We start from the raw sequence: 115343 nt of genomic DNA, 5'->3' as shown, positions 1-115343 counted from the left end.
AAGAAAACGAGTTTTGGAAATATATTGTTGGTTCAATTGTGGTGATTTTCGCCTCATTTATAGGTCAAATACCTCTTGGAATTGCCTTACTTATTAAAGGTCTTGATGATGGTAAAATGCCAAAAACAACGCAAGAAATTTTACAACTTTTAGAACCAAATGTATTCTTATTTTTAATGCTCATTTCGTTTGCCTTTGCTTTAGGTGCGTTGTATTTTTGGGTAAAATATTTTCATAAGCAATCTTTTTTGTCGGTTACAACGTCGCGTTCAAAAGTTGATTGGAGTAGGGTTTTCTTTGCCTTTGGAATTTGGACTTTGTTTACAATTGCTTCCACTGTTTTAGCTGTTTATTTAGAACCAAATGAATTAGTTTGGAATTTTAAACCAGTTCCTTTCTTGATTTTATTCATTATTGGAGTTGTTCTGATTCCAATTCAAACAAGTACTGAGGAATATATTTTTAGAGGATATTTGATGCAAGGATTTGCTAATGGTTCTTTGCAGAAAAAATTTATAATTGGAATTTTTTACTCTTTATTATTTGTTCCAATATATTTATTATTTGAATTTTTAATTGAAAAGTTATTTGCTATTCAATTATTTTTTTTACTTCAAATTTTTGTAACTATTTTGACAATATTGGTTATCTTTTTTATAGACTTAGCTTTAACAAAATTAAATTTTTTTGAATCATTTTTTTATAATAGACTTTATGAAAGAAGTAAAAGTAAACTTACTCCATTGCTGATAACTTCTCTGATTTTTGGTGGAATGCATTATTTTAATCCAGAAGTTGAAAAAATGGGTAATGTTATAATGATTTATTACATCGGAACAGGTTTGTTTTTAGGAATAATAACACTAATGGACGACGGAATGGAATTGGCTTTAGGTTTTCATGCCGCTAATAATCTTGTTGGTGCATTGTTAGTAACTTCCGATTGGTCTGCTTTGCAAACTCATTCTGTTTTTAAAGATGTATCTCAACCTTCAGCAGGTTTTGATGTTTTGGTTCCTGTTTTAATTGTTTTTCCAATATTATTGTTAGTTTTTGGTAAAAAATACAATTGGCACAATTGGAAAGAAAAACTTACTGGCGAAATAAAGAATGATTTAACTCTAAAAACTCAAAAAAATGAATAACCCAACTTACGAAAATGTTCACAATTCTTTTAAATTAAATGGTTTCCATTTGAATAAAGAGGATTTGTGTCGTGTGGCATATAGTTTTATAAAAGAAGGAGAAGATTGGGAAAAACCTGTAGGTGATTTTCTTTTAGATTGGTTTGATGGAAAAACTTATATCGAAATGAAAACTTCAGGATCAACAGGAACACCAAAAACCATTCGCGTTGAAAAACAAGCCATGGTAAATTCAGCACTAGCAACTGGTGATTTCTTTGGTTTAAATTCAGGAAATAAAGCCTTACAATGTCTTCCAGTTAAATATGTTGCTGGAAAAATGATGTTGATACGTTCTATTATTCTTGGTTTAGATTTAGATTATGTTGCGCCAAGTTCACATCCAATGGAAAATTTAGAGGAAAGCTACGATTTTGCCGCAATGGTTCCAATGCAAGCTCAAAATTCATTGAAAGAACTAAAAAATGTAAAAAAACTTATTGTTGGTGGCGCAAGAATTAGCAAAGGATTAGAAAAAGATTTGATGAAGCTTCCAACAGATGTTTATGAAACCTATGGAATGACTGAAACCATTACGCATATTGCAGCAAAAAAAGTAGGTGAGAAGGTATTTACCGTTTTACCAAAAGTTACTATTAGCTATGATGAAAGAAACTGTTTAGTCATTCATGCGCCAAATATTATTGCTGAAGATACTGTTGTAACTAATGATTTAGTTGAACTAGTAAATGAAAATCAATTTTTGTTTTTAGGTAGAATTGACAATATTATTAATAGTGGCGGCGTTAAGATTATGCCCGAACAAGTGGAGAAAAAGTTAGATGGAAAAATTGACCGAAGATTTTTTATCGCTTCAAAAGAAGATACTGAACTTGGTGAAAAAGTAGTTTTAGTAGTTGAAGGAACTTCGTTTGATATTGATAAAGTTATTTTTGAAGAATTAGATAAATATGAACGTCCAAAAGAAATTGTATTTGTAAATAATTTCAAAGAAACAGAAAACGGAAAGGTTTTGAGAAAAGAGAGTTTGGTTTAAATTAAATTTAAATATTATGAAAAAAATTATGTTTGTTTTAGTTACTGTATTTTTTATTTCTTGTTCTTCCACAAAAAATACAGATGCAGTTGCTGATTCAAAAGGTACTTCTGTTGTGAAGATGGCTAATGATGGTTCTTCTTATGAAAAAGCTGTAATTATTAAAGCTAAAGATGAAATGAGTGGTGTTAGTAAAGTTTATTCTAAGTTAAATGAAATGTATCCTGGATTTAAATTGATAAGTCAAGGTTCAGGTTCTAGAAACGGAAAACATTACGATACTATGAAAATCATGACATCTAATGGAGAAGAAAAAATAGTTTATTTTGATATTACTAGTTTTTATGGTAAGTTTTAAACTATTTCCATACATGAACAAAAAACTCATTGTTTAAAACTTCAACTTCATCTAATGATTTGATTTTGAATTTTGACTTTTTCCATTTGTTTGTTGGTTCAATTCTAATTTCTTTTCCGTTAAGTTTGATGTCAATTGGCATATTGAAATCAGTAACATCTGTTTTCCATTGAAATTCTAATTTCTTTTTATTGAATTTTAATTCCAAAGCAGGAATTTTTTTGTAACTCAAATATTGATTGAAAATAGGAGTAAGGTTCATGCTACTTTCTTGATTGAAAAACGCAATTACTGTTGGTGTATCAATAATTTTATGACGATAGGTTTCAGAATATTTCAGAATGATTTTCCACCATAATTCATCGTTATTAATCACATGACGTAAGGTATTCAATAGTAAAGCACCTTTTGGATACATATCGCCCGAACCTTCATTGTTTACACAACAAGTGCCAATAATTGGTCTATCGTTTCTCACATTCGTTTTTAAACCTTTGGCATATTTCATTGCTTTTTCATAGCCAAACTGACATTCAATATACACTAATTCAGAATATTGTGTAAATCCTTCATGAATCCACATATCAGCAATATCAGACGACGTAATGCTGTTTCCAAACCATTCGTGACCACTTTCGTGAATCGTAATATAATCAAAAAGTAAACCTACTCCAGACATGGATAAATCACTTCCCATATAACCTTTTTTGTACTTATTTCCATAAGCTACAGCACTTTGGTGTTCCATACCTAAATAAGGAGTTTCCACCAATTTATACCCATCTTCAGCAAAAGGATATTTTCCAAATTTAGATTGGAAACAATCCATCATTGGTTTTACTTCTTCAAAATGTTTTTTAGCCGTTTCTTCATTGTCGCGCAATACATAATAATCTAAATCTAAACCATTGTGATTGTCATGAATATGAGCATAATCAGCAATATTTATTGTAATGTCATAATTGTTTATCGGATTTTTAACTTCCCAATCCCAACGCGTATAACCATTTTTCAAATCTTCACTTCCGATAAATCTTCCATTAGAAACATTCATCAAACCATTAGGAACAGCCACTTTTATTGTTGCGCCTAAATCAGGTTCATCGGTTTGCGAATCTTTTACTGGATACCATAAACTTGCTCCAGTTCCTTGAACAGCAACACCTATCCAATGTTTTCCTTGTTTGTCTTTTTTGAAAACAAAACCACCATCCCAAGGCGCATTTTTGGCAACTTTAGGTTTCCCTGAATAATAAAAGCGGATTTTTTCAGATGAATTTGCAGTTAAACCAATTGGAAAATCAATAAAAACGGCATCGAAATCACGTTTGTATTCTAGTTTTTTATTGTTGTGAACGATACTGTCAATTTGCATGTTCTCAAATAAATCTACTTGAATTTTAGAAGTTTTTTCAACTACTTTGAAAGCAATTTCATTGTAACCTACGATTGTTTTTTCGTCAGGATTTATTTTGATATTCAAATCATAACGTTGCACATCACAACACGTTCTTTCAGGACGCAAACCACCTTGAAGTGAATCTCTACGGGTAAAGTTTTGTGAAAATACAGATTGAAAACCAATAAAAGTTAAACCAATAATAAAGATTTTTTTCATGATGATGTGATTTAAAATTGATTAGTAGTTGGTTTTTGGGATTTGTTACTTGATTTTATATTAGTTACCATACTCAAAAACCATTTTTTCAATTAATTCTAATAATTGTTTAGGGCTTTCAGTATTTTTATTTTGACATTTCTTTATTCCTTCATCAATACTGAATGTATTTCGTTCCAAATTATCTTTATATTCAATCAAAAATGAATCTCCACAACCTAAATGATTTTTACAATATTCTTCAATATTTTTAAATTTTAGTATTGATTTTTCTTTTGAAAATTTGATTAGGTTTTCAGTTAATTCTTTATTTTTTATAACTTTTTGGTATTCTAATTTGGATAATTCTTTTGTTTCAATTGAATTTACATTTTCTATTAAAGAAGAGTATAATTTTAGTTCTTCTTTATCAATATTCAATTCGTAAATTTCTTGAAAAACTGCACCTCCGCCTGGAAATCTCCAAATACGTAATGTTTTTGAGTTTAATTTAGAAATATCATTTAAATTAAGTTTTTTTAAAATTGTTTTTTGTTTTTTAATTAACCAATTTTTAAATAGTAGTTCATTTTTAGAAATCTCTTTTTCAGTATTAATTTCTATTTGATTTTCTGATTTATAATTGTTGCAAGAAAGAAGCAGAAAAAAAATTAAAAGAATAAATACTTTCATATGTTTCATAAAGAGGTTAAATTTATTAGATTGCCTTCGAACTATTTATTAATATCAATTACGATTGAATCTGCAACTAAATCTCCTATTCGTTGCTTGTTTTTATTAGATGACGCTACAATTAATCCAATAATAAAAAAACAATCAAAGAAACCCATTCCAAATCTTACAAAAGCTTGTGTTCCGCTAATATCTTTAGTGTTGGTTTTGTTTATTACTTTCAGTCCAACAATCATTTTTCCAAAGGTTTGACCAGTAAAAGCTTCATTTAATGGCCACAAACCTAATCCAATTAGAAACACAATGAAAGCAGGAAAACCTGTTATGTGGTATCCGTTTTCATTTTTTTCTCCGAAGAAATATCCGAAGATTAAAATGATAACACTGTAAATTAAAAAATCAATTATAAAGGATAAAATTCTATCTCTTTTCTTTGCTAACTTCATTAATTCAAACGTTATGACTATTTATAGGAATAATAAGTTTGTATAAATCTAATATCTAAAATTTGATATCTAATATTAAACCTGAATGACTCCCAAATTAAACTTCTTTTCAATAGGCGAGTGGTTAGCAGCTTCAATTCCCATAGAAATCCAAGTTCTTGTTTCTAATGGATCAATTATTGCGTCTGTCCAAAGTCTTGATGCTGCATAATATGGAGAAACTTGAGCATCGTATCTTGCTTTGATTTTATCAAATAATTCTTTTTCAACCGTTTCATCAACTGTTTCTCCTTTTGCTTTTAGTGATGAAGCTTCAATTTGAGCTAATACTTTAGCGGCTTGAGTTCCGCCCATAACGGCTAATTCGGCACTCGGCCAAGCAAAAATTAATCTTGGATCATAAGCTTTTCCGCACATAGCGTAATTTCCTGCGCCATAAGAATTTCCAATAACAACAGTAAATTTTGGAACTACAGAATTTGAAACTGCATTTACCATTTTGGCTCCGTCTTTAATAATTCCGCCATGTTCTGATTTGGAACCAACCATAAAACCAGTTACATCTTGCAAGAATACTAGTGGAATTTTCTTTTGGTTACAATTGGCAATAAAACGAGTGGCTTTATCGGCAGAATCGGAATAAATAACACCTCCAAATTGGATTTCACCTTTTTTAGTTTTAGAAACTGTACGTTGATTAGCTACAATTCCAACTGCCCAACCATCGATTCTAGCATAACAAGTAATGATTGATTTTCCGTAATCTTCTTTATACATATCCATTTCAGAATTATCAACCAATCGTTTGATAACTTCCATCATATCATATTGATCAGAACGGGATTTAGGAATAATACCATAAATATCCTCTTCTTTTAAGGCAGGTTTTTGAGGTTTTTCTCTGTTGAAACCGGCTTTTTCATAATCTCCAATTTTTCCAACAATACTTTTAATTCGGTCTAAAGCATCTTTATCATCTTTAGCTTTATAATCAGTAACACCTGAAATTTCGCAATGCGTTGTTGCTCCTCCAAGTGTTTCATTATCAATATTTTCGCCAATGGCTGCTTTTACTAAATAACTTCCGGCTAGAAAAATACTTCCAGTTTTATCAACAATCATAGCTTCGTCACTCATAATTGGAAGATAAGCTCCACCTGCAACACAACTTCCCATAACAGCGGCAATTTGTGTAATTCCCATGCTAGACATTATCGCATTATTTCTAAAAATTCTACCAAAATGTTCTTTGTCAGGGAAAATTTCGTCTTGCATTGGCAAATAAACTCCAGCAGAATCGACTAAATAGATAATTGGAAGGCGATTTTCCATTGCAATTTCTTGCGCACGAAGGTTTTTCTTTCCTGTAATTGGAAACCAAGCACCAGCTTTTACAGTAGCGTCATTGGCAACAACTATACATTGTTTTCCTGAAATATATCCTATTTTTACGACAACGCCACCAGAAGGACAACCACCATGTTCCGCATACATTCCGTCTCCAACAAAGGCTCCAATTTCAATGCTATTTGATTTATTATCAAGTAAATAATCGATGCGTTCACGTGCGGTCATTTTGCCTTCCGCATGAAGTTTTTCGATACGTTTTTCGCCACCACCAAGTTTAACTTTGGCAAATTTTTGCTTTAAATCAGATAATAAAAGTTTGTTATGATCTTCGTTTTTGTTGAAGTTTAAATCCATAAAATGTTAGCTTAATTTTATTTTTGCTAAAGTACGAAAACGTTTGAAAAAACAGAAAAGTTCTATAAAAATCACAAATAAATTTATTTACCTAGTTTTCGTGTAACTTAACATTCTCTTAATATTAGTTGAATACATTTGCATAAAATTTTATACCTAATGACACTAAACAGTATTTTTCAATTTTTTGTTCCGAAAGATAAAAAGTTCTTTCCATTATTTGAACAAGCAGCAGCAAATTTAATTATTCTAGCAAACACTTTACATGAAGCTGTAAATGCACCTAAAGCTGAACGTGAAGAGTATTTTAAAAAAATAGAAGAACTTGAAGCTACAATTGAAGAAATTACACATAAAACACACTTAGAATTGAGTAAAAACTTCATTACTCCATTTGATAGAGAAGATATTCATGCTCTTATAAAATCTATTGATAATGTTGCTGATAATATGCACGGTGCAGCAAGTAGAATAAGATTATATCAAGTTGATAAAATTACTAAATCAATCAGAAAATTGACAGAGATAAACTTAGAAGCTTGTCAGTTAATAGGTGAAGGTATCAAGCAATTGAAAGATATGAATAATATCAAAATGATCAAGGAAACATGCAAAAAAATCAATAAACTTGAAAGTAAAGCTGATGTTGTTTTTGATAAAGCTGTAGCTGATATTTTTGAAAATGAAACTGATGCTAAAAACATCATTAAATATAAGGAAGTTCTATCGGCTCTTGAAATGGCATCTGATAAATGTAAGAGTGTTTCTAATGTAATGGAGCAAATTTCAGTTAAACACTCGTAAATCAATTAAAAATTAAAATTGAGAATTAAAATTAATTTGTATTGATTTAAAAATTAGGTTCTCATTTTTTTTAATTTTTAATCCTTAATTTTTATTTAAAAAAATGGATTTTACTTTACTTATAGTAATTATTTTTCTAGCTTTAGTATTTGATTATATCAACGGTTTTCACGATGCAGCAAACTCAATTGCGACTATCGTTGCTACTAAAGTATTAACTCCTTTTCAAGCGGTTCTTTGGGCAGCTTTTTTTAACTTTTTAGCCTACTGGGTTTTCGGATTTGGTGTTGCCGATACAGTTGCAAAAACGGCTCACACAAGTAGCATTGATTTAACAGTAATTTTAGCTGGTGTTATTGCGGCTATTATTTGGAATATTATTACTTGGTTAAAAGGAATTCCTTCATCATCATCACATACCTTGATTGGTGGTTTTGCTGGAGCAGCAATTGCGCACGGATTATCCAGTGTAACTGATCCTGAACATGCTGGTTTTAAAATTGTCAACTGGTTTAAAGCGGCAAAAGAAGGTGAATTATTGCCTTCAGGTATTGTAATTGTTATCTTATTTATTGTATTTGCTCCTTTGTTGGGAATGATTATATCCTATTTCATGTCTATTTGGTTAATGTATTCTTCAAAGAAAAATATTTATCCAAAAATTGTAACTGTTGTTTTAATGTTACTAGTTGGCTGGTTTTTAGTTTCTGTCATGGTTAACTATGAAGATATCGAGAAACCAAGATTTGAAAGTCATTTTTGGAGTGTTATTACTGAACCACATAATATAAAATGGTTTTTAGTAGCCTTCATTTTTTATAGTCTAGCAATTTTCAACCTGTTTTTTAGTAGTTTTTCTACAGCTACGGCTGAAAAAGTTTTAAAGAAAATGCAACTTTTATCATCAGCCGCATTTAGTTTAGGTCATGGTGGTAATGATTCACAAAAAGTGATGGGAATTATTGCTGCTGCTGTTGCGGTGTTTATAAAAGACAATCCTAATTTTAATTTATCAGGATTTTGGCTTGACTTAAATGTTAAACTTCCTTCAGATGTTAATGGTGTTCATGTTGATGGTTTGATGCCAGAATGGATTCCGCTAACTTGTTATACAGTAATTGCATTAGGAACTTTAAGTGGTGGATGGAAAATTGTTAAAACCATGGGTTCTAAAATTACAAAAGTTACCGCTTTTGAAGGTGTTGTTGCTGAATCAGCTGGTGCTTTGACTTTATTTACAACAGAACATTTTAAAATTCCAGTTTCAACTACACATACTATTACAGGTTCAATCATTGGAGTAGGAGTTACTAAAAGAGTTTCTGCTGTTCGTTGGGGTGTAACTGTTAAATTACTTTGGGCTTGGGTTTTAACCATTCCAGTTTCGGCAGTTTTGGCGGCTTTGGTTTATTATTTTATTCATTTATTTTAAATAATACTTTCTTATATAAACTCCCAAATGAAGTTATTTCTTTGGGAGTTTTTTTATATTTGCCTTTATCAAATCACACAAAAAATGAGATTACTTTTTTTATCCATTTGTCTTTTTTTTATTAGTTTTTCAAATGCTCAAATAACTATAAATCAATCTAAAAATGATAATGATTTAAAACTATCTGCATTACCTTATTATAGTTTTGGTAAAGGTTTAGGACTAACTTCACCTGATAGTTTATTTCAATTGAATATTCGTTTTAGAATGCAAAATAGAGTTACTTACATTGAAAATGATGGAGAAAATGGTGCTTATGATGGACAAATTCGTCGTTTGAGGTTGCGTTTTGATGGTTATGTAGGAAATCCAAAGTTTCTTTATGCAATTCAATTATCTTTTGCTCCTGGTGATGTTGGAGAAATTCAAGAAGGTGAAAATCTAAATATAATTCGTGATGCTGTTGTTTTCTATCGTCCAAATAATCATTGGAATATTAGTTTTGGACAAACAAAATTACCGGGAAACAGACAACGTGTGAATTCTTCTGGAGGTTTGCAGTTGACAGATAGAACTATAAATAATGCAAAGTTTACTATTGATAGAGATTTTGGATTCCAAGTTCATAATATGAATGAGTTTAAGGATAAATTTTCCTATAATTTTAAAACGGCAATTTCTTCTGGAGAAGGCAGAAATAGTACAGATAATCCTGATGATGGAGTTGCTGTTACAGGCAAAGTTGAATTGTTTCCATTCGGAGCTTTTTCAAAAGATGGAACTTATTTTGAAGGTGATGTTATTAGAGAAAAGAAACCCAAATTAATGATTTCTGGAGCTTTTCAGCAAAATAATCATGCTCGTAGAACACAAGGTCAATTAGGTAATGATTTGTTTGAACAACGCACTATGAAATCCGTTTTATTAGATGCAATGTTTAAATATAATGGTTGGGCTGCAATGACAAGTTATATGTCACGAACTACTAATGATAATGCTATAACAGTAAATCCATTAGATATATCTGAATCAAATTATGCCTTCGTGGGAAATGGATTTGATTATCAATTGAGTTATAACACAAAAACCAACTATGAGTTTATCGGTAGATATTCAATTCAAAAGGTAGGTGAAGATATTAAAATGCTTTCACCAAATACAAAACAATTTAGTTTAGGTCTTACAAGATATATTTGGGAACATTCTTTTAAAGTTCAAGGAGAAATCAATTATGATATTTTAGATTTCTATGACGGAACATCAAAAAATAATTGGTACTTACGATTTCAAGTTGAGATAGGTATTTAAAAATTAAGTACTTAAAATTTTATTGCCCAATGTTAAGTTTTCACCAAAATCGAAAACTTAACATTGGGCAATTGTTTTATGTTGTATTTTTGTTAACGTAAAATTTACATTGATTTTACATTTTGTAAATATTAAATAACTTCACAATGATAAATAAAAACGAAATCAAAGAAAACAACAATTTGGAAACGAATGAAAATTTGCAAGAATCAGCGACTATTATTACTGATTCTAAAAATGAAGAAGTAGTTTCTGAAAAACCAAAAACAAGAACTAGAACTAGAACAAGAGCTACAAGTACTTCTACAGTAAAAGCTACTCCAACTCGAACAAGATCAAAAGTTGTTAAAGAAGCAACAGTAACAGAGGCAAAAGCAGAAGAAGTTCAAGAAGAAACGATTTCTGTTAATAGCGAAAACACAGAAATTATGAAAGACTCAGAAAAAGAAAAAAAATCAAAAGCTAAAGAAAAAGAGAAAAAAGAAAAAGCTAAGAAGAAAGCTAAAGCTAAGAAAGACAAGCAAAAAGAGAAGGATAAAGAGAAAAAGAAGAAAGCTAAAAAGAAAGAGAAAGCTAAAAAGCAAAAAGCTAAAGACAAGGCTAAAGCAAAAAAGAAAGAACAAGCTAAGAAAAAAGCTAAATCTAAAAAGAAAGCTAAAGCAAAAAAGAAATAATTGTATAGTAATGCCGATGAAATTCATAGGCATTACTTTTTCTAAAGTGTTAATTTTTCTCTAATGTTATCAAATTGTTAAGTAAAAGTTTTTTTATCGTAAAATAAAATGTATATTTGTTATCGAAATATTAATTAAAAACCCAAACTACTTATGAAAAAGATAATTTTAATTGCGTTAATGTTGGTTTCAGTAGTAACTTTTGCGAAAGGCGAGCCTCAATTAGAAGTTGTTGGACAATCAGTAAAAGCAACATATTACTATGATAATGGGAATGTACAACAAGTTGGATTCTTTAAAGATGGTAAACTTGATGGTAAATGGACTTCTTATGCAGAAAACGGAACAATTCAGACAATTGCTGAATATACAAACGGAGTAAAATCTGGAGTATGGAAATATTTTGACAACTCTATTGCGACTAAAGAAGTTTCATATTCAAATAATACTATTGTTTCAGTTACTAATTTGAAACCAAATTTTGTAGCAGGAAACTAATACTAAATTATAAAATAAAGCAAGCCATCTTTTTAAGGTGGCTTTTTTGTTTTTGTTAGGTCTATAAAATACAAAAGCCGACCTGGAGCGATCGGCTATTGTGGTGAGGTGTAACTTCCTTTCGGAATCCTCGATGCAAATATAGGGTTAAAAAATGTTATATTTAAAGATTAATGAAAATTTATTAAAATTACTTTCTCTCAATAAATATTCATCAAGATCTATTTTTGTATTATATCTAAATTCTCCACTTATTTTATTTTGGCTATAACCAATTCCAAGAAAAATATTTTGCTGATTTTTTTTGAACTTATCAAGTACAAAACTAGGGTTGTTTTTTGATTGTATTGATGAAACATTATTGAATGATAGAATGGTTCCAAAATTTAAAAATATTTTAGAATTGTCGTTTAAAAACATATAGTGTCTAATTCCAATAGGTATTTCAAATGTTTTAATTTCATATTCTACATCTTCATTCAGATTAACTGATAAAGTGGAAAAATTGTAATTTGCAGTTGAGCTATTTTTACTGTAATTTGGATTTAATAAAAGGCTCCATTTGTTTTTATAAAAAGAAAATATATATTCAAATTCTAATCCAATACACAATCCAGTACTACTTTTAAAATCTAATTCTTGTTCATTGAAATCAATATTTGTAATTGTTAATGATGTTTGATTTATTCCAAATGTGGGTCCAAATTTTAATTTTCCCTTTCTTTCTACATTCTTTACAATTGATTTTTTTTCAACTTGAAGAGTATCACCCTTACATTCGTTAAATTTATTAAAGTATTTTTCTAATGGTTTTTGTTCAAATTCAATTTTTTCTATTTCTTTAAAATCAACATTTTTGCAATTTATATTATTGAAAAGTTGTTGTTTGTAAGAATCGTTAATTCTAATTTTATCAGGTTTATCAGCTAAAAAGAACTTTTTATAAACTAATTGTATTGGTTTTGAGTTGTTTATTGAATAAAAGTATTTCACTGTATTCGATACAGAATATAAGTATAAATTCGCACTACCTTCAACTAAATACTTCAATAGAACATTTTTTTTTACATAAGTTGGTTCTCTCTCAATTCCAATTTTATTTAAGTTTTCAGATGATTCATCAATTTCTACATCAAAACGTCCATATTTAATAGAATTTGAAACACTGAACTCTAGAATTTCTGTTACATCTAATTTGACAACTTCTGAACTTTCATTTAATTTATAAAATATTTTGCTAGGCGAATTATCCCATTCACTATTTTTTATTAAGCATTCTGTTTTTGTGCCGTTGTTTAAAATAAAATATCCTTTTTCAAAATGTATCTGTGCATTAATCGATCCAAGGCATAAAAGCATTAATAGTAATAGTTTTTTTCTCATTTTTGTATTTATTTGATTATTTTTTTTTATTCCTCTTTTTGCCCCATCATCATTAAATAAGCTTTTAAAAATCCGTCAATTTCTCCGTTCATTACACCGTCAACATCACTAGTTTCTTTTCCAGTTCGAACGTCTTTGACCAATTTATAAGGCTGCATTACATAATTTCTAATTTGTGAACCCCATTCAATTTTCATTTTTCCAGCTTCTATATCTGCTCTTTGTGCTAATTGTTTTTTTAACTCAATTTCATATAGTTGTGAGCGTAGCATTTGCATAGCACGTTGTCTATTATCATGTTGCGAGCGCGTTTCTGAACATTGAATTTGTATTCCTGTTGGCTTGTGTACTAGTTGTACTTTAGTTTCTACCTTATTTACATTTTGTCCACCAGCGCCACTTGATCGTGCGGTTGTAATTTCAATATCAGCAGGATTGATTTCAATTTCTATAGTATCATCAACCAAAGGATAAACATAAACCGATGCAAAAGAAGTGTGACGTTTTGCATTACTATCAAATGGTGAAATTCGTACCAATCGATGCACTCCATTTTCACCTTTTAAATATCCAAAAGCAAAATCACCTTCAATTTCTAATGTAACCGTTTTAATTCCAGCAACATCTCCTTCTTGAAAGTTTAATTCTTTTATTTTATACTTCTGTTTTTCTGCCCACATTAAATACATTCGCATCAACATAGAAGCCCAATCGCAACTTTCAGTTCCTCCAGCACCAGCAGTAATTTGCAATACAGCACTTAAATTGTCACCTTCATCAGAAAGCATATTTCTGAATTCGATATCCTCTAAATGATTGTTTGTTAGTTCGTATTGAGAATCTAATTCCTCTTCAGTTGCATCGCCTTCCTTGTAAAAATCATAGGTCATTTGAAGTTCTTCAGCAAGTTCATTTGCTTTTTCAAAATCTTCTACCCATTTTTTCTTAGAACGAAGGTTTCTAACAATCAGTTCTGCTTCTTTGGCATTGTTCCAAAAGTCTGGCGCAAAGGTCTTTTCCTCTTCGTTGGTTATTTCGATAAGTTTAGCATCGATGTCAAAGATACCTCCTCAACGCACCAAGACGTTCTACAATACCTTTAATTTGTTCGGTATTTGTCATAAATAATGTAATTTTGTAATCGCAAATGTAATGCATCCGAAATTGATATGGAAATAAATTTAGTTAGTGACACTGTAACCAAACCAAGCAACGAAATGTTGCAGTTTATGTTTAACGCCAAAGTAGGTGATGATGTTTACAAGCAAGATCCAACAGTGAATGAGTTGGAATCTGCTGTTGCACAATTATTTGGAATGGAAGCGGCATTGTTTTTTCCGAGTGGAACTATGGCTAATCAAACGGCAATTAAACTCCATACACAACCTGGTGAACAAGTAATTTGCGATAAATATTCTCATATTTATCATTATGAAGGTGGTGGAGCTTCTTTCAATAGTGGTGTTTCTTGTTGTTTAGTCGATGGAAAACGTGGAATGATAACCGCAGATTTAGTTAAAAACGCTATTAATGATCCCGAATTTTATCATGCACCTTTGACTAGTTTAGTAAGTATTGAAAATACCACGAATAAAGGTGGTGGTGCTTGTTATGATTTAGCAGAATTAAGAAAAATAAAACAAGTTTGTGTTGAAAATAATTTAAAATATCATTTAGATGGTGCTCGATTGTGGAATGCGATGGTTGCCAAAAAACAACATCCAAAGCAATTCGGAGAATTATTTGATACTATTTCGGTTTGTTTATCTAAAGGACTTGGTGCTCCAATTGGCTCCTTATTATTAGGAACAAAAGCCGATATGAAACGCGCGCTCCGAATCAGAAAAATATTTGGTGGCGGCATGCGTCAATCAGGATATTTGGCTGCAGCAGGAATGTATGCTTTGCAACACAACATGCTTCGATTAGAAGACGATCATCGACGAGCTAAAGAATTAGGCGAATTATTGAGTTCACTTCCTTGGGTTGAAAAAGTAGAGCCTATTGAAACTAATATCTTAATATTTTCAGTAAGACCATCGTTAGAAGACAAATGGGTTATTGAAAAATTAAAACAAAAAAATATCCACATTAGTTCTATGGGACAGGGAAAACTTCGTATAGTAACCCATTTAGATTATAAAGAAGTGATGCATAGCTATGTTATGGAAGCTTTAAGTAAAATGCAGTTTTAAAAAACAAATTTCAAAAAACAAATTTTAAATAAATATCAAAATTCAAATTCTAAAATTCAAATCTTCACTGTTTTGAAAATTGAAATATTATAAAGTGGAACTTATCTGGGATTTGTTTTTTGAAATTTATAATTTTTATTTAAACATATCCATTCCGGGAATATTTGGCATTCCATCTTTGGCAACGGCTCCTAATTCGGCTTCGTTAACGTTTGTTGCTTTTTCGATAGCTTTATTTAAAGTAAGAATCAAATAATCTTCAAGTTGTTCTTTATCTTGTAATAAACTTTCGTCAATTTCTATAGATTTGATTTTTCTGTTGGCGTTTAACGTTACTTTTAACAAGCCATCATTACTTTGTTCGTCCACTAAAACAGTATCTAATCTTTTCTTAGTTTCTTCAATTTTTTGTTGGGTTTCTTTTAGTTTACCCATCATTCCCATGATATCTCCAAACATAATTTTAAGTATTTAGTTTCGCAAAATTAGCATATTCAATATCAATTTCAAAAATCAATTTCATTATACAATAACACTTTATGCATTATAAAATAATTAAGTTAAAAAATGTCAATAAGAATGTTAATATCAATCTAAGCAGTTAACATTTATTAAAGATTAGTTTGCAATACATTTGCTTTGAATTTTAAAATTATTATGAGTAAAGAATTACAACCGCCAATTGCTAAAATTATTCCACATGAACTTGAAAAACACGGACATGTTAGAATTGATAATTATTATTGGTTAAACGATAGAGAAAATCCTGAAGTAATTGATTATTTGAATAAAGAAAACGATTATTACAATCAATCAACGGCTCATACTAAAGACTTTCAAAAAGATTTATTCGAAGAAATGAAAGCAAGGATTAAGGAAGATGATGCTTCTGTTCCTTATTTTTACAATGGTTATTACTACATTACCAGATTTGAAAAAGGTAAAGATTATCCAATTCATTCTCGTAAAAAAGGTTCGTTAGAAGCCAATGAAGAAATAATGTTTGATTGCAACGAAATGGCAAAAGGACATTCTTATTTTAACTTGAACGGAATTAGTATAAGTGAGGATAATCAATGGGTTTCTTTTGGAGTTGATACGGTTTCTAGACGTCAATATACTATTCAAATTAAAAATTTAGAAACCAACGAAATCTTACCTCTAAAAATTGAAAACACTACTGGTGGTGCAACATGGGCAAGTGATAATAAGACTCTATTTTACTCAAGAAAAGATGAAGTAACTCTAAGACCAGATAGAATTTACAAACATAAATTAGGCACAAATCCATCGGAAGATGTTGTTGTTTATTTCGAAAAAGACGATACTTTTAATGTTTCAATTTATAAATCGAAGTCAAAAAAATATTTGATTATTTCTTCTGAAAGTACTTTGACCTCAGAATTTCAAATTCTTTTATCGGAAACACCAGATGAAGAATTTAAAATTTTTCAAAAACGTACTCGTGAGTTAGAATATTCGATTTCGCATTATGAAGATAGTTTTTATATTCTTACCAACAAAGATGATGCTACCAATTTTAAAGTGATGAAAACTCCTGAAGATAAAACTTCAAAGGAAAATTGGGTTGATTTAATTCCGCATAGAGAAGAAGTTTTATTAGAAGGTATAGACATTTTTAAAGATTATTTAGTAGTTTCTGAACGTTTTGATGGTTTGAATAAAATCCGAATTATGCCTTGGAATGGAGTAGGAGAATACTACTTGCCTTTCGAACTTGAAACTTACACCGCTTACACTACAACGAATATTGATTTCGATACTGAAATTCTGCGTTATGGTTATCAATCTATGGCAATTCCGTCATCAGTGATTGATTTTAATATGCGTACCAAAGAAAAAACTATCTTAAAAGAGCAAGAAGTTCTTGGAGGAAAATTTGATAAAAATAATTATATAGAAGAACGTATTTGGGCAACAGCTCAAGACGGAACAAAAATTCCAATGTCGATGGTTTATAGAAAAGGAGTGGAGCTGAACGGCAAAAATCCGTTTTTAATGTATGCTTATGGCTCGTATGGAATGACAATGGAACCTTATTTCTCAACAACACGATTAAGTTTATTAGACAGAGGATTTATCTATGCAATTGCTCACATTCGTGGAGGTGAGGATATGGGAAGAATGTGGTATGAAAACGGAAAATTATTAAAAAAGAAAAATACTTTTACTGATTTTATAGATTGTTCCAAATATGTAATTGCTGAAAAATATACTTCTGCCGAACATTTATATGCCGAAGGTGGTTCTGCTGGAGGATTATTAATTGGTGCAATAATCAATATGAATCCAGAGTTATATAATGGAGTTATTGCTCAAGTTCCATTTGTGGATGTTGTAACTACGATGTTAGACGATACAATTCCTCTAACAACTGGAGAATATGATGAATGGGGTAATCCAAATGTTAAAAAGTATTACGATTATATGTTATCCTATTCGCCTTATGATAATGTAAAAAAGCAAGATTATCCAAATTTATATATTGCAACAGGATTACATGATTCTCAGGTACAGTATTGGGAACCAGCTAAATGGGTTGCAAAGCTAAGGTCTTTAAAAACAAATTCTAAGCAATTATATTTTGATATAAATATGGATGCTGGACATGGTGGAGCGTCGGGAAGGTTTGAAGCGCTTAAAGAAGTTGCCAAGGAATTCAGTTTTTTGTTAGATTTAGAAAAAATTAAAAATTAATTTATTAAATTTGCAAGGTTTTGTGGCAAGCTAATTTTAAAAATTTGCCCCGACACTAATATTTTATTTATGAAAGAAGAAATAAAAGCCTACAATAATGTTTTGGAATTAATAGGAAATACACCTCTTATTAAGCTGAATAAAGTAACCGAAAATTTAGAAGGAAACTTCTATGCAAAGGTTGAAGCATTCAATCCAGGACATTCTTCAAAAGACAGAATTGCATTATACATTATTGAAGAAGCAGAAAGACAAGGAATTTTAACTCCAGGTGATACTATTATTGAAACTACTTCTGGAAATACAGGTTTTAGTTTGGCAATGGTAAGTATTATCAAAGGATATAGCTGTATTTTAGCTGTAAGTTCTAAATCTTCTAAGGATAAAATTGATATGCTTCGTAGTTTAGGAGCAAAGGTTTATGTTTGCCCTGCTCACGTTTCTGCAGATGACGAACGTTCTTATTACAATGTAGCTAAACGTTTACACGAAGAAACTAAAGGTTCTGTATACATTAATCAATATTTTAACCAATTAAATATTGATGCACATTATATGACTACTGGTCCAGAAATTTGGGAACAAACTTCGGGAAAAATTACACATCTTGTTGCTTGTAGTGGAACAGGAGGAACAATTTCTGGGATTGCCAAGTTTTTGAAAGAGAAAAATCCAAATGTTAGAATTTTAGGTGTTGATGCCTTTGGTTCAGTTTTGAAAAAATATCATGAAACTAAAGAGTTTGACAACGACGAAATTTATCCATATAGAATTGAAGGTTTAGGAAAAAATCTAATCCCAACAGCAACAGATTTTGAATCTATTGATAAATTCATGAAAGTTACTGATGAGGAAAGTGCTCATACAACAAGAGAAATTGCTAAAACAGAAGGTTTATTTGTAGGATATACTTCTGGAGCAGCTTTACAAGCAGTAAAACAATTTGCCGAAGAAGGCGAGTTTACTTCAGAAAGTAATGTTGTTGTAATTTTCCCTGATCATGGTTCTAGATACATGAGTAAAGTATTTAGTGATGACTGGATGAATGAGCAAGGTTTTTTTGACAGTATCAATGTTGAAGAAACTCAAAAAATTGAATTTATAAAATAAGAAAACTACTTTATACCAAACATAAAACTCCGAATAAAATTGGAGTTTTTTTTTGAATCTATGTTTGAAGAACTATTTAAGTTCTTTTTTTACTTTTATGACATAAGTACAAATTGGATAATTATTTATTTTAACATGAATATCATACAAACCGAGTTTGCTAAAAGTATATTTAATTTCTATTGAACCATTTTTTAAGCGTTCTACTTTTGGTTTGATAAATTGATTATTATTTCCAGAGTCAATTTGTAGAAAAATAGTATTTATATCGATATTTTTTAAATCCTTCAAAATAAATTTGGCTTCCTTATTTTTTTCAATTTCTAAATGCATTATTGATGGTTCAATTGGGAAAACACCATAAATATAGGCATTACCATATAAGATAGGAGCTTTTAAAAAATCAGAAAATATTGTTTTTTCATTTAATAAAGACCAAACACTTTCATGAGGGAAATGATCTTTTGCAAACAGTTCTGGGTCAGTTAAAAAATAACCATCATTATATTTAAATTCAAAAGTGTAGTTATTCATATTATAAATTCCGCTCGACCAAGTTGCATCACACAAATACCATTTATTATTGAGTTGAACAGCATTCCATGAATGATTAGGAAATTTTAATTCAGATGTTTCTAAATTTTCACTTCTACCATATCCATCAATAATTTCACAATTGATATTTGATAAATTAGCTAATTCTTTAACTAAATAAGCATAACCTGTGCATAATGTTTTTTTCTCTTTTACTAATTTTTTAAAAACTTGTTTGCTAAATGATTTATTCCATTTAGATTGTTCCAAACTATCATTTTTAAATTCATTTCTTTTAGAAGCATTCTTTTTAAAACTTTTATAATCATACTCAATATTGGTACTAACCCAAGTGTAAATTGCTCTAAATTTTTCAACATCAGAAGTTTGATTATTGGTTAAATTGTAAGCAAGTTGTGGCAGGTTGCTTAAATCACTACCTTTATAAGCATAAGCAATTTTATCAGCATTTTCAAAATTGATATTTTTAAAATCTGAAATTTGTGCCTCAATTGTAAATTGATTTATTAAGATAATGATTAATAATACCCATTTATTCATTTGTAAATAATGATTTTATTTTTTGAATTAATGTTCTTTTTGATTTATAAACTTTATTTGTTGAAACTTCTCCCATCATGATAACTTGTGCATTTTCAAGTTTAATATCATAACTCATTGTTATTGAGTGGTTATTACTTTTAACCTTAACTTCTTTAGTTTTATAACCAACATAAGATACAATTAATATGTCTCCTATTTGTAGTTGTTTCGGAAAAGTAAATTTGCCATCGATATCGGTTTGTACGCCAATATTATATTTTTTTAAATAAATATTTGCGCCTGGTAATGGTCCAGATTCATCAGAAATCACACCACTCACAGTAATTTTTTCATTTAAATCTGTCGATTCATTATCCTGTTTTATAGTAACATTTTCTTTATTGATGGTTTCATTGTTTATAGTTTTCTCTTGAGAATAACTATTAGCAAATGTTAATGTTGATAATAATGAAAGTCCAAAAACACTGGTAATAAAAGGATTTGAATTCTTATTACTTGAAGGAATCGTTGGATTTGAATAACTTTTTAATTGTGTCTCTAAAAATAGCCCACAAGTTTTACTTTGTTCATTATCAAAATATTTAATGATTTCTTGATCACTCATTTTAGTAAAATCAATTACAGTTTTTTGACATGAATTACAGAAACCTCCTTTTTCAGTTTTATTAAAACTATTAAAATTTTCAGAGCATGGTTTGTCGATTTGAATGTTAATTTTTTTCATCTTTTATAATTTTTGGTTTCTTATATAGATGTCTATTTTTTAATAAAGGTTGGAATTGGGTAAAAAAAAAAAATCCGCTTTGCTTTCACAAAACGGATTTTGAAGTAGTTAACGAGAAAATTATTTTTTCTTTAAATCTTCTTTGTCATTTTTGGTATCCATCATTTCCATTAATTTTATTCCAAGTAAACCACTAATTCCGCCTTCGGAACCATTTGCACCTGAAATTAAAACATCTGGAATTACTTTGATGTTTCCTTTACCAATTTCTTCTGTAATTTTATATTTAGTAAAATTATCGCCACCCATTGCTGAAACTTGTAACTGATAAGCTTCTGCTGTTGATTTACCAATTGCCATAATTTTCTCTGCTTCTGCTAAACCTGTTTTAGAGATTTTCTCAGCTTCTGCACTTGCATTCAATTTTGTTGCTTCCGCTTGTGCTCCAGCTCTTGCTTTTGTAGCTTCGGCTTCTGCATTTGCACGCATTTTTGTAGCTTCCGCTTCTGCATTTACATTTAATTTTAAACTCGTTGCATCACCTTCAGCTTTTTTAACGGTTGCATCGGCAGTTCTTTGAGCAATTTCAACACTTTGCGAAGCACGAACAATTTCTTTTTGCATATCCGCAATTGCAGTTTCTTTTTCTACACCTTGACGTTGTTCTTGCGCCATTTTTTGTGTTTGATAGGTTTTTTGCTCTTCTTCAGCAATTTTTCTATCAGTCAAAGTTTTCATTAATGAATCTGGTGGAACAATGTCACCAATTAAGGTATCAACTGCATTCACATTGTATTCATCTAAAACAGCTTTGATATGATTTTTTGCCGATTCTTGTCTTTCTTTACGTGTACTTAAGAACGAAATCACATCGCTATCTTGTGCAGAGTTTCTAAAATAGTTACCAATTGTTGGTTCCAAAACTTGTGAAACTAAGTTGGTCATACTTCCAAAACGTGCAATAACTTTTGGAGCTTCGTTTGCAGGAACGTGAATGATTTGTGCTACGTCCAAGTTGAATGGGAAACCATCTTTTGAACGTACAGTAATGGTTGATAAATTTTTATCCAAATCATGTGATTCGCTTCTAGCGTTTGCCCAATTTAAAACTAAGTTCGTTGTTGGAACTGGTTCTAATTTTGTTGTGTATTTATTCAACGCATATTTTCCAGGACCAAAAGGTTCCATCCACACACCACGTTGTCCTTTAGAAACAATATTTCCGTGTTTGAAAGTTTCTCCTGTTACGTCTTTTCCGTCTTCACCAATGTAAGAAATAACTACTCCAACATATCCAATTGGCACATCAGTCATTGGGTTTTGCTCGATTTGAATTGCCCAAGAGTTGATGTAATACGAACCAGCTAACATAACTTGAGGTTGCAAACCACGGTTTCCGCCTTTTTCTAGGAAATAATCAAAGTCTTGAAAGTTATTGTGACCATCAACATATTTTCCGGCAATTTGTCCTTGCGGAATTGGATCGCCATCAAGTGCCGTTACAATTCCGACCATGTTTTCAAAAATTTTGATTTGGTCAGCAATTACTATTTCGAATAAAAAAGTATTGATACGATACGATCCTGTTGTAATAAATGCTGATTGACGTCCTTTTTGTCCACCATTATTTAAGAAAGCTGTTGCATCTTGAAAATTATCACTATCAACTTTACGAGCAAGAATGCGTCCTGTTGGGATTTCTTTTCCATCTTTACTCAAAACTAAACCAATTTTCCCTTCTGGAATGATGGTAAATGAAGTCATATCAACAGAGTATTGCCAAATCCACATTCCCCAATATAAACCAGGAGCAAGTGTTTGTGCTTGAAAACCAGCTTCGCCTTTAGTTGCAATAATCCTTCCATCAGGTAATGATTTGTCTGTTCCAAAAAGCACGAATTTTTTGGTTACTAAACCAATTTTGTCTTCAGGAACGATAACCATTCCAAAGAAAACTCTTAAAACAAATTTGTAAAAAAGAATAGATAATACAATAGGTATTAACCACCACAAAGTAAAAAATGTTGTCATGTTATTATAAATTAATAAATAAAAAAGGTTTTTGATTTTTGGATAGAACTTATTAAGAAATAAATAGTAAATCAGGTAGTTTGCTTACCACAAATTCAAAGTACTAGTAGGTTTTGAATTTAGTTTTTGAATTACAACACTTTATTGTGTCATATTAGTTCTATTTTTAAATCTCTAATTATACGATGTACTTGTTAAAAAGTTACAAATTTTTGATACAATTATTTTTATATAAAGTGCAATAAATTAATTATCAATATTTTATTAATAAAAAAAACTTCAAGTTTCCTTGAAGTTTATATCTAAAACCTAATATCTAAAATCTATTCTGATTCGTCCATTGTGTGATAAACGTTCATCACATCATCGTCTTCCTCAATTTTCTCAATTAATTTTTCAACGTCAGCAACTTGAGCTTCGGTTAATTTTTTTGTTACTTGCGGAATTCTTTCAAATCCAGAAGATAAAATTTCAATTCCTCTGTTTTCTAATTCTTTTTGAATGGCTCCAAAACTTCCAAATGGTGCATAGATTAAAATTCCGTCTTCGTCAGCAAAGATTTCTTCTGCTCCAAAATCGATAAATTCTAATTCCATTTCTTCAATATCGATATTGTTATTTGCAATTCTGAAATTACAAGTATGGTCAAACATAAATTCAACAGAACCTTGAGTTCCCATAGTTCCATTGCATTTGTTGAAGTAACTTCTAATGTTTGCAACTGTTCTGTTGTTATTATCGGTAGCGGTTTCAATTAAAAGTGCAATTCCGTGTGGAGCATAACCTTCAAATAAAACTTCTTTATAGTTAGCCGTGTCTTTATCAGTAGCTTTTTTGATAGCGCGTTCCACATTGTCTTTTGGCATGTTTGCCGCTTTGGCATTTTGAATAACGGCTCTCAATCTTGCATTGGCTTCAGGATTTGGTCCTCCTTCTTTTACCGCCATTACAATATCTTTTCCAATTCTTGTAAACGCTTTAGCCATTGCAGCCCAACGTTTCATTTTTCTACCTTTTCTAAATTCGAACGCTCTTCCCATTGCTATGATTTAACCTAAATTTGTTTCAGGTTTTAATTATTTGTTATGTTTTAATTCTGATGCAAAATTAACCTAAAATTCTATTTTTACAAATCTATTTTGCAAATCCAATTAATCTACAGGCACATGTTTTGAAATGAAATTTTCTGCCACGACATTCCAATTATTTACTGCATTTTGTTTGTCTTGAAAATTCAAGTTATTGGCTTTGTTGTAGTTTTCAATTTCTTTGTTCACTTGTTTTACCATGACATTGTAATTGTCAATTTCTTCTTTGGTTCTGTCTTTTTGTGACTTAGATTCAAGTGTTTTTTTAGCATTTTCAAACTTGTCGTTGAACATTAAAAATTCAGTAATTTTTGGAACATATAATTCCGCTTCTTTTTTATAAAATTCTAATGCTTTTTTAGTTGCAAGTATTAAAGAAGAATCGCTTTTGTAAGGTTGGATTGTTTTTATTTTTTCTAAACCTTCTTCAGCATATTGTTTTAACGTATTTGCATTTTGTTGAATCGTAGCTAAATCTTTGCTTTCAATGGCTTTTGATAGCGTTGCATCGGTAAAATTTACTTTAAAGAAAACCAAATATAAAACAGTATGATAATCAAAAACTTCGTTTGAAATTTTGATTTTTTTACCTAATTCTGATTCTTCATCTGAAATGGTGATGTTGTATTTTAAGGCAAAAGCATGGAATGCATTTTTTGCTTTTTCGTTTTCTAAATCTAATTTTTCATTGACTAAATCTCGTGCTAAAAGATAAGCTTCCATAGCATCATAAGATTGTTCCGCTACTTCTTGCATGTTGATGATTTTATCATATTCTTCATTCAAATTCTTCTCGCAGAAATCAAAATATTGAATTACTTGATTTTGATATTCAACATCGCCTTTGTATCCATTTTTGATATCTCCAATTTTCTTTTTAGCTGTTTGAATGCTTTTAAGCAATTGTTTACGAGTATTGTCAATTCTTCTTGCGCTTTTAGAATGTGCTACAGCCGAAGTATATTTCCAAGTACTTTTTGAAATTAATCCTTGCTCTTTGTTGATATACGTTAAATACTCAACAGGCGTTTTGAATTCTTGAGCAAAAGAAGAAAGAGTGATGGTTAACAATGCCATCAGAAGAAATTTTTTCATGAAATTAGTTTTTTAAATCATTAATAATATGTACCGCTTCAATAATATGTAAGTTGCTTTTTATGGCTTTAATTTTTTCTGTATTGGAACTTTTTAAGTATTCATCAAATTGTTGGTATTCAACATCAACCGAGTTGCGTTCTACTTTCAAATCGTATTCTTTTTCTGAAAGATCTTTGACTTCTTTCCAAAGCGCATTCATTTTGATAACCGATTCAAATACGGAATTGAAATTCAATAAAATAGGAGGTAAGTCTTCGTCATAAATCTTGTTGAGTTTTTCATTTAAAGTTGCAATAGTTTTCAAATTCTGATTTGCATTAACTCTGATTTTACTTTTCTCAATAGCTTCGTTTCTTTTTGGATTTGGAAATTCTGTGAAGCGCAAAACACCTTCAATAGTATCATTTTTCAAAGCCGTTTTGTTTTTGCTTTCTCTTGGCATTTGCTTGTCAAAAAGTGTCGGCACAAAAACGTCAGGTGTAATTCCTATAGTTTGATTTGTTTTTCCCGTAACTCTGTAGAATTCTTCAATAGTTAATTTTATAAACTCTTCTTGATTTGTCTCTAAAGCTAAAGGTAAAATTCGTTGCATCGATGCTTTTCCATGCGATTGATTTCCAATAACAATAGCACGTTTATAGTCTTGCATTGTATTGGCAAAAAACTCACTTGCTGACGCCGAAAATCCGTTAATTAAAACTACTAATGGTCCATTGTAAATACTTCCACGATTGGGATCTTTGATGGTTTGCTTTTTCTCTGATTTGGTGTTCATTATAGCAATTGGACCAATATCAATTAGCGAACCAGTCAATTGTACAGCTTCGTCCATCGAACCACCACCATTGTTTTCTAAATCAATGATTAATCCGTCGATATTATCTTTTTGAAGTTTGTAAATTTCTTTGGCAACATCATCACTAACATTACTTTTTCCGTTTTCAAATTTGGCGTAAAAACTTGGAATTCTTATGTAACCTGTTTTTTTATTGTCCTTTTCTAAAATGTAGCTGTACACATTATTGTCATAATCTTTCATTACTTTTTTAGTCAATGAAACGGTGTACACTTCGCCGGTTTTTTTACGGAAAGTAAAATCTACATTACGGTACTCACTTGAAGTAAAAATTTCTTCAATTTTTTGCATGGACGAACATGCAATGGTATATTCGTTATCGAGGTATTTTACTTTTATGATTTGGTCGCCACTATCAATTTTATCTGAAAAATACGCTGAACTTCCCGGAACAACCTCATCAACAGTAATTTCGTCTTTTTCATTCATGGAAATATTCAATCCAAAAGATAAATTATCGGCACTTACATTTGAAAGGAAACTCGATTTATCGCTTTTGGATAAATACATCGTATGCGGATCAAAATAGGAGCAAAAGGCATTAAAAAATTTGGAGTTAAAATCATTTTTGGTCAATTGTAAACCTGAATATTTACACGAATAAGATTCGAAGATTTTGTCTTTTGATGTTTTTGAAATAGCGTCAAAATTTGCTAAAAGCGAATCTTTATTTTTACTTACTTCGGAAATATCTCTTAAAACATGGAACAAAATTCGTTTTTTGAACAATCGTTTCAAGTCTTTTTCATCCTTTGCATACGGAAATGATTTTACAGAAAACTCAATAGTTTCTGTACTACTAAACGCAAAAGGTTCTTTTCTGATGGTTTCAATAGAAGTTTTGTAACGTTCAATGGCTGTGTTGTATACCGTATAAATTTCTTTTAAAAAATCGCAGTTGTTTTCAACTAGATAATTATCAATTTTTAGTTGGTGTTTCTTTAAATTATTAACTTCAATTTCGGTAAACAAACGGTTGTCCTCATCTAATTCTTCTAGAAAAGTTTTGAATACATAAACCGATAAACTGTCGTCAACTACTTTAGGTTTGTAATGTTGACTTTGAATGATGGTGTTGATTTTTGTCAACGTTTCACACGGATTCTTTTCGCTTTGCGCAAAACCTAGAAAGGGTAGAAGTAGAAGGTATATTTTTTTCAAATTTTATAGCAATTTCAATTTCAATGGCAATTTCGATTACAAAAGTCAATATCAATGTCAATATCAATGTCAATGGCAATATCAATTACAATTTCAAAAATCAATTTTAATTTCAAAAGTCAATTTTAATACCAATTTTTCAACACAGACTCAAATAAATATTAATTTAATCGTTGTTTGTATTTTTTTGAAAGCTTATTTTTGAAAGTTCTTCGAACTCCCGAAGTTTCGGGACAGACTGACAGTTAAGTTTTAATTGACTTTTGAAGTTGATTTTTGCTATTGATTTTTGAATTTAATTTTTGAATTTATTTTTTATAAAATGGCATTTTCACCACTTTAGCTGCAATTTTTTTATCTCTAATTAGGATGTAAATTTCAGAATCTGCGGCTGCGAATTCGGTTTTTACGTAACCCATTCCGATGGCTTTTCCTAAACTTGGTGCTTGTGTTCCTGACGTTACAATTCCGATGTTGTTTCCTTCTGCGTCCACAATTTCGTAATCGTGTCTCGGAATTCCTCTGTCGATTAATTCAAATCCTACTAATTTTCTAGAAACACCTGCTTCTTTTTGAGCTTTTAGGTTTTCTGAGTTGGTGAATTCTTTTGTGAATTTTGTAATCCAACCTAAACCTGCTTCTAATGGTGAAGTGGTATCGTTGATGTCGTTTCCGTACAAGCAGAAACCCATTTCTAGACGCAATGTATCTCGTGCTGCTAAACCAATTGGCTTGATTCCGAAAGCGGCACCTGCTTCAAAAACTTTGTTCCACACTTGTTCTACTTCGGAATTTTTACAATAAATTTCAAAACCACCTGAACCTGTGTAACCTGTTGCTGAAATGATTACGTGTTCAATTCCTGCAAAATCAGCTACTTCAAAATGATAATATTTTATGGCAGATAAATCAACTGAGGTTAAACTTTGCATCGCTTCTACCGCTTTTGGACCTTGAATAGCAAGCAAAGAATAATTGTCTGAAAGGTTTTTCATTTCTGCTCCAAACGTATTGTGCGCCGAAATCCAATCCCAGTCTTTATCGATGTTTGATGCGTTTACTACTAATAAATATTGTTCGTCTTTGATTTTGTACACAATTAAATCATCCACTATTCCGCCATCATTGTTTGGCAAACACGAATATTGTGCTTTACCAATTTCAAGTGTTGACGCATCGTTTGACGTAACTTTTTGGATTAAAGCCAAAGCATTTTCACCCGAAATTAGAAATTCGCCCATGTGTGACACATCAAAAACACCAACGCCGTTTCTAACGGTTTCGTGTTCTGCGTTGACTCCTTCGTATGAAACAGGCATATTGTAACCTGCAAACGGAACCATTTTTGCTCCTAATCCTTCGTGAATGTGCGTTAAAGCTGTATTTTTCATTACCTATTTTAGTTTGTATGTTTGAACTGCTAAAATAGTATTTTTTGTAGAATTGGCGTGATGAGAACGGAAATTTATTTACTCTTTTTTAGCTTTGTATTCCATGATGGCTTCACTAACTAGATTGTCAATTTCACCCATGATGTGTCTGTCTGCGTAAGTAGATAGTGCGTAATATTGAATATCGTTTGCAAATTCATTAAGAAACGCGTTGCCTTTTTCTAAGTATGCTTTGGTTTCTGCTTCTGTAAGTTGGATTAACCTACTGAAACCCACAAACGAATTACTGCAATTGACATCAATATAATAGTGGTTTTCGTGTTGTAGAAAAAACCAGAATTGTGGTTCGTGTGCGATTACTTGCATAGCTCAGAGTATTTTATAAAGGAAGTTAGATAGTATTTTTAGCGTTGTATTCCATGATGGTTTTGTGAACTATATCACCAATTTCTCCAGTGATATGTCTATCAGCATAAGTTGATTTTGGTTCATATTGAATACCTTCAGCAAGAGCATTAATGTATGTGTTGCCTTTCGCTAAATATTCTTTAGTTTCAGCTTCTGTAAGTTGGATTAACCTACCGAAACTCATGATCGAATAACTGCAATAAACATCAAGATAGTACTTATTTTCATGTTGCAGAAAAAACCAAAAGTGTGGTTGGTGTGCGATTACTTGCATTGGTTGGTTTTTAATAAGATGTAAATTTATCAATTAAAATGAAAAACGCAAAGTGAGGAGATGTTTGTTTCGTTTTTTAAGTGAAGTCTTTGCTTAGTTTGGCTTCTGTTTCTTTTAGTTGCGCCATTGTCTTGTTTTATTGTGCCAAGGCTTTGTTCGATTGTGCCAAAGGTTTGTTCGATTGTGCCAAGGCTTTGTATGTTTTGGACTGTGTTTATTTCGATTACGCCGTTGCTTTGTTTTGTTGCGCCATAGGTTTGTTCGATTGTGCCAAAGCTTTGTTCGATTTAGACTTAGCTTGGTTGATTTTAATGTGTGGTACAACTATTAATTGAAAAGAAAAACGCAAAGTCAGGAGATGTTTGCTTTGCTGTCATAACTATGAATTAGTGTAGCATAAATACAAACATGTATGGCAAAAATATAAATCAGCATGGCAAAAATATAAACCTGCATAGAATAAATACAAGCATGCATAGGATAAATACAAACTTGTGTAGCATAAATATGAACCTGCATGGCGTAAATATAAACATGCATAGGATAAATACAAACATGTATGGCATAAATATAAACTTGCATAGAATAAATACAAGCATGCATAGGATAAATTTAAATCAGTATGGCATAAATAAAAACCTGCATGGCATAAATATAAACCTTTATGGTAATTTAATGTGTTGTATAATTATTAATTAAAAAGAAAAACGCAAAGTCAGGAGACATTTGCGTTAGTTTTTATGGGAGTATTTTGCTTAGTATGTTTGCAGTTGTAATAAAACAACCTTTTTTATTTTTTTCGTTTTTGATCTGCTTCTCTCATACAGTCCCAACATCCTTCCTCTCTAGTATAACTACCATTGGGATGTATGTGACAACTCCATCTGCGTCTTTCTTCTTCAGACTTTCTTTCTGCTTCTTGTTTATAATAATCACCATTTAACTTTTGATCACAATCATTGCAAATGGCATTATGTCCCATCCAACCTGGCATCATTTTTCCACAACTTCTACATCCCATTTTGTTTATGCCTAATCAATTCTGTTTTCGGCTTATTTCCGCCTTACTCTTTTCCCAAATTCGGAGAGGTTTTCAGGATTTTCCTCCATAACGTTTTATGTATCTAGGTTTTTCGCTTATCCACAACGTTACATCTCTTTGCGTCTGTCGCTGCTGCAAACACTGACCAAAACAAATCTACTGAATTTCTTTGAAAGACAGAATTGTAGTAACCAGATTATTTTCCACGAAGACAAAATAGCAAGCGCAAGCCCAGAAATAGCGCAAAACGGTGGTTAGCGATAGTTGTTTAAATAATCTGAAATTTCTTTATTCAAATTATAAAACTCATCAATTAAATCATTTGTAGTTTTAGTTTTTAATTCGCCACTAGAATTCATCAATACCATTTGACTAGTAATTTTGCTAATATTAGAGTTAGTAAAATTTCCTTTTTCATCTTTTGTAACAGAAATTTCAATACAATCTCTGGTTGGTAAATGTGCAAAGGCATTTCTAATTGATGAAATTTTTTGAATTTTATCAATAATTTTTTTATCAAAGGCCTTTATATTTCTAAGTATTTTAAGTTTACCTCCAATGCTAATAATTGATGAATTTAAAACAATATTTTCGAATTCATACTTCTTTTCAGGATTAAAATATGACGAAATTATTAAGTCTATTTTCGTTTCAACTTGATAAAGTCTGTCTATTGTCCAACCTCTAATTTCTTCTTCGTTGAATTCGGATATGCTAGATTTGTGAGTGCTCTTTAAACTTGTATCTTCCATTTTTTATACGATTTTTTACAATTATCGCTAACGTAATTCCGCTTGGCGTCAGTGGCGACTTTTTTAATAATTTGTTCTAAAGACAAGCAAAATTTCAACTTAGTAATTTCCGGCTAATAAAAACTAAACTAGCCATTGCGCCAAACGGCTGTTGGCAGTAGTACTTTATTAATTGTCTGTTTTTATTGTTACGATTTGTTTTATTTCTCCACTTTCTATTTGTAATCTCAATTGCTCGTAATTTATATTGCTTCCACTAATAATATTTACATTATTCAATGAATCTTGTGGACCTTCAATTCTTAAGTCGTCAAGTAATGCAAGTTGACCTCGATGTAATCTTCTGTCAACAAGAGATAAATCTTTATTAAATGAATGTGGATAATTAGAACCAACATCTGTTCCGAAACGTCTTAAAAGTTCATCAGTAAAGTTTTGTTCTGCAAATTCTTGAGGATTTATAACCCCAAAAGTGTTCTCTCTATAAAGTACATTAATTGCATTACGTAAGCCTTTCTTATCGTCAAATGAGACTACATTTTTTTCAATAAATTTTGAAACATCCTCATAGAAGTTTTTTGTTACTAACTTGTCGTTTGAACTTGTTGTAAAACCTAAAAAACCTGAATAAAAATATTCCGCTAAATCTCTCTTACCATTGCTGAAATTGTCATCATACATATAGCAAGAATACTTGTCATTAATTTCTTGTGCTGTAATATCTTCCTCAATAATAAATCCTATTTTATAAAAGTCTTTTGCTGGAGAAAGAAATAGGTCATTGATTAATTCAATTAGTTTCTGATTGTCTACTTCTTTTATTGTAAAGGCTTCTTGTAATTCAGCCTTAATAACCAGTGTAAAATGTTTATTATTTAAATTGCCGTCAATCACTAAAAGTATTCCAGCTGGAATTGTTCTTTTGTTATGGCTTATTGCTAATAAATCTGCAATACTTTTAGATTTATTTAGAAAGAAGTCATTTGTTGAGTTTTTCAATGATGTTGAGTATCTATAAAAACTGTCAGCTTCACTATGTGAAATTTGTAGTTTAAAGAATCTTTTATTCTTTGAAAAAGCAGTTGAAATTCTGTCTCTTAGAGTTTCTATTTCGGCATCGCCGAATTGAAACAAGTTTTCAGAATATTCAGCTACTCCAAAATCTTCATTATCTTTTTTCTTTTGAACTTTATGAATAGTAATTCTTGAAAGCTCTAATTCTTCTATGTCTATCATTTAGTAATCGTTTATAAAGTCAATATTATTTTGATTGATGTCAAATATTTTTTGCATATAATCCAACATATTTGGGTATCCTAAAACACAAGTGTTTAGATGTTCTAACACAATATAATACATTGTTCCCAGTGTACTTCTTTTTTTATCAAAATTTAGTAAAATCCATTCGTTTTCATCTTTTTCCTCAATGAATTCTGGATATAGATTTATTTTGAATACTTTATCTTCTAAAGATTTTTTACTAATATTTACGATAAGTCCTTTGTCAAATAAACATATAACATTTGGTAAAAATTTCCAATCTGTTGTATTATATAATTCTTTAATGTGTTCAAATGAAAAAGCATCACTGTTTCCAACAAACATAAATGTTAACAATGGATTTTTAAATGGATTTTTCGTTGTTGGTTTATCAACAAAAATTCCTTTTCCACCAGCTTCTATAAAGTTTGGCTCAATTTTGCTTCTATGCATAAAACTATCTAATCTCTGACTCGTAGTAATAAATTCAGTTATATATTTTTTGTCCCAACTTGATTTTATTTCAGCATAACTATAGATAGATTCATATGTTAAATATTCAGTATCATTATAAGTTTTGTAGAGAATTGGTGTTCTAAAATTGTCAGCAATTATGAAATCTAATTGTGGACTTGATGATAATGCCGTATCAATAATATGACCATTACTAATGTAATATTTTTCAGGTAATTTTTTTCTAAAAAAGTTTCTAACAGCTATTTCAAATTGGTCTCCAGATGCAGGAAAATCTCCGGTATGATGAATTAATTTTACCTGTTTATGAGCAATATCTAATCCGTCCGCTTCAAAATTAAAGAAAGCATCAATCGAAATTTTTCTAAACTCCTTATCTTTTTTTTCCATTTTTAATAACGTAGAGTTGTTCTTACTACGATTTTCCTGAGTATTACTGCCAACTTGTATATAAGTCTGACATTATCATCCTAATACACCAAATACTAGGTGTATTAAGATGATAAATGTTAAATTTTATTTTGCTAATCTAACAAATATTTTCTACCAAAAACTACGTACAAATACTTAATTTTTACAAAGATAAAAAAGGGTTTTGGAAGTGTTTTACGGGAAACCGTAAAGTGGTGTTTTTTAATTTTTTTTAAAGATTTTGTTTTGCCTTTGTTCGGGGTTTGTTCGGTAAACTTGCCATTTTGCAAAGCAATCCCGAACCATCTCCGAACAAAACCTTTGTAAAATTGTCATCAATCATTCAAAATTGGTCATTGAATTTAAAGCTTTTCAAAACATAATGATTTAATGTGTTGTGATTTATGAATAAAAAAACGCAAAGTCAGGAGACGTTTGCGTTTGTTTTTCATGGGAAGTTTTAGCGGAGCTTGATTAATCTATTTTATAACAATAGTTTTCCACTCTTTTTGTAATTCACCTTTTGCGTTAATATCAGATATTTCTAAAAATTTGAATTTACCTTTTGATATTTTTTTGTAAAGCTTGTTAAAATTGTCAGGTATTTTGTATTCATCGTTCAGCACATGTGAAAATCTAGCAACATTAACCCATTTTCCTTTTTTTAAAGTCCAAATAAAAATGCTTTTATATTGGCTTGTACAGGATGAATAAAATTGTCCAATTTCATTTCCGCCATCTTCGTCAATGTCACCAATGCTGAATAAACTTTTTGAATGACAACAAGTGGATTCAGTTTCAATTCTTGGAATATTATTGTCAGTAAAATAATAAGAGTCGCCTTGCTCACAGTAATTTAAGGAATGCAGATAAAATGCAAAATCATCTTTTTTGTCATTGTTTAAATCTCCCAAATTTTCTAATTCTTCATTATAAAATTCATTAATTACTTTTTTTGAGATTCTTATTGGATAGCAATTATTTTTTTCGTTATCTACTTCATATTTTGAAATACTCAATTTGAATTTTCCTTTAAGTAGTGTATCATTTATAAAGTTAATATCATTTGATAAAACAGAATCTTTAGAAGTTGAATTTTTAATAATATTAATTTGTTCTTGATATGATAATTCTGATAAGACTTTTGTTTTCTTCTCAATAGTCTTTTTTGTTTCTGTTTTTATATCAGCTTTTTCTCGGTTACAAGAAAAAAGAGGAATGATTATTAATAAAAGTAGTATTTTCTTCATTTCTCGTAATTATATCGCTGACGTTTGCATAGTTTTTATTAGAAGTTTTTGCGTAGCTTGGGTTGTTTTTATTTATAGTGTAGATTTTTTATTTTTTATCGAGGTCGAACGTCAGCTGCCTATTTTAGTGGTTCGCTAATTTCCATTAAATCTTCTCACTAATTTTATTTCAGTAAAATCTTCTGCTTCATACAATTCTGTTACAATAAATGATTCTACAATCATTTTGTCATATCGTAAAATATCTATCACAGATTCATTTTCAACATTATAAATTGCAATTTTATAGTAGTCTTTAGGGGTTCGTGTAACTTTTCTTGTTGTTGGTTCTTTACAGTTCGAACCTTGTCCTAAAACGAACGCATTTTTTCGGTAAAATGTCCAATCAATTACTTCACATAATCTTTTATGTTTAGTTCCTTCTTTATAAACATAGGCATTTAAAGTGTCTTTTTTGAAGTATAAACTATCAATATTATTAAATTCCCAAGATTTGTTTGAAGGCAAACTAAACTTACCTTTTTTCATTTCCACAATACTGGTTTTGACTATTTTCTGAATTGAGGATTTTGTTGGTTTGATTTGAGCAACCAAACAAATTGGAAATAAAAAAACTATGTAGATTAATTTGTAATTATTCATTTAATTTTCTTTTGTAGAGTAGTTTTTCATGCAGTTTACGATAAATTGCCACTACTTTTGTAGTTTGTACCATTGCTGCTGCAATTACTGACCAAAACAAAACTACGTATTTTCTTAGAAAGATAAAATTGCTTCCACCTGATTATTCTCTACGAAGACAAAATACCATGCGCAAGCTAAGAAATTGGTTTAAACCACTTTTGGCGGTTTGGGTTTATTATTTACCGCTCAAAAGATTGGCTAGTGCTTCTTTGCTATCTTCATTTTCTGAATCTAGTTGAATGGATTTCTGATACATTTTTATTGATTCTTCTTTCTTATTTAATTTTGCTAGCATTTCAGCATAACTTCCAAAAGCGTTACTACTTAAAGGAAATAAAACGGTATTTAACTTGAAAGTTTCTAAGGCTTTTTCATTCTCATTTTTGTAAATTAACTCATAGCCCAAATCATTCAAGGTATTTTCTAAAGAAGCTTTGTTTTCTTTCTTAACGTTGTTTGAGGAATTAATGGCATAAGTCAATGCACGTTCATATATGATGCTTTTTTGCTTGTCGCTTTGTGTTTCTGCGAAACTTTTTGCAATTGTATTTATTACTAAACTTGGATTTTGATTCCAAATGGAATGTCCGCATTCATACGCAGTGATACCGATACTTTTGGGATGACTTAGAATAAATTTTTTATGACATTCATTCCAATGCTCTATTTTTTCTGTTTCTTTGACTAGTGGAATTCCAGCTACAAAATCGACAACGGGTATATTTAGTGGTATTGATAAAGCGCTCATTATTTTCGTGGTTTCTCTTTCATTAGATACTTGATAATACAATCCTATAAATTTTTCTTTCATTTCAGGTAAATATTGTTCGAGAGACTTTACATCTTCTTCACCATATTTATCCATATAATTATGATTAACATCAATTAGCACAACAGACTTAACAAGTTTTGGATGTCTTGTTGCATACAAAGTTGCCAAATAACCTCCGTAGGAATGTGCTACCAAAATAATTTCTTTGTTGTAGCCTAATTTTTTGAGACCTGTTTCCAAGTCTTCAACAAGGTTGATTATTCCGTGTTTATTGATATCGGTTTCAGATGTATCTATAGTGCTTTTACCGTGTCCAGCTCGATCGTATGTTATTAATGTTGAGCCAGTAATTTTAGAAAGCGGTTCTAATATTGAATCCCATATTTTACAATCTGCTCCACCACTTGATTCAAATAGGATAGGAGTTCCTTTACCTTTTATAATGTTAAAATGTAGTTTATGATTTCCAACATTTACTAAAGTGTCTAATGTTTGAGATTGATTTTTTTGAAAAATTAATAAGCTTAATAGGATGAAAAGTTTAAATGTTGATTTCATTTTTAAATTTGTTTTTATTTTCGGTTCAGCCACACTGGTGAATGACGTAATGCGGCTTCAAGAAGTGGCGATAAACCAAGACCAAGCCTGCACAAATATAACAAAGACTTTTAATTAAAGACCTTTCCAATTTCTGATAAATCCCATGCCTCGCCATTTCGTGTAACAGCTGTTAGCAGTAGTTTTTTTTAATATTCATCATATTTTTTTAAAGGTTTAAAGTTTTTATACCTAGCGTAACTCTCTTGACTTTTTGTATCTTTAAAAATAATCTTTTCTAATCCTTTTTTATTATAAGTTGAAACTGTCAATGCCTCGTCTAATTCAACTCTTGCAAACATTCTTAAGCTATCTCCTTCAATATTTAAGAATACTGTTGAACAGCCTCCATGAACTAAAAAAGCATCTATGCAGTCAAGTTCACTATTATAAAGCATATTAGGATATTCTTCTGAATTCATAATTGAAACAAGTTTTTGTTTTTCACTATCATATATAAAAAGTCTTCTAACTTCATTCGAACCTCTTGCCGCTGTTCCAGAAATGAATGTGATATCATTAAATCTGTCATTGTTGAAATCTGAAATATTTGTTTCAAATCTCATTATTGAATTAGTTTCATAGGAATAATTATTTTGAATCATCCAAGTTTCAGGATCCTTAATTGAATTTTTCCCTTTGGTATAAAATTTAATTATTACATAGTTGTCTTTATAAACTCTATATTTTATAAGTTCAACTTTACATTTTCCTTTATCTCCAATATTCAAGCTGTCAACAAAAGTTTCTAATATTTCGGTATCTAAAGAATCTATATGTGCGGTTTTAATTATAGATTTTTCAATTTTTGATGTTTTACTCTTTTGAGTTATATTATCTGTATTTTCAGTGATTTGTTTTTTTGTGCAAGAAATTAAAATAGTAAAAGCAAGAAATACGATAAATTTCATTTTTGGTAGCATTAAGTTATTGAATTCTCCCATTTTTTTGCAAAATTACTGCCAACTTACATATAAGTCTAACGTTATCATCCTAATACATCAAATACTAGGTGTATTAGGATGATAAATATTATATTTTATCCTGCTAATCTAACAAATATTTGCTACAAAAAACTACGTATAAATACTTAATTTTCACGAAGGTAAAAAAGGGTTTAGGAGGTGTTTTACGGGAAACCGTAAAGTGGTGAAAGAAATTACAACCATTTCTTTTCACTTTCAGTAGCATCAAGAATGTCGATGTTGAATATTGTTTTAAATCGTTCGGCTACTTTAAAAGCATCGTTTTTATCACGTGTTTTGTAAAACGTAATGTGTTTGTTACCGTTGTAAAATAAATTGAGTAAAATGATGCTATTTTGAAGTGTGGTTTCGGCTGTTATTACTCGTATGGTTTGGTTTTCGGTGGTTTTAAATACAGAAACGTATTCAAAATTTGGGCAAGGTTTCCAAGTTCCAAAATGATAACCGAAGAGTGATTTTATACTTCTATAAGTTGTTGTATCTAAATCAATTTCGGAACCTTCGGTTATTAAAAAATTGATGCCAATGACAAGAAAAATTCCACCAAAAATGATGTTTGTGGTTAAGGATAATAATCCTAGAATTGTAATACCAAATCCAAGTATTTTTTTAAAAAGAGGTATTTCCTTGAGGTAAATTATTTTATTCATTCTCGGGTTTGTTTTTGGTTCAATAAATTTTGAATTCTATTGTTAAAAAATAATTTTAATGTAGTTACTCTTTGATTTTATCGAATGCTTCTTTTGTCATGATAACTAAATCTTCTTTTATACAATCCCAAATGGAGACGTATTTTTGAGACATTACATAGTGCGATTTCATGTTTGAAAATTTGCCATATAGCAATAGTGTACAAATATCTGTTGAAGTTATCAAATCATCTAAAATATGGCTGTGTACGGAAGATTCAATTTCTTCTTCTCCTCCATATTGTATAGGAATTAAACTTTTGTGTAATTGTTTTTGTTCGACTAACTTAAACTTATTGTCAAAAGTTAATAAATAGTCATTGCCAAAAAGTATAACGTTATTTAATTTTGGTCCGGTTAAAACAAAAACTCTTTTTTCTTTTTTAGTAACAATAGGAATTAAATTTAGGTTAGCATTTTTATAATGCTTATATAATGTATCTGAATTAATGATTTTTAAAGCTTCAGTTCTTATTTTGTAATAGTCGTACTCATTAGTGGTTAGTTCTCGTTCTTCTAAATTTGTTGTTGCATTTTCAACTTTAAATGTTGCATCAAAACTTATTGTACCTAGAACTTTTGGCGTTGGATCGCTAGAGTAGAAGATGCACTTTGTAATTTCATTATCGGAATAGGAAAAGTAACCACCAATTTTTGATTTATAGTTATATTTTTCCATGAAAATGTCACTTCCATACCATGAAGCCATTTCTGATTTGTAAAGCATTTTTCCTTCTTGAACAATTGATGCCGCTTTTTTATCAATTTTTGATTGACTGAAACTTAGTAATCCAAATAGTGAAATAAAAAGGTAAAGAGTTGTTTTCATAATTTTTTGTGTTTGTTTATTAAAATGGATTACTTAATTATTTTAATTAAAAAGTGTAAAAAACAATTTTAAAGCAAATTGCAAAGAAACTATATTTTATAATTCATATTCTTTTTTAAATACAAATTCTAATGTATTTGATGGTGAACTTAATACTTTATAGTTAAATAGAAACTCGTTTGCTGAATTGTTGCTGATTTCGCCGAAAAGAAACGTGATGAAATTTTTATCTTCTAAATTTTTGTGTTCTAATTCACGGAGTAAATCATCAAAAAAGAATTCGGAATCTAACAATTCTTCTTTATATTCAATGAGTTTTGCAACTTCTAGTTTTTTAAACCACCAACTTTCTATAAAATCCTCGTCGTAATAGTCAAGTGCTGCTTCTTTACCAAAATTTGATACCTCATCGTTTTCGTAATCAAATTGTAAATATTCTTGATAGAATTCTTTTTCAGAAGCATTTTTTCCAATCCAAACACAGACTATTTTTTTGGTACTCATTTTTAATTCTTTTAGGTTAAAGTAGTTGGTTAAGGATTCAAAGTCCAAATTAAAGCTTTCTCTTTAGTAGCGCGATAAATGGTTGCGTGTTCTTCTTTTGGTTCGTTTGAATATTGAAAGATTACGTTTTTATTGTTTTCCGTGGTTAAAATTTTTGCTAAATTTTTAGTGTGTTTAGCAATATCAGAAGCACTTGATCCTGTAAACCATAGTCGTTTTTTGCCTTCGGGGAATTTTGCAAGATGTTCTTTTGCAGTTCTAACTAAATAGTGGTTGTTCCACCATAGTGATGGATCCATGGCAATGTAGTAGTCAAACATTTCTGGTTGTGTCATGAAGGTTTCCATGATGAAAAGTCCTGCAAGCGATTCGCCAATAATTCCTTTTGTGTTTTTCGTACGATAGCGTTTGTTGATTTCAGGAAATAATTCGTCTTTGATGAAGGCTCTAAATTTTGGCGCACCACCAATTACTGGCGCAATTTCTTTATCTTTTTCAACTTCGGTACTTCCTGATAAATCGCGTCTGCGAACTGTATTTTCTATACCGACAAGAATAAAAGGTGGAATTTTGTTTTCCTTAATTAAACCATTCATTGTGTTAGCAATATGAGGAAAATCTTCTGCTGTTCCGCCATCTGGCATGTACATTACTGGAAGTGAATCTTTGGATTTGGCATAATCTTCGGGCAACCAAACGTTGATAGTCCTAGTTTCTCCAATGGCTTTTGAATTGATTTTAAAAGTATCGTGGGTAGGAATTGGATCTTGTTGTTGTGCTTGATTGTTGCAAGCTGTAATAAGTAAGCTTAAAAGTATGATTAGAAATTTGTTGCTCATGATGGTTGTAGTATTTTAATGATGAACAAATATACAATTATGTGTAAGAATTTATAAGTTTTGAATGAATTTCATAAAAAAAAACCACAAGCCGAAACTCGTGGTTTTCAAAGAATAGAATAGGGTTTATTTGAATATTATTTTATAATAAAACGTTCCTGAATCGCCTGTTTCACTGCATCGATTATTAAAATCAAAACCTTCTTGTTTTAAGTTATTGTCTTGATTGAAAAAATCTTTTATCATTATTTTTTTAACTTTATAATTGCCGCCTTTGTATTGAATTTCTTCATCATAATTTTCAAGGTGGAAAAAATCGTCACCATGAGTGTCTTCTTCACGTGGGCTATAAATTAGTTTTAAGTACGCTCCATTTTCAATATCATTTGTGGAGAAAGTGTAATTTCGGGACATGGTTAGATCATCGCCATATTCAAAATTTTGATTGGCATTTTTATCGCTTACGTTCCAAATCAGTTCGTCTTTGTTGTTTTTTTCACGGATGGTTTCATTTTCTGATGAAAATGCTTGAACGCCAACCCAACCATACATTTGTGCATCGCCTTTACCAATAATTCGGTCCATTTTTAATGTCACTTGATAGTTGGTTTTTTCGTTAGCGGTACATTCTCTAAATGGTATGGACTCAATTTTTGCATTTGTTACTGCAACTGTGCCATCAAGAAATTTTAAAGAAAAGCTAATTGGTGCTCCAAAAGCAGCAGGTCTGTTTTCTTTAGCAACCGCATTTTTAAAGAATTCGTTCATTTGATTTTGTAGTTCTTCAAGACCTTTAACTTCAAACGGAACGGCATCACCATTTGTACCATAAGCAAGCATTTTGAAAACAACATTTTTGTATTTGTTTTTTAAATTAGTATCAAAACTAACACTTTGTCCTGAATATTTTACTTTTAACTGGTTGTCAATTTCTGTAGATTTATCTTCTAATTCGTAAGATATTAATATTCTTTGTCCGTAGGTGATTTTATCTACATAAACGATGTCTCTATTCGAGTTCAAACTTTCATTTTTAAAATATTTTTGCGATGGAAAAGCTTCTGCGGTGAAAGTTTCGCATTTATAATCGATTAGATATTTTCTAGTTTTTCTGTTGTAGTCGTATTTGAATTTATCATCAACATCAACTCCTAATCCTGTTAAATTCAATCCAATGTTCATCTTTAAATCTTTAGACGAGAAAACTTCAGAAGAGGTTTTTACAAAATTTTGTGTTGGTTGACCATTAGCATCTCTTTCAAGAAGATTTTCAAGTTGCACCGATAGATTTAATGCAGAAACATTTTTAACCTCGATATTGTTCGTACCTTCTTTTAATCGCGCCGATTTTAGCATTATTGAAATTGGGTTTACGATATTTCCTTCATAAATATTCATTTTTCCTGTTTGTGAAAAATCAGATAAATTGTATGCGCCACCAAGAATAACATTTGACGTTGCAGCTTTTGAAAGTATATCTTGTTTTATATCTGTCACAGAGAGACTTTTGTAGGTTGTGGTACAATTTTCATCTTCAGATTGTTCTACTTTTGGCTTTTTATTATTGGGTTTGTACACTTTATCATATTTTGCAATTCCATTAGCTCTTTCAATAGAAATTTCTTTATTCATTAATTTAGATAAATCAATAGTTTTTAAAATAGGAGTTTCTTGTTGTGCTTTGTCAACAATATTTGAAATTCTATTTGATTTTACAACTTCGGTAATTCCATCTTTCCAATAAATGGTTCCTTTATCAAAGGTGTTCATTCGTTTGAAATTAGGTTTGTTACTGTCCATTTCATCGGATGTAGGAAAACCTAATTCACTTGTTTCATAACCAATTTCACCCCATTTTTTCATAATGTCTCCATAAATGGCATGCACTTTTTTTGTATTTGGATTGTAATAAACCCATCCATTTTCAAATCGTAAAAAATAACCTCCTGCGCCAGCTGTTGGACGCATTGTTGCACTTTCAGAATGGATGTTACCAAGGTTTTGCTCTTTTGCTTTTGCTATAATTTGTTGTTCAATAGGATTTTGTGAACCGCTATTTGTGGGAACTCTATTGATTCCTCCACGAATTTGTGCACTACTTATTACGTGTATTAAAATCATTAATACAACACTAAATTTTATTTTGTTTTTCATATATGTAGAATTTGATTTGTTAGTGGTCATATATGGTATCGCCTTTTTATTTATTAGTGTTTGCTTGCGCAAACTTGTTGTTAATGGCGATTTCATGATACTAGTATTAACTATTAAACGTTCCTGTTATTTTTCCTGATGATTTTTTTGATGGTTTTGGGTTGTTTTTGGTAATTTCATAGAGTTCACCATCAAAAGTTCCCGATACTTTTTTGTTTTTTATATTTACTTTCACTGTGCCTGAAAATTGGTAGTATTTTTTGTTGATTAAAACTACTGAGCCATTTTTGTTTCCACTCGTTATGGTATAAGTTCCAGATTTCTTTTTGTCGACAATCAAGTTAATTTGTGTTGTCATCAATTTTTCACTTAAAAGACTTGTTCCAATAGAAAAAGTTTTTTTGTCGGTTTCTGTAAAAGAGGCTTTGTCTTTGTAGGTTTTTTTATTAAAAGTAAACGTTATTGATGTGTTGCTGTTTTGCTGCTCTTGAAGTTCTTTGAGCATTTTGTCGACTTTTGCATCACCAGTTTGTGCCATAGAAAACACAGAACATAATAGCGTAAAAATTGCAATTATTTTTTTCATGATTATTCTGTTTGTTGAAAAATAAATGATAGATTGCCGTTATAATAGTCGTTTGAAAAATCAGTAGGATATATAAGACCAGGCGTTGGGGTAAAACCGAACGAATCAAAACGAATATTTCCAGAAGTTATAGGATATGTTATTGGTGAACCATCAGATTTATCACGATAATACCAATCATCAGAGTTCATAGTTATAGCATATTTTTTATCTTTTTGTAATTCAATAGGTTCGATGTTTTTTGTGGTTATAGTTGCGGCAGTAGTTACATTTAATAATTCTGTTCTAATTACAGTATTAGTAGTTGCATCCCATAAAGTAACTCTTAAATTGGAGTTTGATTGTGGTAGCGCTACTACAAATGCCTTTATTTTCCCTTTTACTAAAGGAGTAAATTCGTTACCTACTTCAGACGTTGTTCCATCTACAACATCGATAACAGCACCATTAATTCCTCCATTTGTGAGATAGCCAATAAGTGGATTCTCTTCTTGAAAAGTTATAGATGCATCATCGTCTTTAGAACATGAGGTCAATGTTAAAGCTATAAAAGCTATAAAAATTGCTAATTTTTTTGTTGTTTTCATTTTATGTTTTTTTAAAATTATATTCAAAAGTATTTATAGTAAAGAATCCAAAAAACCACTAATAGATGAACGGCATTTTGAATAGACAGATAACAGATTTTGCTACATTATATAGTAAAATTAATTGCCTTTTAGTATTTTTCCGTTTAAATTAGGAAGGTTAAACGTTGTTACACCATTGCCACCATAAGTAGTTCCAATTATAGTAAATAAGGCTTCGTTTAAACTAATTTGCATTGTTCTACCGTCGCATGGTAAATAGCAACCATTAGCCGTTGGAAAATTTCCAACATGGGCAACAATAGTTCCTAGTGTATCGGCTCCTATGTAATTAGGAGAAGGATAAACTCCGCAAATTAATATGTAATATTTCACAGGAACACTATCCACATTTTCAGCAAAACTTGCAGTATTTGATATAAGTGCATAAGGCACACTTAGTAATTGTTCGTTAGAAATAATGGTGTAATTAGTTCCGCCAATTGGGTCAATTTCGCATTTTATTTTTTTGCTGCTAGCATTAGAATTCATTGCGGAAGTAAAATCACCTGAAACTAAAGTTCCTTCACCAACTTTTAGCGATAAAAGTCCGTTGGCGTTGGTTAAAATCGTATGAGTTTCTTCAAATTCGGTGTTTTCAGTTCCCATAACAACTGATATTAGTGATATTTTTACACCTACTTGTTGGTTCGTAATAAGCTGATTGCTTGCGTTTCTAACGACTGCTTGAAAGCTAAATTTATTTGGAGCTTGTGCGTTTGCAGATAGAGTATACAAGAAAGAAAATAGAAAAAATATTTTTGTTGCAATGTTTTGTGTATTTGTTTTCATTTTGATAAAAGTTTAAGAGTTTAAGAGTTTAAGAGTTTAAAAGTTTAAGAGTTTAAGAGTTTAAGAGTTTAGAATTAAATTCCTAAACTAGTTTTTAATAATTTTAAATGTTTTTAATTTTTTATTATTCTCATTAACAGCAATAAAGTAATTTCCAACAGAAAGATTTTCTATTGAAATTTGGGTTTCATTAGCTGTTATTTTTTGATGAGATATCAATTTTCCCGTTACATCATACAGGTCGTATTCTAAATTTTCTAAAGAGTGATTGGATATCGATAAATTTACATTTTCAGTAGTTGGATTTGGATAAACAATGGCTTGCAATTGAATGGTTGGATAATCGTTGTTTCCTAATGTGAAAATTTCAAAAGGTTGTTGCACACCTTGGGATAGTGAACCATTTGTTCCTGTTGCCGCTACATAATCTATTTGTCCAACGGTATAACTAAAACTTCCACCAATTCCTGAACCATTTCCACCTGATGAATTTACGGATTGTTGGGCTTGAACTCCAGTTAAGCTTAAAACGCTTATAATTATTAGTTTTTGCATGTTTTATTGATTTATGATTATAAATATTTGAGTAGTATCTTTTTATAAAAACACTTAATAGACCAGCTACATTTAGAATAGAAAGACAACTTATTTTTTAATTAAATAACTTTTACTGACTATCATTATAATTAATCCGAAGGCCATCATTAAAATCAAACCGGGAATTTCCTTCCATGAAATTAAAATTGCTTTTTGAGGATTGTTAATCGGATAGGCAACTGCAACTTCTTCATTTAATTCATAATTAAACAGCATAAATATTTGCGGCGATTTGCTATAACTTTTTATAGTTTGATTAGTTGTAGTTTTAAATTCAAAAAACGGACTTCTACCAGATAATGTCTTATTGCTTTTAACCATTCTTGCGCCGTTTGAACTAACTTTATATCCAATAATTTTGGCTTCTGTCGTAGTTTCAGTTAATGAATAATCTATTATTTTGTATAAAGCGCTACCCCAAAAAATAAGAATTCCAATGCCAGAAATTAGTAATGTTAGCCCAATAATGAAGGGATTGTTGGTTTTCATTTTTGAAATTATTTAAATTTTGATTTCATATATTCATCGAAACGAGGCAATGATTGATCTTCATAAATTTCGATAAACTGACCAAATTGCATGTAGGCATACACAAAAGGATTTTGAGTTGCTTCTTCATAGTTTTTAGTAAAATATTCCTCTTTCGAGATTCCTTCTGGAACAGGATTAGGCAATTTGGCAAACATCTTTTTAGCCAATTTATAACATTGTTTTAGTTCTTTCTTCTTGCCAATTTTTCTCCAATAAAGCATTGCAATTGTATTTGCTAAATGTTCGTTTTGGTAACTTGCTTTGCTGTTTTCATGATCATAAGTTTCTTGATAAGCGTGACCATATTCGTGAATTAAATAAAATCCGTTAAAGAATAAACCAAACATTCTTTTGCCTTCTTCTTCGCTACCAGTAACTTCTTTTGTAAACGCTTTTAATTCGGGCAAAACTTGACTCCATAAAGGAATGTTTACTTTGTTTTCTCCATCAAAAAAGATTAAATAAGGCGTTGTGTTTAAAATAGTTGTAGTGGTAAATTTGTCGTCTTTTTTGAATTTGTAAACTTCTTTTTTAAATTTTTCTGTGATTTTGTTAGCATTATTCAACAGCGCGACTGAATCTTGATAAACGGTGAACCATTTTTTTTGAGCATTAGTTGTTATGCTCATTAAAGTAATTGTGATGATTAAAATTGTTTTTTTCATGATTTCTATTTTAAAGCAAAACTCATTTAAAAATTAGAGTGCCAAAACCACTAATAGACCAACAACATTTTAAATAGACAGACAACATTTTTATTAAAATATTTCTATATTTGAGAAACTTTTGAGCCAAATGAATCCTTTCAACTGTATAATTATCGATGATGACGAAATTGACCGACTGACGGTTGTCTCTTATGCCAAAAGGTTTTCGAATTTGAAGATTATTGGTGTTTTTGAAAATGCAGAAGATGCTTTGCCATTATTAGAAAAAGAGAAGATAGACATTCTTTTTTTAGACATCGATATGCCGTCACTCAACGGATTGGATTTTCGTAAAAAAGCGATGGAAGTTCCGGTTTGTATTTACATAACGGCACATCCAGAACACGCCGTAGAAAGTTTTGAATTAGATACATTAGATTTTATAGTAAAACCAATTAAAATCGATCGATTTACTCAAACGATGAGTAAGATTGAGGATTATATGGAGTTGAAACTTAAAGCACAATTATTTGAATCAACTATTGGTGGCGATGTTATTTATATTAAAGAAGGACATTCAGAAACAAAAGTAAAACTTCATGATATTTTGTATCTCGAAGCGTTGAAGGATTATACTAAAATTGTTACTTCGACCAAAAGACATTGTGTATTGACAAGTATTGGGAATTTATTAAAAGAACCTCATTTTAAATCATTTATTAGAATTCACAGAAGCTTTGCAGTTCAAAAACAATACATTGATAAAAGAATGCCTAACGAACTTTTACTTAACAATGGAATGCTTATTCCTATTGGTAGAAGTTATAAAGAGAATTTGAGTTTATGAGAAATGTTGTTTTTATAGTACTATTTATTTCTTTTTTCTCACATAGTCAAGTAAATAGTGAATTTGTAATTGATTCATTAGAAAAAAAATTACCAAAAATTAAAACCGAGAAAGAAAGAATTGATATTCTTAACCAGATTGCGTACGAATATAAATTTATCGATCCAAAAAAGAATTTTGATAACGCTCTAAAAGCTTTAGAATTTGCAAAAAAAATAGATTACCTAGATGGAATAATTAATGCCAAAAGAAACTTAGGTTATTTTTATTTAATTACCTCTGATTATAAGCAAGCAAAAGATAATTTTAATTTCATAATAAAAAACTCTAAAGACAATGCGAAGATAGGACTTTCTTTTTCTGGACTTGGAATTATAGAAGCTAAACAATCTAATTATCCAGAAGCTTTAGAATTATATTTCAAAGGGTTAAAGTTTGCCGAAAAAAGTAATGATAAAATCATTCAAGCTAAAATACTTTCCAATATTGGCTCTGTATATTACGATACTAACGAATTTAATAAATCAATACTATACCAGAAAAAAGCTTTAGCAATTCCTGGTAAAAATGGATATAAAGAGGATGATAATTTGAGGTTACACAACATAGGATTGTGTTATTTTGAATTAAAAAAATATGATAAATGTTTGGAATTCATCCAAAAAGCTGAATTACTTGATGATAAATTAGGTAATTTAATGAACAAGATATCTTGTTTTGGTGTTAGAGGTCGTGTTTATTTTGAAAGAAAAGAGTATGACAAAGCATTATCAATATTTACAAAACAATTGGAGTTAAACAACGAATTTGGAGATCCACACAACATATCAGGAACATACAGTAGAATTGGTGATGTATATAAAATAAAAGCAATAACTAATCATGATTTAAACAAAAGAAAAGCGTTTTACTCAAAAGCTCTTGAATATTATACAAAATCCATTGCGTTAAATAAAGAAAATAATGATTTACAAAATTTGAGTAATGACTACGGTTCAATTTATGAATTAGAAAAAAAACAAAATAATTTTAAAGAGGCATTATCTGCTATCGAACTATCAAAAGCCTACAATGATTCAGTATTTAATCAAGACAATAAAGAAACTATCAAAAATCTTGAAGATAAAAGAACAATAGAAGTAAAGGAGAAGCAACTAAAAATTAACCAGCTCGAACTTCAAGCAAAAGAAAAACAAAAATGGTTCTACCTTTTCGGAATTGGGTTGTTAGCAATCATTGGAGGTTTGTTATTTTATCAAAGTCGTAATCGTAAAAAAACCAATGAAAAATTACAACAATTAAATACCGAATTAGATCAAGCGAACAAAACCAAAACCCGATTTTTCAGCATTTTAAATCATGATTTAAGAAGTCCGGTTGCAAATTTGATTCATTTTCTTCATTTGCAAAAAGACAGTCCTGAATTGTTAGATGAAGAAACTAAAAACCGAATGCAATCTAAAACTATTTCTGGAGCAGAAGATTTACTTTCCTCCATGGAAGATATTTTACTGTGGAGTAAAGGTCAGATGGAAAACTTTAAACCTCAACCCAAAGAAGTTTCAGTAAATCAATTGTTTGAAGATACAAAAAAGGTCTTTTCTGGCTATCATAAAATCGAATTTGAATATCAAAACCCTGATAATATTTCCATTTTTACCGATGAAAATTACCTAAAAACCATTGTTAGAAATTTGACTAGTAATGCTATAAATGTTTTTTCTACAACACCAAATCCAACTATAACTTGGAAAGCATGGAAAGAAAATGACGTTTCATTTCTATCAATTACAGATAATGGTCCAGGCGCAAGCAAAGACCAGTTTAAAGCTTTGTATGATGACAAAGAAGTAGTTGGAATAAAGTCAGGTTTAGGTTTGCACTTAATCCGTGATTTAGCTAAAGCAATTGATTGTGAAATAAAAGTGGAAAGCCAAATTAATCAAGGCACTACTTTTATATTAAGTTTATAAGGTTACAAACTATTCAGGTTTATAAATTTTATCGTATAAATCTTTGTATTTTTCTCGTACTACTTTACGTTTTAATTTTAGGGTAGGAGTAAGTTCGCCACCATCGATGCTCCAAATATTAGGTGTCAATTCAAAGCGTTTGATCATTTCCCAATTCCCAAATTTTTTATTGATTTCATCAACTTCTTCCTGAATTCGGGCAACTACTTTTGGGTTTGAAGCAATTTCTTCATTTAAATCACCAATGTCTTCATGATGACGTTTTGCCCATTCTCTAACAAAATCAAAACTTGGTTGTATGAAAGCGGCAGGCATTTTTTCGCCATCACCAATTACCATAATTTGCTCAATAAACAAGGATTGTTTCATTGCATTTTCAATCAATTGCGGTGCAATATATTTTCCTCCTGAAGTCTTGAACATCTCTTTCTTTCTATCGGTAATTTTCAAGAAACCTTGTTTGTCGATTTCGCCAATATCACCTGTATGGAAATAGCCGTTTATAATAACTTCATCGGTCAATTGTTGGTCTTTGTAATAACCCAACATTACGTTTGGTCCTTTGCATAGAATTTCGCCATCTTCAGCAATTTTCACTTCTACATTGTTGATTACTTTACCAACGCAACCCACTTTAAAACCGCCATTTCTCATATCATTAACAGAAATTACAGGAGATGTTTCTGTTAATCCGTAACCTTCCATAACAGGCATTCCTGCAGCGGCAAAAACTCTAGTTAAACGTGGTTGTAACGCTGCACTTCCTGAAACCATTACGGTTAGATTGCCACCTAAACCTTCTTGCCATTTACTGAAAATTAATTTTCTAGCAATTTTAAGTTGGGTTTCATACCAAAATCCGTTAGCACCATAAGGTTCATATTTTAAACCTAAGTCAATTGCCCAAAAGAATAATTTCTTCTTGATTCCAGATAATTCTGTGCCTTTTGCATAAATTTTGTCATATACTTTTTCAAGAAGTCTTGGAACAACTGAGAAAACGGTTGGTTTTACTTCTTTAATATTATCCGAAAGTTTGTCGATTGATTCCGCAAAATAAATCGCTACTGAATAATATTGATATATGTATAAAATTACGCGTTCAAAAATGTGACAAATAGGCAAGAAGCTCAACGCACGACTTGTTCCTTCTTCAAATGGAATTCGAGGTGAACTATCTAAAACATTAGAAACAATATTATTGTGTGAAAGCATTACACCTTTAGGTTTTCCTGTGGTTCCTGATGTGTAAATTATGGTAGCAAGCTCTTCTGGTTTTACGTTGTTTTTTCGGTCTTCAACAACATCTTGATTTGAGGTATCCTCACCAAGATTTAAAACCTCTTTCCAATTTTTACAATCACTAATTTCATCAAAAGAATACACTTCTTTCAAGAGAGGAACGTTTCTTTGAATGGATTTTAATTTTTGAAGTACAACTTCATCTGAAACAAAACAATAAATTGATTCTGAATGATTTAATATGTATTCATAATCTTCTGCAGCAATCGTTGGATAGATAGGAACGGTTTGCGCTCCTGTTTGCAAAACACCAATATCCATAATGTTCCATTCTGTTCTATTAGAAGAAGAAATGATGGCAATTTTATCGTTTTTTTGAATTCCTAAACGCAACAAAGCACGAGAAATAGCATTCGATTTATCGATGTATTCTTGGGTTGAGGTTTTTATCCAAACACCATTGTATTTGGTTACTAAACAATCTGGAACATTGTTTTTTTCTAATTGATAGTATGGAAAGTCAAAAAGACGCGTAATTGAAGTCATTGGAGTTAATTTTGATGCAAATTAATTAATAATCTAATCATTCACAATATTAAATTAAAAAATTAAAATAATAATTGTGAAATATGTAGTTTTGCAACCTTAAAATTAGTTATTTTATAATGAAGAAGTTTCCAAGATTTGATGAGTATAAAGTTCTAGCATACAGAATTTTGTTAGCCTATATTTTTTATTTTATTGCTCGAATTCTTTTCTATGTTTATAACGTAAATTTAATCGAAATAAATTCTGTTTCAGAGTTTCTGTCGTTGAGTTATCATGGTATTGCTTTTGACACTACAACTATTTTATACATCAATTCGTTGTTCATTATTTTTTCGGTTTTCCCATTGGTAATCAACAATAAAAAGATCTATCAGAAAATACTTTTCTATCTTTACTTCACTACTAATTTAATAGTGTATTCTTTCAATTTTGTTGATTTTATTTATTACAGATATTCGTTTAATAGAAGTACACGCGCTTCATTAGATACTTTGGAAAATGAGGATAAAAGTGGTCTGTTTCTAAACTTTTTGATAAATTATTGGCATGTATTTTTGTTGTTTTTTTTATGTGCTTTTTTATGGATTTATCTGTATAAAAAAGTAAAGATTACAACAGAAGTTCACAAGCCATCATTCAAATATTTCTTAACTTCAATAGCTGGTTTTTTATTAATTACTGTTCTTTGTGTGGGTGGAATTCGTGGTGATTTTAGAAAGAGCACACGACCAATTAATTTGTTGGATGCAAGTAGGTATGTTACTAATTCAACTCAAGCAGATTTTGTTTTAAACACACCATTTGCCATCATTAGAACTTGGAATACGAATACTTTTAAGAAAGTAAATTTAGTTGATAAACAAGTTGTTGATTCCATTTTAATTCCTGTAAAGCAGTATAAAAATAATCCAAAAACAAAACCTAATATTGTTATTTTTATATTAGAAAGTTATGGAAGAGAATACATTGGTGCGTTCAACAAAGAACAAAAATTACCTAATTATAAAAGTTATTCGCCTTTTGTAGATTCGTTAGCACAACACAGTATGATTTATACTAATGCCTACGCTAACGGATGGAAATCTATTCATGGAATGTCGTCTATTATTGCAGGAATTCCTTCGTTTAAAGATGCTTTTACCTCTTCAGCTTATTCTAAACAGGATATAGAATCTTTAGTTTCAACTTTAAAAGGCGATGGTTATGATACTTCTTTTTTTCATGGTGCGCCAAATGGTTCGATGGGATTTTTAGGATTTGGAAATATCCTTGGTTATGACCATTACTATGGGAAAAACGAATATAATAATGATGCCGATTTTGATGGTGTTTGGGGAATTTGGGACGAACCATTTTTTCAATATTTCAATAAAACTTTAAGCCAAAAGAAAAGCCCTTTTATGGCAACATTGTTCTCGGTTTCATCGCACGAACCTTATGTAGTTCCAGAAAAATATGATGGAAAATTTGATAAAGGAACAGTAAACATTCATCAAACTATTGGATATACTGATATGGCTTTGAAGAAGTTTTTTGCTGCGGCGAAAAAAGAAAAATGGTATGACAACACTATTTTTGTGCTTGTTGCTGATCATGGAAATACTATTGCCTATGATGAATATAAAAAAGAAGCAATGAAGCACACTGTTCCCATTTTATTTTTTACACCAAATGAAAAATATGTTGGAGTTAATAACGATTGGGCACAACAAATTGATATTTATCCAACATTATTAGATATGATTGGTTATGAAAAACCATTCAGAAGTTGGGGTAGAAGTTTGTTAAATGATAAACAAATTGCACCTTTTGTTATCAAACATTCTTCAAAAAATTACCTGTTTATGAGTGGCAATTATATTTGCACTTTTGATGGTAAAAAAGCTATTGGTTTTTATGATAAAAATGACAAAGCAATGAATACCAACTTAATATCTAAGCGAAATAAAGAGATGGATTTGTTAGAATTGCGATGCAAAGCTTTTCTACAAGATTATATGGATAGAATTATTGACAAACGATTGAATAAATAAAAAATAAATTACTAGAGCGATTCGGAAGAGTCGCTTTTTTATTACTAAAAAGTTTCATCATTAAATCCTTAAATAGTCTAATATTCCATATATTTTAGGTTACCTTTATATAAATTATTGATTAAGTGATTTTTATATCATAAAGTTCTATGAAAATATGCTAGTGTGATTTATGTAAATTGTTGCTGTTTAGTTGTAATATTTTTTCAATTATTTAGTATCAACTTTGCTTAGGATAATAATTTTAATTTCGAAATAAAGCAACAAAATAATTATTCAATAAAAGATGAAAAAACCAAATGACAATTTAGAGTTAGAAAAAGGAAAGACTCATATAGTAGTAGAAATAATCGAGTATATGTCAAATGCAATTGTCAGTAAAACTATTATTAAAAAAATAACAGGCAATGTTACGGTTTCATCTTTTGATGCTGGTGAAGAGTTGGATGAAAAAATTTCACCTTTTGATACGTATATTCAAATCATAGATGGTGTTGCAGAACTAACACTAAACGACAAAAAAATAAAATTAAAATTAGGTGATGGTATTATCATACCTGCTAATTCAAAGCATCATTTTAATGCTAACGAGCAATTTAAAATGATTTCAACCGTAATTAAAAGTGGTTATGAAGATTAAATGAGAATACTTAGCAAAACTTAATTTGTTGATAAAAATCAAACAGTTATGATTCTATATATAAAATATATGGTTAGTCTTCGTTGCAAAATGATGGTTAAAGAAGAATTGAGAAAATTAGGTTTGCACTATGTGATTGTAGATTTAGGAATGGTTGAAATTTTAGAAGATATTAAACCTGAAAAATTTTTAGAATTAAAAGTAAATCTAGCTAAGTCGGGATTAGAATTATTAGACGACAAAAAAGCTATTTTAATTGAACGTATTAAAAATGTAATTGTTGAGATGGTTCATTATACAGATGAACTTCCAAAAGTGAATTATTCTGATTATATCAGTGAAAAATTGCATCATGATTATACCTATTTGTCTAATATTTTTTCAGAGGTAAAAGGAATAACCATACAACAATACATTATCAATCATAAAATAGAACGAGTTAAAGAGTTGCTTTTATATGATGAATTGAATTTAACCGAAATTGCTTATCTTTTAAATTATAGTAGTGTGGCACATTTATCTAATCAATTTAAAAAAATAACAGGACTTTCTCCTTCTTATTTTCAGCAATTAAAAAAGAGAAGGCAATCACATTTAAGAGAGAATTTAGAAAGTATATAATTGTTTTATAAATTAAAATTGAAAACATCCATTTATAGGGTGTTTTTTTTGTTTAATACGGTTAAGTTATTGTTAATAAGTGAATTATGTAATAATTGGTAATCATTGTGTAATAGACTTTGAACACAATCATTGCAACTTTGTACTATCAAAAAGAAACATTTTAATTTATTATAAATCATGGAAGCAAAACACAACAAAAGTACAGAAGCGTTAAAAATTTCAGGAGATTGGAGTCAACAAGCAGACGATTTGAAAGAAAAATTTCCACAACTAACAGATGCTGACTTAAAATTTGAAAGAGGTAGAGAGGAAGATTTAGTAAAAAGATTAGAGTTACGTCTTCACAAAAAAAGAGAAGAAGTAATCAACATTATCAGAAAAGTGCAACCTGCAACAGTATAATTTGACTTGATTATGTGGGCAACGTAGAGTTTACGAGATACTACGAATACATGTAAAAGTCAATAAAAAGTGCAGCACTACAAACGCTGCACTTTTTTTATCTAAAAAAAGCACCATCATGGAAATAAAAAAACACGGAATTCTTTTAAAAAAAACAGACTTAGCATTTGAGAATGATAGTGTTCTAAATCCTGCCGTAATGCAAGAAGGAACTACTTTACATATGCTGTATAGAGCGGTTAGAAATGGAAATTATTCAACAATTGGATATTGCAAATTAGATGGACCATTAAAAATTATCGAACGAAGTAATACACCATTGTTAATTCCGCTTACTGATGATGCTTCAAAAGGTATTGAAGATCCAAGAATTGTAAAAATTGACGGTATCTATTATATTACTTATACTGCTTACAACGGAATAAATGCGCTTGGAGCATTAGTTACATCAACCGATTTAAAAACGTTTGAAAGACAAGGAATTATTGTACCTAAATATACTTTTGATGAATTCAAACGATTAGCAGAATGTAACAATTTAGTTAATGTAAAATATTTTAGACACGTTCGGCATTTTGAACCTAATGAACAAATTTATTTATGGGACAAAGATGTGGTTTTTTTTCCAAGAAGGATTGATGGAAAGTTGGCTTTTTTGCATCGCATTCGTCCAGGAATTCAGTTGGTTATGGTCAATGATTTGAAAGAATTAACAAAAGATTATTGGGATCATTATTTTCTTCATTTTAACGAGCATATTATACTTGATCCAGTAGGCGTTAATCATGAGTCGGGATATATTGGAGCTGGTGCACCACCAATTGAAACAGAATTTGGTTGGTTGATTATTTATCATGGAGTTTATGACACTTCCGAAGGTTATATTTATTCGGCAGCTGCAGCTTTACTTGATATAAACAATCCCACAAAAGTCATTGCTCGATTAATCAATCCACTTTTTATTCCTGAGTTTGATTATGAACTAAATGGTGTTGTGAACAATGTGGTTTTTCCAACAGGAACTGCTTTATTTGATGATGAATTATACATTTATTATGGTGCTGCTGATAAGTGTATTGCTTGTGCATCGGTGAGTTTGAAAGAATTATTAAAAGAATTATTACTAAATAAAATTGATCATGAGAGCTAATATTTTTCCAATATATAACAACAGTTTAATTGTTTATAAAGAATCATTAAACAATTTAAATGGAATCAACTTTTTTAAAATGCCAACTGTTGAAAAGACAAATTCAATTTTTTCAAAGCATAAAGAATTGCCCGAAATTTTATTTATAACAACTTATCCACCAAGAGAATGTGGCATTGCAACATATACACAAGATTTAAGAAATGCAATTCAAGAAAAGTTTGGACATAGTTTTTCATTAAAAGTTTGTGCTTTAAATGCGAAAGAAACCGAGTACAACTATGCAGACGAGGTAAAATATACTATTCAAACTGATGAAGAAGAACAGTTTATACAATTAGCAAATAGAATAAATGCTGATAAAAATATAGCTATGATTTTCCTGCAACACGAGTTTGGATTATTTGGCGGTGAAAATGGCAGCTATTTACTAAAATTAATGGCACATTTAAAAAGACCAATAACGACAACATTTCATACCGTTTTACCCGATCCAAATTCTAAATTAAAAAAAATTGTACGAAAGATTGTTGATTGCTCTGACTCGGTTATTGTAATGACGAATGCATCGGCAATAATTTTAAGAAGTGATTATGGAATTGCAGTTCAAAAAATAACAGTAATTGCGCATGGTACACATTTAGTTACATCAAGTGAAGTTTCAGAAAATAAATCAAAAATTCATTTGGCAGATAGAGTAGTGCTGTCAACATTCGGATTATTAAGTGAAGGAAAAAGTATAGAAACCGCAATTGAAGCTTTGCCAAAAATCATTGAAAAATTTCCAAATGTTATCTATTTAGTAATTGGAAAAACGCATCCAGAAGTTTTAAAACGCGATGGAGAAAAGTATAGAAACTTTCTTTATGAAAAAGTTTATGAATTAGGATTGCAAAATAATGTTCGTTTTATTAATCGATATTTATCTCTTCAGGAGTTGATGGATTATTTACAACGAACAAAGATATATTTCTTCACATCAAAAGACCCAAATCAAGCTGTTAGTGGAACATTAGCTTATGCTTTAGCTTGTGGTTGTCCTGTAATTTCAACGCCAATTCCTCATGCTAAAGAGTTGTTAGATGGTGCAGGAATAAACTTTGATTTTCAAAATTCAGAACAATTAGCAGAAGCAACTATAAAATTGCTATACGATCCTAAATTGTTAAAAGAAATGCGTCTTAATGCTTTGCATAAAATCAGTCCAACATCATGGCAAAATGCAGCTATTGCTCACATTGAATTAACCAAAAGCAGTTTAGCAAAACACAAAGTTGAATTAAAATATGAATTACCTAAAATTTCTTTAGATCATATAAAAAGATTGACAACTAAAGATGGAATGATTCAGTTTTCTCAAATTTCATCACCCGATTTAGAATCAGGTTACACTTTAGATGACAATGCTCGTGCATTAATTGCAATGACGAAACATTATGAAATAACAAATGATGTAGCTGATTTAGAATTGATTACAATCTATCTTGATTTTATTATTTTTTGCCAACAAGATGACGGAAGTTTTTTAAACTATGTTGACCAAAAAGGAAATTTTTTCTTGAAAAATAAAGATGAAAATCTCGAGGATTCTAACGGAAGAGCTATTTGGGCATTAGGAGAATTTAGTTCGTATCAGAACTTATTTAGCGAAAAATTGATTGAGGTTGCAAAAATTGCTTTAAAAAAATCTCTTAAAAATATAGCCACATTTCGCTCTCCAAGAGCCATTGCCTTTGCTATCAAAGGACTTTATTTTTATAATTTAGAAATAAATAACGTAATTATTAAAGTTATAATAACACAATTAGCAGACAATTTAGTTTCAAAATTCAGAGGTGTTTCCGATAAAAACTGGAAATGGTTTGAAAATTATTTAACTTATGCTAACAGTCTTTTACCTGAAGCTATGCTTTTTGCATCTATGAGTACAGGAAGTTTATTGTATCGAAAAATTGCAAAAACGTCATTTGATTTTTTACTTTCTATCATTTTTAGAGACAATCAAATTAAAGTCATTTCTAATCAAGGTTGGCATCACAAGGATAAAAGCGCTAATGATTTTGGCGAACAACCCATAGATGTTACTTATACCATTTTAGCTTTAAATAGTTTTTATAATTCTTTTCAAGAAGAAGGATATTTCGAAAAAATGGAAACCGCATTTAATTGGTTTTTAGGAAAAAATCATTTACATCAAATAGTTTATAATCCAATAACTGGTGGATGTTATGATGGATTAGAAGAACATCATGTCAATTTGAATCAAGGTGCTGAATCAACTGTAAGTTATTTAATGGCACGACTAATTTTTGAAGAAATACTCAATTCAAAAATAGAAGTACAATTATACAATGAGACTTTTCAAGAGGTATAAATTGTTGATGTGATATTTATGTAATTTAATAAAGTTCTATTGTAATGTTTTTTGCTCAATGTGGAACTAATTTTATTACGTAATAATGACATTACATTTAAAATTATTTTGATGAAAACAAACGCAGATTTACAAAATAGAGTTCAAAATGCACTTCAATGGGAACCTTTATTAAATAAAGAAGAAATAGGTGTTTCGGTTGACGATGGCATTGTTACTTTAACAGGTTTTACAGATAGTTATGCTAAAAAGGTGAAAGCTGAAGAAACAACTAAAAATATATTGGGAGTTAAAGCCATTGTTGAAAAAATGGAAGTCAAATTCGGAATGAACAATGCCATTTCTGATACCCAAATTGCTCATGAAGTGGTCAATGCATTTCAATGGAATTGGGAAATTCCAAATGATGCTATAAAAGTGAAAGTTGAAAACGGTTGGGTAACTTTAGAAGGAAATTTAGAATGGAATTATCAAAGAGAAACGGCAAATAAAATAGCTGGTAGTCTTTTAGGAGTTCATGGTTTAACTAACAAAATTTCGATTAAAACGGAATTACACGACGAAATTGAAAAAAAAGCGATTGAAGAAGCAATTGCTTCAAATTGGGCAATAAATAGTGATGAAATTACAATTACAGTTTTAGACAAAAAAGTCACACTATCAGGAATTGTTCATTCTTTATATCAAAAACATCAGGCAGAAAAGATTGTATGGAGTACTCCTGGTGTATGGTTTGTTGAAAATAATTTAGAAGTAGGTTTTGAAAATTAAGCAAATGAAAGCAAATATTGGAATTACAGAAAAAAATGGTCAATCGGTTGTTAATGAATTATCAAAAATTTTAGCAGACGAATATGTTTTATATACTAAAACTAGAAATGCTCATTGGAATTTAGAAGGCGCAGATTTTTTTGAAAAACACAAATTCTTCGAATCACAATACCGACAATTAGAAGGATTTATTGATGAAGTAGCGGAACGTATTCGTAAATTAGGATTTTATGCACCTGCAAGTTTATCTTCTTTTTTAAGTTTAACGCAACTTACAGAAGTCACTCGAGAGCAAAATGACAGTTATGGATTTATAAAAGAATTGCTAATAGATCATGAAAGTATCATCATGAAATTGAGAGAGAATATTTCAAATTTCGCTTTTGAGTTTCACGATTCAGGATCAAGTGATTTTATTACAGGACTGATGGAAGAGCACGAAAAAATGGCTTGGATTCTTCGTTCACACTTATAAAAAACTAAAAATGGACACAATGAAAAAAGTATTAATGGCATTAGATTATAATCCAACAGCAACAAGAATGGCAGAAATTGGTTTTTCATTTGCGAAAGCAATGCATGCTGAGGTTACTTTACTCCATGTTGTTGAAAATGAAGTGTATTATACTTCTTTTTTAACTTCTCCTTTTACAGGTATTGGCGATTTTGATAGTGCTACTTTTTATCAATACATGAATGCTGATGGAATGAGTGATGCTGCAAATTATTATCTTGAAAAAATAAAAAAACATCTAGGCGATTCTAAAATTAAAACCTTAGTTGAAAATGGTGAGTTTGCCGAGGTAATTCTTAAAACGGCGAAGCATTTAAAAGTTGATATGATTGTTATGGGTTCGCACAGTCAAAAATGGTTAGAGCAAATTTTAATTGGAAGTACAACAGAGAATGTTTTAAATCAAACTACTATTCCGTTACTTATTATTCCCACAAAGAATAAGCATAATTAATGTGGTAAATATGTAATATCAATTCCTGTTAGTGTAACACAAAGCTTTTAGTTCAATAGTACCTTTGATGTATAATAAAATTAGCAATACAATAACTAAAAACAAATATCATGAACAATTTACTTTATCTAATAGCAGTAGTTTTAATCATTTCATGGGCTTTGGGATTTTTTGTTTACAACACAGGAAGTCTAATCCATTTTCTTCTTGTTTTAGCAATACTAGCTATTTTAATAAGAATTATTACAGGGAAAAAGGTTTTATAATATAATGAATAATACGCATATAACTTAAATACAAAAAAATGAAAAACGCAATCATAATGATCGCACTAGTTGCATTTGCAACAACAAGTTTAAAAGCACAAACAACAAATTCTGACAATCGTGATAATTTGACTTTTGGTTTAAAAGTAGGAAGTAATTTTTCTAACGTTTACGATTCTGAAGGAGAAGATTTTGTAGCAGACGGAAAATTCGGATTAGCAGCTGGAGCATTTGTTGTAATTCCATTGGGTAAAATATTTGGAATACAACCTGAAATTTTATATTCTCAAAAAGGTTTTAAATCGACTGGAACTTTTTTAGGACAAAGTTATGAAATGACTAGAACTACTCATTTTATTGATGTTCCAGTTCTACTTTCTATCAAACCAGTAGAATATGTTTCTATACTTTTTGGACCACAATTTTCTTACTTGATGAAACAAACCGATGATTTTACAGGCGGAACATTAACTTCAACTCAAGAAGAGGAATTTGATAATAGTAATCTTCGTAAAAATATTTTAGCACTTACAGGTGGAGCAGATATTAATATTGATCATCTTGTAATAGGCGTTAGAGCAGGTTGGGATATTAAAGATAATGATGGTGATGGAAATTCAACAACGCCTCGTTACAAAAACATGTGGTATCAAGCCACAGTAGGTTACAAATTTTAATAAATAACACTAAAATAGTTTACAATGGACAATTCAAATAATACAGGAAAAATAGTTGGTTCTTTAGTAGTTGGCGCACTAGTTGGTGCAACATTAGGGGTTTTATTCGCACCACATAAAGGAACAAGAACTCGAAGTATGATAGCTAGTGGAGCTGAAGATATGACTAAAGATTTCAAGAAAAAAATGAGTCGTGAAGCTAAAGATTTTAAAAAAATGGTATCAAAAGATGCTAAATTGTTAAAAGAAAAGGCTTCTAAATTAGAGGAATTAGTAGAAGGAAAGTTTGAAAGTGTATCTGCAAACATAAAAGAAAAAGCAAACGCACTTTTGCACATGAATTCAGACCACGAAATTAAATAATAATTTTTTGCAACAGTTTTGCTATTTTGAATAATAGTAGGACTGTTGCTTAATCTTTAAATCAAATCAAATGAAAAATTATATTTTAAAGTTAACTTTTGTATTGAGTTTAGTATGCTTATTTATAGTAAGTTGTAATAATTCTCCAAAGGCAAAAGAAACTAAATTAGAAAATGAAATGGAAGATGTTGTTGACGCTCAAGTAGCTTTACAACAATCAAAATTAGATTCAGTAAGTGATTATGTTGCTTTTAAAGAAAGTATTGAATTGAAAATTGATGAAAATCAAAGACAAATCGATGAAATGGTGATCACAATAAATGCATCGAAAGACTCTAATAAAGCTATGTATATTAAACAATTAGCTAAGTTGGAAGAAAAAAATGGAGAGTTAAAAACAAGACTTCAAGACTATGACCAACAAGGTTCATCAGAAAAATGGGAATTGTTTAAAGTAGCTTTTAATAATGACATGGATGATTTAGGTAAATCTATTTCAAATATGGCAGCTCGTAACATGAAAAAATAGAAATAATGAAAACAATTAAATTTTCAATCAGTTGTAAGCAAGTTATTTTAATTCTCTCTGTTTTGTTCTTGGCAATAAGTTTAGCTTCCTGTTCAAAGAAAACGGTTTTTAATACCTCTTCCATAATTCCTGCGGCTAGAGGCGAAGTAAAAGTGAAAGAGGATAAGAATAACAATTACAAAATTGAATTGCAAATATCGTATTTAGCCGAACCAGAGCGATTAAATCCACCAAGAAAAACGTATGTAGTTTGGATGAAATCAGATGATTATAATGCTATCAATCTTGGTCAAATTGTAGGTTCTTCAAAGCTACATGTAAAATTTGAAACGGTTTCTTCATCAAAACCAAAAAAGATTTTCATCACCGCAGAAGACGATGCAAGTGTCCAATATCCTAGTTATATGATTGTATTGGAAACAGATAATCTTTAGTAATAAGTTTTAGTTTTAGTTTAAATAAAAGTTGGTTAAGGAAAACTGCTCTCGGGCAGTTTTTTTGTTTTAATAAACCATTTTTAATTTAAATTCCCAATTTGTAAAATACCCAAAAATCAATATAACGAGTATAATTAGTTCTATAAAAAGAAGTAAGATGAATAAAAACACCCGAAGAATATTTTGAAGTTTCGAATAGTTTTCACTGAAAGTCTTGTAGTAATTAAAAATAATAAACAACAAAATTATTGAAGGAGTAGCATAATTTAAAAAATCGAAAAACAAGTACGTTGGATCAATATATTCAATGAAAAACAGCAACATTGATATTAAATTAATTATAATTACTCCCAAGTATATCATTCCTGCTATTATGAAATGCTCGCTCAAGTTTAATTTTTTTCTACCATATACAATGAAACTATTAATAGCAAACAGCGGAATGAATGCAAAAATTATTAGTTTCGAATAACTGCTTAAAAAAGTATCAATTTTTTTTCCTGCATTGTCAGTTTCAGGATTTAGTCTTGTGTTAAAATAGTAATGAGATAATTCATTCTGAACATGATTTATAAAAATCAAAAGTCCTATTATAATTAATGTAAGATAAAAAACATTATAGTAGCGAATTCTTTTTCCAGATATATAATCTAATGCAGCTTTTCCTGGTCGAAGCAAGGCTTCTTTTAAAGTAAATAGTATTCCTTTCTCAATATGCCAAACTCCATGAAGAATATCGTGAAATATGAAATGTTTGAAAGTAATTCTGTGATTGTCAGTCTTTTGACCGCAGTTGGGACAGAATTTTTTTGAAACGGGTTCATCACAATTTAAGCAATTATTGGAATGGCTCATAATTAGTATTTGGTTTCACAATTATACAAAAAAAAGCACCAAATTCAATTAGTGCTTTTTGATTTTTTTAGTTATTGCTTTTCAATCTAAAGTCTTGCATTCACAAACTCTTTTATCCAAGGCGAAACTTTATCTTTTTAAAGGTTTTAGTCTCGCTTAGTTGCGGATTTTTAACCAATTATTTTCTATCAAAGATAAAATTTTTTGTAAATGTATAATTGTGTTTACTACAAAATTCGGAATCTTGCCTAATGGCTGTTGGAAGTAGTTTTTATTTTATATTGGAATTTATGCCATTACAAAAATCAATAAATGTCTTAAACGAGGATAAATGATTTGTACTTGATGCTCTATTTATAAGTTCATTTAAGTAATATTCTTCAACTACTTCATTAGGGTTTTTCTTAGTGTAGCGAATATTTCTTTCTAATAACATTTCAGATAAATAGATTTGATGAAATTGTGCTTTTGTATCATATCCAGTGAAATTACCCATTAATTCAGGGTCATTTGTGCGTACATTATAAAAATTATTGAAAGATAACAATTTTTGACTGTGAGGTTGTCTTGAATAAACATTTCTGTTGCCAAGAAACCAAGTTTCAATGCATTTATTTTGAACAATTATTATTATTTCACAATTATTTAAAGTTAATTTATTATTTGCTATAAAATCAACAACTTGTTGTTTTCTTTCTTCAACAGAATCATCGTCAGAATCTAAACAGATTACAAAATAATTAAATTTTAAAATTAGATTAACATCTTCAAATGCGTTTTTAAGATGATTATCTAATAATGATGGAAATCCATTTCCATTAAATAAATAATAATTATTCTTTTCAACTTCAAAAGGATTTTTGATTTCTTTCAAAGCAGGAATTAATATTGAAAGCCATTTTGGATAGACTTTTTTTTCCGTTCTTCTTCCTTCAACAAGAAAATATATATTCATAATTATTCTAATCCAGTTTGATATTCTTCAAGTTGCATTAATTGCATAAATGAATCGTGTTTTGACTTTCCAAAATTATACTTTTCTAAATCATGTGTTTTGACTACACCAGATTTTCTTGTAACTAATTTCCATTTTGAGTAATGAATATTATTTATAATATAAGGATGATGACTTGTTATAATAAATTGAATTTCTCTATTTGAATTAATTATGTCATTAGTTAATTCATCTATACAATTTATACCCAATGAGTTTTCAAACTCATCAATTAAAAAAACAGTTCCTTCTGGGCATAGATACATTTCACTAATGTGTATTAATGTTCTAAACATACCAGATGAGATTTTGCCTTGTTGTATCCATTTTTCAACTCCAGTTTCTTTTATTTGAATAAAAGGATAATCAATCAGAAAACTTGGCATTTCTTCATTTTTAAAATCTAGTGGCTCAATTTTAAGACCTTCAACTTGAGGGAATATTTCAGTAAATCTTTCTTTAATGTTGTTAAATGTTTTTTTATCATTTTTGTACACTAAATATAATTTAACTCTAACATCTTCATCAGACTCTTGAATACTTTTTAATGTGGTATATTTTTTGGTTAATTTACTAGCGTTGAATATACTCAATCTAAAAGGTTCTTTTTGCGAGTCCGCTTGATCACTGAATATAAGTTTTTTAAAACCTTCAAATGCTGGTTTTATTTGATCTTCTTCTTTTAAAATATTTATTACACTTTCTTGAGATGAAAATTTTAAAGTTTTTTGGTCATTAAAATAAGTTTCAGAAATACTTCTTTTAATTATTTCTTTTCCATTAAGAGTGACGGTTTCGTTTAATATTTTTGGTTTGTTTTTATCTGATTCATCATCATCATCTATAAATTGATAACCTTTGTTTTCAAATTCACCATTCCATTTATACACTTCACCAGTTATTGTTTCAAATTCTACATCCCAGAAAATTCCACTAATAGATTCTCCATTAGCAATGTTTTTTAAAGAAAGAATTGCTTTTAATATTTGAGTTTTACCAACACCTGAAGCTCCAACCAGTAAAGTTAATTTGTCAAAGGAAATACTTTCTAAGCTCCATTCTAGTGATTTATCATTAAAAGAGAATTTATTTATTTTCATTTTATTTCAATATAAATTATAAACAAATTTAGTTATTATTTTTTGATTAACAATTTTCTTCTAAAATTACTGCCAACTTGTATATAGTCGCCACAAACAAACATTTACAAATAATCATAACTGTTTGTAACTAATCGTAAATATATAAAAAAATCCTTAATTGCTTTGACACAATTAAGGATTTCAACTATTTTATAAAACGAGTTATTGTTTCTCAATCCAAAGTCGAGCATTGACAAACGCTTCAATCCAAGGCGAAACGTCATCTTTTTTATCCTTTGGGTAATATGCCCAATTCCATGGGAAAGTCGAACGCTCAATGTGTGGCATCATGACCAAATGTCTTCCAGTTGTATCGCACATCATCGCGGTGTTATAATCAGAACCATTAGGATTGGCAGGATAACCTTCGTAGGCATATTTCGCAACGATATTATATTTTTCTTCAGCATAAGGCAATTTGAATTTTCCTTCACCATGAGAAATCCAAACACCAAGTGTAGTTCCAGCCAAAGTATTCAACATCACCGAATGATTCTCTTGAATCGTTACCGATGTAAATCCGCTTTCGTGTTTGTGCGAATCATTATGATGCATTTTACCATGAACTTCATGTTCCGGATTGATTAATTCTAATTCCATAAACAACTGACAACCGTTGCAAATTCCAACAGAAAGTGTGTCTTCACGTTCAAAGAATTTTTTCAACGCATTGTTCGCTTTTTCGTTGTATTTAAAAGCTCCAGCCCAACCTTTTGCCGAACCCAAAACATCTGAATTCGAAAATCCACCAACAGCTCCAATAAACTGAATATCTTCCAAAGTTTCTCTTCCTGAAATCAAATCGGTCATGTGAACGTCTTTTACATCAAATCCAGCCAAGTACATTGCATTTGCCATTTCACGCTCAGAATTACTTCCTTTTTCACGAATTATAGCTGCTTTCGGTTTTGTCACACTGAGCGTGTCATCCTGAGCGCAGTCGATGGACGAAGTGCTTTTCAATTGAAGTGTTCCATCAAAATGACTTGGGAATTGATACTGTAAAGCTTGTTGTCCTAAATTATCAAATCGTTCTTTAGCTTTGTTATTTTTGGTTTGTTTTTGATCGAGTAGGAACGAGGTTTCAAACCACATTTTTCTATAACTTGAAACTTGAAACTTGAAACTATCAATTTCTAATACATTAGAACTTTCAACAGAACCAAGTTTGTAATATTCTAAACCTTCAAACGCTTTTTCAAAAACAGTATCGTCTTTCGCTTGAAGCACAATTCCAATATTTTCCGCAAATAAAATTTTGACTAAATCTTTTTCTACAAAAGAATCAAAAGAAATTTTAGCACCCAAATTCACATCAGCAAAACACATTTCTAATAAAGTTGTGATCAATCCACCGCTTCCAATATCGTGTCCTGCAACGATTTGTCTATCTTTTATTAAATCTTGAATGGTATTAAATGCTTTCTTAAAAAATTGAGAATCTTTGATTGTTGGCGTTTCTGTTCCAATTTTATTTAAGGTTTGAGCAAACGAACTTCCACCTAATTTAAAATCATCTTGCGATAAATTGATGTAGTAAATCGAACCTTTGTTTTTTTGTAAAACTGGTTCAACCACTTTAGTAATATTTGAACAATTTCCAGCTGCAGAAATAATTACTGTTCCTGGCGCAATTACTTCATCGTTTGGATATTTTTGTTTCATAGAAAGCGAATCTTTTCCTGTTGGAATATTGATTCCCAATTCGATAGCAAATTCCGAACAAGCTTCCACTGCTTCATATAAACGAGCATCTTCACCTTCATTTTTACAAGCCCACATCCAATTGGCAGAAAGTGAAACCGATTTTAAATTTTCTTTTAACGGAGCAAAAACAATATTTGATAAGGCTTCTGCAATGGCATTTCTACTTCCAGCTTTTGGGTCAATTAATGCCGAAATAGGAGAGTGTCCAATAGAAGTTGCTATTCCTTCTTTTCCGTTATAATCCAATGCCATGACACCAACATTATTCAATGGCAATTGTAATGGTCCAACGCATTGTTGTTTGGCTACTTTTCCACCAACGCAACGGTCAACTTTATTAGTCAACCAATCTTTACAAGCAACAGCTTCAAGTTTTAAAACTTCTTCTAAATATGCAGGAATATTTTCTTCAGAATATGCTAAATCACTATAATTTCTAACTATAGTTTTGTCTGTCATAATCGTTTTTGGCGAACTTCCAAAAAAGTCTTCCAAGGCATAATCCATTGGTTTTGCACCAGTAGTTTTCGACTCAAAAGTAAATCTGTGGTCGTTAGTTACATCACCTACTTGATACATTGGAGAACGTTCTCTATCGGCAATTTTTTGAAGAATATCGATATCTTTTTCACCAATAACTAATCCCATTCTTTCTTGCGATTCGTTACCGATAATTTCCTTTGCAGAAAGCGTTGGATCGCCAACAGGAAGTTTGTCTAAATCGATTAATCCGCCAGTTTCCTCTACTAATTCAGATAGACAATTTAAATGTCCACCAGCACCATGATCGTGAATAGAAACGATTGGATTGTTATCACTTTCTACCAATCCACGAATGGCATTGGCAGCACGTTTTTGCATTTCAGGATTCGAACGTTGTATTGCGTTTAGTTCAATTCCAGAACCAAAAGCTCCAGTATCAGCAGATGAAACTGCAGCGCCACCCATTCCGATTCTATAATTTTCACCACCAAGAATTACAATTTTATCGCCTTCTTGTGGTTTCTTTTTTATGGCTTGGTCTAATTTTCCATACCCAATTCCACCAGCCTGCATGATTACTTTATCGTAACCTAATTTTCTTGCCTGTGCTGAGCTTGTCGAAGCATCGAAGTGCTCGCTATGTTCAAACGTTAGAATTGAACCCGTAATTAAAGGTTGTCCAAATTTATTTCCAAAATCGGAAGCTCCATTAGATGCTTTTATCAAAATATCCATTGGCGTTTGATACAACCAAGGACGTTCATGCATTCCGTTATTTTCAAACGAACGATTATTAGTCAATCGAGAATACGATGTCATGTAAACCGCAGTTCCAGCTAATGGTAATGAACCTTGTCCGCCAGCTAATCTATCTCTAATTTCTCCACCAGAACCCGTAGCTGCACCATTAAAAGGTTCAACTGTTGTTGGGAAATTATGCGTTTCTGCTTTTAATGAAAGTACAGATTCAAATTCTTTTTCTTCGTAGAAATCAGGTTTATCAGCGCTTTTTGGAGCAAATTGAGTCACTTTTGGACCTTTTACAAAAGCCACATTATCTTTATATGCCGAAACAATATCATTCGGATTTTCAGAGGATGTTTTTTTGATTAATTTAAAAAGAGAAGTTTCTTTTTCAACGCCATCAATAACAAATGTACCGTTGAAAATTTTATGACGACAGTGTTCAGAATTGGCTTGTGAAAAGGCAAAAACTTCGGAATCGGTAAGTTTTCTGTTTAATTTTTTTGATAAATTTTCAAGATAAACCACTTCTTCATCACTTAAGGCTAAACCTTCTTGTTTGTTATATGTGGCAATATCTTCAATCTCTAAAATAGCTTCGGGTTGGATATTGATAGAAAAAATATCTTGATTTAACTCAGTATATTTTTGCGAAAGCATCGGATCAAAATTGGTAAAATCAGCAGTGACTTTTTCAAATTCTTCAATTCTGATAATACCATCAATTCCCATGTTTTGGGTAATTTCGACAGCATTTGTACTCCAAGGCGTAACCATTGCGGCACGTGGACCAACAAAAAAATCCGCAAGAACGGATTTATCTATTTTATGAGCGTTGCCAAATAACCAATTTAATTTTGAGATAGTTTCTGCTGACATTTCGACTGCGCTCAATGTTTTTTTTGTTTGGACAGCAAATACAGTAGCGGTTTCGTTTCCGAAAAAGTGAATCATTGTGTTGTTGTTTAATCTGAACTTGTTTCAGATACTCATCTGATAAAGTTCAATTTTAGTTGTGTTGCAAATTTAAGTCAAATAGTGTGTAGTGCCAAAAAAGAAGTAAATAGTTTTTAACGAGTTTTTGACAATTTAGTTTAAAGAAAAAAAGGTTTCAATTTATAAAACGGAAACCTTTTGTAAAATTTACATTAACACAATTAAGGCACAAATTGATAAGCACCTAAATCCGTTGATGTAGTTCTGTCATTATTATTTATATCAAAAGGATATAAAGTTGCAAAACTTGAATCATTGGGTAAATTCAAATCTTCTGATAGCCACAACTGATTTAATGATTCATCTTCAAATTTCGGATTGAAAGTTGAAGAATTTGTAGCAATAGAACAATTAATATAATGTATTGAATCTGTTGTAAATTGGTATAAAGGATTACTTGTAAATTGATTATTAATATTATTGAATCGGATTAAGCAATGATTAAATTTGTAATTAAAAAGTGTTGTAACAGTATCTGATTGAACATTGTCAAGAATCATTTCTACTTGATTTCCACCGTAAATAATACAATTATTGAAATTTGCAGCAACTAAATCTTTCACATAAATAGCGTCATTGGTTTCCAGATTATTATTAACTAATACGGCAACTTGATTTGAACTTGACCAATTGTTATTGAAAGTACAATGAGTGAAATTATATGTACCACCATAAGTACACGCTAAAGTAGCTTGACCAGCATTATTTATTACTAAATTTGTGCCTTCAACATTTGATTTTCTTGCTAATAATCCAAAATTAGAACAATCATAAATTTGAGAGTTCTGTATTTTTAGATATGGTGTAGCAGTATCTGTAATTGTCGCTAAATTTTGCGATAATATACCGATAGTTGCATTTTTTATAGTTAAATGATTGATATAGTTTTCTGTAGAAGTAGAATAGTTGATAATTGCACCCCATTGTCCCGGAACATTTGAAAATTCGGGTTCCAATCTGTCTCCTTCAAAAATAACTTCATTTTCCAAAGCTTCTGTAGTCGATAAACCACCATTGATTTTTAACACAGCATTTTTACCAATTACTAATCCAGAATTTGCATGAAAATGAACTCGCGCACCAGGATTTACAGTTAAAGTTTCTCCATCAGGAACAAAAGCATATCCATAGACGACATAAGGTTTAGTGTTTCCCCAAGTATATTCATCACCATTCGTTGGATCGGCATGATCTAAATTACTTCCAACAGCAATTACATTTTCTGCATCATCATTGACACCAAAATTTACAGTTTCATATATAAAATCATCATCGACACCACTTCTTTGTGGATAAATAAAATAGGCATCCTGAATTAAAGTAACCAATTCAACTTTTTGAATTTCTCCATTACCATGAATGAAATTAATTTGGTCAGTATATAAAAAATCAGTTGGATTTGCACTTGCAACATCTGATGTTACTTCTATAAAAATGAACATACTGTCTTTAGCAAGAAGTTCGACATCATTGAATATTTTTCCATCGCCAATGGTTCCATCATCAGTTCCATCTTCACCGGTCAAACCATCAATCATCATTCGATATTTTGAGTTTACACCTTTACCTAATTGTATATTTGGAATTGAAATATCAGCATCACTTTTATTATAAACTTTTAATCTATAAGTACTTGAGCCAATATTTGTAAAAACTGTATCCAAATAGACTGTATCTTTTGAAAATGTCAATCCACCTTTACTTGATTCAAATTCAAAGTCATTGCGACAAGAACTTAGTGAAATTAATAGTCCAACAAGGAAAATAAATAGAGAATTTCTCATAAATGATTGTAATTTTGGTAAAAGTAGTTATTTAATTTAAAAATTGAAATGACGCGTTAAAAATATTAGTTTAAACGTTTGTTTTGTGAAAATAGTACTAAAAAACTATCTTTTTTCTTTTTCTATTCTCTTTTCTCCGATTATCTTTACATAAAAATTATTAGCTATGTCATTTGATAAAGATAAGATGCTTCAATTGTGCAAAGAATGGTCAAAAAATACTTTAATGGAAACTCTTGAAATTGAATATGTTGATGCAGGTGAAGATTTTCTAAAAGCAACAATGCCAGTCAATTCGAGAGTGCATCAACCTATGGGATTACTTCATGGCGGAGCAAGTGTAGCTTTAGCTGAAAGTGTTGGAAGTGCTGCATCAATTATGTTTGTAAATCCTGAAAAACAAGAAGTTAGAGGAATTGAAATTTCTGCAAATCATGTTAGAAGTAAACGAGAAGGATTGGTTACAGCAACGGCAAAAATTCTTCATAAAGGTGCAAGTATTCATCTTTGGGAAATCCGAATTGTAGATGAAAATGATAAGTTAATTTCGCTTTGTAAATTGACCAATATGATTTTACCGAGCAAAGGACGATGAGTTACTTATTTCAAAAAGTAAAAGAACAGTTCAATAATAAACTTCCGTTTGTTTGTTATTGCAAACCTAATTCTGATAAAATAATTGCCCTTCTTCAGAAAGACACTTCATTATTTGAATTAAGAAACGAGGATTGTGGTTTTGCTTTTGTTTCTTTTGATAACGAAAAACGGTATTTAATTCCTGAAAATAATTCGGATATTTACTTTGAAACGGTTTCAACTTCCGATTTTATTTTTGAAAATAATTTTGCATCAGAAATTAATTTTTCAGATAAAAATAATTTTGAAAATTTAGTTCAAAGTGGTGTAGAAGCTATTCAAAATGGGACTTTTGAAAAAGTTGTTTTATCAAGAAAAGAAACTATTGAAGTTGATAATTTTGATTTGGAATTGGTATTCAAAAAATTAGTTTTCAATTATAAAACTGCTTTTAAATATTTTTTCTTTCATCCTGAAATTGGATTTTGGATAGGAGCAACGCCAGAACAATTTCTAAAAGTTGATGACGATTTTGTTAAAACAGTTTCTCTTGCTGGAACGCAAACTTTTGATAAAAATGTTGAAACAATTTGGCAAAATAAAGAAATTAAAGAGCAACAAATTGTAACCGATTATATTGTAAATAATTTAAAGTTATTTTCTGACGATGTTACTTTTTCAAAACCATATAATCAACAAGCAGGAAGTTTAGTTCATATTAAAACAGATATTCAAGCAAAAATTAATGGCAGAAATAGTATTCCAAAAATAATTGAATTGTTACATCCAACTCCTGCTGTTTGTGGTTTTCCAAAAGATAAAGCGAAACAGTTTATAGTAGAAAATGAAGGTTATAATAGAGAATTTTACGCAGGATTTTTAGGCGAATGGAATAAAGATTTCCAAACATATAAAGAAAATCGTTCAGATTTATTTGTGAATTTACGTTGTATGAAAATTGAAAATAAAGAAGTAAATTTATACATTGGTTGCGGAATAACTAAAGACAGTAATCCTGAAAAAGAGTTTATTGAAACCGTAAATAAATCAATGACGATAAAAAAGGTTTTGTAAATAGGCAGTATATAATTTGTAAAAATACGTTATACAACAATATAATTATAAAAAATGAAACTAGATATATTAGCATTCGGAGCTCATCCTGATGATGTAGAATTGGGTTGTAGTGGAACTATTGCAAAAGAAATTTCGCTCGGAAAGAAAGTTGGAATTATCGATTTAACACGTGGTGAATTAGGAACACGTGGCTCGGTAGAAATTCGTAATTCTGAATCGGCCAAAGCTTCTCAAATTTTAGGAGTTTCTGTAAGAGAAAATCTTGATATGCGCGATGGATTCTTTGTAAACGATGAAGCTCATCAGTTGAAAATTATAGAAATGATTAGAAAGTATCAACCTGAAATTGTACTTTGTAACGCCATTGATGACCGACATATCGATCATGGTAAAGGAAGTAAATTAGTTTCTGATGCTTGTTTTTTATCAGGTTTGCGAATGATTGAAACCGAAAGTAATGGTGAAAAGCAAAGTGCATGGCGACCAAAGTTAGTATATCATTACATGCAATGGAAAAACCTTGAGCCAGATTTTGTTGTAGATATATCTGATTTTATAGAAGTTAAAATGCAATCTATTTTAGCCTACAGTTCACAATTTTATAATCCAAATACTAACGAACCTGAATCGCCAATAAGTTCGAAAAATTTCCTAGATAGTGTTAAATATCGTGCGCAAGATTTAGGAAGAATAGTAGGAGTGGATTATGCTGAAGGATTTACTGTAGAAAGATATTTGACAGTCAATAGCTTAAGCGATTTGAAATAATTTTTTTAAATTTTTCTTTGTAAAAAGAAACTTTTGCAATACATTTGCACTCGTTAAAAATGGTGGTTGTAGCTCAGTTGGTTAGAGTAGCGGTTTGTGGTGCCGCGGGTCGCCGGTTCGAACCCGGTCAGCCACCCATAATTAAAAAGCCTTGAAGAAATTCAAGGCTTTTTTTGTTTTTATAACTTTTTATAAATTATTCTGCCATTCTTTTCAAAATTGCCCATTGTTTTAAAGCCGTACGAGCTTCAACAGCTGGATAACCCAACATTGTTTTTCCTGCTTCAACATCGGCTGCAACACCTGAACCTGCTCCAATTATTGCTCGATCTCCAATTGTAGTGTGATCTTTAATAGAAGCACTACCGCCAATGATTACTCCGTTTCCTAAGGTTACTGAACCTGCTAATCCACTATTTCCAGCCATAATACAGCATTTTCCTAACTTACTATTATGACCAATTTGAACTAAATTATCAATCTTGCATCCATCACCCACAACAGTAGAACTGAATTTTCCTCTATCAACACAAGAGTTTGCACCAATTTCAACGCCATTTCCAATGATCACATTTCCAATTTGAGGAATTTTTACCAATCCTTTTTCAGGACAAGGTCTAAAGCCAAAACCATCTGCTCCAATAGTACAATTTGGATGTAAAATACAAAATGCTCCAACATGGCATCGTTCTCTTACAACAGCACCAGACCAGATTATGGTATTTTGACCAATTATTGAATGGTCTAAAATAGTAACATTTGGATAAAGTATAGCATTATCTCCAATTTCAACATTAGGACCAATATAACATCCAGCACCAATTTTTGTTCCGTTTCCAATTTTTGCTGTTGGATGAACAACTGCCGTTGGATGAATCATTTCATCAAATTGTGGAGCATCAGGTGCAAACATTTCAAGCACTTGAGACATTGCTAAATCAGCATTTTTTACTTTGATAAAAACTTTGTTTTCACCAGGTTCAATAGAAATATCCTCATTTACAATAGCAGCACTCGCATTAGAATTTACCCAATATTTTTCATATTTTTTACTGCCTATGAAAGAAATTTCTGTTTCTTTTGCTAAATCAAGTTGTTCAGGTGCGGTTATTGAATGGGTTGTTTTTCCTATGATTTCACCATTTAAAACAGTGTTAATCTCTTGAATAGTAAGGTTTTTCATTTAGGTTTAGTTTGGTTTGAGATTCCAAATTAAGTGAATTGTTTTTACATTCACTAATATTTAGATAAAACCATTTAGATTATTTAAAAAATTATAAATTTGTTTTTTTATTTGATAAAATTATGAAATACATTTTCCTTTTATTTTTATTGCCTATTGTAGCTTTAGGACAATTTGAAAAATCAATTAAGTTGAAGGTTGCGGTAATTCAAAATTTTGTTCAAAAAGGTGAAGAAGGTGAAACTGCCTATTGGCAAACTAAAGGTAAAATTACTTTTGGTATAGTGAATTATACCGAAGAGCAAAACCCAATTTTCAAGGAGTTATTTATTAATCAATACAGAGAAATTCTTCCAATTTATAAGAAAATGGTAGTTTCTGAAGATGAAAAAGATACTAATTTATTTATAAAAACATTAATTAGACAAGAGCAAGATTACAGAAAATTACTAACCCAAGATCAACTAAAAAAATACTTTAATCAATTAGCTGAATTTGAAAAAAATAACCCTCAAGCTAATGATTCTTATTCGTCATTATTTTTTTCTGAAAATTTATTAAAAGAATATATTGAACGATTTTAACAACAAAAAACTCCTGAATTTTCAGGAGTTTTTTTATTACTTAATTATTTATCTGATTTGTCAACCACTAATCGATTTTCTCTATTTGCAATTTCCCAAGCGGTTGCAAAAGCCAATTGAGTTCTTTTTGCCAAAGCATCAAATTCAATTTTTTCTACATCATCAGTTGGTTGATGATAATCTGCATGACTTCCATTAAAATAAAATACAGATGGAATTCCGTTTTTAGCAAAATTATAATGGTCTGAACGATAGTAATATCTATTTTTATCGGCTTTATCATTGTATTTATAATCCAGTTCCATACCGATGTATTTTTTATTCATTTCCTCACAAACGTTGAATAAATCTGTTGAAAGATAATCGGAACCAATTACATATATATAATTATTTGTATTTGGATGTAAATCATCACGACGACCAATCATATCGATGTTGACATCAGCAACTGTATTTTTTAGAGGAAATAATGGATGTTCAGCATAATATCTTGAACCATGTAAACCATGTTCTTCTCCAGTTACATGAAGGATTAAAACAGAACGTTTCGGTCCATTTCCTTCATCTTTTGCTTTTTGAAAAGCCGCTGCAATTTCAATCAAACCAACAGTTCCCGATCCATCATCATCTGCACCATTATAAATAACACCATTTTTAACACCTACGTGATCATAATGAGCAGAAACCACAACAATTTCTTCAGGTTTTTCACTTCCTTCAATAAAAACCCAAATATTTTCTGAATCAGGAAGTTTTGGACTAAATCCTTTTTTCATAAATTCAGAAGGTACTTTTTGATAAAAATCACTGGCACCTTTTGGAAAAGAAAGACCATTTTTTTGATGCTGTTCAATGATATATTTTCCTGCTGCTTTTTGGCCTTCACTTCCAGTGTTTCTTCCTTGCATTTCATCAGATGCAATAATGGTTAAATGTGTTTTTAGTTCTCCTGCTGTGATAGAACTAATGTAACTAGGAACATCAAGTGGCTTTTTCTCTTTCTCTGTAATTTTTGATGTGGAACAAGATAAAAGAGTTATTGAAATTATGCTTGTTAATAGTATTTTTTTCATATTTAATGGATATTTATAAATGTATATATTGCTAAGAACATCAAGATAAAAATAACTGAAAATAAATTTATAAAAAACATTACAATTCCTTTTATGATTGAAACAATTCTTTTTTCACTATAAAAACGGTGATGTGCAGGAAAGAAATAGTAAAACATATAGATAACAGCCACACTTTTAAATATATAATCGATGACTCTAAAAAAAAGATATTCGCTTAGATGTCCTAAAATAAAACTTTCAATTTTTAATATCAATAATGATAAAAGTAAAAATGAAAAATAATGCAATGTAAATATACCATGATCAAAGTAATACCAACGTTTTTTGTTTTGAAATAACCATAAAACAAAGGCAAACAAAGGCATATAGATAAACAATGCTTTAGGTAAATTATGTACAAACGATTCAATAAATTTTTCTTTAATTTCCTTTCCAGTGTATTTATCCTGAACTAGTTGTGCTTTTCTAGTAAACCAATATTCAAAATCTCCAAGTTTTTCGGATTCAGGAGAATATTTTTGAATAGAATCTAATTCCTCAACAGATTTATATTTTTTACCTAAAATTGTAAATTCAGATTTATCATCTAATAATTCTTTTTCTTTTGAATCCTTAATAAATTTCTGAATTGAATCAGAATCTTTTTTTGATATAATACCTTTTTTTTCTAAATCGATAATTTTTTGTTGCTCTGTATAAATCGTGTCAATTTCTACTTTTGAATTTTTTGAACTTTTTGATTCTGTTTTTTTTAACCCATCCTGAAATCCTTTACCAAAGCTATCTTCATTATTAGGAATCACCGCAATCAAAAAGAAAGTTACAAAACTTATAAAAATATACAATCGTACAGGAGCAAGGTATGACAAACGTTTCCCAGATAGATATTCTTTACTTAAAGATGCAGGTTTAAGTAAAAGATTTTTTATGGTTTTCCAAAAAGCATTTTCATAGTGCGTTAAATCTTCAAAAAAATGCACAAACAGATGATAAAATGTTTTACGTGTATCGGTGTTTTCTTGACCACAATTAGGACAGAAACGACTTGCAACAACATGATTGCAATTCAAACAAGTTTTATCTTCTCTTAAAGGACTTTTGTGCGACATAGACTAAACAATATTTTATGTTGTAAATCTATATAAAAAAAATTAGTTTTACTTTTGATACGCTCAATTAGTTATAAAATTTTATTTTTGTTACAAATACATTTAGAAAAATGCAATCATCAGCTAAAACACCAGACCAATACATTTCAGAACTTCCTGAAGATAGAAAAGAAGTAATGCAAAAACTTCGTGACGTAACTTTGAAAAATCTTCCTAAAGGTTTTGAAGAGCAAATGAGTTATGGTATGCTAGGATATGTTGTGCCTCATTCAATTTATCCAAATGGTTATCATTGTAATACAAAAGATCCTTTGCCTTTTTTTGCAATAGCTTCTCAAAAGAATTCCATAAACATTTATCATATGATGGTTTATTCTGATAAAAATCTTCATGATTGGTTCTCTTCAGAATATCCAAAATATTGTAAATCTAAATTGGATATGGGAAAAAGTTGCATTCGTTTCAAGAAAATTGATGATATTCCTTTTGAGCTAATAGGTGAATTACTTTCAAAAATTACTGTCGAGCAATGGATTTCTGAATATGAAAAAGTGCTAAAAAAGTAATAATGTTAGATATAATAAAAGAAAATTACTGTCTCATTTTTGAAGAAAAACTTCTTGAAGAAATAGCTCAAGTATCAAAAATCTATGATTTTAAAGAAGGAGATGTGCTGATTGATTTTGGTGATTATATCAAAAATATGCCATTATTATTGAAAGGAGCAATCAAAATTTTAAGAGAAGATTTTGACGAAGGAGAACTAGTGTTATATTTTATAGAAAAAGGAGATACTTGTGCCATGACAATGGCTTGTTGTCTTGGAGATACTAAAAGCGAAATTAAAGCTGTTGCAGAAACCGATGTGAAACTAATTATGATTCCAATAAATAAAATGGAAGAATGGTTAGGTAAATATAAATCGTGGCGAAATTTTGTTTTCAATAGCTATAACAATCGACTGAAAGAAATGCTATCTGCAATTGATAATTTGGCATTTATGAATATGGAAGAGCGTTTATTGAACTATCTTTTTGACAAAGCAAAAATCAATAAAACAAATCACATTAAAAATACACATCAAGAAATAGCATATGATTTGCATTCATCCCGAGTTGTTGTTTCCAGATTATTAAAAGCTTTAGAGAACCAAGGAAGAATAAAATTGCATAGAGCTTCAATTGAAATTGTTATATAATTGTAACAATAGTTACCTAATTTAAAAGTATAAAGACGAACCTTTGTTCCACAAAATTTAGTAAATGGAAATTTCTCAAGTCATAGGATACATTTTAGCCGTTTTTGTTGGAATAACTTTAGGGTTAATAGGTAGTGGCGGTTCAATTTTATCGGTTCCAATTTTAGTTTATATTATGGGTGTTGAGCCTATTCTTGCAACTGCATACTCTTTATTTGTTGTAGGAACAACAGCTCTTTTTGGAGGTGTTCAAAAGGCAAAACAAAAGTTAGTTGATTTTAAAAAAGTGGTTTTGTTTGGTATTCCTACAATTCTTGCCGTTTTCTTAACTCGAAAATTCATTGTACCTAATTTACCAGATGTTATTTTTTCTACAACTTCATTTGTATTGCATAAATCGGTTTTGATAATGGTTGTTTTTGCCATCGTAATGATTTTTGCTTCAGTGAGAATGATACAACCTTTGAGAGAAAAAATAGTTAATGATGATACCAAACTAAACTATACATCAATTTTCACTCAAGGACTTTTTATTGGTTTAGTTGCAGGATTCGTTGGTGCAGGTGGTGGATTTTTAATTATTCCAGCATTATTATTTCTTGCCAAAACTCCCATGAAAATGGCTGTTGGAACTTCTCTGTTTATTGTTTCTGCACAATCATTAATAGGTTTTATTGGTGATATTCGTCCTGAACAAAATTTAAATTGGAATTTGATTCTAACCTTTACAGTTTGTTCTATAATTGGAGTTTTTATTGGAAGTTATCTCTCTAAAAAAATTGAAGGCGAAAAACTCAAAACATGTTTTGGATGGTTTGTACTCGCTATGGGAATTTACATCATTATAAAAGAAATAATTTTATCATAATAAAATGCTAATTGTAACAATTGATACAATTTTAAAGAATCATATTATTTAATTTTGTACCAATAATATTCAGAAAATGAAAATAGAACAAATTTATACAGGTTGTTTAGCACAAGGTGCTTATTATATAGAAAGCAATGGTGAGGTTGCCATTATTGATCCACTTCGTGAGGTGCAACCGTATGTTGATAAAGCTACTGCCAATGGAGGCAAAATAAAATACATTTTTGAAACACATTTTCATGCCGATTTTGTCAGCGGACATGTAACATTAGCTCAAAAAACAGGAGCTCCAATTGTTTATGGTCCAAGTGCTAATCCAACTTTTGATGCGCATATTGCTAAAGATGGTGAAGTTTTTCAATTGGGAGAAATAACTATTACATGTCTTCATACGCCAGGTCATACCATGGAAAGTTCATGTTATTTATTGAAAGATAAAGATGGAAAAGATTATGCTCTTTTTAGTGGAGACACCTTATTTTTAGGAGATGTTGGTCGACCTGATTTGGCACAAAAAGCAGCCGAAATGACACAAGAACAATTAGCTGGAATTCTTTTTGATAGTTTGCGTAATAAAGTGATGACTTTAGCAGATGATGTAATTGTTTATCCTGCGCATGGTGCTGGAAGTGCTTGCGGAAAAAATTTAAGTAAAGAAACGATAGGAAGTATTGGTGATCAAAAAGCAACAAATTATGCGCTTCGTGCCGACATGACGCGTGATGAATTTATTTCAGAAGTTACCGATGGTTTATTGCCACCGCCAGCTTATTTCCCTATGAATGTGAAGTTGAATAAAGAAGGTTATGCAAATGTGGAAGATATTATTAAAGAAGCGAAAGCATTTGATGTAAAAACATTTGAATTAGTTGCTAACGAAACGGAGGCTTTGATTTTAGATGTTCGTAACCAAGACGATTTTGAAAAAGGACATATTCCAAAATCAATTTTTATTGGAATTGACGGACAATTTGCTCCTTGGGTTGGTGCTCTGATTTTAGATAGTAAGCAAGAAATTCTTTTAGTTACTCCAGAAGGTAGAGAAGAAGAAACTATTAAAAGATTAGCGAGAGTAGGATATGACAATACTTTAGGTTATTTGAAAGGAGGATTTGAAAGTTGGAAAAATGCTGGTTTAGAATATGATACAGTTACTTCTGTTACAGCAGAAAAATTGGATGAGATTCTGAATCAAGTTCAGAATGACAATAAAAAAGTTCCAGTTTTTGATGTAAGAAAGCCAGGTGAATATACTTCCGAACATATTTTAGATGTTCCTTCAACACCTTTAGATTTTTTAAACGAACATTTAGCTGAGTTTCCTAAAGAAGAAAACTTTTACTTGCATTGTGCTGGAGGTTATCGTTCTATGATTGCTGCTTCAATATTAAAAGCTCGTGGATATCATAACGTAATTAATGTTTTAGGAGGTTTTGCCGCAATAAGAAATACAGGAATTAAAACGACAAATTATGTTTGTCCATCAACTTTAAAATAGGTTGAATAAGCAACAAAAATAAAAGTTAATTTATTTTTGTTTAATAAATTAAATAGTATATTTGGAACACTATTTGTTATAAATAAGTAAAGAAACATTAATTTAAAAAAAATATAAAAAATGAAAAAAGTAGCATCAATGTTAGCTGTAGTAGCGTTTTTATTTTCAATGAACGTTAACGCTCAAGAGCCAAAACAAAAAAAGAGAAAAGCTAAAACTGAAAAAGCGTCTTCAACTGAAGAGAAAAAGTCATGTGAAGCAGGAGAGAAAAAAGGTGGATGTTGTGCACACAAAAAAGCGGAAGAAGCTAAATAATATTCAGATTTAATATATTTATAAAGAGTGTTCGAGTTTTCGAGCACTTTTTTTTATGCTAAAATATCCAATTAAGCTTCTATTTTTACTAAAAGTATAGGATAAGTAATTATTTATCTGTAGATTAAGAAAAGAACCGATTTATTTTTCATCAATTTTTAATCGTAAAAAACTTATTTTGCATTAGTTTTTGACATTTTTGTATCAAATTGTTTATTGATTAAAAGATATTTTTACATTCAATTGCTAATTTTAATATGTTTTTATGAATACAAATTTCATTGCACTATTTTCTTTGATTATTGGTTCAGTTTTATTTCATGGAGATAAGAAAACATCTGCTAATAATCAAGGAGATAACTTTATTTATCAAGGAAGAGTTGAAAAAACAAATAATAACAGTGTCATTTTAATTTCATCTGCGTCGTCAGTTTCATTTAATTTTATTGGTGACAAATGTGACGTTAAACTTCAAAGTATTGATACTTGGGAACACCATAATTATGTTTCTATAGAATTAGACGGTGAATACATAGGCAGATTAAAAATTGAAAAAGGTTTAGCAAAAACTTATCCTATTGCAATTACTACAAATAACAAAGTACATCAATTAACTATTTACAAAGCAACAGAGGCATCAAATGGAGGCGTACTTTTTGACGGAACTACAGCGACAGTTACAGAAATAAATCATCAGACGAAAAAAAAGATAGAATTCATAGGTAATTCAATAACCTGTGGAATGGGTAACGATACCAAAGAAATTCCTTGTGGAACTGGCGAATGGTTTGACCAACACAATGCTTATTGGGCTTATGGACCAATTTTATCAAGAGCTTTGAATACTGATTTTTTATTGAGTTCAGTTTCAGGAATTGGAATGTACCGCAATTGGAATGATGAGCATATTGAAGAAGCAATTATGCCCGATGTTTATGAAAATTTATATCTAAATAAAGACAATTCAAAACCTTATGATTTTAATTTTCAACCTGATTTAGTTAGTATTTGTTTGGGTACAAACGATTTGTCTGATGGCGATGGAGTAAAAAAACGACTTCCATTCAATGAGGAAAAATATGTAGCTAACTATATTAATTTTATTAAAACAGTTTATAAACATTCCCCAAAAACAAGAATCGTTTTGCTAAACAGTCCAATGGTTTCAGGAGAAAAAAACACTATTTTAGTAAAGTGTTTGAAAAGGGTTATTGCAGCTTTTAAAAAGGATAAAAAACATAAAAAAATCGCACTATTTGAATATGCTCCTATGGAACCTAAAGGTTGTGGGTATCATCCAGATATTGAAGATCATAAACTAATGGCTCAACAATTAGAATCATTTTTTAAAAAACTTTTAAATGAGAAATAAATTATTCCTATTGCTATTTATAATTTCTAATTCGATTATGGCAAATATTTCATTGCCAACTATTTTTTCTGATAATATGGTTTTGCAACGTAATTCTGAAATTAAAATTTGGGGTTGGGCTAATCCAAAAGAAGAAATTAAAATCACACCATCTTGGAACAATCAAGAATATAAAGTTATCGCTGATAGTCATGCAAATTGGCAAATCACGATTCCAACACCAAAAGAAGGCGGACCATTTTCTATTCTATTTAAAGGATATAATGAAGTAATATTAAATAATATTTTGATAGGCGAGGTGTGGTTGTGTTCTGGACAATCTAATATGGAAATGTCTGCAAGTTGGGGAATTGAAAATGATGATGAAGAAGTAAAGAAGGCTAATTTTTCTAACATTCGTTTTTTTACAGTGCCAAAAAAAAGTGCTTCATATCCGCAAAATAATCTAACAGGAAATTGGGTAGAATGCACACCAGAAACAATGAAAAATTTTAGTGCTGTGGGTTATTTTTTTGCCAAACGCTTGCAAGAAGATTTAAAAGATGTGCCCATAGGATTAATTTCGTCCAATTGGGGTGGAACTTCTGCGGAAGTATGGATGCCAGAATCAGTATTCAAAAAAGAACCTGAATTGCTTAAAGCAACTGCAAATTATGAACCAAATGAATATTGTCCAGTCAAACCAACGCTCACTTACAATGCTATGATTCATCCAATTGTTGGTTTTAAAATTGCGGGAACAATTTGGTATCAAGGAGAAAGTAATGTAGGTTCAACTATTTATGATAAAACTTTTGCAACCTTAATTTCTTCATGGAGAGAACTTTGGAACGATGAGTTTCCGTTTTATTACGTACAAATTGCTCCTTATCAATATGGCGAAAATCATTTTGGAGGTGCAGAAGTTAGAGATTTTCAAAGACGCACTTTAAAACTTTCTAAAACAGGAATGGTTGTAACAAGTGATATTTCACCAATTGATGATATTCATCCTAAAAATAAAAAATCAGTAGGAATTCGATTGGCAAATTTAGCTTTAGTGAATACTTACAAAACCAATTCAAATTTAGTAAACGGACCACTTTTTAAGGATCTTAAAATAAGTAAAAGTAAAATCATAGTAAGTTTTGACTATTCCGATGGATTGTATTTTAAAGATAAGAAATCCAATCAATTTGAAATTGCGGGTACAGATAATGTGTATTATTTGGCGAAAGCAGAAATCAAAAACAATGAAGTAATCCTAACTTCCGATAAGGTAAAAAAACCAATTAAAGCACGTTTTGCATGGACAAATACAGCACAATCGCAATTGTTTAATAAAGCAAATTTACCTGCATCAACCTTTATTTCTGAATAAATAACTATGAAAATAAAATCTATTACTCTATTTATGCTTTTTGCAATCACAACTATGAACGCACAAACAAAATCTCATTTAGATAAAACAAAAACTACTGAAGAGCGCATTGATTTATTAATGAAACAAATGACACTAGAAGAAAAAGTAGGTCAAATGAATCAATACAACGGTTTTTGGGAAGTAACTGGTCCTGCACCAAAAGGCGGAACGGCAGAACTAAAATATGAACATTTAAAAAAAGGTTGGGTTGGTTCAATGCTAACCGTTCGTGGTGTTGAACAAGTTCGCGCTGTTCAAAAAATAGCAGTTGAGCAAACACGTTTGGGAATTCCATTAATAATAGGTTTTGATGTAATTCACGGTTATAAAACGTTAAGTCCAATTCCGTTAGCTGAAGCTGCAAGCTGGGATTTAGAAGCTATAAAAAAATCAGCTCAAGTAGCAGCAAGTGAAGCATCCGCATCAGGAATAAATTGGACTTTTGGACCAATGGTTGATATTTCTCGCGATGCACGTTGGGGAAGAGTTATGGAAGGTGCAGGCGAAGATCCATTTTTAGGAAGTAAAATTGCAGAAGCTAGAGTGAAAGGATTTCAAGGCGACAAAAGAGAAGATTTATTAAAAGATAATACGATTGCAGCTTGTGCCAAACATTTTGCAGCTTATGGATTTGCCGAATCAGGAAAAGAATACAATACAGTTGATATTGGAAATGCTACATTATATAATACTGTTTTACCTCCATTTAAAGCTGCAAAAGATGCTGGAGTTCGAACTTTTATGAATTCTTTTAATATTTTAAATGGAATTCCTGCAACAGGTAATTCATTTTTGCAACGTGATATTTTGAAAGGAAAATGGAATTTTGACGGTTTTGTAATTTCTGATTGGGCTTCAATTAGAGAAATGATCAATCATGGTTTTGCCCAAGATGGAAAAGAGGCTTCTCAAAAAGCTGTAGATGCGGGTTCAGATATGGATATGGAATCGTACCTTTATGTAAATGAACTGGTGAGTTTAGTAAATGAAGGAAAAGTTGACATCAAGAAAGTTGATGATGCTGTTCGCAGAATTCTTAGAGTAAAATTTGAATTGGGACTTTTTGATGATCCTTTTAAATATTGCGATAAAAAAAGGGAGAAAGAAGTTATTGGAAGTAAAGCTAACAATGATGCAGTTTTAGATATGGCAAGAAAATCTATAGTTTTATTAAAAAACGAAAGAAAATTACTTCCTTTAAAAAAATCTGGTCAAAAAATAGCATTGATTGGTTCATTAGCAAATGACAAAACGAGTCCGCTTGGAAGTTGGAGAATTGCCTCTGATGATAATACAGCAGTTTCTGTTTTAGAAGGAATGCAACAGTATAAAGGAAATCAATTGGTTTTTGAAAAAGGAGCTGATTTAACAGTTGGAAAAACTACTTTCGTTGATGAATTGGTTTTCAACACCACAGATAAAAGCGGATTTGAAGCAGCAAAAAATATAGCTAAAACTGCAGATGTTGTTGTGATGGTTTTGGGTGAACATGGTTTTCAATCGGGTGAAGGACGAAGTAGAACAAGTCTTGATTTGCCTGGTGTGCAACAAGAATTATTAGAGGAAATTTATAAAGTAAATCCTAATATTGTTTTGGTTTTAAATAATGGTCGTCCGTTAGCTTTGCCTTGGGCTTCAGAAAAAATCCCTGCTATTGTTGAAGCTTGGCATCTTGGAACGCAATCTGGTAATGCAATTGCACAAGTTCTTTATGGCGATTACAATCCGAGTGGAAAATTACCAATGAGTTTTCCAAGAAATATTGGTCAATGTCCAATTTATTATAATTTTCATAATACAGGAAGACCTACTAATGCTGATAAAAATGTTTTTTGGTCGCATTATACGGATGTTGAAAAAACACCACAGTTTCCTTTTGGTTTTGGTTTGAGTTATACTTCGTTTGAATACAAAAACCTAAGTTTAGATAAGTCAAGTTATAAAAAAGAAGAAAAAGTAAAAGTTTCAGTTGAACTTACTAATTCAGGTGATTTTGATGGTAAAGAAGTTGTTCAATTATATATTAGAGATGTTGCTGCAAGTTTATCTCGTCCGGTAAAAGAGTTAAAAGGATTTGAATTGGTTGAACTAAAAAAAGGAGAAACCAAATTGGTAACTTTTACACTCTCTAACGATGAATTAGGTTTTTATGACAATGATGGAAATTATCTTGTTGAACCAGGAACTTTTAAAGTAATGGTTGGTGGTAATTCTGATATTGGTTTAGAAAGTATTTTTGAATTAAAATAAAAAAGAAATTTATAAATAAATATTTTGTTTAAGTGAAAAGAGAGTTGGGCTAGTTTCTAATTCTCTTTTTTATTTTTGAATTTTCAAATTATATTCTTTAATCAAATTCATAGTAGAAATTTCTTCTGAAAAAACCGAATTCAAACCTTGTGGTTCTTGCGGTGGATCAGTTGTGAAATCTACTCCAACTTTCCATTTTCCGTCTTTTGGATTGTTTTTTGCAATTCCGGCGTAACCCCAAAAGTTTAAGGCAACAAATGGTTCGTTATCTTTTATTGCTTTTTCTAATCGTTCAAAAACGGCCTTGTAAAATTGATTTCTAAATTCTACTGAAGCATTTCTATCCAAACTTTCTTGACTTCTTGGATATCCAAATTCTTCCAAAATAATTGGTTTTTCTAATCGTTTGGCAACTTCAATATGTTCGTCGATGTAAGCAATTGTTTTTTCAATGGCAATAGGTGTTGAGCCTTTTTCGTCTTCCATTTTATACCAACCCCAATTTTTTGGCCAAATATGCATCGTTACATAATCGATATTTTTATTGGTATGTGTGCGTTCAAAAGTAGCCAAATCGTCGTTCGAACCTGCTTTACCTTCAGAACCAGTTGTTATTAAATGGTTTTTATCCAAACGATTAATTTCGTCAACCGTTTCGTTTAACCATTTGGTGAAAGCCGCTTCATTTTCTTTAGTAAAAACACGAGGTTCATTGGCAACTTCCCAAGCCATGATTGCTTTGTCTTCGGTATATTTCTTTTTGGTATACGAATTGGTTCTTCCGATAATAAATTGCATGTGCTTTTTGAAATCGTCTTTACAAGGTTCACACGAATGAAATTGCGAAGTAAAATTCATAAATTGAGGCCACGTATTTGGAGTAATATTCGGATTTGGAACTTTTCCGTAACCGTTCCATTCCAGGTATTTTGCCATTCCGCCAGACCATTCCCAGTTGTTATTTAAATATAAAATGGCGTTTAAATCACGTTTGCCCATTTCGGCAAGAACAAAATCTAAACCATCAAGTAGTTCTTGATTGTATTTTCCTTTTTCCGTTTGCAATGCTGGTGTAACTGTAAAATCTTGATCGCCACCTTCAGCGCCAACTAGAATTCTAAGATTAGTAATTCCGTTAGCTTTTAATTCATCTAATTCTTTTAAAAGTCGCGTTCTATCTCCGTTTTTAGCACCAATCATTGCGCCATACCAATAATTTGTCCCAATAAAATTGTATTGCTTTCCGTCTTTTATAAATTGATTATCTTTTACAGAAATGTATTTTTGAGACGAACAAGAAGTTGTTAAAACGATTAGAAATACTAAAAGAATTGTTTTTTTCATTATTGAAAATTAATTAGGTAAAACGTACATATTAGGCAATGTGTTTTGTAAAACAACTTTTGGTTTGATAACAAAACTATTAAAATCAGAAGCGTTTGTAGCTGATGGAGTTGGAACATAATAACCTCCATTACCATTATTCCAAAACATTACAAAAGCTAATTGAACATTGTTTTTAGTCATCGCATCATATAAATAGGTTGAAAACCAATTTGTTATTGGTGGAGTTGTATTAGTTACACGATAACCAGTTTCAGTTAATGCGGCAATTTTTTTCTTTTCAATAGCTAAATCTGATAAATATTTCAATTTATTATTTGCCAAATTAGAACCATTTGTACCTTGGTTATTAAAATCTCCATAATTATCCATACCTAAAACATCTACATAACCATCACCAGGATAACGACTTAAATAACTTGACGAAGTAGAGTAGGTGTTGTCTGGAGCGAATGAGTACAATATATTATGTACATTTTTAGTATTTTTCAAATAGTCAACCGTGAACTGAAAAACTGTTTTGTATTCGTTTGGTGAACAATAATTTGCGCCCCACCAAAACCAACTTCCGTCAAATTCGTGAAAAGGTCTAAAAATTACAGGAATTAATTTATTATTAGCATCTTTTAAATTTGAAAGAACTGAAGCTACTTTATCTAATTTTAATTTATACCAATCATGATTTGCTCCACCAGGCATAATGCTTCTAAAAGCTGTGTTTTTTTGTTCAGATGTCATATCGGATGCGTAAAAACTATCTTCATTGTTAGGTTCGCGTAAATGCCAGCAAAAAATATTTATCATTCCTTTTGAATAGGCTTCTTTTGTGTCTTGAATAATTTTATTTTCTTGTTGGAAAAACCAATTACTTGCCTGACCATCATTACTTTTGTCGGTAATAAACATAAAATCAGAACCTAAAAGTGCAGGATCATGACCAGTAGTTTTTTTAATATCAGAATTGCCTCCAGCACCATAAAAGGCATTGAATGCATCTTGATGTCCAACAGCAAATTTAGTCTGTGATAGTTTTCTTAAATTATAGAATAGTGCAACAGTTTCATCGGTTGCATTTTGGTCAACCATAAAGGTTCTAACATTTTGAGGTGTTACTGGATCGACAACAGTCACTGGAGGATCAACAACATCTGGTTCGTCGTTTGTAGAATCGTCTTTAGAACATGAATTCAGAGTCAAAATAGCTGACATAAGAATAGAAATAAAAATTTTTTTCATAGCATTTTTATTATTTGTTAGACATTTATTTGAAACTCACAGTTACATCATCAGCATACAAAGTACCCGAAGCAAAACCTAAAGCAAGCATAATTCTATATCTTTTTGTTCCTTTTGGTAGTGGAAAAGTTTTAGAATAATAGGTCCAATCGGTTGAACCATTAACAAAAGTTATACTTTGATCATCACTTGTTTTTTGATTATCATTTCCTGTAAATTCTACATTTAATAATCCGTTGTTCCAAGTTTCTTTTCCTTGTTTTATGTTATCTGATTTTAACCAACCCGATATAGTTATTGAAGTTGCATTATCTGGAACATCTGCAATTTGGTCAATTCCTGTCCAATCGAAAGTTGTAGAATTTAATATCAATGATGCTTTTCCTTCTTTAAAAATTGTAGTTGAAGTAATTGCATTTCCGCGCCATGAATTAATACCGTTTTCGAAATTTCCGTTGGATAATTCTATAGGTTTATTTTCAAAATTTCCTGAAATTACTGTTGGCATTCGTTTAGCATTTTCTGCTTCTTGAATTTTATTTAATTCTTCTTGAGATATTGGAATGGCTTTTATTTCGTCAAATAATATCGTTCCATTGGTTTGTCCTAAGGCTAACATGATTCGAAATTTTGAAGCTGAAACTGGAATAGTAATTGTTTTTTTGTAAAAAGTCCAAGTTGTTGTTCCTATTACCGAGGCCACATTTTCGTTTTGAATTCCTTTTTCTCCTGAATTTAAAAACTCGATGTCAAATTTACCAGTGTTCCAATCGTTTTTTCCTTTTTCAACAGCATCTGATTTTATCCAACCACTAAATTCAATAGCAGCTGTGTTTTTTGGAATGCTAATGATTTGATCAATAGCTTGCCATTCAGCGCCAGTATATTGAGTAATTATGGCACTTCCTTTTCCTGCTTTTTTATCGAATGGTGAAATTTTGGCAACATCACCACGCCAATTATTTAACTCCATTTCAAATCCGCCATTGAGAACTAGATTTTTTTGAGCTAATGTATTTAAGCTTATTATGAATACGAACAGTATAATTATATTTCTTGCCATTATTAAATAGATAAACGTTTAATTAATTCTAAACAAGCGCGAGAATTATGATAAGGACATTTCCAAAAACTAGCTTTGTCTTTTTCAATTTTAGAATAGTCTTGATTTATTCCCCATATCCATTCGCCTTTTTGTATGTCTAAAATATATTTTTGTACAAATTCAAAGTTCTTTTCTGTGATTTTTAGGTATTCGTCATCTTTGGTTAATTGCCAAGCATTGATCATTCCAATCCATAATTCGGCTTGTGGCCACCAATGTTTTTCAGAAATTAATTTATTTTCTTCAGGTTCAAATTCATACCACAATCCGCCATCAATATCAATTCCTTCTTTGGTGACTTTTGCCATTTCGACAGCATATTTTTGATACTTTTCTATCAAATCTTTATTCTCTATTACTTCTGCACACCATTGTAATAACCAAGCCGCTTCGATGTCGTGTCCATAGGAGATTACATCGGGTTTTTCTATCCAATTTTCATCAAAAAATAGTTTTAAATGCCACGTATTTTTATCAATAAAATAAATACTAATTACGTAAAGTAGTTTTTTGATTTTGTCTTTCAGTTCTAAATCGGGCCAAACTTGAAATAAATTTGCATAAGCTTCCACAATGTGCAAATGCGTGTTCATCGTTTTCTTTTCGTTGGCATCTTTATCACTTAAACGCAAATCTTCTATGGGTTGCCAATCACGCGTAAAAGCTTCAAAATAGCCTTCATTTTCCTCATCATAACTGTATTTTTCTATTGAATTGTATAGATTTATGGCAAGTTGAAGTGCTTCTTGATTTTTAGAAATTTTATAAAATTCTGATAATCCGTAAATGGTAAATGCTAGCGCATAAATTTGGTTTTTAGTATCTTTTGGAGTTCCGTCATGGTTTAGTGACCAGAAAATTCCAACGAATTCGCTGTCATAAAAGTATTTATCAATATAACGGAAAGCTCTTTCGGCAATAGCCAAATGATTCGGATTTTTAGTTACTGGATAAGCCGCTGAGAAAGACCACAGAATTCTAGCATTTAAAACAGAACCTTTGTCTGCGAATTCATTTTTTACATCATTAAAATCAATTTCGCCTGTAAATCCGCCAAATTTTTCATCGATGGAATTTTTTTCCCAATAGTCTAAAATCGAATGTAATTCTACATGGATTTTATCTAAAAAAGAATTGAAATTTAAAGTTTCCTTTTCATATATCATTACATCAATTTTTTAATTTTATTTTAGAGAACCATCTTCATTATAAGCTTTTAAATATTCTCTAGTTTTTGTTCCCGATACTTTTAAATCAGATATTTTCCATTTGCCTGTTGCAGAAGCACCTTTTTTTAAAACAGAACAAGTTTCATCTTTATCAGAAACAGACCAAGTTACCCAACTTATTTTATTTAAATCCATCCAATCGATGAATTTTTGCCATTCTTCATAATCCATTGCTGCATCACCTGTTGCTTCCATTCCGGCGCATTCTGAAACGAAAATTGGCAAACCTTTTTTGATGGCATCATCCGTGCGGTCACGCAACCATTGCTTGTGTGTTCCCGCATAGAAATGCATCGTGTACATTAAATTAGTAGTAATTTTTATTGGATTTTCTGCTGGTAAGTGTACATCTTGATCCCAATGTGGCGAACCTACTAAAATGATATTGTCTGCATCATTTTTACGAATTGTAGCAATCACTTCTTCAGAATACGCTTTTACTTCTTCCCAACTTTCTTGATCAGGTTCGTTTACAATTTCATAAATCACATTAGGAAACTTTCCATATTTTTTAGACAATCTATCAAAAAAATCTTTGGCTTCTTTTAAGTTCAAATTGTGACTGTGCCAATCGATGATTACATAAACGTCGTTTGCAATGGCAGCATCAACAACATTGGTAATTAATTTTTCTGAAACTTCTGGATTTTGTAGATATCCGTTATCAGGTTCAATTCCTAAAGCTGCTCGAACTACCGTGCAATTCCAATCTTTCTTTAACCATTTTACTGTTTGTTTGTTATAAAAAGAAGGATGAAAACAGCTCCAACCATAACTCATACCGTGAAGTACAATTGGATTGCCTTTTTGGTTACATAATTGGGTTCCGATAACTTGAAGGTTACCATTGTTTTTTACTACTTGAGCGTTTGCAAAAGCAGTAGTAAGTAGTAAAAGTAGTAGTAGCCTTTTCATATTTTTAAATTGATTTATTTTTATCAATTAATTGAATGATTGTATTTACAGAACCAGCTGATGTGAAAGTATCTTCAGGAGAATTTATTGCATAATCAAGAAGTTTTTCAACAGTTGAAGTAGCTACATGCATTCTAGTATCAGATGACGCATAATAGATAAATACATTACCATTATCGTCAGCAATCCATCCATTTGAAAACAAAACATTAGAAACATCACCAAGGCGTTCATCTTTTTCTGGTGCCATAAAATGTCCTGCAGGTGTATGAATAACTTTAGAAATATCATTTAAATCGGTCATAAAAACATACAACGTGTAACGTAAACCAGCAGCAGTATTTCTTACACCATGTGCTAAATGTAACCAACCTTTATCCGTTTTTATTGGAGCAGGACCAAGACCATTTTTAAGTTCATAAATGGTATGATACACTTTTCCGAAAATAATTTTTTCGTCTTTTACAATCGGATTTTCCATATTGTCGATGTAACCTAGACCAATTCCTCCACCATTTCCAACATCAATAAATCCATCTTGCGGACGTGTGTAAATGGCATATTTACCGTTTACAAATTCGGGATGTAATACTACGTTTCTTTGTTGACCTGTATTAGAAATCAAATCAGGCAGTCTTTCAAAATGAATTAAATCTTTCGTACGAACGAGACCAGCATTAGCAATGGCAGTACTAGTATCTGATTTTGGTGCTGTAGGATCTTTTCTTTCAGTACAGAAAATGCCATAAATCCAACCATCTTCGTGTTGAACAAGTCGCATATCGTATGCATTTGTATCTGGATTTCCTTCAATTTGCGGAATAACACATGGTTTGTCCCAAAACTGAAAATTATCTATTCCATTTGGACTTTCAGCCATGGCAAAAAACGATTTTCTGTCATTACCTTCCACACGAAGACAAAGAACATATTTATCGTTAAATTTTATTGCTCCAGCATTGAAAGCTGCATTGAAACCGATGCGTTCCAATCCATGAGGATTTGTTTCAGCATTAAAATCATACCTCCAGTTTAAAGGAACATGTTTTGCTGTTACTACAGGATTTTTATATCTTAAATAAATTCCGTTATGCTCTTTAACAGGAGAATTAGGTTGTTTTATTAATTCCAAATGACTTGCTATTAAAGCGTCGAAATTGTGAATTTTTGTTATGTTTTCAGTTATCATACAAATGCGTATTATGGTATATAAATATTTTTAATAATCGGTTAATCTTTTCCACCAAGTTTGCCTCATCGTAAATGCAATTATCGCAAACAATCCGATGACTATTCCTAGTTCAAACCATTTAGATAATATGAAGTACATTGGCAATAATGTCAATAGAATTTGTCCTGTAATTCCGAGTAACACATTCAACATATTCAATTTAAAATTTTTATTTTTTTCTAAAGTTGGATCTTCTAGTGCTAATTCATCATGAATGGGTTTCCAAAATCCCCATGGTCGTACATTTTTATAGAAGTTTTGCAATACAGCTTTTTCTGTAGGTGGAGCTGCATATGAACCTAAAACACAGGCAATCAATTGAATTACAATAAATACTGGGAAGAAGTATAGCATTCTAGTACCGTCAAAATAGGTAGTAATTCCTGTTACAGATAATGCTGGCGGAATAGCACTTGCAATTATTCCGAATAGCATTCCATAGAAATAGCCATTGGCATTGAAACGCCACCAATACCATTTTAAAACATTAGCACATACAAATCCTCCGTACAAACCTGCGGTAATAATGTTGAAAATCATATTAACGTCTTTTATTAGAAGACCTAAACCAATTCCCAGAAGCACCATTACTATACCTGACAAATACCCCATATTGATTACTTGTTTTCTATCGGCAGTTGGATTAAAATATTTTAAATAAATATCGTTTACAATATAAGCTTGTCCTGCATTTAAAGTTCCTGAAAAATTACTCATAAATGCACCTAAAAAACCAGCAAGAACTAATCCTACTAAACCAACAGGAAGATATTTGTTGATTACTGCAGGCATAATACTTTCAAAATTTATACCGTCAGCATTTTGCGAAAGTGTTAAGTCTTTAAAATATAAAATCCCTAAGATGCAAAGTCCCATAACCATGAAATAGCGAATAGGAAGTAGAATAATAGAAATAAATCCACTCATTTTACTTGCTTCTTCAGGTGATTTTGTACTTAATATTTTTTGGCAATCGTAGTTAGGTGCTGGACCAGCTAACGATTTTAAAACACCAGAAAAGAACATCATACTTACAATTGCAGAGAATAATTTATATCCATCCGATTGTAATTTTTTTGTTGCTTCTGGTAATATAGAACTCCAATCCAAGCCCAATTCTACACCAAAAATAGGATTGTCCCAACCTAAAGGCATTTTGTCTGTAATTATAATTCCAGAACTTGCTAAATGTTGCATTGCGATAGTTCCAACAAAAATGGAACAAACAATCATAATCATGTATTTAATAAAATCCGCTAGAACGATTCCATGCATTCCACCAACGATACTGTAGAAAGTTGCTACAATACAGATAGAAACTCCATAAAATTGAGCCGTTGTATTTTTAGCATCAATTAAAATAGAATTGTATTCTGGTGTTCCAAGAGTATAATTTTCCATGTGGACATCTAAAAATGGTACAACCTCTTTTACTGTTTCATAAGGAATAAAAATTTCAAGAAATTCACCTACGCCAACAAATGCATATGCCATATATCCGATGCAAAGCATTAAAGCAAATACTACCACAATAGCATGACTTTGTTTGACACCTTTATCTGTCAGTCCAAAACGTGTACCAAGCCATTCAGCTCCAGTTGTTGCATTACTTCTTCGCAGCCATTTGCTTAAGAAAACCATTAAAAAGACCTGATTAAAAACAGGCCACATCCATGGAATCCATATACTTTTAAAGCCATAAAGAAAAGCCATACTAACTAAAAGCATTGTTCCCGAAATATCAAACATATCACTAGCATCGCTTAATCCAAGCATGTACCAAGGTAGTTTTTTTCCACCCATTAAGTAATTGTCTTTACTTTTTTTTGCTTTATTTTTCATTACTAAACCAATGACAATCATCATGATAAAGTAAGAGGCGATTATAATTAAATCGATAGTGGATAGTTTCATTAAGGGTATTTATTTGGTTAGTTATGGTTTATTTGTAAAGTTTTTTTGATGTAACATCTTTTTGAAAAAGAGTTTCTTCTAAATTAAAAAAATCTATAAAATCTTTTTCATTAGGATGCCCTTTAAACGGAACATAATAGTGCATTTTTTTTTCGTTTTCTTGCCAACCATGATTTCTCCATGCTAAAACGAAAGATATTTTATAATTTCCAATAGATTCTAAAAGGGTTTTCGTCCAAAATTTATCATAAGGAATTTGCTCATAACCCGTTTCTGCAAAAGCGATTATTTTGTTTTGTTCCTTAGCAATGGTATCCATTATCCCGAATAATTTCAGGTTATTTTCAACAAACGAATTATCTTTTGTAGGATCATTATATTCATAATTATCGAAGCTAAGTATATCTACATAAGATTCACCAGGATAGTATTCTAAAAATTCCTCACGCGATTTCACCATTGAAGTGTTGTAAACATATATAAGATTATGCACTCCTTTTGATTTGTAATAATCAACTGTGAATTTCCAAACTTCTTTGAATTGTTCTGGTGTAGCATTGTTTTTGCACCACCAAAACCAGTTTCCAGTAAGTTCATGAAAAGGTCGATATAATATTGGAATTGCTTTTCCATCGCTACCTTTTAAAGACAAGAAGAATTTCACAGAATTATCTAACCAAGTTTTATACAACTCATGTTTTGAACCATTTGGAAGGATTGACGCAAATGAATTTGGAGTAGTATCCCAAGCATTTTTACCTGTTAATGGGTTATCCATGTGCCAACTAATTGTATTTACGCCACTTCTATCATAGATTTCTTTAATCCATTGCTTCATTTTTACAAAAGGAACACCATCAATATCGTTGTCTGATTTGTGTTCAGTTCCTCCTAAATCCCAACCATATATAGCAGGATAATCGCCTGTTACATCTTTAATATCACTTCTTCCTTCTTGGTATTTCCAATTAACGCCATAAGCTAAGGCATCTTGATGACCAAACATAAACCCTTTTTCTTTTAGTAAGGTGAGGTTTTTATATAGGTTTTTAGTTTCTTGTGTTGCATTTTCATCTACAAGTTTAGTAGAAGTAATTTTTTGAGCACTGCAAGAACTAACTACAAGTTGTGTAAATAGTAATAGTATAATCTTAATTTTCATTTATTTTCATTTATTCTTTAAATCAAAAGTTGAAAGCGCAATCACAAGATACTTTAAATTTTTAAAGATTAGTTGTGAATTTATCAATTTTGATTGGTTTTTATTTTATTATTAAAAAAAAACAAGCATCTTTTTTTACTAAAGTTCAAAGATAGTTTTGATAATTCATCATCAATAGTATTATTTTATCATTTTTATATCATATAATTGCATTTTAAATTTTATGAAATGAAGAATATTACAAAATTTCATCGCGAAATTACTCCATTAAGTAAAGGAGATAGCTTTTTAGTTTTTGATAGGGTTAAGGATAATTTTGATTTTCCTATTCATTATCATCCTGAATTTGAAATCAATTTCATTAAAAATGGTAAAGGAGTTAGACGAATTGTTGGCGATCATATTGAAGAAATTGATGATGTTGAGTTAGTTTTAGTTGGCCCAAATCTTTACCATGGTTGGGAATTAAATAATTGTAAAAATAAAAAAATACATGAAATTACGATTCAATTTCACAATGATTTATTTGAAGAAGCATTATTGAACCGACGTATAATGAGTTCGATTAAGGAAATGTTTAATAGGTCAATTCATGGTATCTTGTTTTCAAAAAAGACTGCGAATGACTTGCATGAACGTATTTCAAAATTGTCACGACTTGATGGTATGGATTATTTTTTAGAAATAGTATCTATATTACAAGATATGGCTAACTCTCGTAATCAGAGACTTTTATCAACTTACACAATTGACTATGATAAGTTTGAAGATGATGATAAAATGAAACTTATATATGAGTATGTTCAGAAAAATTTTGCTGAAAAAATAACTTTAGATGATGCTTCTGAGGTTGCACTGATGAGCCCAGTTTCTTTTAATCGATTTATAAAAAAGCGAACAGGTAAAACATTTGTAAATTATTTGAATGACATCAGAATTGGTTATGCTGCACGTTGGTTAGTTGAAAAAGATTTGAGTATTTCAGAGATAGCATTCAAATCTGGTTTTAATAACATTGCAAATTTTAATAGAATTTTTAAAAGTATTAAAAAGACAACACCAAGTCAATATAGAGAAGAATTTTACGGAATGAAACGTTTTTTATAGTGGTTTGAGAAAATCTGTGACTTGTTTATAATTTTAATATCATCAAACAAAATTAGCTGTAATACAATATTGTCAATTTTATAATAAAAATTTACGAAAACGTTAGCGGAAATAATAGAATGAAATGATAAAATAATATTAACTTTTAGTTAACAAGTCCTATAAATTTGTTATTCATAATAAATAGATGATAAAATTACATAATATTAAAATTTGTTCTTTATTTATTTAGAAATTATTAATTATAACCAAACAAAACAAAATTATGAGGGACTTGCTTTTTTATTTCACTCGTTGTGCTAAAAGTAGAAACAAAATTACTTTGCTTTTTATTTTCGGTGCAATTTCATTAATGAATGCCCAAATTAAGGTTTCGGGTACCGTTTCAGATTCCAAAGGAACCACACTTCCGGGTGCAAATGTTACAATTAAAGACACTAAAACTGGTGTATCAACCGATTTTGATGGTAAATACCAAATTACGGTACCAAATGATGCTGTGTTAGTATTTAATTTTATAGGTTTCATACCGCAAGAAATTGCAGTTAAAGGAAAAAACACAATCAATGTTAAACTTCAAGAAGCTATTGAAACCATCAATGAGGTTGTAGTAATTGGTTATGGTACTCAAAAACGAAATGATGTCAATGGTTCAATATCATCAGTAAAAGCTAAAGATTTACAAGATTTGAAACAAGTTAACATCGACCAAATGATTCAAGGAAAAGCTGCTGGAGTTAGTGTTACAAGCAATAATGGACAGCCAGGAAGTGCTGTTTCTATTAGAGTTAGAGGTACAACTTCTATCAGCGGAACTAACGAGCCATTGTATATAATTGATGGTGTTCCTGTTTCTGGAGATGCTACTGGTAGAGCAACCAGCGGAAGACCAATTGCAGGAAATGATTTTTCTGCAAATGGAGGAAGTGGTAACAATGCTGTTAGTCCATTGTCAACAATAAATCCTAATGACGTTGAATCTATAGATATCTTAAAAGATGCCTCTGCAACTGCAATTTATGGTTCAAGAGGAGCAAATGGTGTTATCATTATTACTACAAAATCAGGAAAAAAAGGTACTGGTAAAATTTCTTACGAGGGTTTTACATCGGTTCAAACGATCTATAAAGATTTGGATGTAATGAATTTAAGAGAGTATGCTACTCATCAAAATAATTTAGCTACGTTATTTGGATCTGAATTGAGACCAGAATTTGCACATCCTGAATTGTTAGGAAAAGGTACAGATTGGCAAGATGCTGTATATAGAACAGCTTCAACTCAAAGCCATCAAATTTCGTTCTCTGCTGCTAAAGAAGGTACTAATTATTATTTATCAGGAGGTTTTTTAAATCAAGAAGGAATTCTTTTAGGTTCAGGTTTAAAAAGATATACCATGCGTTTGAATCTTGACTCTAAGGTTAAAGATTGGTTAAAAGTAGGAGCCAATTTAAACACAGGTATAACCAATGAGAATATCACAATCAATCAAAGTTTTACGGGTTTAATTACAAATACTTTACTACAAGCTCCAGATATTCCTGTAAAAAATATTGATGGAACTTATGCTACAGCTCCAGAAAATGCCAACTTTACTACTTATTTCAATCCTGTGGCTGAAGCACTAACAAAAGACAGTAAGTTAATTAGAAAAAACTTTTTAGGTAATGTTTATGCTGAAATGAGTTTAGCAAAAGGATTAAAATATAGAGTAGAACTTGGAGCTAATACAGAGTTTTCTGAAAATACAGAGTTTAGACCATCATCAGTTTCATTGCGTAACGCTGTTGCGGATTTAGATGAAAGAAGACAAAATTGGTACTCAACCAACTTAAAAAACTTACTAACGTATGATTTTAGTTTAGGAGAAAAAAATAAATTCACTTTGTTAGCAGGACAAGAAGCAAACGATAGTCACTGGGAAGGAATTATAGCTAGTGCGCAAGGTTTTCAAACCAATGATATTTATGGATTAAATTTATCTGATCCTGATAACAGAATTGTATCAAGCTATAAAGGAAGCCAATCCATTTCTTCTCTTTTTGGTCGTTTAATTTATGATTTTGATAATAAATACAACATCTCAGCTTCTATCAGACAGGATATTTCTTCTAAATTCGATCCTACAACTGATAATCAAAAAGGAGTGTTTGGTGGTGTTGCTGCATCTTGGAAATTGTCTAGTGAAAAATTTATGGAAAATACTCGTAAATACATAGACAACATTAAGTTTAGACTAGGTTATGGAGAAACAGGAAATCAACAAATTCCTAATAATGCTTATAGTGCTTTACTTGGTCAACAAAACTCAGGTCTTGGAGCTGGTTTCTTACCTTCAAATTTCCCAAATCCAGGTTTAACATGGGAATCTTTAAATCAAACTAACCTTGGAATTGATTTTACTTTACTAGATTCAAGACTATCATTTAATATAGATTTATACAAAAAAGTATCTGAAGGATTTTTATTCCAAGTGCCATTACCTCTATACTTAACTGGTGGTGGTGGACAATATGGTGGTATTTCTGCTCCATTTTCAAATTTAGGAGAAATGGAAAACAAAGGTTATGATATCACAGTTGGATATGCTACTAAAGGAGGTAAAAACTTTTCTTGGAATTCAACATTAGTATTTTCACATTATAAAAATGAATTAACAGAACTTATAAGTGGTTTACCATTAACAGCAGAAATTAATACTAATGGTTATTTGCCAGTAGTTGCTACAAATACTGTAGTTGGAAGTCCAATTGGTCTTTTCTATGGTTACCAAACAGAAGGTATTTTTAATAGTATAGATGATTTGAATGCTGCACCACTTCAATTTGGACAAACGGTTGGTACTGCTCCAGGACAAACATATTTAGGAGACTACCAATATAAAGATGTTAACAATGATGGTGTAGTTGATACAAACGACAGAACTTTTATTGGAAATCCACATCCTGATTTCACTTTCGGGTTCACCAACAACTTCAAATATAAAAACTTTGATTTGTCAATATTCCTTCAAGGTTCTTATGGAAATGACATTTTAAATTTAACAAGAAGAAGTGGTACTGCTAATTCAATATTAGGTCAAAATTTATTTGTTGAATCGGCAAATTATTGGACACCAACAAATACTAATACAGATATTCCAAGACCTATTAATATTGAAAATAATACTAACTATAACATTTCTGATAGATATGTTGAGGATGGTTCATACTTGAGAGTTCAAAATCTAACTTTTGGTTATAACTTACCTCAAGATTTAGTTTCAGTTATTAAAATGTCTCGCGTGAGATTATATGCTAGTGTACAAAATCTATACACATTCACGAAGTATTCAGGATATGATCCAGAAATTGGTTCTTTTAATCAAAGTCCACTTTTATCAGGAATTGATAATGGAAGATATCCATCACCGAGAACTTTTTCTTTTGGAGTTAATGTAGAATTTTAAAAAATATATGAAAATGAAAAAAATTATTAACACGTACAAGTTGTTTTTACTAACGACTCTTTTCTTTACACTGGGTTCGTGTCAAGATGAATTTACAAACAGACCACCAGAAGATGGAATAAGTTTAGATGCTTATTATAGTTCAAATGAACAAGTTGCCAGTGCAACTAATGGTATGTACAGCAGAACATGGTTTCAATTTGAGAATAAATTTATGTGGGCAGTTTCTGAAGTAGGTTCAGGAAATATGTACACAGGTTCATCAGATGTAAATGCCATGAGAACATTTGCTATCAACGGAAGTGATACTGAATTGGTTAATGGATGGAGTGCAATGTGGGCTAATGTAGCTCAGGCTAATGCCATCATCAATTTTCTATCTTCAAGAGTTGGACCTCAAGTTGATGAAGACGTTTTACAAAATACTATTGGTCAAGCTTACTTTATGCGAGCTACAGCTTATTTTTATTTAGTGAGACTTTGGGGTCCAGTTCCAATAATAGAAAATAATCTTAATTACACGTCATCTCCAGTTATTAATACTAATAGAGTTGAAGATATTTATACCTTAATTGAAAGAGATTACCTTGAAGCAATTGATCGTTTGTATGAAAAAAACAGAGGAACAAATTATGCTGATAATGCAAGAATTTCTAAAGGTTCTGCAAAAGCGATGTTAGCAAAAGTATATTTATATGAAAAAAAATATGCTGAAGCGAAACAAATGGCAGAAGAGGTAATAAGTAGTGGAGAATTTAAACTTTATGGCGGACCATCATTGCCTTCTAAAACTTATGCTGACATCTTCACTTATGGTAATAATAATAATGAGGAGTCTATTTTTGCTTTTCAATGGAAAACAGATGGAAACTATGGTTCAGGTAACAATTGTAATACACAATTTGGGATTAGTACACCACAAGTAACTACATCTAACGCTTCTTATGGTGGTGTTTTTGCGCCATCTCAAGATTTAATGGCTGCTTATGAGCCAGGTGATTTGAGAAGAAAAGCAACAATAATGCTTCCAGGTGATGCGTATCCTGAGGTAAAAGTTTTACTTTCTGGTGGTGTTGCAGGTACGTTAACTGTTCCAGCTGCAGATCAAATTGGTGGTCAAAATGCAGGTTCAGCTATTAAAAAGTATTGTATCGGAATTGTTAATGGTTCTAATACAGGTCAAGTAGATCAATGGGGAATGATGGAAAATGTAACTTACATTATGCGTTATGCAGAATTATTATTAATTCATGCAGAAGCTACACTTGCAGGTGGAACAAGTACTTCAGATTCAGGCGCATTGGCTTCATTTAACGCTGTTAGAAATAGAGCAGGATTATCGTCACTTTCATCAATAACTTTTAACGACATTTTCAGAGAAAGAAGATTGGAATTAGCATTTGAAGGTGATTATTGGTTCGATTTAGGAAGATTACCTAGAGCACAAGCTATTTCTATTATGGCTGCACAAAACAGAGGAAATAGATTTACAGCTGAATATTATACTCCTGAAGAAGGTGATTTCTTGTTGCCTTATCCTGATAATGATGTTGCTAAAAATCCAAAATTATTGGAGCCACCAGTTCCTTATGATTTTAATTAAAAAGATATACATATGAAAAATTTTAAAATTAAATATTTGTTTCATTTTTTACTATTAACTTCTTTAGTTACTAGTTTTATTTCTTGTTCAGATGATGATAATTCATCTCAAAGTGGTGCACCCGTAATTGAAAGCGTTAGTGCTGCCGTAGATATTGATGGAAATCCAATAGAACTTACTCCAACGACTGTTGGTTATGCCGATAATGTATACATCATTCAAGGTTCAGGATTTACAACAGTTCAAAAAGTGTTCTTTAACGATACGGATACTTATTTTAACCCAACCTTAGTTACAGATAAAGTTATTATTGTAACGATTGATAGAGATACTCCTTATGCTGATGCTTCTGATGAGTTGCGTGTTGAAACTTTAAACGGAACTGCCACATTTGATTTTGTGGTAGCGCCACCAGCACCATTAGTAACTAGCTTTAATTCTATAAACGCTAATGATGGTGACACTATAACTATTTACGGTTCGTTCTTTTTAGATCCAACAGTAACTTTTGGAACAACACCTGCAACGGTAGTTTCTAATACGTTAACTGAAATTCAAGTAGTTGTTCCATCGGGTTCTTTTCATAAATATGTTACGGTAACAACTATATCAGGTTCAAGTACAAGTACTCAAGCAATTGGAACTGCTATATATGATGATGCTGCAGCAACATTTGTAGAAAATTATTTAGGACCATGGGATGGAAGTGGTTTTGTTTCAAATACAGAATTCAAAACACAAGGCGAAAGTTCTATTGAAGCAAATTATTCAGGTTATACTGGATTCAAATTTCCAATGTACGGAGCATCACCATCAACTACTGGTTATAGTGGAATTCGTGTTTCATTTAAAAGTACTAAAGAAACAGGAAAATTTAAAGTGGTGATCAATAATAATTATGGTGCTGGAAAAGTAGTTTCTTTCACTAATCAATGGACTACTTTCGTTATTCCGTTTTCTGAACTTGGCGGTGCTCCAGCTTCAATAAACGAAATTGTTTTTCAAGAATTTAATAATGATGGTGGCGATAAATTATACATTGATGATGTAGGGTTTGTTTTAAACTAAAATATTGAGTTAGTTTTAATTTTTGCATTAAACCTTGAGTTATTTAATTCAAGGTTTTTTTTTGAAATTGCTACCAATAATTAGTTTCTTAAAACAGCGACAATGATTTTAAAAAACTTGGCGAAGTTAAACTAACGTAGCCTACCAAATTTGTTACCAATAAAAATAAAATTTAAATATATGAAAAAAACAATCCTATTATTGACAACGTTTACCTTTTCACTACTTGCATTTTGTCAAGGAAATACCGTTAAACAAGAAGTGAGCAAGTTTGAAGGATTGGCTAATACACCACCAATGGGTTGGAATTCATGGAATACATTTGAAACCAACATTGACGAAAAATTAGTAAAAGAAACAGCCGATATTATGGTTGCCTCAGGTATGAAAAGTGCTGGTTATACTTATATTGTTTTAGATGACGGTTGGATGACTAAAGAGCGTGATAGCAACGGCGATTTAGTTCCTGATCCTGTTAAATTCCCATCGGGTATGAAAGCGCTTGTTGAGTATGTTCATTCTAAAGGTTTAAAGTTTGGATTATACAATTGTGCCGGAACAAAAACCTGTGCAGGTTATCCTGGAACGCGTGGTTATGAATATCAAGATGCGCGATTTTATGCCAATTTAAATATCGATTTTTTAAAATATGATTGGTGTAACACAGAAGGAATTAATGCAAAAGAAGCTTATGCAACAATGAGTAATGCATTAAAAAAAGCGGGTAAACCAATAGTTTTTAGCTTATGCGAATGGGGTGACAATCAACCATGGAATTGGGGAAAACCCATTGGAAATCTATGGAGAATTTCAGGTGATATCAATCCGTGTTTTGATTGCGAAAATAACCATGGCACTTGGTCTTCATGGGGTTTTATGAAAATTATCGAAATGCGAAAAGACATCCGCAAATTTTCTGGACCTGATCATTGGAATGATTTTGACATGATGGAAGTAGGAAACGGAATGACCTTTGAGGAAGATAAAGCACATTTTGCCATGTGGTCCATGATGGCATCACCATTAATAGCAGGAAATGATTTTAGAAAAATGTCTAAAGAAACCTTGTCTATTTTAACCAACAAAGAATTAATTGCAGTAAACCAAGATAAATTAGGCATACAAGGTTTCAAATATCTTGATGATGACCAACTCGAAGTATGGGTAAAACCTTTGTCCGATGGAAATTGGGCAATAACATTCCTGAATAGGAGTGAAGCTTTAAAGAAAGTAGTATTCGATTGGTCGAAACATATAATTAAAGATACAGATTTTAATTTAGAGTTCAATACCACTGCAATCGTTTTCAAAATAAACGATTTATGGAAAAACAAAGCTGTAGGAACAACAAATACAATCTTTAAATCAGAATTAGCTTCTCATGATGTAATCACTTTAAAACTTACTAAAGTGAAATAGTCAAAGAACTTTGTATGTTTAAAAACCAATTAGGAAACTAGTTGGTTTTTTTGTTTTGTAGTAAGCGTTGTAAGTTTCAGTATATTGCAACTCAAATAATTTTTGCCAATAAATGAACTAACATTAATTATAAGTATTTATTAAAAATATAAGTCTCAACTAATTATGATATAAAACACTTTTCAATTTCTTAATTTTGCAATGCAATAGCTACTAAATTACAATGAACCCAACATTTTCTCACCAAAAACAAATAGAAATCGTAACCACTTTTTCTGAACTTATTGATACCGATTTTAAAGGAGAAACGAATGCGTTGTGTTGGTACCGAAATTTGGAAGGCGATTTTGCCGAAATTGTTAGCCAACTCCAATTAAAAGAAAACATCACCGAAGTTACTCCTAATGATCTTTTGGCGCTCGCACTGTCCGCAGAAGGTATTATTGCCAGAGATATTATCTTAAATGATTTACAATTATTAACCAATTTTGGTGCTGCTCCAGTACTTAATTTACTAAAATGCTACGAACGTGATGACGAATTCGATTTTATTACTACTGATGTGTATTCCTTTCATGTCGATCGTTCGCCTATAACTACAGATACTTTTTTATGTACTTATCACGGTGCGGCAAGTGACATTATTGCGAATGACCAAGCCGTTCCAAAAGCACAAATTCCCGAAATTAGGGCACAATTAAAAGCACTCCATAACGGTCCAGAAATTGAATTTGAAGATTTTCTCAAAGAAAATTATTTCGATTTGCATTACCAAGCGCAACCCAATGCGCAACCCACTAATTTAGGCATTGGACATCTGTGGCGTTTAGCAGTAGATCATCCAACGCAACAAGTACCACCTTGCATTCACAGAGCACCAATTGAAAACGATGGTGAATATCGGTTGTTGTTGATTTGTTAGGGAAATATAGGTAAATCCTTTCATAAATTGTTGATTATAAGAGTAAACTTATTTATATTTGAAATAACTTAACTATAATAACTATTTAACTACCTATTTGGAACAGCATTACTAACTTCCCAACCAATACTTTTCACGTTTGAATAATTAGTAACTTTGTGTTTGAAATTTTTTCTACTATTTGCAGGAAAAAAATCATTTATTGTAAAACTTTCTCTATTAAGTTCCATTTTTGAATCGTCATAGAAAATAACATCAATAGTAACGTCTTTATATGCAGTTATTGTAGCACTATTATCTACAAAACCTTCAATCACTAATTTTGTCCCAAGAAGATTGGTATGATATTTTCCATCGGCTTTTAAGTAATCTGTTGGATTCATTGCTTCTAATTCTTCAGGTGTTAAATCTTGTCCATAAAAGCTTTTAGATGAGGAGTCATTATTGGATCCAATACTTCCAATAACGGCAATAATACCAACAACTACTAAAAGAATAATCACTAATTTTCTCAAAGATGCCCAAAAGTTATTTCCATTGGATTCCTCTGTCTGTTTGTTTATTTTTTGTTGAGTAGGAATAGCAGTTTCTTTTTTTAATGGCGGTGGAATTGCTGCAAGAATGCCTTTTAGTTCATCAACCTCGCTTGCATTTTTCCAATCAACCATACCTTCACACCAAACTGGCGTATCCCGAGATATTTTCTTTTCTTTTAATTCATCAATATCAAATGGTCCAATATTTTCTGAACCGTTGTGTAAGTAGTATTTTTTCATAAATCTATATTATTTTCATAATTTTATTTTCCTGAAAACTTCTCAATAAAACTCATTGGCATTGTGGGAGAGGAATCCTCTTTTAACAAACCTGTTTCCGCTCTACTAAATAAAGATTGAAGTATTAATTGTCTTTCTTCAGGTTCAATAGTTGTATCTTTTTTAAGGGCTAAATAGAAATGTGTTAGCTGCTCGCGTTCTTCTGCATCTCTTGATAGATGTAAGGAACTTAAATATAATTTAGCAAGTATTCTAATAATAAACACAAGTAATGATACAATTGTAATTAAAATTAAAGACCATTTAATTCCTTTTAAAGTATCGCTAAAAATATTTGAATAATAATTATTACCAATTGCTAGGAGAATTATAAACAGTGCTGAACTACCAAATAAAGAAATTCGCACTAACAAATCTAAATGTTTATCACTTTCTGCTTTTAATTTATCTGCTCTATCTTTCCAATATTTTGCTGGTGCTTCTAAACGAAGTTTTTCTCTATATAAATCTTCATTGTTTTTTATGGAATCATTGGAATTTGTAAAGAAAGTTTCAAAACCTGTTTGAACACTAGTAAACCATTCTTCAAATTTTTTGTCTTTTTCTGATTTTAATTTATCTACAGTTTCAAAATGATTCGTTAGATTTTCTTTTGCATCTGAAAGATTGCTATTTAATTGCTGTTCAGCTTCAACTATATATTCATTATACTTTGTTTTTATTTGATTTAAACTTAATTTTTCACTACTACTTCTTCTTGAAATTTCAGAATTACCTTGATGTTTAAATTCATAAGCTAATAGTAAGCCAGTAAAATAGTTTCTGTCTCTATTTTGACTAACACCAGAGTTTGTAATAAAGTTTAATGCACCGAGAAAATTTTCTCTTGATTTTTTATTTACAGAAATTAAAAAATCAGTTTCAGGAGCATCATAAATAAATATAAAATCAGTGTTATTACTTTTCTTTTTTATTAAATTATTTTGGAATTGAGCAAAATCAGTATTAAATCTATTTTGTAAATTAACGTCAGTATAACTTGCGACAGCAACTAAACTAGATTTTAAATTTTCAAAATGTATTTTGGATACTAAAAATTCAGTAGGAATATTTTTAAGTTTATTCCAACCAATAACTTGATCGTAAACAAATTTGTAAACCGATTGTATTCCTTTTAATTCGATTTCTGAATTTAAATGCGAATAATCAATGGTTACCTGAAAACTATTTAATTCACCTTTAAAAGCAGAAGTTTCAACTAATTTTCTAAAATCTTTAATATCCATACATAAACTAATTAACTATTTTCAACAATCCCAATTTCTTCATCACTCAATCCATACAATTCACAAACCTGAGCAACAGAATAATTAAACTCTTTCATATCTTGTTTGGCTAATAAAACTTTTATTGCTACTTCTTTTTCTTTACTAATTGTAAATTCAGAGTGCATTTTTGTTGTTAATTCATCTTTAACTTTTCTTTTCTTTAAACTTTTCATTGTTAGGATTTAAAGTATCCGATTTATGATCATTTGCTTTCTTAAAAGTTTCATTAACTCCTGTTGTACCTATGTTTTTATTTTTAATATCAGCTTCGTGGTTTTTCACTTTTTTCATAATATTTATTTTTTATGTTTAATTATTTTCAACAATCTTTATCTCTTCTTAATTTAAACCACAATTTTTGCTTTTTCATTCTTTCCAAACCTACCAAAAATAAATATTTATTTTAATAAAAAACTACGTACAAATACTTAATTTTTGTAAAAATAAAATACCATTTTCACACTATTTTACGGTTTTCCTCATTTTGGCAAAAAAAAGTAAATAAAAAAATCTCAAGTGTCAAAGCACTTGAGATTTAGATTAGATTGAATGGATAATGAAATCCATAAGTTACTATAGAATAAGTTTTAAAACGGTAGTATTATAGATTTACTCCAATACAATTATCAAACATAGAGCTTGGAAGGTTAGGAGGAAAAGTTGATCCTGTTAAATCACAGTTAATAAATTTTACATTTTCTCTAAATTCACAACCCGTAAAATTGCAATTTTTAAAGTTTGTTTTGTTAGTTTGGGTGGCACTACCAAAAGTTCCATTTTCAAAAATTGATGTCGTAAAGTTTATCGAAGAATAGTTGCCAAATCCATACATTTTAAAGTTCTCTTTAAACCAACCTTCAATAGTAGCATTATTCAATAAAACGCTAACAAACTCTGTTTTTGAAAAATTAGTTTTAATACCATAAGGCTCAATTTTAATGTAAGACCAATCACCACCAATAATTTTAAAATCACTAAAACTGCCTCCTATAATTTTACTTGTTGGTGCTTGAGTGTTATTAAAAGAAACCCCATTCCAAAAACCTTTATTGAAGTTGCAAGCAATATATTTTACTTCAAAACCTACAGAGCCATAAGTCTTAGATTCTGTAAATGTACATCCTTCAAAGGTTGTTTTTCTTATACCATTTAATTTAAAATAACCATCTGCGGTAAAATCAAAATTTGAATTTTTGATAGTAACGTTATTTAAATTTACCATACCACTAGCATCTGAAAAGAAAGTGCAATTAGTGAAGTTACAATTTTCTAATAAGGTATTTAAAATAATAAAATTCTTTAATTTCCACTTGTTTAAATTCCAAAAAGTGTTGGTTCCTCCTTCAATTTTAGTATTGGTAAAATCAAACGAATTGGTTAATCCTCCGCTAGTTGCTGTAATATTTGATAAATTAGAGTTCAAAAAATATGTACCTCTAAAGGAGCCAGAAGAAAAATTGGCATAATCAAATCGTTTGTTATCAAATTTTAATCCATCAAAATTCAAAGCATTGTGTGCTAATAGTTCATCAACAAGTTTTTGATCCATCAAGTCAGGTTTTGTTGTATTTTTATCTTGAGCAGTAAAATCATTTGCTGCCATTTTTTGTACCTTGAACTCAAAATTCTCATTACTATCAATGCTTTTAGTGCTCGCTTCATTATTTGTTAAATAAACATTTTCAGGATTTTTAAAAGAAAGCCAACCACTTCTACCTCGAACAAAAAAAACATTTTCACTTGTATAAACTCGTTCTGTCAAATCTACTTTTATCCATTCACCTTTTTTGTCTGTAATTTTTTCATTGATAATATCGCCATAATAAAATTCCTTAAACGATATTCTTTTCAGATTTTTTAAATTAGGAGTGCCTTCCTTGTAATAAATATTATTATCATTTTCAACTACTTTTTTCAAACGATAAATAATAGTATCATTTTGTTGACTGATTGTTTTACTAATTTGATTGTTTTGCTCAATCAATTTTTCAACAGAGCAGGAACTAAGAAATGCTAGTAAAACTAAAAATAGAATATTCTTTTTCATTTTTAAAGTGTTAATGGTTAGTCATCAAAGGTATCAAAATATAATTGTCATTAAATTAGGGTTTTACCTATTTTTTATAGTTAAAATTATTTTTAAAATTTGATTTTTGAATACTAAGAAGAGGTTTAACACATCTTAACTACATTTAAAACATTGTAGCCGATATGTTAACGTAACGATAGCGCGGACTTTAATCTGTGCTATTGGTATTTTTTAAAAGTTGTGACAATTTATTTTTATTTTATCTTTTTGTCACACTTTCTGTGACAAAATTTTTGATTTCAATTAAATTGTCACAAAAAGTGTGACAAGAATGAATTTTGATTCAACATTGTCACAAAAAAATATATTTAAAGTTGGAAAATGTTGTGGCAATTTTATTTTTTTTAATTGTTTTGCCACACATTCTGTGGCAAAATTTTTGTTTTTAAATAAATTGCCACAAAAAGTGTGGCAAAAATGAATTTTGATAAAACTTTGCCACAAAATATTGCATTGAAAATTTGATTTTCATTTGTAATTTGATGTACAATTTAAGTGTAAAATTCGTGCTAGGTTTTGTTCGGGTTTTGTTCGGGTTTCGTTCGGGATTGGTTCGGGATTATTTTGTGGTTATTTTACCCGTTTTTTGATGTGAATTTTATCCTATTTAAAAAAAATAAACCCATTTGCGAAGGAAACTAAAACAAAGTAAAAACCAAAATAAAAATAGGTAATTTAACTACTCCAAAAATATTCATAAAGTAATTTTAGAAGAATTCATAATCCTATAAAAAAGAACTAATACAGAATCTAGACTAAATAAAATTACTAGGTCATTCTTGCTTTGAAAATGAAAGGAAACAAGAATAACCAAGCAAAAGGGTAGGTGTCAGTTTTTTATTTCAGTTCTTGAATTATCTCTCTTATTTTTTCTTCATAAGTTTTATCAAAATATTCGTTGTAATACCAAAATTCTAATTTTTCGATAATTTGTGGAAGATAAATAAATGACCGATTTTTATAATTATCATTTAGGATTTCATCGGCTTTTTGGTTTTTATTTAAAAGTCGAGTAACCATCACTTCATTAGCTCTTACAAAGTGTTCATACAAACATATTTTCCATTCTGTATAACCTTGTTCAGACATTTTATTTTTTATAGTATCGAAGAGTGCCTTTTTTTCTTCGAGTATTGTTGGATTTATTGTATCAATTGCAGGATTTATAAACGAATGACCAAACTCGTGGATGCAAATGGTTCGAAGCGAAGTTTCGTTATTAAAGCCTAATTCTAAATCTTTGGGATTGTCAATTTTTTCAGGTTTATTGAAACATGCAAAAATGTTTCCTATCATATTTTCACGTCCAACTCCAAAAGCTTGGCCAAATCCTAATGTTAGACTAGGGTAAAGATTGTAATTTTTGACTTGTTTACTGTAGAGATGTTCCATCTCAGTAATGAAATTTTGCTTTGGAATATTTTGAGAAACTTCCAAAATCATCTTATCATAATAGGGTTTGTATTTTTCCAAAAACGCATTAAATTTTATTTCTGTACTAAAATTGTTAAAAGCATTTACAAAGTTTTCAGCTTCTTGTAATGAATTAAATTCACTTAAGAATTTATTTTCTTTATTTACTTTAGCATTCGGAAAATTATCAATACTCAAAAGTAGATTTGAATATTGTAGATAGAATTTTTTATCAAAAAAAGTTTTAATAACTTGAAGGTTTTTACTGTTTAAGTAGGATTTAAACTCATTTGCAATTTTGAAATTGATAGCATATAAATCTTTTATTCTGATGTCTTTTCCGTTGATGTTGAATGATTGCTCATCAGGAATAGAGGCAAAGTCTTCGTAATTAATTAGAAAGCTCGCTAAAGCCAGTAACTCAAAATTGCTGTTATAATTAATGTTGATTTTTTTTTGTTCATAAATGGGATAATGAAGTGAATAGAATCCGTTAGCGTTTTCTCCAACCATTTTAATAGTTGCCTTTTTATTCAAATCGATCTTAGTGTGGTTGATTGTATTTTGCTTGGGTAATGCTGTCCCATTGATTACAATATCTAATTTGCCTTCAGTTGTTTTCCACTTTGAGCTTAGATACGCTAGATGGTTTGGTTTACTGCTAATTTCAATTTTTTCATTGCCACTGAAACGTTCAAAGCTTGCTTTCCAGGTATCTTGTGTTTGATTGGCAGTTATATTTTTTGAAACAGTACAAGAATTTAATAAAATCAATAAAAAAGCGAGTGATATACTTTTATTTATCATATTGTTCTTTGTTTTATTTGAGTTTGGGTAAAAATTGTAACAACGTTTGTTAGAATTCCTTCAGCCATCATATTACCAAAACGTTGATAGCTGCGGTTATTTTAGGTAATCAAATGTGTTTTCAAGTATAAATTTTGGACTTCTTTTTAAAAAATCCATAAAAAATGCTGTGTGAGTTCCTCCCATTAAAATAAAAACCCTATCGTCTTTGGTCATCGGAATTTGATTGAGATTAGAAAACATTACTAAATTTCGATGATAAAATTTAGAAGCTGCGTCCGCACCTTCCGATTTTCCTTTATTAGAAATATAAAGCAATAAATCAGCATTTATATTAATAAGGCTTTCTAAATATTGTGGATGGTTGTTAAGTTTAAATAACTCATAAAAAGGAATGCCGTCTTCTGGATTTTTCTTGTCGTTTTCATCCACCATTTTCCAATATTTACTGTTTGTGGTTTTATCAATAGGATTTATTGTGTCTCCTTGTATACTATAACTTTCTTTATAATCTACTCCGTAAATTTTAGTAGCTCCACTAAGTCTTCCAACTTCGTAGGCTAATAACTCTCTTTCATCAGGATTTGCAAATTTTTTGTTTGGATTTTTTATATAGTCTAAGTAGTCGGCTTGCCTAACACTATCTTTTTCGGGCAATGCTTCAATTATAATAATTGTTGGTTTAAATTCTGATAAAAGTTTGGCAACTTTCTTAATTTCTTTTAAGTTATTTTTATCATTTTCGTCAAATTCTGTCCGCATTGCATCAGAAGTTTCGCCCATATGAAATGTTGCAACATTTAAAACAGGAATTGCATCGTCAAATTTAGTTTTATAAATATTCTGTTTTTCGTAAGGCACATTTTGTGCATAGATAGTTATTGTCGGCAAAAACAATATGAATGTCAAAAATTGTTTCATTTTTTTATGTTTTGTTTTATAATCGTAACTAACGGTTCTCGGATTAGCGATGTGGCGGATTTTCAGCACAAAAGTTTAATTGAAGCTATTCATCCCGATCTTTTGCAACATCTTGTTTGCAGTTGTTTTTATTTCATTTCAATGTCAACTATTTTTTGACCTTTTTCTCCTAAGTATTCTTTCAGTATCTTTTCGTAAACGTTCACACCGTTGTCAGAATTTGTAAAGATTAGCAGACCATCTTGCGTTTGTGGAAAAATAAAAAAGAGGGTTTGCACACCTTTATCAGAACCACCATGAGATAAAGCAATTTCTCCGTTGCCTAAATCATAAATTTCAAAGCCCAAACCAAAGTGTTTCCCTTTCGTGGTTGCTACTTGGTTTTTGGTCATTTCTTCAAAAACATTTTTAGATAAATCACCGCCATTAATAACACTTACCAAAAATTTGCTGTAATCTTCAACGGTTGTCAATAAATCGTCTGCTGCATTGGGTATTTTATTCTTTACAGTTTCGTATGCTTTTTCATCTTTATCATAGCCAATTGCCAATCTTGTTGTGTCCACATTTTTGTCCCAAATATATTTTGTATCGGTCATTTTTAATGGTCTAAAAATAAGTTCATGAGCTAATTGTTGTAATGATTTACGAAACTTCTTTTCCAATGCTTTTCTCAAATATTCCATTCCTTCACCCGAATATTGATATTTTGTGCCTGGTTCAAATTGAAAGTTAAGTTTTCCGTTTTCATTCATAGTTCGCCAATTAGGAAAACCTGTTTGATGGCTAAGAATAATCCGTGTGGTCAGTTTTTTATTTCTTGCATCGTTTGCAACGTCAGGATCAGTCCAGTATTTGTAAAGAGGTTCGTCTAAATTCCATTTGCCTAAACTCACCAATTTTAATGCAACTATAGCGGTTACTGGCTTTGTTAACGAGGCTACATTAAAAATGGTATTGTAGGGTGCAGTAATTCCTTTTGAGATTTCTCCAAACACTTTTACTTGATGAAGTTTACCCTCTTTAATAACGCCAATTCCTAAAGTAGGAACTTTATTTTCTTTCAACCATTTTTCAATTTCAGTTTCGTTATCAAAAATATTCTTTTCTAAGTTGTTGTTTTCATAAGGTTTATGATCAAAACTAAATGAGGTTGTAAGTTTCCATTCGCCGTTTTCTAATTGCCAAACATTTGTAAATTTTGCAATTCCAGCTTGGGTTTCTCTTTTTTCAGAAAATTGGTGTGCACCATTTTGAACCGCTCCATACAAGATGCCATTCTTGTAGAGTGGAAAAATTTCAGTGTTTTCTTTGATTAAAAAACGTTTTACTTTTCGATTGACTTCTTGATTGCAAATACCATTTTTTAAATCTGTCAAGAATTTTGCTTTGTCTGAAATACCATCTTTATCGTGGTAAAATTTTAAATTATTACTTAATAGCTTTTCAAATTGTGAAATATCGCAAGTATTAAACCCTACGTTAAAAAGTAAGCTATCTTTTTCAAGGATGGTTTTAGAAAGATCTGAACTTGCATCAACTTGCGCATTAATTAAAAAAGAGGTCAGATTTAGACTTATGATTAACACTATTTTTTTCATTGTGATAATTTATTTATAATTTGGTTTAGATGTGCGTACGATTATATTATAAAATTTGATTGATGATTATTTAACCAATGACTCTTTGTATGGGGTATGAACTAAGTTGTTGACTTTTAAGTAAATCGTATTTTGTTTAAAATCCAGAAAAATATGAAATCGTTTTAAAAAGTTATTTCCTAAAAGATCATTGTTTTCTTCAGTATTTTTTGTAATCGCCACATCTATGGGAATTCTAAAAAAACGGTATTTTTTCATTCGCACTTCATCTAGTAAAACCATGTCATTTTCAATTTCATGATTATCTGAACCTGTAGTAACGGAACTACCTATTTTGGTCATTTTGCCTATTAGATTACGCTTCGCAGCTAGTAAATTGCTTACAATTATAGAACCATCACAACCTGTATCCAGTTCATACCAGTCGGTAATTTTTTTTCCATCAACGACCAATGTTAATGGGATATAGAAGAGATTATTGATCTTCTTGCATTTCAATTTTATGTATTCCTTTGGAATTTCAGGAAGTTGATCATGAATAATTATTTTCTTGATTCCATAATTAATGTTTACCACTTTGTTTTCAAAGAAAGGCCAACCAATGATGCCATCTTCAAAGTCGTC

General features: G+C 30.5%; 105 protein-coding genes, 1 tRNA gene and 1 pseudogene (1 of these 107 running past the window's edge). 46 read left to right on the top strand and 61 right to left on the bottom strand.

The annotated features are described in order from the left end of the window. The 3 genes in view from Q0049_RS14380 to Q0049_RS14370 are tightly spaced (at most 16 nt apart) and all read left to right on the top strand, a layout consistent with a single transcriptional unit that may run on beyond the window. Positions 1-1145, top strand: the 3' portion of a protein-coding gene (locus tag Q0049_RS14380; protein ID WP_298121205.1) for a CPBP family intramembrane glutamic endopeptidase. 25 nt of this gene lie to the left of the window's left edge; the window shows 1145 of its 1170 coding nt (coding positions 26-1170); the start codon falls outside the window, past its left edge; its stop codon occupies positions 1143-1145. Then, positions 1138-2181: an AMP-binding protein gene (locus tag Q0049_RS14375; protein WP_298121202.1), complete on the top strand. Its 1044-nt coding sequence runs from the start codon at positions 1138-1140 to the stop codon at positions 2179-2181. The genes Q0049_RS14380 and Q0049_RS14375 overlap by 8 nt, the downstream gene beginning before the upstream one ends. A 16-nt stretch (positions 2182-2197) precedes the next feature. Next, positions 2198-2539 carry a hypothetical protein gene (locus Q0049_RS14370; RefSeq protein ID WP_298121199.1) on the top strand — a complete coding sequence of 114 codons (342 nt, stop codon included), beginning with the start codon at positions 2198-2200 and terminating at the stop codon, positions 2537-2539. A gap of 1 nt (position 2540) precedes the next feature. Here the strand turns inward: Q0049_RS14370 and Q0049_RS14365 are convergent, their stop codons facing one another. From Q0049_RS14365 to Q0049_RS14350, 4 genes are all read right to left on the bottom strand, one after another. Continuing rightward, a complete protein-coding gene (locus Q0049_RS14365; RefSeq protein WP_298121197.1) occupies positions 2541-4157 on the bottom strand; it encodes a M1 family metallopeptidase in 1617 nt (538 codons plus the stop codon). Positions 4158-4217: 60 nt separating this feature from the next. After that, the gene (locus Q0049_RS14360; protein WP_298121194.1) at positions 4218-4829 is read right to left on the bottom strand and encodes a hypothetical protein; all 612 of its coding nucleotides are present in this window, start codon (positions 4827-4829) and stop codon (positions 4218-4220) included. A 41-nt stretch (positions 4830-4870) separates the two neighbouring features. Next, positions 4871-5275, bottom strand: a complete 405-nt coding sequence (locus Q0049_RS14355) for an RDD family protein (RefSeq protein WP_298121192.1) — start codon at positions 5273-5275, stop codon at positions 4871-4873. Between the two features lie 75 nt (positions 5276-5350). Further along, on the bottom strand, positions 5351-6979 hold the full coding sequence (locus Q0049_RS14350) for an acyl-CoA carboxylase subunit beta (RefSeq protein WP_298121190.1): 1629 nt from the start codon (positions 6977-6979) through the stop codon (positions 5351-5353). Between the two features lie 159 nt (positions 6980-7138). On the opposite strand from Q0049_RS14350, the gene Q0049_RS14345 reads away from it, so the two are divergent. The 5 genes from Q0049_RS14345 (at position 7139) to Q0049_RS14325 (ending at position 11695) form a co-directional block, all read left to right on the top strand. Then, the gene (locus Q0049_RS14345) at positions 7139-7783 is read left to right on the top strand and encodes a DUF47 domain-containing protein (RefSeq protein WP_298121189.1); all 645 of its coding nucleotides are present in this window, start codon (positions 7139-7141) and stop codon (positions 7781-7783) included. Between the two features lie 103 nt (positions 7784-7886). Beyond that, complete coding sequence (locus Q0049_RS14340; RefSeq protein ID WP_298121186.1) at positions 7887-9215, top strand: inorganic phosphate transporter; 1329 nt, start codon at positions 7887-7889, stop codon at positions 9213-9215. Between the two features lie 84 nt (positions 9216-9299). Further along, the gene (locus tag Q0049_RS14335) at positions 9300-10523 is read left to right on the top strand and encodes a porin (protein WP_298121183.1); all 1224 of its coding nucleotides are present in this window, start codon (positions 9300-9302) and stop codon (positions 10521-10523) included. Between the two features lie 146 nt (positions 10524-10669). Next, on the top strand, positions 10670-11197 hold the full coding sequence (locus tag Q0049_RS14330; RefSeq protein WP_298121178.1) for a hypothetical protein: 528 nt from the start codon (positions 10670-10672) through the stop codon (positions 11195-11197). A gap of 153 nt (positions 11198-11350) precedes the next feature. Further along, a complete protein-coding gene (locus Q0049_RS14325) occupies positions 11351-11695 on the top strand; it encodes a membrane-binding protein (protein WP_298121175.1) in 345 nt (114 codons plus the stop codon). Positions 11696-11842: 147 nt separating this feature from the next. On the opposite strand, the gene Q0049_RS14320 is transcribed toward Q0049_RS14325, so the two are convergent. Both Q0049_RS14320 and prfB read right to left on the bottom strand, forming a co-directional pair. After that, positions 11843-13078, bottom strand: coding sequence for a hypothetical protein (locus Q0049_RS14320; protein WP_298121173.1), 1236 nt, complete (start codon positions 13076-13078; stop codon positions 11843-11845). Positions 13079-13104: 26 nt separating this feature from the next. Further along, positions 13105-14200, bottom strand: a protein-coding gene (prfB, locus tag Q0049_RS14315; protein ID WP_298121171.1) for a peptide chain release factor 2 whose coding sequence is annotated in 2 segments (ribosomal slippage) — positions 13105-14136 and positions 14138-14200 — 1095 coding nt in all. Because the reading frame shifts where the segments join, the coding sequence is not laid out codon by codon here. A 47-nt stretch (positions 14201-14247) separates the two neighbouring features. Here prfB and Q0049_RS14310 point away from each other — a divergent pair. Further along, on the top strand, positions 14248-15273 hold the full coding sequence (locus Q0049_RS14310; protein ID WP_298121170.1) for a low specificity L-threonine aldolase: 1026 nt from the start codon (positions 14248-14250) through the stop codon (positions 15271-15273). 135 nt (positions 15274-15408) lie between these two features. On the opposite strand, the gene Q0049_RS14305 is transcribed toward Q0049_RS14310, so the two are convergent. After that, on the bottom strand, positions 15409-15732 hold the full coding sequence (locus tag Q0049_RS14305) for a YbaB/EbfC family nucleoid-associated protein (protein WP_298121167.1): 324 nt from the start codon (positions 15730-15732) through the stop codon (positions 15409-15411). A 198-nt stretch (positions 15733-15930) separates the two neighbouring features. On the opposite strand from Q0049_RS14305, the gene Q0049_RS14300 reads away from it, so the two are divergent. Then, entirely contained in the window at positions 15931-17991 is a 2061-nt protein-coding gene (locus tag Q0049_RS14300) for a S9 family peptidase (protein WP_298121164.1), read from the top strand. 69 nt (positions 17992-18060) lie between these two features. After that, positions 18061-19101 carry a PLP-dependent cysteine synthase family protein gene (locus tag Q0049_RS14295; RefSeq protein WP_298121162.1) on the top strand — a complete coding sequence of 347 codons (1041 nt, stop codon included), beginning with the start codon at positions 18061-18063 and terminating at the stop codon, positions 19099-19101. 72 nt (positions 19102-19173) lie between these two features. Here Q0049_RS14295 and Q0049_RS14290 read toward each other — a convergent pair whose 3' ends face one another. The 28 genes from Q0049_RS14290 to Q0049_RS14155 all read right to left on the bottom strand — a co-directional run bounded on the left by Q0049_RS14290 (position 19174) and on the right by Q0049_RS14155 (position 46270). Next, on the bottom strand, positions 19174-20196 hold the full coding sequence (locus Q0049_RS14290; protein ID WP_298121160.1) for a transglutaminase domain-containing protein: 1023 nt from the start codon (positions 20194-20196) through the stop codon (positions 19174-19176). Then, on the bottom strand, positions 20189-20923 hold the full coding sequence (locus Q0049_RS14285; protein WP_298121157.1) for a carboxypeptidase-like regulatory domain-containing protein: 735 nt from the start codon (positions 20921-20923) through the stop codon (positions 20189-20191). Before Q0049_RS14285 ends, Q0049_RS14290 begins: the two co-directional genes overlap by 8 nt. A gap of 120 nt (positions 20924-21043) precedes the next feature. Further along, positions 21044-22954 carry an SPFH domain-containing protein gene (locus tag Q0049_RS14280; protein WP_298121154.1) on the bottom strand — a complete coding sequence of 637 codons (1911 nt, stop codon included), beginning with the start codon at positions 22952-22954 and terminating at the stop codon, positions 21044-21046. Between the two features lie 323 nt (positions 22955-23277). Continuing rightward, the gene (locus Q0049_RS14275; RefSeq protein WP_298121151.1) at positions 23278-23994 is read right to left on the bottom strand and encodes a YebC/PmpR family DNA-binding transcriptional regulator; all 717 of its coding nucleotides are present in this window, start codon (positions 23992-23994) and stop codon (positions 23278-23280) included. Positions 23995-24105: 111 nt separating this feature from the next. Continuing rightward, positions 24106-25137, bottom strand: coding sequence for a hypothetical protein (locus Q0049_RS14270; protein WP_298121147.1), 1032 nt, complete (start codon positions 25135-25137; stop codon positions 24106-24108). Positions 25138-25141: 4 nt separating this feature from the next. Further along, a complete protein-coding gene (locus Q0049_RS14265) occupies positions 25142-27157 on the bottom strand; it encodes a S41 family peptidase (RefSeq protein WP_298121144.1) in 2016 nt (671 codons plus the stop codon). Positions 27158-27465: 308 nt separating this feature from the next. Further along, positions 27466-28548 carry a glycine cleavage system aminomethyltransferase GcvT gene (gene gcvT, locus Q0049_RS14260; RefSeq protein WP_298121141.1) on the bottom strand — a complete coding sequence of 361 codons (1083 nt, stop codon included), beginning with the start codon at positions 28546-28548 and terminating at the stop codon, positions 27466-27468. A gap of 78 nt (positions 28549-28626) precedes the next feature. Then, complete coding sequence (locus tag Q0049_RS14255) at positions 28627-28914, bottom strand: hypothetical protein (protein WP_298121138.1); 288 nt, start codon at positions 28912-28914, stop codon at positions 28627-28629. A 25-nt stretch (positions 28915-28939) separates the two neighbouring features. After that, on the bottom strand, positions 28940-29230 hold the full coding sequence (locus tag Q0049_RS14250) for a hypothetical protein (RefSeq protein ID WP_298121136.1): 291 nt from the start codon (positions 29228-29230) through the stop codon (positions 28940-28942). 790 nt (positions 29231-30020) lie between these two features. Next, positions 30021-30251: a hypothetical protein gene (locus Q0049_RS14245; protein ID WP_298121134.1), complete on the bottom strand. Its 231-nt coding sequence runs from the start codon at positions 30249-30251 to the stop codon at positions 30021-30023. Between the two features lie 275 nt (positions 30252-30526). After that, entirely contained in the window at positions 30527-31024 is a 498-nt protein-coding gene (locus Q0049_RS14240; RefSeq protein WP_298121131.1) for a hypothetical protein, read from the bottom strand. Positions 31025-31192: 168 nt separating this feature from the next. Beyond that, positions 31193-32260, bottom strand: a complete 1068-nt coding sequence (locus Q0049_RS14235; RefSeq protein WP_298121128.1) for a nucleoid-associated protein — start codon at positions 32258-32260, stop codon at positions 31193-31195. Further along, entirely contained in the window at positions 32261-33148 is an 888-nt protein-coding gene (locus tag Q0049_RS14230; protein WP_298121125.1) for a DUF6602 domain-containing protein, read from the bottom strand. It lies immediately after the preceding gene. A 500-nt stretch (positions 33149-33648) separates the two neighbouring features. Further along, on the bottom strand, positions 33649-34419 hold the full coding sequence (locus tag Q0049_RS14225) for a hypothetical protein (RefSeq protein ID WP_298121122.1): 771 nt from the start codon (positions 34417-34419) through the stop codon (positions 33649-33651). Between the two features lie 135 nt (positions 34420-34554). Continuing rightward, positions 34555-35061, bottom strand: a complete 507-nt coding sequence (locus tag Q0049_RS14220) for a hypothetical protein (protein WP_298121119.1) — start codon at positions 35059-35061, stop codon at positions 34555-34557. A gap of 217 nt (positions 35062-35278) precedes the next feature. After that, positions 35279-36433 (bottom strand): alpha/beta hydrolase, encoded by a 1155-nt coding sequence (locus Q0049_RS14215; RefSeq protein ID WP_298121115.1) that lies wholly within the window; start codon positions 36431-36433, stop codon positions 35279-35281. Between the two features lie 188 nt (positions 36434-36621). Beyond that, the gene (locus tag Q0049_RS14210) at positions 36622-37416 is read right to left on the bottom strand and encodes a hypothetical protein (protein WP_298121112.1); all 795 of its coding nucleotides are present in this window, start codon (positions 37414-37416) and stop codon (positions 36622-36624) included. Positions 37417-37631: 215 nt separating this feature from the next. Then, the gene (locus Q0049_RS14205; RefSeq protein WP_298121110.1) at positions 37632-38108 is read right to left on the bottom strand and encodes a hypothetical protein; all 477 of its coding nucleotides are present in this window, start codon (positions 38106-38108) and stop codon (positions 37632-37634) included. A gap of 64 nt (positions 38109-38172) precedes the next feature. Beyond that, a complete protein-coding gene (locus Q0049_RS14200) occupies positions 38173-38976 on the bottom strand; it encodes a hypothetical protein (RefSeq protein WP_298121109.1) in 804 nt (267 codons plus the stop codon). A 96-nt stretch (positions 38977-39072) separates the two neighbouring features. Next, positions 39073-39480, bottom strand: a complete 408-nt coding sequence (locus Q0049_RS14195) for an immunity 22 family protein (protein WP_298121106.1) — start codon at positions 39478-39480, stop codon at positions 39073-39075. Positions 39481-39509: 29 nt separating this feature from the next. Then, complete coding sequence (locus Q0049_RS14190) at positions 39510-40319, bottom strand: alpha/beta hydrolase-fold protein (RefSeq protein WP_298121103.1); 810 nt, start codon at positions 40317-40319, stop codon at positions 39510-39512. A 126-nt stretch (positions 40320-40445) separates the two neighbouring features. Further along, complete coding sequence (locus Q0049_RS14185; RefSeq protein ID WP_298121100.1) at positions 40446-42473, bottom strand: thiol-activated cytolysin family protein; 2028 nt, start codon at positions 42471-42473, stop codon at positions 40446-40448. A gap of 106 nt (positions 42474-42579) precedes the next feature. After that, positions 42580-43059 carry a hypothetical protein gene (locus Q0049_RS14180; protein WP_298121097.1) on the bottom strand — a complete coding sequence of 160 codons (480 nt, stop codon included), beginning with the start codon at positions 43057-43059 and terminating at the stop codon, positions 42580-42582. A gap of 2 nt (positions 43060-43061) precedes the next feature. Continuing rightward, the gene (locus Q0049_RS14175; protein WP_298121096.1) at positions 43062-43646 is read right to left on the bottom strand and encodes a hypothetical protein; all 585 of its coding nucleotides are present in this window, start codon (positions 43644-43646) and stop codon (positions 43062-43064) included. A gap of 120 nt (positions 43647-43766) precedes the next feature. Next, on the bottom strand, positions 43767-44477 hold the full coding sequence (locus Q0049_RS14170) for a phage tail protein (RefSeq protein ID WP_298121093.1): 711 nt from the start codon (positions 44475-44477) through the stop codon (positions 43767-43769). 87 nt (positions 44478-44564) lie between these two features. Next, on the bottom strand, positions 44565-45032 hold the full coding sequence (locus Q0049_RS14165; protein ID WP_298121090.1) for a T9SS type A sorting domain-containing protein: 468 nt from the start codon (positions 45030-45032) through the stop codon (positions 44565-44567). A gap of 90 nt (positions 45033-45122) precedes the next feature. Next, positions 45123-45563, bottom strand: coding sequence for a DUF3592 domain-containing protein (locus Q0049_RS14160; RefSeq protein ID WP_298121087.1), 441 nt, complete (start codon positions 45561-45563; stop codon positions 45123-45125). An 8-nt stretch (positions 45564-45571) separates the two neighbouring features. Further along, positions 45572-46270, bottom strand: a complete 699-nt coding sequence (locus Q0049_RS14155) for a hypothetical protein (protein ID WP_298121084.1) — start codon at positions 46268-46270, stop codon at positions 45572-45574. A gap of 130 nt (positions 46271-46400) precedes the next feature. On the opposite strand from Q0049_RS14155, the gene Q0049_RS14150 reads away from it, so the two are divergent. After that, on the top strand, positions 46401-47099 hold the full coding sequence (locus Q0049_RS14150; RefSeq protein WP_298121081.1) for a LytTR family DNA-binding domain-containing protein: 699 nt from the start codon (positions 46401-46403) through the stop codon (positions 47097-47099). Continuing rightward, the gene (locus Q0049_RS14145; protein WP_298121078.1) at positions 47096-49072 is read left to right on the top strand and encodes a tetratricopeptide repeat-containing sensor histidine kinase; all 1977 of its coding nucleotides are present in this window, start codon (positions 47096-47098) and stop codon (positions 49070-49072) included. Before Q0049_RS14150 ends, Q0049_RS14145 begins: the two co-directional genes overlap by 4 nt. 9 nt (positions 49073-49081) lie before the next feature. Here Q0049_RS14145 and Q0049_RS14140 read toward each other — a convergent pair whose 3' ends face one another. Then, positions 49082-50860, bottom strand: a complete 1779-nt coding sequence (locus Q0049_RS14140; RefSeq protein ID WP_298121076.1) for a long-chain fatty acid--CoA ligase — start codon at positions 50858-50860, stop codon at positions 49082-49084. A gap of 119 nt (positions 50861-50979) precedes the next feature. Here Q0049_RS14140 and Q0049_RS14135 point away from each other — a divergent pair, with 119 nt between their 5' ends. From Q0049_RS14135 to Q0049_RS14070, 14 genes are all read left to right on the top strand, one after another. Beyond that, a complete protein-coding gene (locus tag Q0049_RS14135) occupies positions 50980-52896 on the top strand; it encodes an LTA synthase family protein (RefSeq protein WP_298121073.1) in 1917 nt (638 codons plus the stop codon). A gap of 286 nt (positions 52897-53182) precedes the next feature. After that, positions 53183-53536, top strand: coding sequence for a cupin domain-containing protein (locus Q0049_RS14130; protein ID WP_298121070.1), 354 nt, complete (start codon positions 53183-53185; stop codon positions 53534-53536). Positions 53537-53584: 48 nt separating this feature from the next. Beyond that, on the top strand, positions 53585-54157 hold the full coding sequence (locus Q0049_RS14125; RefSeq protein WP_298121068.1) for an AraC family transcriptional regulator: 573 nt from the start codon (positions 53585-53587) through the stop codon (positions 54155-54157). Between the two features lie 180 nt (positions 54158-54337). Next, the gene (locus tag Q0049_RS14120) at positions 54338-54562 is read left to right on the top strand and encodes a hypothetical protein (RefSeq protein WP_298121064.1); all 225 of its coding nucleotides are present in this window, start codon (positions 54338-54340) and stop codon (positions 54560-54562) included. A gap of 118 nt (positions 54563-54680) precedes the next feature. Continuing rightward, the gene (locus Q0049_RS14115; protein WP_367178997.1) at positions 54681-55712 is read left to right on the top strand and encodes a pesticidal protein Cry7Aa; all 1032 of its coding nucleotides are present in this window, start codon (positions 54681-54683) and stop codon (positions 55710-55712) included. Continuing rightward, positions 55702-58086 carry a glycosyltransferase gene (locus tag Q0049_RS14110; protein WP_298121062.1) on the top strand — a complete coding sequence of 795 codons (2385 nt, stop codon included), beginning with the start codon at positions 55702-55704 and terminating at the stop codon, positions 58084-58086. Before Q0049_RS14115 ends, Q0049_RS14110 begins: the two co-directional genes overlap by 11 nt. A 111-nt stretch (positions 58087-58197) precedes the next feature. After that, the gene (locus Q0049_RS14105) at positions 58198-58857 is read left to right on the top strand and encodes a BON domain-containing protein (RefSeq protein ID WP_298121060.1); all 660 of its coding nucleotides are present in this window, start codon (positions 58198-58200) and stop codon (positions 58855-58857) included. Between the two features lie 4 nt (positions 58858-58861). Next, positions 58862-59332, top strand: coding sequence for a DNA starvation/stationary phase protection protein (locus Q0049_RS14100; protein WP_298121059.1), 471 nt, complete (start codon positions 58862-58864; stop codon positions 59330-59332). A gap of 19 nt (positions 59333-59351) precedes the next feature. Continuing rightward, positions 59352-59825 (top strand): universal stress protein, encoded by a 474-nt coding sequence (locus Q0049_RS14095; protein ID WP_298121057.1) that lies wholly within the window; start codon positions 59352-59354, stop codon positions 59823-59825. A 110-nt stretch (positions 59826-59935) separates the two neighbouring features. After that, positions 59936-60091: a lmo0937 family membrane protein gene (locus Q0049_RS14090; protein WP_298121055.1), complete on the top strand. Its 156-nt coding sequence runs from the start codon at positions 59936-59938 to the stop codon at positions 60089-60091. Positions 60092-60129: 38 nt separating this feature from the next. Continuing rightward, positions 60130-60768 (top strand): porin family protein, encoded by a 639-nt coding sequence (locus Q0049_RS14085; RefSeq protein ID WP_298121052.1) that lies wholly within the window; start codon positions 60130-60132, stop codon positions 60766-60768. Between the two features lie 24 nt (positions 60769-60792). Next, positions 60793-61131, top strand: coding sequence for a YtxH domain-containing protein (locus tag Q0049_RS14080; protein WP_298121050.1), 339 nt, complete (start codon positions 60793-60795; stop codon positions 61129-61131). Positions 61132-61201: 70 nt separating this feature from the next. Then, positions 61202-61660, top strand: a complete 459-nt coding sequence (locus tag Q0049_RS14075) for a hypothetical protein (RefSeq protein WP_298121047.1) — start codon at positions 61202-61204, stop codon at positions 61658-61660. Positions 61661-61665: 5 nt separating this feature from the next. Continuing rightward, positions 61666-62094 carry a hypothetical protein gene (locus Q0049_RS14070; protein ID WP_298121043.1) on the top strand — a complete coding sequence of 143 codons (429 nt, stop codon included), beginning with the start codon at positions 61666-61668 and terminating at the stop codon, positions 62092-62094. 69 nt (positions 62095-62163) lie between these two features. Here the strand turns inward: Q0049_RS14070 and Q0049_RS14065 are convergent, their stop codons facing one another. The 5 genes from Q0049_RS14065 to Q0049_RS14045 form a co-directional block, all read right to left on the bottom strand. Beyond that, positions 62164-62952, bottom strand: coding sequence for a DUF3667 domain-containing protein (locus Q0049_RS14065; protein WP_298121041.1), 789 nt, complete (start codon positions 62950-62952; stop codon positions 62164-62166). 271 nt (positions 62953-63223) lie between these two features. Continuing rightward, positions 63224-63907, bottom strand: a complete 684-nt coding sequence (locus tag Q0049_RS14060; protein ID WP_298121039.1) for a hypothetical protein — start codon at positions 63905-63907, stop codon at positions 63224-63226. A 2-nt stretch (positions 63908-63909) separates the two neighbouring features. Then, positions 63910-65046, bottom strand: coding sequence for an ATP-binding protein (locus tag Q0049_RS14055; RefSeq protein WP_298121037.1), 1137 nt, complete (start codon positions 65044-65046; stop codon positions 63910-63912). A gap of 204 nt (positions 65047-65250) precedes the next feature. After that, positions 65251-68976: a phosphoribosylformylglycinamidine synthase gene (gene purL, locus Q0049_RS14050; protein WP_298121034.1), complete on the bottom strand. Its 3726-nt coding sequence runs from the start codon at positions 68974-68976 to the stop codon at positions 65251-65253. Between the two features lie 203 nt (positions 68977-69179). Further along, positions 69180-70802 carry a hypothetical protein gene (locus tag Q0049_RS14045; protein ID WP_298121031.1) on the bottom strand — a complete coding sequence of 541 codons (1623 nt, stop codon included), beginning with the start codon at positions 70800-70802 and terminating at the stop codon, positions 69180-69182. 166 nt (positions 70803-70968) lie between these two features. On the opposite strand from Q0049_RS14045, the gene Q0049_RS14040 reads away from it, so the two are divergent. From Q0049_RS14040 to Q0049_RS14025, 4 genes are all read left to right on the top strand, one after another. After that, the gene (locus Q0049_RS14040) at positions 70969-71397 is read left to right on the top strand and encodes a hotdog fold thioesterase (RefSeq protein ID WP_298121028.1); all 429 of its coding nucleotides are present in this window, start codon (positions 70969-70971) and stop codon (positions 71395-71397) included. Continuing rightward, positions 71394-72452 carry a chorismate-binding protein gene (locus tag Q0049_RS14035; RefSeq protein WP_298121025.1) on the top strand — a complete coding sequence of 353 codons (1059 nt, stop codon included), beginning with the start codon at positions 71394-71396 and terminating at the stop codon, positions 72450-72452. The genes Q0049_RS14040 and Q0049_RS14035 overlap by 4 nt, the downstream gene beginning before the upstream one ends. A gap of 54 nt (positions 72453-72506) precedes the next feature. Beyond that, positions 72507-73223 carry a bacillithiol biosynthesis deacetylase BshB1 gene (gene bshB1, locus Q0049_RS14030; RefSeq protein ID WP_298121022.1) on the top strand — a complete coding sequence of 239 codons (717 nt, stop codon included), beginning with the start codon at positions 72507-72509 and terminating at the stop codon, positions 73221-73223. Between the two features lie 62 nt (positions 73224-73285). Beyond that, positions 73286-73359, top strand: a tRNA-His gene (locus Q0049_RS14025). Between the two features lie 60 nt (positions 73360-73419). Here the strand turns inward: Q0049_RS14025 and lpxD are convergent. Further along, positions 73420-74406 (bottom strand): UDP-3-O-(3-hydroxymyristoyl)glucosamine N-acyltransferase, encoded by a 987-nt coding sequence (lpxD, locus tag Q0049_RS14020; RefSeq protein WP_298121021.1) that lies wholly within the window; start codon positions 74404-74406, stop codon positions 73420-73422. A gap of 122 nt (positions 74407-74528) precedes the next feature. On the opposite strand from lpxD, the gene Q0049_RS14015 reads away from it, so the two are divergent. Next, the gene (locus tag Q0049_RS14015) at positions 74529-74990 is read left to right on the top strand and encodes a hypothetical protein (protein WP_298121018.1); all 462 of its coding nucleotides are present in this window, start codon (positions 74529-74531) and stop codon (positions 74988-74990) included. 44 nt (positions 74991-75034) lie between these two features. Here the strand turns inward: Q0049_RS14015 and Q0049_RS14010 are convergent, their stop codons facing one another. Then, positions 75035-76063 carry a M28 family metallopeptidase gene (locus Q0049_RS14010; protein ID WP_298121016.1) on the bottom strand — a complete coding sequence of 343 codons (1029 nt, stop codon included), beginning with the start codon at positions 76061-76063 and terminating at the stop codon, positions 75035-75037. Between the two features lie 2 nt (positions 76064-76065). Further along, positions 76066-77175, bottom strand: a complete 1110-nt coding sequence (locus tag Q0049_RS14005; RefSeq protein ID WP_298121014.1) for a DUF3667 domain-containing protein — start codon at positions 77173-77175, stop codon at positions 76066-76068. Between the two features lie 110 nt (positions 77176-77285). On the opposite strand from Q0049_RS14005, the gene Q0049_RS14000 reads away from it, so the two are divergent. The 8 genes from Q0049_RS14000 (at position 77286) to bglX (ending at position 86081) form a co-directional block, all read left to right on the top strand. Beyond that, positions 77286-77741 carry a DUF1801 domain-containing protein gene (locus tag Q0049_RS14000; protein ID WP_298121013.1) on the top strand — a complete coding sequence of 152 codons (456 nt, stop codon included), beginning with the start codon at positions 77286-77288 and terminating at the stop codon, positions 77739-77741. A gap of 2 nt (positions 77742-77743) precedes the next feature. Continuing rightward, a complete protein-coding gene (locus Q0049_RS13995) occupies positions 77744-78373 on the top strand; it encodes a Crp/Fnr family transcriptional regulator (protein ID WP_298121011.1) in 630 nt (209 codons plus the stop codon). Between the two features lie 64 nt (positions 78374-78437). Beyond that, positions 78438-79241 (top strand): sulfite exporter TauE/SafE family protein, encoded by an 804-nt coding sequence (locus tag Q0049_RS13990; protein ID WP_298121009.1) that lies wholly within the window; start codon positions 78438-78440, stop codon positions 79239-79241. 76 nt (positions 79242-79317) lie between these two features. After that, positions 79318-80742, top strand: a complete 1425-nt coding sequence (locus Q0049_RS13985) for an MBL fold metallo-hydrolase (RefSeq protein ID WP_298121007.1) — start codon at positions 79318-79320, stop codon at positions 80740-80742. 120 nt (positions 80743-80862) lie between these two features. Continuing rightward, complete coding sequence (locus tag Q0049_RS13980; protein ID WP_298121004.1) at positions 80863-81057, top strand: hypothetical protein; 195 nt, start codon at positions 80863-80865, stop codon at positions 81055-81057. Between the two features lie 265 nt (positions 81058-81322). Next, the gene (locus Q0049_RS13975; protein ID WP_298121001.1) at positions 81323-82429 is read left to right on the top strand and encodes an SGNH/GDSL hydrolase family protein; all 1107 of its coding nucleotides are present in this window, start codon (positions 81323-81325) and stop codon (positions 82427-82429) included. Next, entirely contained in the window at positions 82419-83789 is a 1371-nt protein-coding gene (locus tag Q0049_RS13970) for a sialate O-acetylesterase (protein WP_298120998.1), read from the top strand. The genes Q0049_RS13975 and Q0049_RS13970 overlap by 11 nt, the downstream gene beginning before the upstream one ends. A 6-nt stretch (positions 83790-83795) precedes the next feature. After that, the gene (gene bglX / locus Q0049_RS13965) at positions 83796-86081 is read left to right on the top strand and encodes a beta-glucosidase BglX (protein WP_298120995.1); all 2286 of its coding nucleotides are present in this window, start codon (positions 83796-83798) and stop codon (positions 86079-86081) included. Positions 86082-86150: 69 nt separating this feature from the next. Here the strand turns inward: bglX and Q0049_RS13960 are convergent, their stop codons facing one another. From Q0049_RS13960 to Q0049_RS13925, 8 genes are read right to left on the bottom strand one after another with little or no spacing between them, the layout of a single operon-like run. Further along, complete coding sequence (locus tag Q0049_RS13960) at positions 86151-87425, bottom strand: beta-galactosidase (protein ID WP_298120989.1); 1275 nt, start codon at positions 87423-87425, stop codon at positions 86151-86153. A gap of 9 nt (positions 87426-87434) precedes the next feature. Beyond that, positions 87435-88661 (bottom strand): glycoside hydrolase family 26 protein, encoded by a 1227-nt coding sequence (locus tag Q0049_RS13955; RefSeq protein WP_298120986.1) that lies wholly within the window; start codon positions 88659-88661, stop codon positions 87435-87437. A 25-nt stretch (positions 88662-88686) separates the two neighbouring features. Then, positions 88687-89724 carry a carbohydrate binding domain-containing protein gene (locus tag Q0049_RS13950; protein ID WP_298120985.1) on the bottom strand — a complete coding sequence of 346 codons (1038 nt, stop codon included), beginning with the start codon at positions 89722-89724 and terminating at the stop codon, positions 88687-88689. A gap of 2 nt (positions 89725-89726) precedes the next feature. Continuing rightward, a complete protein-coding gene (locus Q0049_RS13945) occupies positions 89727-90932 on the bottom strand; it encodes an AGE family epimerase/isomerase (protein WP_298120982.1) in 1206 nt (401 codons plus the stop codon). Between the two features lie 18 nt (positions 90933-90950). Further along, positions 90951-91910 (bottom strand): glycoside hydrolase family 5 protein, encoded by a 960-nt coding sequence (locus Q0049_RS13940; RefSeq protein WP_298120980.1) that lies wholly within the window; start codon positions 91908-91910, stop codon positions 90951-90953. Positions 91911-91914: 4 nt separating this feature from the next. After that, positions 91915-93099 carry a glycosidase gene (locus Q0049_RS13935; RefSeq protein WP_298120976.1) on the bottom strand — a complete coding sequence of 395 codons (1185 nt, stop codon included), beginning with the start codon at positions 93097-93099 and terminating at the stop codon, positions 91915-91917. Between the two features lie 30 nt (positions 93100-93129). Then, the gene (locus Q0049_RS13930) at positions 93130-95055 is read right to left on the bottom strand and encodes a sodium:solute symporter family protein (protein ID WP_298120970.1); all 1926 of its coding nucleotides are present in this window, start codon (positions 95053-95055) and stop codon (positions 93130-93132) included. Positions 95056-95083: 28 nt separating this feature from the next. Then, the gene (locus tag Q0049_RS13925; RefSeq protein WP_298120967.1) at positions 95084-96217 is read right to left on the bottom strand and encodes a glycoside hydrolase family 26 protein; all 1134 of its coding nucleotides are present in this window, start codon (positions 96215-96217) and stop codon (positions 95084-95086) included. Positions 96218-96445: 228 nt separating this feature from the next. Between Q0049_RS13925 and Q0049_RS13920 the strand changes: the two genes are divergently transcribed. The 6 genes from Q0049_RS13920 to Q0049_RS13895 all read left to right on the top strand — a co-directional run bounded on the left by Q0049_RS13920 (position 96446) and on the right by Q0049_RS13895 (position 105784). Then, positions 96446-97324 carry an AraC family transcriptional regulator gene (locus Q0049_RS13920; RefSeq protein WP_298120964.1) on the top strand — a complete coding sequence of 293 codons (879 nt, stop codon included), beginning with the start codon at positions 96446-96448 and terminating at the stop codon, positions 97322-97324. A gap of 265 nt (positions 97325-97589) precedes the next feature. Beyond that, positions 97590-100772 carry a TonB-dependent receptor gene (locus Q0049_RS13915; protein ID WP_298120960.1) on the top strand — a complete coding sequence of 1061 codons (3183 nt, stop codon included), beginning with the start codon at positions 97590-97592 and terminating at the stop codon, positions 100770-100772. A gap of 13 nt (positions 100773-100785) precedes the next feature. Then, positions 100786-102375, top strand: a complete 1590-nt coding sequence (locus tag Q0049_RS13910) for a RagB/SusD family nutrient uptake outer membrane protein (RefSeq protein ID WP_298120957.1) — start codon at positions 100786-100788, stop codon at positions 102373-102375. Positions 102376-102387: 12 nt separating this feature from the next. After that, complete coding sequence (locus Q0049_RS13905) at positions 102388-103443, top strand: IPT/TIG domain-containing protein (RefSeq protein WP_298120955.1); 1056 nt, start codon at positions 102388-102390, stop codon at positions 103441-103443. A 180-nt stretch (positions 103444-103623) separates the two neighbouring features. After that, positions 103624-104862 (top strand): glycoside hydrolase family 27 protein, encoded by a 1239-nt coding sequence (locus tag Q0049_RS13900; RefSeq protein WP_298120953.1) that lies wholly within the window; start codon positions 103624-103626, stop codon positions 104860-104862. A gap of 223 nt (positions 104863-105085) precedes the next feature. Then, positions 105086-105784, top strand: coding sequence for a DUF1826 domain-containing protein (locus Q0049_RS13895; RefSeq protein WP_298120951.1), 699 nt, complete (start codon positions 105086-105088; stop codon positions 105782-105784). Between the two features lie 89 nt (positions 105785-105873). Here Q0049_RS13895 and Q0049_RS13890 read toward each other — a convergent pair whose 3' ends face one another. From Q0049_RS13890 to Q0049_RS13850, 9 genes and pseudogenes are all read right to left on the bottom strand, one after another. Further along, on the bottom strand, positions 105874-106560 hold the full coding sequence (locus tag Q0049_RS13890; RefSeq protein WP_298120948.1) for a DUF4339 domain-containing protein: 687 nt from the start codon (positions 106558-106560) through the stop codon (positions 105874-105876). A gap of 23 nt (positions 106561-106583) precedes the next feature. After that, positions 106584-107846 carry a DUF6161 domain-containing protein gene (locus Q0049_RS13885; RefSeq protein WP_298120945.1) on the bottom strand — a complete coding sequence of 421 codons (1263 nt, stop codon included), beginning with the start codon at positions 107844-107846 and terminating at the stop codon, positions 106584-106586. 11 nt (positions 107847-107857) lie between these two features. Continuing rightward, positions 107858-108061: a hypothetical protein gene (locus Q0049_RS13880; protein WP_298120942.1), complete on the bottom strand. Its 204-nt coding sequence runs from the start codon at positions 108059-108061 to the stop codon at positions 107858-107860. Continuing rightward, positions 108033-108179: a hypothetical protein gene (locus tag Q0049_RS13875; protein WP_298120940.1), complete on the bottom strand. Its 147-nt coding sequence runs from the start codon at positions 108177-108179 to the stop codon at positions 108033-108035. Before Q0049_RS13875 ends, Q0049_RS13880 begins: the two co-directional genes overlap by 29 nt. Positions 108180-108489: 310 nt before the next feature. After that, positions 108490-109935, bottom strand: coding sequence for a pentapeptide repeat-containing protein (locus Q0049_RS13870; RefSeq protein WP_298120937.1), 1446 nt, complete (start codon positions 109933-109935; stop codon positions 108490-108492). A gap of 879 nt (positions 109936-110814) precedes the next feature. Next, complete coding sequence (locus tag Q0049_RS13865) at positions 110815-112197, bottom strand: DUF4932 domain-containing protein (protein ID WP_298120935.1); 1383 nt, start codon at positions 112195-112197, stop codon at positions 110815-110817. Positions 112198-112293: 96 nt separating this feature from the next. After that, the gene (locus Q0049_RS13860) at positions 112294-113118 is read right to left on the bottom strand and encodes a DUF5694 domain-containing protein (protein WP_298120933.1); all 825 of its coding nucleotides are present in this window, start codon (positions 113116-113118) and stop codon (positions 112294-112296) included. A 128-nt stretch (positions 113119-113246) separates the two neighbouring features. Further along, positions 113247-114719, bottom strand: coding sequence for a class A beta-lactamase-related serine hydrolase (locus Q0049_RS13855; protein WP_298120931.1), 1473 nt, complete (start codon positions 114717-114719; stop codon positions 113247-113249). A gap of 66 nt (positions 114720-114785) precedes the next feature. After that, positions 114786-115343: pseudogene (locus Q0049_RS13850) on the bottom strand (hypothetical protein); the annotation flags it as partial.

This window comes from Flavobacterium sp. (assembly GCF_027484205.1).
Taxonomy (GTDB): domain Bacteria; phylum Bacteroidota; class Bacteroidia; order Flavobacteriales; family Flavobacteriaceae; genus Flavobacterium.
Note: the sequence above shows the minus strand (reverse complement) of the source record. Positions and strands in the feature narration are given on the sequence as shown.

What these genes read in the sequence shown, in the direction of transcription:
- Q0049_RS14375 (WP_298121202.1), top strand. Translation starts at nt 1,138, where the DNA reads ATGAATAACCCAACTTACGAAAATGTTCACAATTCTTTTAAATTAAAT.
- Q0049_RS14370 (WP_298121199.1), top strand. Translation starts at nt 2,198, where the DNA reads ATGAAAAAAATTATGTTTGTTTTAGTTACTGTATTTTTTATTTCTTGT.
- Q0049_RS14365 (WP_298121197.1), bottom strand. Translation starts at nt 4,157, where the DNA reads ATGAAAAAAATCTTTATTATTGGTTTAACTTTTATTGGTTTTCAATCT.
- Q0049_RS14360 (WP_298121194.1), bottom strand. Translation starts at nt 4,829, where the DNA reads ATGAAAGTATTTATTCTTTTAATTTTTTTTCTGCTTCTTTCTTGCAAC.
- Q0049_RS14355 (WP_298121192.1), bottom strand. Translation starts at nt 5,275, where the DNA reads ATGAAGTTAGCAAAGAAAAGAGATAGAATTTTATCCTTTATAATTGAT.
- Q0049_RS14350 (WP_298121190.1), bottom strand. Translation starts at nt 6,979, where the DNA reads ATGGATTTAAACTTCAACAAAAACGAAGATCATAACAAACTTTTATTA.
- Q0049_RS14345 (WP_298121189.1), top strand. Translation starts at nt 7,139, where the DNA reads ATGACACTAAACAGTATTTTTCAATTTTTTGTTCCGAAAGATAAAAAG.
- Q0049_RS14340 (WP_298121186.1), top strand. Translation starts at nt 7,887, where the DNA reads ATGGATTTTACTTTACTTATAGTAATTATTTTTCTAGCTTTAGTATTT.
- Q0049_RS14335 (WP_298121183.1), top strand. Translation starts at nt 9,300, where the DNA reads ATGAGATTACTTTTTTTATCCATTTGTCTTTTTTTTATTAGTTTTTCA.
- Q0049_RS14330 (WP_298121178.1), top strand. Translation starts at nt 10,670, where the DNA reads ATGATAAATAAAAACGAAATCAAAGAAAACAACAATTTGGAAACGAAT.
- Q0049_RS14325 (WP_298121175.1), top strand. Translation starts at nt 11,351, where the DNA reads ATGAAAAAGATAATTTTAATTGCGTTAATGTTGGTTTCAGTAGTAACT.
- Q0049_RS14320 (WP_298121173.1), bottom strand. Translation starts at nt 13,078, where the DNA reads ATGAGAAAAAAACTATTACTATTAATGCTTTTATGCCTTGGATCGATT.
- Q0049_RS14310 (WP_298121170.1), top strand. Translation starts at nt 14,248, where the DNA reads ATGGAAATAAATTTAGTTAGTGACACTGTAACCAAACCAAGCAACGAA.
- Q0049_RS14305 (WP_298121167.1), bottom strand. Translation starts at nt 15,732, where the DNA reads ATGTTTGGAGATATCATGGGAATGATGGGTAAACTAAAAGAAACCCAA.
- Q0049_RS14300 (WP_298121164.1), top strand. Translation starts at nt 15,931, where the DNA reads ATGAGTAAAGAATTACAACCGCCAATTGCTAAAATTATTCCACATGAA.
- Q0049_RS14295 (WP_298121162.1), top strand. Translation starts at nt 18,061, where the DNA reads ATGAAAGAAGAAATAAAAGCCTACAATAATGTTTTGGAATTAATAGGA.
- Q0049_RS14290 (WP_298121160.1), bottom strand. Translation starts at nt 20,196, where the DNA reads ATGAATAAATGGGTATTATTAATCATTATCTTAATAAATCAATTTACA.
- Q0049_RS14285 (WP_298121157.1), bottom strand. Translation starts at nt 20,923, where the DNA reads ATGAAAAAAATTAACATTCAAATCGACAAACCATGCTCTGAAAATTTT.
- Q0049_RS14280 (WP_298121154.1), bottom strand. Translation starts at nt 22,954, where the DNA reads ATGACAACATTTTTTACTTTGTGGTGGTTAATACCTATTGTATTATCT.
- Q0049_RS14275 (WP_298121151.1), bottom strand. Translation starts at nt 23,994, where the DNA reads ATGGGAAGAGCGTTCGAATTTAGAAAAGGTAGAAAAATGAAACGTTGG.
- Q0049_RS14270 (WP_298121147.1), bottom strand. Translation starts at nt 25,137, where the DNA reads ATGAAAAAATTTCTTCTGATGGCATTGTTAACCATCACTCTTTCTTCT.
- gcvT (WP_298121141.1), bottom strand. Translation starts at nt 28,548, where the DNA reads ATGAAAAATACAGCTTTAACGCACATTCACGAAGGATTAGGAGCAAAA.
- Q0049_RS14255 (WP_298121138.1), bottom strand. Translation starts at nt 28,914, where the DNA reads ATGCAAGTAATCGCACACGAACCACAATTCTGGTTTTTTCTACAACAC.
- Q0049_RS14250 (WP_298121136.1), bottom strand. Translation starts at nt 29,230, where the DNA reads ATGCAAGTAATCGCACACCAACCACACTTTTGGTTTTTTCTGCAACAT.
- Q0049_RS14245 (WP_298121134.1), bottom strand. Translation starts at nt 30,251, where the DNA reads ATGGGATGTAGAAGTTGTGGAAAAATGATGCCAGGTTGGATGGGACAT.
- Q0049_RS14240 (WP_298121131.1), bottom strand. Translation starts at nt 31,024, where the DNA reads ATGGAAGATACAAGTTTAAAGAGCACTCACAAATCTAGCATATCCGAA.
- Q0049_RS14235 (WP_298121128.1), bottom strand. Translation starts at nt 32,260, where the DNA reads ATGATAGACATAGAAGAATTAGAGCTTTCAAGAATTACTATTCATAAA.
- Q0049_RS14230 (WP_298121125.1), bottom strand. Translation starts at nt 33,148, where the DNA reads ATGGAAAAAAAAGATAAGGAGTTTAGAAAAATTTCGATTGATGCTTTC.
- Q0049_RS14225 (WP_298121122.1), bottom strand. Translation starts at nt 34,419, where the DNA reads ATGAAGAAAATACTACTTTTATTAATAATCATTCCTCTTTTTTCTTGT.
- Q0049_RS14220 (WP_298121119.1), bottom strand. Translation starts at nt 35,061, where the DNA reads ATGAATAATTACAAATTAATCTACATAGTTTTTTTATTTCCAATTTGT.
- Q0049_RS14215 (WP_298121115.1), bottom strand. Translation starts at nt 36,433, where the DNA reads ATGAAATCAACATTTAAACTTTTCATCCTATTAAGCTTATTAATTTTT.
- Q0049_RS14210 (WP_298121112.1), bottom strand. Translation starts at nt 37,416, where the DNA reads ATGGGAGAATTCAATAACTTAATGCTACCAAAAATGAAATTTATCGTA.
- Q0049_RS14205 (WP_298121110.1), bottom strand. Translation starts at nt 38,108, where the DNA reads ATGAATAAAATAATTTACCTCAAGGAAATACCTCTTTTTAAAAAAATA.
- Q0049_RS14200 (WP_298121109.1), bottom strand. Translation starts at nt 38,976, where the DNA reads ATGAAAACAACTCTTTACCTTTTTATTTCACTATTTGGATTACTAAGT.
- Q0049_RS14195 (WP_298121106.1), bottom strand. Translation starts at nt 39,480, where the DNA reads ATGAGTACCAAAAAAATAGTCTGTGTTTGGATTGGAAAAAATGCTTCT.
- Q0049_RS14190 (WP_298121103.1), bottom strand. Translation starts at nt 40,319, where the DNA reads ATGAGCAACAAATTTCTAATCATACTTTTAAGCTTACTTATTACAGCT.
- Q0049_RS14185 (WP_298121100.1), bottom strand. Translation starts at nt 42,473, where the DNA reads ATGAAAAACAAAATAAAATTTAGTGTTGTATTAATGATTTTAATACAC.
- Q0049_RS14180 (WP_298121097.1), bottom strand. Translation starts at nt 43,059, where the DNA reads ATGAAAAAAATAATTGCAATTTTTACGCTATTATGTTCTGTGTTTTCT.
- Q0049_RS14175 (WP_298121096.1), bottom strand. Translation starts at nt 43,646, where the DNA reads ATGAAAACAACAAAAAAATTAGCAATTTTTATAGCTTTTATAGCTTTA.
- Q0049_RS14170 (WP_298121093.1), bottom strand. Translation starts at nt 44,477, where the DNA reads ATGAAAACAAATACACAAAACATTGCAACAAAAATATTTTTTCTATTT.
- Q0049_RS14165 (WP_298121090.1), bottom strand. Translation starts at nt 45,032, where the DNA reads ATGCAAAAACTAATAATTATAAGCGTTTTAAGCTTAACTGGAGTTCAA.
- Q0049_RS14160 (WP_298121087.1), bottom strand. Translation starts at nt 45,563, where the DNA reads ATGAAAACCAACAATCCCTTCATTATTGGGCTAACATTACTAATTTCT.
- Q0049_RS14155 (WP_298121084.1), bottom strand. Translation starts at nt 46,270, where the DNA reads ATGAAAAAAACAATTTTAATCATCACAATTACTTTAATGAGCATAACA.
- Q0049_RS14150 (WP_298121081.1), top strand. Translation starts at nt 46,401, where the DNA reads ATGAATCCTTTCAACTGTATAATTATCGATGATGACGAAATTGACCGA.
- Q0049_RS14145 (WP_298121078.1), top strand. Translation starts at nt 47,096, where the DNA reads ATGAGAAATGTTGTTTTTATAGTACTATTTATTTCTTTTTTCTCACAT.
- Q0049_RS14140 (WP_298121076.1), bottom strand. Translation starts at nt 50,860, where the DNA reads ATGACTTCAATTACGCGTCTTTTTGACTTTCCATACTATCAATTAGAA.
- Q0049_RS14135 (WP_298121073.1), top strand. Translation starts at nt 50,980, where the DNA reads ATGAAGAAGTTTCCAAGATTTGATGAGTATAAAGTTCTAGCATACAGA.
- Q0049_RS14130 (WP_298121070.1), top strand. Translation starts at nt 53,183, where the DNA reads ATGAAAAAACCAAATGACAATTTAGAGTTAGAAAAAGGAAAGACTCAT.
- Q0049_RS14125 (WP_298121068.1), top strand. Translation starts at nt 53,585, where the DNA reads ATGATTCTATATATAAAATATATGGTTAGTCTTCGTTGCAAAATGATG.
- Q0049_RS14120 (WP_298121064.1), top strand. Translation starts at nt 54,338, where the DNA reads ATGGAAGCAAAACACAACAAAAGTACAGAAGCGTTAAAAATTTCAGGA.
- Q0049_RS14115 (WP_367178997.1), top strand. Translation starts at nt 54,681, where the DNA reads ATGGAAATAAAAAAACACGGAATTCTTTTAAAAAAAACAGACTTAGCA.
- Q0049_RS14110 (WP_298121062.1), top strand. Translation starts at nt 55,702, where the DNA reads ATGAGAGCTAATATTTTTCCAATATATAACAACAGTTTAATTGTTTAT.
- Q0049_RS14105 (WP_298121060.1), top strand. Translation starts at nt 58,198, where the DNA reads ATGAAAACAAACGCAGATTTACAAAATAGAGTTCAAAATGCACTTCAA.
- Q0049_RS14100 (WP_298121059.1), top strand. Translation starts at nt 58,862, where the DNA reads ATGAAAGCAAATATTGGAATTACAGAAAAAAATGGTCAATCGGTTGTT.
- Q0049_RS14095 (WP_298121057.1), top strand. Translation starts at nt 59,352, where the DNA reads ATGAAAAAAGTATTAATGGCATTAGATTATAATCCAACAGCAACAAGA.
- Q0049_RS14090 (WP_298121055.1), top strand. Translation starts at nt 59,936, where the DNA reads ATGAACAATTTACTTTATCTAATAGCAGTAGTTTTAATCATTTCATGG.
- Q0049_RS14085 (WP_298121052.1), top strand. Translation starts at nt 60,130, where the DNA reads ATGAAAAACGCAATCATAATGATCGCACTAGTTGCATTTGCAACAACA.
- Q0049_RS14080 (WP_298121050.1), top strand. Translation starts at nt 60,793, where the DNA reads ATGGACAATTCAAATAATACAGGAAAAATAGTTGGTTCTTTAGTAGTT.
- Q0049_RS14075 (WP_298121047.1), top strand. Translation starts at nt 61,202, where the DNA reads ATGAAAAATTATATTTTAAAGTTAACTTTTGTATTGAGTTTAGTATGC.
- Q0049_RS14070 (WP_298121043.1), top strand. Translation starts at nt 61,666, where the DNA reads ATGAAAACAATTAAATTTTCAATCAGTTGTAAGCAAGTTATTTTAATT.
- Q0049_RS14065 (WP_298121041.1), bottom strand. Translation starts at nt 62,952, where the DNA reads ATGAGCCATTCCAATAATTGCTTAAATTGTGATGAACCCGTTTCAAAA.
- Q0049_RS14060 (WP_298121039.1), bottom strand. Translation starts at nt 63,907, where the DNA reads ATGAATATATATTTTCTTGTTGAAGGAAGAAGAACGGAAAAAAAAGTC.
- Q0049_RS14055 (WP_298121037.1), bottom strand. Translation starts at nt 65,046, where the DNA reads ATGAAAATAAATAAATTCTCTTTTAATGATAAATCACTAGAATGGAGC.
- purL (WP_298121034.1), bottom strand. Translation starts at nt 68,976, where the DNA reads ATGATTCACTTTTTCGGAAACGAAACCGCTACTGTATTTGCTGTCCAA.
- Q0049_RS14045 (WP_298121031.1), bottom strand. Translation starts at nt 70,802, where the DNA reads ATGAGAAATTCTCTATTTATTTTCCTTGTTGGACTATTAATTTCACTA.
- Q0049_RS14040 (WP_298121028.1), top strand. Translation starts at nt 70,969, where the DNA reads ATGTCATTTGATAAAGATAAGATGCTTCAATTGTGCAAAGAATGGTCA.
- Q0049_RS14035 (WP_298121025.1), top strand. Translation starts at nt 71,394, where the DNA reads ATGAGTTACTTATTTCAAAAAGTAAAAGAACAGTTCAATAATAAACTT.
- bshB1 (WP_298121022.1), top strand. Translation starts at nt 72,507, where the DNA reads ATGAAACTAGATATATTAGCATTCGGAGCTCATCCTGATGATGTAGAA.
- lpxD (WP_298121021.1), bottom strand. Translation starts at nt 74,406, where the DNA reads ATGAAAAACCTTACTATTCAAGAGATTAACACTGTTTTAAATGGTGAA.
- Q0049_RS14015 (WP_298121018.1), top strand. Translation starts at nt 74,529, where the DNA reads ATGAAATACATTTTCCTTTTATTTTTATTGCCTATTGTAGCTTTAGGA.
- Q0049_RS14010 (WP_298121016.1), bottom strand. Translation starts at nt 76,063, where the DNA reads ATGAAAAAAATACTATTAACAAGCATAATTTCAATAACTCTTTTATCT.
- Q0049_RS14005 (WP_298121014.1), bottom strand. Translation starts at nt 77,175, where the DNA reads ATGTCGCACAAAAGTCCTTTAAGAGAAGATAAAACTTGTTTGAATTGC.
- Q0049_RS14000 (WP_298121013.1), top strand. Translation starts at nt 77,286, where the DNA reads ATGCAATCATCAGCTAAAACACCAGACCAATACATTTCAGAACTTCCT.
- Q0049_RS13995 (WP_298121011.1), top strand. Translation starts at nt 77,744, where the DNA reads ATGTTAGATATAATAAAAGAAAATTACTGTCTCATTTTTGAAGAAAAA.
- Q0049_RS13990 (WP_298121009.1), top strand. Translation starts at nt 78,438, where the DNA reads ATGGAAATTTCTCAAGTCATAGGATACATTTTAGCCGTTTTTGTTGGA.
- Q0049_RS13985 (WP_298121007.1), top strand. Translation starts at nt 79,318, where the DNA reads ATGAAAATAGAACAAATTTATACAGGTTGTTTAGCACAAGGTGCTTAT.
- Q0049_RS13980 (WP_298121004.1), top strand. Translation starts at nt 80,863, where the DNA reads ATGAAAAAAGTAGCATCAATGTTAGCTGTAGTAGCGTTTTTATTTTCA.
- Q0049_RS13975 (WP_298121001.1), top strand. Translation starts at nt 81,323, where the DNA reads ATGAATACAAATTTCATTGCACTATTTTCTTTGATTATTGGTTCAGTT.
- Q0049_RS13970 (WP_298120998.1), top strand. Translation starts at nt 82,419, where the DNA reads ATGAGAAATAAATTATTCCTATTGCTATTTATAATTTCTAATTCGATT.
- bglX (WP_298120995.1), top strand. Translation starts at nt 83,796, where the DNA reads ATGAAAATAAAATCTATTACTCTATTTATGCTTTTTGCAATCACAACT.
- Q0049_RS13960 (WP_298120989.1), bottom strand. Translation starts at nt 87,425, where the DNA reads ATGAAAAAAACAATTCTTTTAGTATTTCTAATCGTTTTAACAACTTCT.
- Q0049_RS13955 (WP_298120986.1), bottom strand. Translation starts at nt 88,661, where the DNA reads ATGAAAAAAATTTTTATTTCTATTCTTATGTCAGCTATTTTGACTCTG.
- Q0049_RS13950 (WP_298120985.1), bottom strand. Translation starts at nt 89,724, where the DNA reads ATGGCAAGAAATATAATTATACTGTTCGTATTCATAATAAGCTTAAAT.
- Q0049_RS13945 (WP_298120982.1), bottom strand. Translation starts at nt 90,932, where the DNA reads ATGATATATGAAAAGGAAACTTTAAATTTCAATTCTTTTTTAGATAAA.
- Q0049_RS13940 (WP_298120980.1), bottom strand. Translation starts at nt 91,910, where the DNA reads ATGAAAAGGCTACTACTACTTTTACTACTTACTACTGCTTTTGCAAAC.
- Q0049_RS13935 (WP_298120976.1), bottom strand. Translation starts at nt 93,099, where the DNA reads ATGATAACTGAAAACATAACAAAAATTCACAATTTCGACGCTTTAATA.
- Q0049_RS13930 (WP_298120970.1), bottom strand. Translation starts at nt 95,055, where the DNA reads ATGAAACTATCCACTATCGATTTAATTATAATCGCCTCTTACTTTATC.
- Q0049_RS13925 (WP_298120967.1), bottom strand. Translation starts at nt 96,217, where the DNA reads ATGAAAATTAAGATTATACTATTACTATTTACACAACTTGTAGTTAGT.
- Q0049_RS13920 (WP_298120964.1), top strand. Translation starts at nt 96,446, where the DNA reads ATGAAGAATATTACAAAATTTCATCGCGAAATTACTCCATTAAGTAAA.
- Q0049_RS13915 (WP_298120960.1), top strand. Translation starts at nt 97,590, where the DNA reads ATGAGGGACTTGCTTTTTTATTTCACTCGTTGTGCTAAAAGTAGAAAC.
- Q0049_RS13910 (WP_298120957.1), top strand. Translation starts at nt 100,786, where the DNA reads ATGAAAAAAATTATTAACACGTACAAGTTGTTTTTACTAACGACTCTT.
- Q0049_RS13905 (WP_298120955.1), top strand. Translation starts at nt 102,388, where the DNA reads ATGAAAAATTTTAAAATTAAATATTTGTTTCATTTTTTACTATTAACT.
- Q0049_RS13900 (WP_298120953.1), top strand. Translation starts at nt 103,624, where the DNA reads ATGAAAAAAACAATCCTATTATTGACAACGTTTACCTTTTCACTACTT.
- Q0049_RS13895 (WP_298120951.1), top strand. Translation starts at nt 105,086, where the DNA reads ATGAACCCAACATTTTCTCACCAAAAACAAATAGAAATCGTAACCACT.
- Q0049_RS13890 (WP_298120948.1), bottom strand. Translation starts at nt 106,560, where the DNA reads ATGAAAAAATACTACTTACACAACGGTTCAGAAAATATTGGACCATTT.
- Q0049_RS13885 (WP_298120945.1), bottom strand. Translation starts at nt 107,846, where the DNA reads ATGGATATTAAAGATTTTAGAAAATTAGTTGAAACTTCTGCTTTTAAA.
- Q0049_RS13880 (WP_298120942.1), bottom strand. Translation starts at nt 108,061, where the DNA reads ATGAAAAGTTTAAAGAAAAGAAAAGTTAAAGATGAATTAACAACAAAA.
- Q0049_RS13875 (WP_298120940.1), bottom strand. Translation starts at nt 108,179, where the DNA reads ATGAAAAAAGTGAAAAACCACGAAGCTGATATTAAAAATAAAAACATA.
- Q0049_RS13870 (WP_298120937.1), bottom strand. Translation starts at nt 109,935, where the DNA reads ATGAAAAAGAATATTCTATTTTTAGTTTTACTAGCATTTCTTAGTTCC.
- Q0049_RS13865 (WP_298120935.1), bottom strand. Translation starts at nt 112,197, where the DNA reads ATGATAAATAAAAGTATATCACTCGCTTTTTTATTGATTTTATTAAAT.
- Q0049_RS13860 (WP_298120933.1), bottom strand. Translation starts at nt 113,118, where the DNA reads ATGAAACAATTTTTGACATTCATATTGTTTTTGCCGACAATAACTATC.
- Q0049_RS13855 (WP_298120931.1), bottom strand. Translation starts at nt 114,719, where the DNA reads ATGAAAAAAATAGTGTTAATCATAAGTCTAAATCTGACCTCTTTTTTA.